The 112,924-nt window shown below is 57.5% G+C and carries 109 protein-coding genes, 9 tRNA genes and 2 pseudogenes (1 of these 120 cut by a window edge); 67 read left to right on the top strand and 53 right to left on the bottom strand.

The annotated features are described in order from the left end of the window. From wecB to ACEN8Q_RS13625, 3 genes are all read right to left on the bottom strand, one after another. Positions 1-362 carry the beginning of a non-hydrolyzing UDP-N-acetylglucosamine 2-epimerase gene (gene wecB, locus ACEN8Q_RS13635; protein ID WP_413705338.1) on the bottom strand. It extends 757 nt beyond the left edge of the window, so only the first 362 of its 1,119 coding nucleotides appear in the window; its start codon is at positions 360-362; the stop codon falls past the left edge of the window. 335 nt (positions 363-697) lie between these two features. Beyond that, positions 698-2,923 (bottom strand): polysaccharide biosynthesis tyrosine autokinase, encoded by a 2,226-nt coding sequence (locus tag ACEN8Q_RS13630; protein ID WP_413705337.1) that lies wholly within the window; start codon positions 2,921-2,923, stop codon positions 698-700. A 38-nt stretch (positions 2,924-2,961) separates the two neighbouring features. Next, positions 2,962-3,402, bottom strand: a complete 441-nt coding sequence (locus ACEN8Q_RS13625) for a low molecular weight protein-tyrosine-phosphatase (RefSeq protein ID WP_413705336.1) — start codon at positions 3,400-3,402, stop codon at positions 2,962-2,964. Between the two features lie 666 nt (positions 3,403-4,068). Here ACEN8Q_RS13625 and rfaH point away from each other — a divergent pair. Next, positions 4,069-4,575 (top strand): transcription/translation regulatory transformer protein RfaH, encoded by a 507-nt coding sequence (gene rfaH, locus ACEN8Q_RS13620; protein WP_413705335.1) that lies wholly within the window; start codon positions 4,069-4,071, stop codon positions 4,573-4,575. A gap of 490 nt (positions 4,576-5,065) precedes the next feature. On the opposite strand, the gene ACEN8Q_RS13615 is transcribed toward rfaH, so the two are convergent. From ACEN8Q_RS13615 to ACEN8Q_RS13600, 4 genes are all read right to left on the bottom strand, one after another. Continuing rightward, positions 5,066-6,460, bottom strand: a complete 1,395-nt coding sequence (locus ACEN8Q_RS13615) for an undecaprenyl-phosphate glucose phosphotransferase (protein WP_413705334.1) — start codon at positions 6,458-6,460, stop codon at positions 5,066-5,068. 357 nt (positions 6,461-6,817) lie between these two features. Then, on the bottom strand, positions 6,818-7,498 hold the full coding sequence (locus ACEN8Q_RS13610; protein ID WP_413421498.1) for a helix-turn-helix domain-containing protein: 681 nt from the start codon (positions 7,496-7,498) through the stop codon (positions 6,818-6,820). Between the two features lie 34 nt (positions 7,499-7,532). After that, on the bottom strand, positions 7,533-8,276 hold the full coding sequence (locus tag ACEN8Q_RS13605; RefSeq protein ID WP_413705333.1) for an EAL domain-containing protein: 744 nt from the start codon (positions 8,274-8,276) through the stop codon (positions 7,533-7,535). A gap of 29 nt (positions 8,277-8,305) precedes the next feature. After that, positions 8,306-9,046: a winged helix-turn-helix domain-containing protein gene (locus tag ACEN8Q_RS13600; protein ID WP_413421502.1), complete on the bottom strand. Its 741-nt coding sequence runs from the start codon at positions 9,044-9,046 to the stop codon at positions 8,306-8,308. Positions 9,047-9,569: 523 nt separating this feature from the next. On the opposite strand from ACEN8Q_RS13600, the gene ACEN8Q_RS13595 reads away from it, so the two are divergent. Continuing rightward, positions 9,570-10,403: an undecaprenyl-diphosphate phosphatase gene (locus ACEN8Q_RS13595; RefSeq protein WP_413421556.1), complete on the top strand. Its 834-nt coding sequence runs from the start codon at positions 9,570-9,572 to the stop codon at positions 10,401-10,403. Positions 10,404-10,460: 57 nt separating this feature from the next. Here ACEN8Q_RS13595 and dusA read toward each other — a convergent pair whose 3' ends face one another. Then, entirely contained in the window at positions 10,461-11,465 is a 1,005-nt protein-coding gene (gene dusA / locus ACEN8Q_RS13590) for a tRNA dihydrouridine(20/20a) synthase DusA (protein ID WP_413705332.1), read from the bottom strand. 50 nt (positions 11,466-11,515) lie between these two features. Here dusA and ACEN8Q_RS13585 point away from each other — a divergent pair. Next, a pseudogene (locus ACEN8Q_RS13585) lies at positions 11,516-11,733 on the top strand (hypothetical protein); the annotation flags it as partial. A 341-nt stretch (positions 11,734-12,074) separates the two neighbouring features. Here the strand turns inward: ACEN8Q_RS13585 and ACEN8Q_RS13580 are convergent. Beyond that, complete coding sequence (locus ACEN8Q_RS13580) at positions 12,075-13,718, bottom strand: hypothetical protein (protein WP_413705331.1); 1,644 nt, start codon at positions 13,716-13,718, stop codon at positions 12,075-12,077. Positions 13,719-13,912: 194 nt separating this feature from the next. On the opposite strand from ACEN8Q_RS13580, the pseudogene ACEN8Q_RS13575 reads away from it, so the two are divergent. Then, positions 13,913-14,095, top strand: a pseudogene (locus ACEN8Q_RS13575) (IS5/IS1182 family transposase); the annotation flags it as partial. A gap of 159 nt (positions 14,096-14,254) precedes the next feature. On the opposite strand, the gene rffA reads toward ACEN8Q_RS13575, so the two are convergent. The 7 genes from rffA to ACEN8Q_RS13540 form a co-directional block, all read right to left on the bottom strand. Continuing rightward, positions 14,255-15,394: a dTDP-4-amino-4,6-dideoxygalactose transaminase gene (gene rffA / locus ACEN8Q_RS13570; protein WP_413421506.1), complete on the bottom strand. Its 1,140-nt coding sequence runs from the start codon at positions 15,392-15,394 to the stop codon at positions 14,255-14,257. A 14-nt stretch (positions 15,395-15,408) separates the two neighbouring features. After that, complete coding sequence (locus tag ACEN8Q_RS13565; RefSeq protein ID WP_413421508.1) at positions 15,409-15,933, bottom strand: hypothetical protein; 525 nt, start codon at positions 15,931-15,933, stop codon at positions 15,409-15,411. Positions 15,934-15,950: 17 nt separating this feature from the next. Then, positions 15,951-16,913, bottom strand: a complete 963-nt coding sequence (locus tag ACEN8Q_RS13560; protein WP_413421509.1) for a lysylphosphatidylglycerol synthase transmembrane domain-containing protein — start codon at positions 16,911-16,913, stop codon at positions 15,951-15,953. A 137-nt stretch (positions 16,914-17,050) separates the two neighbouring features. Then, positions 17,051-17,287 carry an acyl carrier protein gene (locus ACEN8Q_RS13555; RefSeq protein WP_057715611.1) on the bottom strand — a complete coding sequence of 79 codons (237 nt, stop codon included), beginning with the start codon at positions 17,285-17,287 and terminating at the stop codon, positions 17,051-17,053. A gap of 293 nt (positions 17,288-17,580) precedes the next feature. After that, complete coding sequence (locus ACEN8Q_RS13550; protein WP_413705330.1) at positions 17,581-18,210, bottom strand: hypothetical protein; 630 nt, start codon at positions 18,208-18,210, stop codon at positions 17,581-17,583. Further along, positions 18,207-19,106, bottom strand: coding sequence for a DapH/DapD/GlmU-related protein (locus tag ACEN8Q_RS13545; protein WP_413705329.1), 900 nt, complete (start codon positions 19,104-19,106; stop codon positions 18,207-18,209). The genes ACEN8Q_RS13550 and ACEN8Q_RS13545 overlap by 4 nt, the downstream gene beginning before the upstream one ends. After that, positions 19,106-20,056: a glycosyltransferase family 2 protein gene (locus ACEN8Q_RS13540; protein ID WP_413421514.1), complete on the bottom strand. Its 951-nt coding sequence runs from the start codon at positions 20,054-20,056 to the stop codon at positions 19,106-19,108. Before ACEN8Q_RS13540 ends, ACEN8Q_RS13545 begins: the two co-directional genes overlap by 1 nt. A gap of 600 nt (positions 20,057-20,656) precedes the next feature. On the opposite strand from ACEN8Q_RS13540, the gene ACEN8Q_RS13535 reads away from it, so the two are divergent. Beyond that, a complete protein-coding gene (locus ACEN8Q_RS13535; protein WP_413421516.1) occupies positions 20,657-20,878 on the top strand; it encodes a hypothetical protein in 222 nt (73 codons plus the stop codon). A 69-nt stretch (positions 20,879-20,947) separates the two neighbouring features. On the opposite strand, the gene ACEN8Q_RS13530 is transcribed toward ACEN8Q_RS13535, so the two are convergent. The 6 genes from ACEN8Q_RS13530 to ACEN8Q_RS13505 form a co-directional block, all read right to left on the bottom strand. Beyond that, on the bottom strand, positions 20,948-21,709 hold the full coding sequence (locus ACEN8Q_RS13530; RefSeq protein WP_413705499.1) for a transporter substrate-binding domain-containing protein: 762 nt from the start codon (positions 21,707-21,709) through the stop codon (positions 20,948-20,950). Between the two features lie 118 nt (positions 21,710-21,827). After that, the gene (copD, locus tag ACEN8Q_RS13525) at positions 21,828-22,751 is read right to left on the bottom strand and encodes a copper homeostasis membrane protein CopD (protein WP_413705328.1); all 924 of its coding nucleotides are present in this window, start codon (positions 22,749-22,751) and stop codon (positions 21,828-21,830) included. A gap of 3 nt (positions 22,752-22,754) precedes the next feature. Then, a complete protein-coding gene (gene copC / locus ACEN8Q_RS13520) occupies positions 22,755-23,138 on the bottom strand; it encodes a copper homeostasis periplasmic binding protein CopC (RefSeq protein WP_413421519.1) in 384 nt (127 codons plus the stop codon). Between the two features lie 52 nt (positions 23,139-23,190). After that, the gene (locus ACEN8Q_RS13515) at positions 23,191-24,093 is read right to left on the bottom strand and encodes a copper resistance protein B (RefSeq protein ID WP_413705327.1); all 903 of its coding nucleotides are present in this window, start codon (positions 24,091-24,093) and stop codon (positions 23,191-23,193) included. 10 nt (positions 24,094-24,103) lie between these two features. After that, complete coding sequence (locus ACEN8Q_RS13510; RefSeq protein WP_413705326.1) at positions 24,104-25,810, bottom strand: copper resistance system multicopper oxidase; 1,707 nt, start codon at positions 25,808-25,810, stop codon at positions 24,104-24,106. A gap of 108 nt (positions 25,811-25,918) precedes the next feature. Further along, a complete protein-coding gene (locus ACEN8Q_RS13505; protein ID WP_413421523.1) occupies positions 25,919-26,620 on the bottom strand; it encodes a murein L,D-transpeptidase catalytic domain family protein in 702 nt (233 codons plus the stop codon). Positions 26,621-26,701: 81 nt separating this feature from the next. On the opposite strand from ACEN8Q_RS13505, the gene ACEN8Q_RS13500 reads away from it, so the two are divergent. Next, positions 26,702-28,453 (top strand): L,D-transpeptidase family protein, encoded by a 1,752-nt coding sequence (locus tag ACEN8Q_RS13500; protein WP_413421524.1) that lies wholly within the window; start codon positions 26,702-26,704, stop codon positions 28,451-28,453. Between the two features lie 219 nt (positions 28,454-28,672). Here ACEN8Q_RS13500 and ACEN8Q_RS13495 read toward each other — a convergent pair whose 3' ends face one another. Further along, a complete protein-coding gene (locus ACEN8Q_RS13495; RefSeq protein WP_413421526.1) occupies positions 28,673-29,140 on the bottom strand; it encodes a hypothetical protein in 468 nt (155 codons plus the stop codon). 207 nt (positions 29,141-29,347) lie between these two features. Here ACEN8Q_RS13495 and ACEN8Q_RS13490 point away from each other — a divergent pair, with 207 nt between their 5' ends. Both ACEN8Q_RS13490 and ACEN8Q_RS13485 read left to right on the top strand, forming a co-directional pair. Then, on the top strand, positions 29,348-30,919 hold the full coding sequence (locus tag ACEN8Q_RS13490; RefSeq protein WP_413421528.1) for a diguanylate cyclase: 1,572 nt from the start codon (positions 29,348-29,350) through the stop codon (positions 30,917-30,919). Between the two features lie 112 nt (positions 30,920-31,031). After that, complete coding sequence (locus tag ACEN8Q_RS13485; protein WP_413421530.1) at positions 31,032-32,438, top strand: DUF1254 domain-containing protein; 1,407 nt, start codon at positions 31,032-31,034, stop codon at positions 32,436-32,438. Positions 32,439-32,473: 35 nt separating this feature from the next. Here the strand turns inward: ACEN8Q_RS13485 and ACEN8Q_RS13480 are convergent, their stop codons facing one another. Continuing rightward, entirely contained in the window at positions 32,474-32,800 is a 327-nt protein-coding gene (locus ACEN8Q_RS13480; protein WP_413421532.1) for a hypothetical protein, read from the bottom strand. A 189-nt stretch (positions 32,801-32,989) separates the two neighbouring features. On the opposite strand from ACEN8Q_RS13480, the gene ACEN8Q_RS13475 reads away from it, so the two are divergent. Continuing rightward, the gene (locus tag ACEN8Q_RS13475; protein ID WP_413421534.1) at positions 32,990-33,820 is read left to right on the top strand and encodes an arylamine N-acetyltransferase family protein; all 831 of its coding nucleotides are present in this window, start codon (positions 32,990-32,992) and stop codon (positions 33,818-33,820) included. 60 nt (positions 33,821-33,880) lie between these two features. Here the strand turns inward: ACEN8Q_RS13475 and ACEN8Q_RS13470 are convergent, their stop codons facing one another. Both ACEN8Q_RS13470 and ACEN8Q_RS13465 read right to left on the bottom strand, forming a co-directional pair. Continuing rightward, on the bottom strand, positions 33,881-34,186 hold the full coding sequence (locus ACEN8Q_RS13470) for a BrnA antitoxin family protein (protein WP_413421536.1): 306 nt from the start codon (positions 34,184-34,186) through the stop codon (positions 33,881-33,883). Between the two features lie 3 nt (positions 34,187-34,189). Further along, the gene (locus ACEN8Q_RS13465; protein ID WP_413421538.1) at positions 34,190-34,471 is read right to left on the bottom strand and encodes a BrnT family toxin; all 282 of its coding nucleotides are present in this window, start codon (positions 34,469-34,471) and stop codon (positions 34,190-34,192) included. Between the two features lie 254 nt (positions 34,472-34,725). On the opposite strand from ACEN8Q_RS13465, the gene ACEN8Q_RS13460 reads away from it, so the two are divergent. Continuing rightward, positions 34,726-36,243, top strand: coding sequence for a nucleobase:cation symporter-2 family protein (locus ACEN8Q_RS13460; RefSeq protein WP_413421540.1), 1,518 nt, complete (start codon positions 34,726-34,728; stop codon positions 36,241-36,243). A gap of 134 nt (positions 36,244-36,377) precedes the next feature. Here the strand turns inward: ACEN8Q_RS13460 and ACEN8Q_RS13455 are convergent. Further along, positions 36,378-36,453, bottom strand: a tRNA-Asn gene (locus ACEN8Q_RS13455). 227 nt (positions 36,454-36,680) lie between these two features. Between ACEN8Q_RS13455 and ACEN8Q_RS13450 the strand changes: the two genes are divergently transcribed. After that, positions 36,681-36,911 (top strand): hypothetical protein, encoded by a 231-nt coding sequence (locus ACEN8Q_RS13450; protein ID WP_102675334.1) that lies wholly within the window; start codon positions 36,681-36,683, stop codon positions 36,909-36,911. Here the strand turns inward: ACEN8Q_RS13450 and ACEN8Q_RS13445 are convergent. Further along, positions 36,908-37,117 carry a hypothetical protein gene (locus ACEN8Q_RS13445; RefSeq protein WP_046038165.1) on the bottom strand — a complete coding sequence of 70 codons (210 nt, stop codon included), beginning with the start codon at positions 37,115-37,117 and terminating at the stop codon, positions 36,908-36,910. The genes ACEN8Q_RS13450 and ACEN8Q_RS13445 overlap by 4 nt on opposite strands. A 231-nt stretch (positions 37,118-37,348) precedes the next feature. Continuing rightward, the gene (locus ACEN8Q_RS13440) at positions 37,349-38,545 is read right to left on the bottom strand and encodes an amino acid aminotransferase (protein ID WP_413421543.1); all 1,197 of its coding nucleotides are present in this window, start codon (positions 38,543-38,545) and stop codon (positions 37,349-37,351) included. A gap of 335 nt (positions 38,546-38,880) precedes the next feature. Here ACEN8Q_RS13440 and uvrB point away from each other — a divergent pair, with 335 nt between their 5' ends. Next, the gene (gene uvrB / locus ACEN8Q_RS13435; protein ID WP_111282160.1) at positions 38,881-40,896 is read left to right on the top strand and encodes an excinuclease ABC subunit UvrB; all 2,016 of its coding nucleotides are present in this window, start codon (positions 38,881-38,883) and stop codon (positions 40,894-40,896) included. A 144-nt stretch (positions 40,897-41,040) separates the two neighbouring features. Here the strand turns inward: uvrB and ACEN8Q_RS13430 are convergent, their stop codons facing one another. Beyond that, positions 41,041-42,531: an MDR family MFS transporter gene (locus ACEN8Q_RS13430; protein ID WP_413705498.1), complete on the bottom strand. Its 1,491-nt coding sequence runs from the start codon at positions 42,529-42,531 to the stop codon at positions 41,041-41,043. Positions 42,532-42,580: 49 nt separating this feature from the next. Further along, positions 42,581-43,669, bottom strand: coding sequence for an HlyD family secretion protein (locus ACEN8Q_RS13425; RefSeq protein WP_413421546.1), 1,089 nt, complete (start codon positions 43,667-43,669; stop codon positions 42,581-42,583). A gap of 241 nt (positions 43,670-43,910) precedes the next feature. On the opposite strand from ACEN8Q_RS13425, the gene gltX reads away from it, so the two are divergent. The 10 genes from gltX (at position 43,911) to ACEN8Q_RS13375 (ending at position 50,409) form a co-directional block, all read left to right on the top strand. Then, on the top strand, positions 43,911-45,392 hold the full coding sequence (gltX, locus tag ACEN8Q_RS13420) for a glutamate--tRNA ligase (protein WP_413705325.1): 1,482 nt from the start codon (positions 43,911-43,913) through the stop codon (positions 45,390-45,392). Positions 45,393-45,595: 203 nt separating this feature from the next. Beyond that, positions 45,596-45,671 (top strand) — tRNA-Ala (locus ACEN8Q_RS13415). Between the two features lie 79 nt (positions 45,672-45,750). Continuing rightward, positions 45,751-45,826, top strand: a tRNA-Glu gene (locus ACEN8Q_RS13410). Positions 45,827-45,879: 53 nt separating this feature from the next. Then, positions 45,880-45,955 (top strand) — tRNA-Ala (locus tag ACEN8Q_RS13405). A gap of 80 nt (positions 45,956-46,035) precedes the next feature. Continuing rightward, positions 46,036-46,111 (top strand) — tRNA-Glu (locus ACEN8Q_RS13400). A 183-nt stretch (positions 46,112-46,294) separates the two neighbouring features. Further along, positions 46,295-46,834 (top strand): TetR/AcrR family transcriptional regulator, encoded by a 540-nt coding sequence (locus tag ACEN8Q_RS13395; RefSeq protein ID WP_007986938.1) that lies wholly within the window; start codon positions 46,295-46,297, stop codon positions 46,832-46,834. A 29-nt stretch (positions 46,835-46,863) separates the two neighbouring features. Beyond that, positions 46,864-47,697, top strand: coding sequence for an alpha/beta fold hydrolase (locus tag ACEN8Q_RS13390; protein WP_413705324.1), 834 nt, complete (start codon positions 46,864-46,866; stop codon positions 47,695-47,697). Between the two features lie 50 nt (positions 47,698-47,747). Then, complete coding sequence (locus ACEN8Q_RS13385; protein WP_413705323.1) at positions 47,748-48,191, top strand: acyl-CoA thioesterase; 444 nt, start codon at positions 47,748-47,750, stop codon at positions 48,189-48,191. A 679-nt stretch (positions 48,192-48,870) separates the two neighbouring features. Beyond that, entirely contained in the window at positions 48,871-49,830 is a 960-nt protein-coding gene (locus ACEN8Q_RS13380) for a tRNA dihydrouridine synthase (RefSeq protein WP_413705322.1), read from the top strand. 132 nt (positions 49,831-49,962) lie between these two features. After that, positions 49,963-50,409: an Hsp20 family protein gene (locus ACEN8Q_RS13375; protein ID WP_102701161.1), complete on the top strand. Its 447-nt coding sequence runs from the start codon at positions 49,963-49,965 to the stop codon at positions 50,407-50,409. Positions 50,410-50,463: 54 nt separating this feature from the next. Here the strand turns inward: ACEN8Q_RS13375 and ACEN8Q_RS13370 are convergent, their stop codons facing one another. Both ACEN8Q_RS13370 and ACEN8Q_RS13365 read right to left on the bottom strand, forming a co-directional pair. Next, on the bottom strand, positions 50,464-53,742 hold the full coding sequence (locus ACEN8Q_RS13370; protein ID WP_413428421.1) for a PAS domain S-box protein: 3,279 nt from the start codon (positions 53,740-53,742) through the stop codon (positions 50,464-50,466). 67 nt (positions 53,743-53,809) lie between these two features. Beyond that, positions 53,810-54,700 carry a LysR family transcriptional regulator gene (locus tag ACEN8Q_RS13365; RefSeq protein WP_413705321.1) on the bottom strand — a complete coding sequence of 297 codons (891 nt, stop codon included), beginning with the start codon at positions 54,698-54,700 and terminating at the stop codon, positions 53,810-53,812. 148 nt (positions 54,701-54,848) lie between these two features. Here ACEN8Q_RS13365 and leuC point away from each other — a divergent pair, with 148 nt between their 5' ends. From leuC to ACEN8Q_RS13250, 23 genes are all read left to right on the top strand, one after another. After that, positions 54,849-56,279: a 3-isopropylmalate dehydratase large subunit gene (gene leuC / locus ACEN8Q_RS13360; RefSeq protein ID WP_413428422.1), complete on the top strand. Its 1,431-nt coding sequence runs from the start codon at positions 54,849-54,851 to the stop codon at positions 56,277-56,279. 2 nt (positions 56,280-56,281) lie between these two features. Further along, positions 56,282-56,926 (top strand): 3-isopropylmalate dehydratase small subunit, encoded by a 645-nt coding sequence (leuD, locus tag ACEN8Q_RS13355; protein WP_413428423.1) that lies wholly within the window; start codon positions 56,282-56,284, stop codon positions 56,924-56,926. A gap of 146 nt (positions 56,927-57,072) precedes the next feature. Beyond that, a complete protein-coding gene (locus ACEN8Q_RS13350) occupies positions 57,073-57,840 on the top strand; it encodes a class I SAM-dependent methyltransferase (RefSeq protein ID WP_413705320.1) in 768 nt (255 codons plus the stop codon). Between the two features lie 65 nt (positions 57,841-57,905). Beyond that, the gene (gene leuB / locus ACEN8Q_RS13345; RefSeq protein ID WP_413705319.1) at positions 57,906-58,988 is read left to right on the top strand and encodes a 3-isopropylmalate dehydrogenase; all 1,083 of its coding nucleotides are present in this window, start codon (positions 57,906-57,908) and stop codon (positions 58,986-58,988) included. Between the two features lie 66 nt (positions 58,989-59,054). After that, positions 59,055-60,167, top strand: a complete 1,113-nt coding sequence (gene asd, locus ACEN8Q_RS13340; RefSeq protein WP_007986960.1) for an aspartate-semialdehyde dehydrogenase — start codon at positions 59,055-59,057, stop codon at positions 60,165-60,167. A 176-nt stretch (positions 60,168-60,343) separates the two neighbouring features. Continuing rightward, positions 60,344-61,354, top strand: a complete 1,011-nt coding sequence (locus ACEN8Q_RS13335; protein ID WP_413428426.1) for an aspartate-semialdehyde dehydrogenase — start codon at positions 60,344-60,346, stop codon at positions 61,352-61,354. A 205-nt stretch (positions 61,355-61,559) separates the two neighbouring features. Further along, positions 61,560-64,175, top strand: a complete 2,616-nt coding sequence (locus ACEN8Q_RS13330) for a FimV/HubP family polar landmark protein (protein WP_413705318.1) — start codon at positions 61,560-61,562, stop codon at positions 64,173-64,175. A 282-nt stretch (positions 64,176-64,457) separates the two neighbouring features. Continuing rightward, positions 64,458-65,282 carry a tRNA pseudouridine(38-40) synthase TruA gene (gene truA / locus ACEN8Q_RS13325; RefSeq protein WP_032829430.1) on the top strand — a complete coding sequence of 275 codons (825 nt, stop codon included), beginning with the start codon at positions 64,458-64,460 and terminating at the stop codon, positions 65,280-65,282. A gap of 63 nt (positions 65,283-65,345) precedes the next feature. Continuing rightward, the gene (locus ACEN8Q_RS13320) at positions 65,346-65,972 is read left to right on the top strand and encodes a phosphoribosylanthranilate isomerase (RefSeq protein WP_413428625.1); all 627 of its coding nucleotides are present in this window, start codon (positions 65,346-65,348) and stop codon (positions 65,970-65,972) included. 217 nt (positions 65,973-66,189) lie between these two features. After that, positions 66,190-67,110, top strand: coding sequence for an acetyl-CoA carboxylase, carboxyltransferase subunit beta (gene accD / locus ACEN8Q_RS13315; protein ID WP_007975665.1), 921 nt, complete (start codon positions 66,190-66,192; stop codon positions 67,108-67,110). After that, positions 67,107-68,414: a bifunctional tetrahydrofolate synthase/dihydrofolate synthase gene (folC, locus tag ACEN8Q_RS13310; RefSeq protein WP_413428626.1), complete on the top strand. Its 1,308-nt coding sequence runs from the start codon at positions 67,107-67,109 to the stop codon at positions 68,412-68,414. The genes accD and folC overlap by 4 nt, the downstream gene beginning before the upstream one ends. After that, the gene (locus tag ACEN8Q_RS13305; protein WP_413428627.1) at positions 68,398-69,078 is read left to right on the top strand and encodes an SPOR domain-containing protein; all 681 of its coding nucleotides are present in this window, start codon (positions 68,398-68,400) and stop codon (positions 69,076-69,078) included. The genes folC and ACEN8Q_RS13305 overlap by 17 nt, the downstream gene beginning before the upstream one ends. A gap of 98 nt (positions 69,079-69,176) precedes the next feature. Beyond that, positions 69,177-69,737 (top strand): CvpA family protein, encoded by a 561-nt coding sequence (locus tag ACEN8Q_RS13300; protein ID WP_008016245.1) that lies wholly within the window; start codon positions 69,177-69,179, stop codon positions 69,735-69,737. Positions 69,738-69,778: 41 nt separating this feature from the next. After that, positions 69,779-71,284: an amidophosphoribosyltransferase gene (purF, locus tag ACEN8Q_RS13295; RefSeq protein ID WP_008016246.1), complete on the top strand. Its 1,506-nt coding sequence runs from the start codon at positions 69,779-69,781 to the stop codon at positions 71,282-71,284. An 81-nt stretch (positions 71,285-71,365) separates the two neighbouring features. Continuing rightward, a complete protein-coding gene (locus tag ACEN8Q_RS13290; protein ID WP_413428628.1) occupies positions 71,366-72,577 on the top strand; it encodes an O-succinylhomoserine sulfhydrylase in 1,212 nt (403 codons plus the stop codon). Beyond that, positions 72,574-73,350: an SDR family oxidoreductase gene (locus tag ACEN8Q_RS13285; RefSeq protein WP_413428629.1), complete on the top strand. Its 777-nt coding sequence runs from the start codon at positions 72,574-72,576 to the stop codon at positions 73,348-73,350. The genes ACEN8Q_RS13290 and ACEN8Q_RS13285 overlap by 4 nt, the downstream gene beginning before the upstream one ends. 256 nt (positions 73,351-73,606) lie before the next feature. Continuing rightward, positions 73,607-73,682: transfer RNA gene (locus ACEN8Q_RS13280), tRNA-Val, on the top strand. Positions 73,683-73,735: 53 nt separating this feature from the next. Further along, positions 73,736-73,812 (top strand) — tRNA-Asp (locus ACEN8Q_RS13275). Between the two features lie 92 nt (positions 73,813-73,904). Continuing rightward, positions 73,905-73,981 (top strand) — tRNA-Asp (locus ACEN8Q_RS13270). 415 nt (positions 73,982-74,396) lie between these two features. Continuing rightward, a complete protein-coding gene (locus tag ACEN8Q_RS13265) occupies positions 74,397-77,228 on the top strand; it encodes a xanthine dehydrogenase family protein molybdopterin-binding subunit (protein WP_413422257.1) in 2,832 nt (943 codons plus the stop codon). Next, on the top strand, positions 77,221-77,760 hold the full coding sequence (locus tag ACEN8Q_RS13260) for a (2Fe-2S)-binding protein (RefSeq protein ID WP_413705317.1): 540 nt from the start codon (positions 77,221-77,223) through the stop codon (positions 77,758-77,760). Before ACEN8Q_RS13265 ends, ACEN8Q_RS13260 begins: the two co-directional genes overlap by 8 nt. A 2-nt stretch (positions 77,761-77,762) precedes the next feature. Beyond that, on the top strand, positions 77,763-79,001 hold the full coding sequence (locus ACEN8Q_RS13255; protein WP_413705316.1) for a c-type cytochrome: 1,239 nt from the start codon (positions 77,763-77,765) through the stop codon (positions 78,999-79,001). Position 79,002: 1 nt separating this feature from the next. Continuing rightward, positions 79,003-79,974: an XdhC family protein gene (locus ACEN8Q_RS13250; protein ID WP_413705315.1), complete on the top strand. Its 972-nt coding sequence runs from the start codon at positions 79,003-79,005 to the stop codon at positions 79,972-79,974. A gap of 185 nt (positions 79,975-80,159) precedes the next feature. On the opposite strand, the gene ACEN8Q_RS13245 is transcribed toward ACEN8Q_RS13250, so the two are convergent. Beyond that, on the bottom strand, positions 80,160-81,443 hold the full coding sequence (locus tag ACEN8Q_RS13245) for an NAD(P)/FAD-dependent oxidoreductase (RefSeq protein WP_413422249.1): 1,284 nt from the start codon (positions 81,441-81,443) through the stop codon (positions 80,160-80,162). Between the two features lie 184 nt (positions 81,444-81,627). Here ACEN8Q_RS13245 and ACEN8Q_RS13240 point away from each other — a divergent pair. From ACEN8Q_RS13240 to ACEN8Q_RS13220, 5 genes are all read left to right on the top strand, one after another. Then, positions 81,628-81,704, top strand: a tRNA-Val gene (locus ACEN8Q_RS13240). A 313-nt stretch (positions 81,705-82,017) separates the two neighbouring features. Continuing rightward, complete coding sequence (locus ACEN8Q_RS13235) at positions 82,018-82,329, top strand: hypothetical protein (protein WP_413705314.1); 312 nt, start codon at positions 82,018-82,020, stop codon at positions 82,327-82,329. A gap of 81 nt (positions 82,330-82,410) precedes the next feature. Continuing rightward, a complete protein-coding gene (locus ACEN8Q_RS13230; protein ID WP_413705313.1) occupies positions 82,411-82,842 on the top strand; it encodes a hypothetical protein in 432 nt (143 codons plus the stop codon). 87 nt (positions 82,843-82,929) lie between these two features. Continuing rightward, positions 82,930-83,427 (top strand): hypothetical protein, encoded by a 498-nt coding sequence (locus ACEN8Q_RS13225; protein WP_413705312.1) that lies wholly within the window; start codon positions 82,930-82,932, stop codon positions 83,425-83,427. Between the two features lie 57 nt (positions 83,428-83,484). Beyond that, positions 83,485-83,856, top strand: coding sequence for a Rap1a/Tai family immunity protein (locus ACEN8Q_RS13220; RefSeq protein ID WP_413705311.1), 372 nt, complete (start codon positions 83,485-83,487; stop codon positions 83,854-83,856). 378 nt (positions 83,857-84,234) lie between these two features. Here the strand turns inward: ACEN8Q_RS13220 and ACEN8Q_RS13215 are convergent, their stop codons facing one another. Both ACEN8Q_RS13215 and ACEN8Q_RS13210 read right to left on the bottom strand, forming a co-directional pair. Further along, complete coding sequence (locus tag ACEN8Q_RS13215) at positions 84,235-84,981, bottom strand: recombinase family protein (RefSeq protein ID WP_413705310.1); 747 nt, start codon at positions 84,979-84,981, stop codon at positions 84,235-84,237. A gap of 66 nt (positions 84,982-85,047) precedes the next feature. Continuing rightward, entirely contained in the window at positions 85,048-85,263 is a 216-nt protein-coding gene (locus ACEN8Q_RS13210) for a hypothetical protein (protein ID WP_413705309.1), read from the bottom strand. A gap of 676 nt (positions 85,264-85,939) precedes the next feature. On the opposite strand from ACEN8Q_RS13210, the gene ACEN8Q_RS13205 reads away from it, so the two are divergent. Next, positions 85,940-86,356 (top strand): hypothetical protein, encoded by a 417-nt coding sequence (locus ACEN8Q_RS13205; RefSeq protein ID WP_413705308.1) that lies wholly within the window; start codon positions 85,940-85,942, stop codon positions 86,354-86,356. Between the two features lie 159 nt (positions 86,357-86,515). On the opposite strand, the gene ACEN8Q_RS13200 is transcribed toward ACEN8Q_RS13205, so the two are convergent. Continuing rightward, the gene (locus ACEN8Q_RS13200; protein WP_413705307.1) at positions 86,516-87,964 is read right to left on the bottom strand and encodes a DEAD/DEAH box helicase family protein; all 1,449 of its coding nucleotides are present in this window, start codon (positions 87,962-87,964) and stop codon (positions 86,516-86,518) included. 143 nt (positions 87,965-88,107) lie between these two features. Between ACEN8Q_RS13200 and ACEN8Q_RS13195 the strand changes: the two genes are divergently transcribed. Beyond that, on the top strand, positions 88,108-88,323 hold the full coding sequence (locus ACEN8Q_RS13195; protein ID WP_413705306.1) for a hypothetical protein: 216 nt from the start codon (positions 88,108-88,110) through the stop codon (positions 88,321-88,323). Positions 88,324-88,792: 469 nt separating this feature from the next. Here the strand turns inward: ACEN8Q_RS13195 and ACEN8Q_RS13190 are convergent, their stop codons facing one another. The 8 genes from ACEN8Q_RS13190 to ACEN8Q_RS13155 form a co-directional block, all read right to left on the bottom strand. Next, positions 88,793-90,250: a P-loop ATPase, Sll1717 family gene (locus tag ACEN8Q_RS13190; protein WP_413705305.1), complete on the bottom strand. Its 1,458-nt coding sequence runs from the start codon at positions 90,248-90,250 to the stop codon at positions 88,793-88,795. A gap of 632 nt (positions 90,251-90,882) precedes the next feature. Further along, positions 90,883-91,206 (bottom strand): hypothetical protein, encoded by a 324-nt coding sequence (locus tag ACEN8Q_RS13185; RefSeq protein WP_413705304.1) that lies wholly within the window; start codon positions 91,204-91,206, stop codon positions 90,883-90,885. A 1-nt stretch (position 91,207) separates the two neighbouring features. Beyond that, positions 91,208-91,726 carry a hypothetical protein gene (locus ACEN8Q_RS13180; RefSeq protein ID WP_413705303.1) on the bottom strand — a complete coding sequence of 173 codons (519 nt, stop codon included), beginning with the start codon at positions 91,724-91,726 and terminating at the stop codon, positions 91,208-91,210. A gap of 199 nt (positions 91,727-91,925) precedes the next feature. Continuing rightward, entirely contained in the window at positions 91,926-92,336 is a 411-nt protein-coding gene (locus ACEN8Q_RS13175; RefSeq protein WP_413705302.1) for a hypothetical protein, read from the bottom strand. Positions 92,337-92,402: 66 nt separating this feature from the next. Continuing rightward, positions 92,403-92,555 (bottom strand): hypothetical protein, encoded by a 153-nt coding sequence (locus ACEN8Q_RS13170; RefSeq protein WP_413705301.1) that lies wholly within the window; start codon positions 92,553-92,555, stop codon positions 92,403-92,405. Positions 92,556-93,235: 680 nt separating this feature from the next. Next, complete coding sequence (locus ACEN8Q_RS13165; protein ID WP_413705300.1) at positions 93,236-94,192, bottom strand: tyrosine-type recombinase/integrase; 957 nt, start codon at positions 94,190-94,192, stop codon at positions 93,236-93,238. A gap of 277 nt (positions 94,193-94,469) precedes the next feature. Beyond that, a complete protein-coding gene (locus tag ACEN8Q_RS13160) occupies positions 94,470-94,697 on the bottom strand; it encodes a hypothetical protein (protein WP_413705299.1) in 228 nt (75 codons plus the stop codon). A 496-nt stretch (positions 94,698-95,193) separates the two neighbouring features. Next, positions 95,194-95,616, bottom strand: a complete 423-nt coding sequence (locus tag ACEN8Q_RS13155) for a winged helix-turn-helix domain-containing protein (protein WP_413422245.1) — start codon at positions 95,614-95,616, stop codon at positions 95,194-95,196. Between the two features lie 696 nt (positions 95,617-96,312). Between ACEN8Q_RS13155 and ACEN8Q_RS13150 the strand changes: the two genes are divergently transcribed. The 3 genes from ACEN8Q_RS13150 (at position 96,313) to ACEN8Q_RS13140 (ending at position 97,891) form a co-directional block, all read left to right on the top strand. After that, positions 96,313-96,969, top strand: coding sequence for a serine protease (locus tag ACEN8Q_RS13150; protein ID WP_413705298.1), 657 nt, complete (start codon positions 96,313-96,315; stop codon positions 96,967-96,969). Between the two features lie 336 nt (positions 96,970-97,305). Beyond that, complete coding sequence (locus tag ACEN8Q_RS13145) at positions 97,306-97,527, top strand: hypothetical protein (protein WP_413422241.1); 222 nt, start codon at positions 97,306-97,308, stop codon at positions 97,525-97,527. Positions 97,528-97,645: 118 nt separating this feature from the next. After that, positions 97,646-97,891: a hypothetical protein gene (locus ACEN8Q_RS13140; RefSeq protein WP_413705297.1), complete on the top strand. Its 246-nt coding sequence runs from the start codon at positions 97,646-97,648 to the stop codon at positions 97,889-97,891. Here ACEN8Q_RS13140 and ACEN8Q_RS13135 read toward each other — a convergent pair. Continuing rightward, positions 97,871-98,521 carry a hypothetical protein gene (locus ACEN8Q_RS13135; RefSeq protein ID WP_413705296.1) on the bottom strand — a complete coding sequence of 217 codons (651 nt, stop codon included), beginning with the start codon at positions 98,519-98,521 and terminating at the stop codon, positions 97,871-97,873. The genes ACEN8Q_RS13140 and ACEN8Q_RS13135 overlap by 21 nt on opposite strands. A gap of 224 nt (positions 98,522-98,745) precedes the next feature. Further along, positions 98,746-98,952 carry a hypothetical protein gene (locus ACEN8Q_RS13130; protein WP_413422237.1) on the bottom strand — a complete coding sequence of 69 codons (207 nt, stop codon included), beginning with the start codon at positions 98,950-98,952 and terminating at the stop codon, positions 98,746-98,748. A 251-nt stretch (positions 98,953-99,203) separates the two neighbouring features. Between ACEN8Q_RS13130 and ACEN8Q_RS13125 the strand changes: the two genes are divergently transcribed. Further along, on the top strand, positions 99,204-99,398 hold the full coding sequence (locus tag ACEN8Q_RS13125; protein WP_007993363.1) for a hypothetical protein: 195 nt from the start codon (positions 99,204-99,206) through the stop codon (positions 99,396-99,398). A 75-nt stretch (positions 99,399-99,473) separates the two neighbouring features. Here the strand turns inward: ACEN8Q_RS13125 and ACEN8Q_RS13120 are convergent, their stop codons facing one another. After that, entirely contained in the window at positions 99,474-100,226 is a 753-nt protein-coding gene (locus ACEN8Q_RS13120) for a carbonic anhydrase (protein WP_413422235.1), read from the bottom strand. A 204-nt stretch (positions 100,227-100,430) separates the two neighbouring features. Here ACEN8Q_RS13120 and ACEN8Q_RS13115 point away from each other — a divergent pair, with 204 nt between their 5' ends. Beyond that, positions 100,431-100,886, top strand: coding sequence for a DUF2214 family protein (locus tag ACEN8Q_RS13115; RefSeq protein WP_413422233.1), 456 nt, complete (start codon positions 100,431-100,433; stop codon positions 100,884-100,886). Between the two features lie 190 nt (positions 100,887-101,076). On the opposite strand, the gene csrA is transcribed toward ACEN8Q_RS13115, so the two are convergent. Continuing rightward, positions 101,077-101,268: a carbon storage regulator CsrA gene (csrA, locus tag ACEN8Q_RS13110; RefSeq protein ID WP_007975691.1), complete on the bottom strand. Its 192-nt coding sequence runs from the start codon at positions 101,266-101,268 to the stop codon at positions 101,077-101,079. A gap of 250 nt (positions 101,269-101,518) precedes the next feature. Here csrA and ACEN8Q_RS13105 point away from each other — a divergent pair, with 250 nt between their 5' ends. Next, positions 101,519-101,884, top strand: coding sequence for an SPOR domain-containing protein (locus tag ACEN8Q_RS13105; protein ID WP_413705295.1), 366 nt, complete (start codon positions 101,519-101,521; stop codon positions 101,882-101,884). 85 nt (positions 101,885-101,969) lie between these two features. Here ACEN8Q_RS13105 and ACEN8Q_RS13100 read toward each other — a convergent pair whose 3' ends face one another. The 3 genes from ACEN8Q_RS13100 to ACEN8Q_RS13090 form a co-directional block, all read right to left on the bottom strand. Further along, entirely contained in the window at positions 101,970-102,659 is a 690-nt protein-coding gene (locus tag ACEN8Q_RS13100) for an endonuclease (protein WP_413705294.1), read from the bottom strand. Between the two features lie 4 nt (positions 102,660-102,663). Continuing rightward, entirely contained in the window at positions 102,664-102,933 is a 270-nt protein-coding gene (locus tag ACEN8Q_RS13095) for a DUF1654 domain-containing protein (protein WP_057396111.1), read from the bottom strand. A gap of 181 nt (positions 102,934-103,114) precedes the next feature. Then, positions 103,115-104,203: an asparaginase gene (locus ACEN8Q_RS13090; RefSeq protein ID WP_413422226.1), complete on the bottom strand. Its 1,089-nt coding sequence runs from the start codon at positions 104,201-104,203 to the stop codon at positions 103,115-103,117. Between the two features lie 350 nt (positions 104,204-104,553). Here ACEN8Q_RS13090 and ACEN8Q_RS13085 point away from each other — a divergent pair, with 350 nt between their 5' ends. From ACEN8Q_RS13085 to ACEN8Q_RS13050, 8 genes are all read left to right on the top strand, one after another. Further along, the gene (locus ACEN8Q_RS13085) at positions 104,554-105,012 is read left to right on the top strand and encodes a hypothetical protein (RefSeq protein WP_413705293.1); all 459 of its coding nucleotides are present in this window, start codon (positions 104,554-104,556) and stop codon (positions 105,010-105,012) included. A gap of 194 nt (positions 105,013-105,206) precedes the next feature. After that, positions 105,207-106,163, top strand: coding sequence for a sugar ABC transporter substrate-binding protein (locus tag ACEN8Q_RS13080; protein WP_413422222.1), 957 nt, complete (start codon positions 105,207-105,209; stop codon positions 106,161-106,163). Between the two features lie 55 nt (positions 106,164-106,218). Continuing rightward, entirely contained in the window at positions 106,219-107,772 is a 1,554-nt protein-coding gene (locus tag ACEN8Q_RS13075) for a sugar ABC transporter ATP-binding protein (protein WP_413422220.1), read from the top strand. Then, positions 107,769-108,746 carry an ABC transporter permease gene (locus ACEN8Q_RS13070; RefSeq protein ID WP_413422218.1) on the top strand — a complete coding sequence of 326 codons (978 nt, stop codon included), beginning with the start codon at positions 107,769-107,771 and terminating at the stop codon, positions 108,744-108,746. The genes ACEN8Q_RS13075 and ACEN8Q_RS13070 overlap by 4 nt, the downstream gene beginning before the upstream one ends. Before the next feature lie 3 nt (positions 108,747-108,749). Continuing rightward, positions 108,750-109,769, top strand: coding sequence for a LacI family DNA-binding transcriptional regulator (locus tag ACEN8Q_RS13065; protein ID WP_413705292.1), 1,020 nt, complete (start codon positions 108,750-108,752; stop codon positions 109,767-109,769). A gap of 74 nt (positions 109,770-109,843) precedes the next feature. Next, entirely contained in the window at positions 109,844-110,761 is a 918-nt protein-coding gene (gene rbsK / locus ACEN8Q_RS13060) for a ribokinase (protein WP_413422215.1), read from the top strand. Then, positions 110,758-111,162, top strand: a complete 405-nt coding sequence (rbsD, locus tag ACEN8Q_RS13055) for a D-ribose pyranase (RefSeq protein ID WP_413705291.1) — start codon at positions 110,758-110,760, stop codon at positions 111,160-111,162. The genes rbsK and rbsD overlap by 4 nt, the downstream gene beginning before the upstream one ends. Before the next feature lie 103 nt (positions 111,163-111,265). Continuing rightward, on the top strand, positions 111,266-112,234 hold the full coding sequence (locus ACEN8Q_RS13050) for a nucleoside hydrolase (protein WP_413422260.1): 969 nt from the start codon (positions 111,266-111,268) through the stop codon (positions 112,232-112,234). A 54-nt stretch (positions 112,235-112,288) separates the two neighbouring features. On the opposite strand, the gene ACEN8Q_RS13045 is transcribed toward ACEN8Q_RS13050, so the two are convergent. Next, positions 112,289-112,480 carry a hypothetical protein gene (locus ACEN8Q_RS13045; protein ID WP_057396101.1) on the bottom strand — a complete coding sequence of 64 codons (192 nt, stop codon included), beginning with the start codon at positions 112,478-112,480 and terminating at the stop codon, positions 112,289-112,291. 134 nt (positions 112,481-112,614) lie between these two features. On the opposite strand from ACEN8Q_RS13045, the gene ACEN8Q_RS13040 reads away from it, so the two are divergent. After that, entirely contained in the window at positions 112,615-112,920 is a 306-nt protein-coding gene (locus ACEN8Q_RS13040; RefSeq protein ID WP_413422210.1) for a hypothetical protein, read from the top strand. Positions 112,921-112,924 lie beyond the last annotated feature (4 nt).

The raw sequence follows: 112,924 nt of genomic DNA, 5'->3' as shown, positions 1-112,924 counted from the left end.
CGCAAACCGGCTTCCACGTGCGCAACCGGAATCTGCTGGTAGTAGGCCGCGAGGCTGGCAGCAAAGGTGGTGGCGGTATCACCGTGAACCAGCACGATATCGGGTTTGAATTCTGCCAGGACTTTTTTCAGGCCCTGCAGGATCGCGCTGGTCACATCAGTCAGGTCCTGACCGGGTTTCATGATGTTCAGGTCGAAGTCCGGCTCAATGGCAAACAAACCCAACACTTGATCGAGCATTTCACGGTGTTGGCCGGTGACGCAGACTTTTGCCTCAAAGCGTTCGTCTGCCGTCAGTGCCAACGCAAGTGGAGCCATTTTAATGGCCTCAGGACGGGTTCCAAATATGCATAAAGTCTTCATAGGGCGATCCATTGATATGTTCGTAACTGAAGGGGGAGAGATGTTTGGACTGACATAACAAATGTCGTTTCAGATCAATGTTGTATAAAAAACTGTGGCCAAGTTTTCTTGGTCCAGAGAAATACGCCGAATTAACGGATAACCATCGACGGGGGCTGCACGAATTTGATTTTTTCCACGCTACCGCCCCAGGATTAACTGCCAGTCCCTGAGAGCGTCACTATTTACTAATGTGTCTGCGTCTTTTTTCAGCTGCAGGTAGGAAGGTGGAGTTGATACGGCTACCGCCAAGCACTTCTGCTTGACGGTAGCGGGGTTAGATAACGGTTATTTAACTAAACGTTCTCTGATTTATATTCGTAGTTGTAATAACCATAATCGGCATAGCCATATTTGGCCGAGGCGCGTTTTTCAACGCCATTGAAAATGGCGCCTTTCAAATCAATGCCATTTTGCGCAAAACGACGCATGGTCAATTCAATTTCACGAACCGGGTTCAGCGCAAAGCGCGTCACAATCAAGCTGGTGCCCGACTGGCGACCGACAATCGCCGCATCCGTCACCGCCAGCAACGGTGGAGTATCCAGAATCACCAGGTCGTACTGGGCACTGACTTCGTCCAGAAAGGCACTGAAGTTTGCGTGCATTAACAGTTCTGAAGGGTTGGGCGGTATTTGTCCGCGGCCGATAACGTCAAGGTGCTCGAATTCGGTTTTATTGATCGCGGTTGCCAGGTCGCAGCGCTTGACCAGTAAATCTGAAAGCCCGTTTTCAGCGGGAGTTCCGAATACTTTATGCAAATAGCCTTTGCGCATATCCACGTCGATCAGCAATACACGCTGACCAGTCTGGGCGATGACTGCGGCGAGGTTGGCGGAAACGAATGTTTTACCTACCTTGGGGCTCGGGCCGGAGACCATCAGGCGATTATTGCTGGCTTCGAGCATGGCGAAGTGCAGACTGGTGCGCAGGCTGCGCAATCCTTCTATGGCCAGGTCGGTCGGGTGACTGCTGGCCAGTATCGGCGCTACGTTGTTGGCGCGGCCTCGGCCACTACGGAGGGTTTTGCTTTCTTCAGTTTTTTGCAGTGTGCTGAAAGGAATGGATGCGTACACCGGCAACCCCAGTTGCTCGATTTGATCCGGATTTTCCACGCCACGGTTAAGGGCTCTGCGGAAAAGCACCACTGCAATCGCCAGGAAAGCGCCGAACAGGGTGGCAATGAGTACGATCAGGGGTTTCTTGGGTTTGACGGGCTTGAGCAGATCCACATCGGCGGTATCGATCAAGCGCACGTTGCCCACGGTGCCGGCGCGCATCACATCCAGTTCCTGGGATTTATTCAGGAGTTGGGTATAGATTTCGGTGCTGACTTTTACATCGCGGGTGAGGCTAAGAAGTTCTTGCTGTGTTGAAGGCAGGCCCTCGACTTTTTTGGCCAGGCCATTCTGCTTGGCTGTCAGCTCGCCCAATTGGCTGAGCAAGGCCCGATAGGCGGGATGCTGACGGGTAAACTTGCGATCCATTTCCGCTTGCTGCAATTTCAGTTCGGAGATGCTGGTATCCAGCGCCACGATCTGATCGAGAATGGCCTTGGCTTCCAGGCTGATATCGATGGATTTGCTACGAATTTGATACTTGTTAAGAGCGTTTTCGGCTTTTTCCAGGTCTTGACGGACCTGAGGCAGTTGATCCTTCAGAAACTCCAGGCTTTGAGCGGCTTCGGCCGATGTCCGCTCGACATTCTGTCGTACATAGAGCTTGGCAATTTCATTGAGGATTTGAATGGCTTTAGCCGGCTCTTCGCTCTCAAGAGCAAGCCCGATCATGCCGGATTCTTTACCACGCTCTGATACATCAAGCACCTTTTGGTACTTCAGAATACTGGTCAGGCGTGGGTCACGCACAATGCTGAACGTTGTACCTGGATTCGCCTGCAACACTTCGACCTGCAGTTTAATGCCGTCTTGGTCATAGGCTTGGCCTACCTGGCTTTGGACCAGGACATTGTCGTCTTCATCCAGCAACGTGAAGCGACCGTTGTCACCGGTGACCAATGTAAGCGTCTTGCTCAGAAGCTCTTGTGGGAGTTCGAGCTGAAATATTTTCAGGGTTTCGCCGCCCCAGGCATAGCTGCTCATGCCAAGCCATGGCGTCGCGACCGTATCAACAGTGTCTGGCTTGAACCGGCGAGCAATAAAGTCGCCGATCACCGGAAAACGGTTCGGCTCGACGGTAATATCGAGCGATAGATTATCGACAACCTTGCCGATGATGGCGCGCGATTTGATTAATTCAATTTCTGTAGCTGAAGGCGACTCTTTACCCAGCATGCTATTGATATCGGAGAAACCGAGCATGTCATTTTTCTTTGCCTCCACCTGTATCAAGGCAGTTGCCTGGTAAACAGGATTGGCCAACACGGCATACGCCGTGCCAACGGCCATGGAGGCAGCAGTGATCCCGGCAATCAACCATTTATGATCGACCAGTGTCCCGAGTAGGCCCATCAAGTCGATTTCATCATCGTCATGTGAGGTTAATGCTGGAGTTTGCTGCATAAGTGAGTTCTTTTTTAACAAGTATTCGGGGGAATGGTTTAGCGTGCGAGACGCTTTGCCCAGGCGGTTGCTGCTTCTTCAATCAACGCGTATGCATGTACAAAGGCAGGTTTGCCTTGACGGTAGGGGTCGCTGATTTCGCGGTTGTCCTGCCATTTGCCCAGCAAGAGGACCTTGCCTCGTGCTTCAGGCGCGATCTTGAGAACACGGTCTATGTGCGACTGCTCCATCACCAGGATCAGATCCGATTCGCTGATGGCTGCATGGGTCAGTTGATTGGCCTTGTGCTCTTCTGGCAGATGGCCATGCTCTTCCAGTACGATCCGGGCGGTGGGTTCGATCGGGTGATCTTGTAGTGCGCCAAGACCGGCGGAGCTAACTTCGATATCGGACTGCCCCAGCGCTGCTCGCAACAAATGTTCGGCAGTGGGGCTTCGGCAAATGTTGCCAATGCAAACGATTAGAATCTTGTTAAACAAGGCAACCTCCCTGGAAATTTCACACTTGCGGTGATCGTGCAATTGGAAAGACTGAAACTATGCTTTTCTTCAATGGCACTTTTGTGACGGCTTGCAGCTATTGGGTGTGTGCCTCTTTCCGTGAGGAGTTACCGTGCTGGATGAAGCTTTTGACTGCAAAGACTCTGGCCTGCTGGAATCTGGACTTGGCGCGTGCTTGACAGTTTCTGTGCTAAAAATCATAACTGGCAACCCACGACAACATCAACCATTAAATGCCACGCAAATATTGAATGCATATGGCAGAAAAAATTCCATATATAAAGTCAGATATTAAATAACAGTTAAATAACATTATCGCTTTTGGACTGACGATTTATAACGTTTTTGGCTTTTTTGTGTTGTCCCGTATTGGAGTGTGTTAAATGTCTTGATAGGTAGTTTGATGCTGAAGATGTTCGGGGTTTTGCCTTGGGCGCAGGATTCTCTGGCGTTCGTGTTTTGCTAATAAGTTTCGCAAGTTTTTGAAGGGTGAAGTTTCCATGATCGGCCAACTCCGTTTTTCAGGGGCATTTCCATCCCCGGGAGAAACCCGTCGCAAGATCGATGAGAAAACCAAGGAGCTGCTTGACCACATAGGTGCAGAAGGGGCTGATTGTGTCCATCCATAGTGCTTCGACTGTTCAAATGACCTTGCCTGAGGGTCTCACCTCTAGCGCATGGTATCTGGTGCAATGCAAGGCGAGCCAGGACGAGCGTGCAGAGATCAACCTGGTAAACCAGGGATATACCTGTTTTCGCCCTACGCATCGGCGCGAGCGTGATTTGCAGGGGCGCAGGAGCGTTGTTCGCGAATCGCTGTTCCCGGGTTATCTGTTTATCCAGCTCGGTGCAGGTGAGAGCTGGGCGCCTTTGCGTTCTACCCGCGGTGTGTTGCGAATTGTCAGTTTTGGAGGCAAGCCGCTACCCGTAGGTGATGACTTGATCGCACAACTTCATGAGCACGATAGCGGAGCCCCTGTGGAGGCCCGGTTTGCTTGTGGAGAGCGGGTGCGTATTAACGAGGGGCCTTTTGTCGATGTGGAAGCGATCTTCCTGGCGATGGAGGGCGAGCAGCGAGTGTTGCTCCTGATGACATTGCTGCAACGTGAGCAGAAAATCAGCATGCCCTTGGTTGGTATCAGTAAGCATTGACTCGGAGCATTGCTCCCGGCCAGCTAATCAACAAGCAGATAGCGTTCTGGCAACAAGGTCAGTTGCCCCCGTCTTCACTCCTCCCTCCCCAGTAGGCATTGAGTTTTATTCACAGCGCCAGGAAAGCAGCGGTCTCAGCCAGGGCCGCAGCTTTGCGGCATGGCTGACGCTGCCGTTGGCGAATGCAGTGTTTGTCGCCACGCGATTACCCCGGACCCACTTTTTTAGCGGACAACTGCTGCTGTTGCGCCTGCCTGAAGGTAAGCCCGGGCGTGCCGGTACCGCCCTGAATCTGGTCAAAAAGCTGTACGGTATCGAGCGGAGACTTAAAAGAAGTTGGCGATGAACATCGCCAAGAGAGCCGGCAGCAGAACAACCTGCCGGTGTTGGTGCAGTTGCAGGTATGGCTGGAGAAGGCCCTGCCTCAAGTGACGGCGCAAACGCACTGGCTAAATGGTTTGCGCCCCCTGGTTAACCTGCAGGCGCACCCTCAATAAATGTCTTTTGACAGCAAGGTGAACGGCGTCTTCACCAGGATTTTCACATCCAGCCACAACGACCAGTTGTTGATGTACTTGAGGTCGATCTCGACGCGCTTCTGCATCTTGTCGATGGTGTCGGTCTCGCCGCGGCAGCCGTTGATTTGAGCCAGCCCGGTGATCCCCGGTTTGATTCGGTGGCGAGCCATGTAGGCGAGAATCTTGCCGGAGTAGTAGTTGTTGTGCGCAACGGCATGAGGACGTGGTCCGACCAGCGCCATATGACCTTGCAAGACATTGAACAGCTGCGGCAACTCATCGATGGAAGTGCGACGGATAAAGCGCCCGATCGGGGTAATCCGCGAGTCGTTACGACTGGCTTGCTTCACCTCGTGATCGTCATGCACGCGCATGGAGCGAAACTTCCAGACTTTGATGACCTTCCCGTTCCATCCGTGGCGGTCCTGTTTGAAAAATACCGGACCATGGGAGGTGAATTTGACGGCCAGGCCAATGATCAACAGTAACGGGCTTAGAGCGATAATGGCCATCAGCGCCACGCTTTTATCGAGCAGGCTTTTGCTCAGCGCGGCAGTGGGTTGGCTGGTCAGCGGGCATTCAATCAAGTGGATTGCCGGCATGCCATCCACATCACTGACCGAGTGATTGAGCAGCGTCAGGCTGTTCAAGTCCGGGACCCAGACAACATCGACGTGGGCATCCAGCAAATCGACATACATTTCTTCGATTTGTGCCGCTTCGCTCAGGGGGAGCGTGATGTACAGGCGTCGGATGTCATGCGTCTTGATCAGTTCGAGCAGTTCGTCTTGCGGGCCTACGACAGGTAATGCGCCTGTCTCCGGCAAAGGCGTGGTGTCGGAGCTTACCAGGCCGACCAATGGGAAGTGCTCGAGGGCACGAAGCTTGTTGGCCAGTCCCAGCGCGAGCTCGCCAGTACCCACAATCAGCGTTCTACGCTCAATTTGACGCGCCCGTTGGTAGTACTTTGAAAAACCATGCAGCGGGACGTACAACAGCGCCTGTCCGATGTAGCAGCAGACCGCCCATATCAGAATGATTTGACGAGAAAACAGTTCATTGGCCTTGCAGAGAAAGGCGACAATAGCTAACGCTGCCAGTGTCATTGACCAACCCATCAGTAGTCTTATCAACCCCTCCAGGTAATTGTCCTTCTTTGCATAGACGCCGCACCATGTATAGGCCGGAACCGATGCAAGCACAGTAAGCGTTGCGCATACTCGATAATAGAACTCTACCGTTCCATTCTGGTAATAAACCAATAGAAGTAACAGGGCGACTACAAAGCCCTGACCCAGTGCCCACTGTCCCCAGAAGGTCAGTCCTTTGAGGGTGGTATTTCGATTGATACGAAGATTGTTAACCATACGGTATCCCCAAAATACGTCCATTCGTGTTTCGACAGACAAGAGCCAAAATCAATGCAGTAAGAGTTATTGTTCATATTAGATGGCGGTGCATTGACGATCGAAGCGCCAAAATAGCGGCGCAGTCATCAGTGGGTAGATTAATTTATTGGGGCGAGCACTGTCTGACGACTTTTAACGAGTGGTTTCTGTATCTGGTTGATATGTCTGGGCGAGAAGGGCGTTAGAAATAGTCTGGATTCAGCTTTTATAACGCGGATTTACAGGAGGGTGCTGAGGGGGCATGGAGGGGATAAAATGGCGTGCTTTATTGTTGTTGTATTGCACTGCCGGAGCGAACCATTTTAATTGTTCAGGCTAGATTTTTACGCGTACGATTTTTTGTATCAGGCAGTACCCGCGATTCCTGACTGCACGAAAAAGGCGTTCGCCGTTGCTGGCGTTTTTAAACTTTTCCTGTAATCGGCTCAGGCACATTTCCAGACCCCGATATTGCTCAGGTTCTCTGCCGATGCTACGGATAAGGTCCTCCTTGCTGACCACGCGATCATCATGGTGCAGCATCTTTTTAAGCAGCGTGGCCTCAAGGCCGGTCAAGACAATTTCCACGTCATCTTTGATCAACGCGCCGCTGACATCGCTCAGTCGCCAGGTTTCCGCCACCGGAACGTGCGGTTTGGCCGGTTGGGAGACGCATTCCCTGGTGTCATCTCTGGAGTTGACTGCGGTTGATGTGAAGTGAGTAAATTTCGTTACGGATTGAGCGGCTTGCCATTCGGACTTGAACGTCGAAAGTACGCGCTGAGTATCATGCTTGATAACCGGAGGAACCATTCTGGCCACTTGCGGGGAAATGAGTTCCATAAGCTTGGGGGCGGAAGTGGGTGGAGCAACACCTTCAAAAAACATCTTTGCCTGTGACGTGCCGTAGCTGTTGTATCGCTTGCTGGACAGTAATGCCTCAAGCTCTAGTTGTAGTGCGGGGTTGTGGGTAACCACAACAAAGTATTTTCTGGGGAGGTTTGTGCTGCTATCCATGGCTCTCTCCTTAGGTGCACGTCTGGGTGTTGGTTCAAAGGTTGTCGGCAGGGGAGTAATGACTCCCCTGGAAGTAATCAAAGGGCAACGCGCGAGCCAGTATATGGCTGGCAGCATGCTCGACTCTGTCCGCTATAAAGGAGACTTTTGTGTTGTGAGTGAGCATGGTCATGCGTTCGTGCAGGCGATTGAATAACTCTGGGTTGCCACTGAGCTTGAGGCTCAAGTCTAGAGAGGAAATCGGGATCTTTATATAGTCGAATAAATTCAGGGTTGTAAAGATTTCGATACTTTCATCGTCGATTTTGTAGTCGTCGAACGCGATTTCTATGCCGTGATCTTTCAACAGATATATGTTGTGAAGGATTTTCTTTTTTTCAGCAAAACTGATTGCCGAGAGGGGGAGTTCATTGAGTGCGATAACCAGCGTCTGGCCGAATTCGCGCAGAGCGGCGCCGGTCTGTATCAACTCTTCCGTGAGTGCGGAGTTGGCGAGATCCGACTGTCCTACGCAAACAAATCTACGGCTCAGGTATTTATTTCCGTTAGCCGTGTTGCGGTCTTTCAGCGAAAAGGCAATCAGCCTGGTTTGCATCAGTACTTCACTGTAGATCCCACTCATCTGATACGGCTCAGGCGCGCAAGTCGCGGAAACAGAGTCGTCAAAATGTATTCTGATCTCGCTGCCAAACGGGCAGTCATCCCGAGTGAGGATCAATTGTCGAGACAGGTAATGCTCTGCGTGATCATAGATTGGCACGCTCCCTGTTGCGCTCATAATACAGAAACTCCCTTCTACATTAAAAATCAGGTTGTCGAGATCAGACCCCTGATTAAACGATATCCATGCCCGCGGATGCTTTGAATGGCGTTGGTGCCATACATGCCTTTTATTTTGCCTCGAAGGCGACTGATCGACTTTTCCAAGGCTCTTGGGTCATAAAAATTTATATTCAGCCCCATGATTCTGGCGATTTCATCATGGCTCAATATCTGGTTTTTTGTCTGAGAGAAAGCCTCAAGGATTTTCATTTCTGCAAACGATACATCCAGTTTTTTATAGTCGCCAATAAGGCACATGCGAGTGGGGTCCAAAAGCAGATTATGCTTTTTTTGCCATTCTGGACTGTTAAAAAATTCGGACAGCGCGTCAGTATTTTCGTCTGCAGAAGTGTCGCAATTAATACAGTAGTCGGCCCCGGCAAGATAATATTTCATCTTGTTGTAGGTGCCTCTGCCGGTGATGGCTATGGAAATTATTGACGCCAGATTTTCGGCGCGAATATTTTCTACCAGGGTGAGGCTTTCAACAAACGCTTGTGGGCTGTCGATAACGATAAAAATTGCCCGGTACGAATCAGGACTCTTGTTTCTTTTGAGTGGGTTGCTAAAGCACATTGTATCAACGGCAATATCCTTGCCTACGTGACTTTCGACTAATTCCCTGAAGCCCTCAGCTAGCGTATGGGTTCGTCCAATGGTGAGAATACCTGTCTCCTCCTTCACGTCACTGTGGCCTGTAGTCGTTATTTTCCCTGTAAGCATCATGCTTTGACTCGGATGGGTGCTGGCATTTGAATGTTAAAGCACCAATTCTCGTTTGTGACTGACAATTGGTAACATTTCACTGTTTTTTCAGACGGTCGTCTCGTTTTTTTAACATTGCCGGTGATTCTGGCGTGATCGGTTGCCCGCCTGTGGTTCGAGATGCCTAATCATCGATGGCAATCTCGTGATTTGACATGGTATAGCGATGTGCCATCTTTTGTCCCGGCCCCCGCATTTTCGCACCAATACGACCGTGCATGTCGCTAAAGTTCCCGTTACTTGAGTTTTTTTGATTGGGTGCCATGAGGCTGCAAGGATTTGTTGTCTTAAGTGCGGGGTATTGCTCTTGCTTGACTCGGTACCATCCAATATTAACTGTTATATAACGCTCCTGTTGGTGGTGTCGGTCATGGACGTTTCATAACATAGAGTTTTATTAGTCGGCCTAATGCGCTTTACTTTCGTGTTGGCGTTGAATTAGAGCGAAGGCGCCGCATTGGTATTTGTCGATGAGGGGGGATTGATGGATCTTTGGACAACCATAACGGTGTTGATTTTAGGGGTGGTCGAAGGTCTGACGGAGTTTTTGCCTATATCCAGTACAGGGCACCAGATTATTGTCGCGGACTTGCTCGGCTTCGGCGGTGAGCGAGCCATGGCCTTTAACATCATCATTCAATTGGGCGCGATCCTCGCGGTAGTCTGGGAGTTCCGCCGCAAGATTCTCGAGATCGTTACCGGCTTGCCGACCCAGCGCAATGCACAGCGTTTCACCTTGAATCTATTAATCGGTTTTCTCCCGGCAGTGGTCCTGGGGGTGTTGTTTGCCGATAAGATCCATGAGTATCTGTTTAATCCGATCACTGTAGCTGTGGCATTAGTGGTGGGTGGCATCATCATGTTGTGGGCCGAGCAGCGGGAACATGTGGTGTATGTCGACCATGTTGACGATATGCGCTGGACTGACGCCCTCAAGGTCGGTTTCGCACAATGCCTGGCGATGATTCCGGGCACTTCGCGTTCTGGATCGACGATTATCGGTGGGTTGCTGTTTGGTCTGTCACGTAAGGCTGCCACGGAGTTTTCGTTCTTTCTGGCGATGCCGACCATGGTCGGTGCCGCAGTGTATTCAGGCTATAAGTATCGGGACCTGTTTCAGGCTGGCGACCTGCCAGTGTTTGCGCTGGGTTTCGTCGCGGCGTTCTTTTTCGCCATGATCGCCGTACGCGGTTTGCTCAAGTTCATCGCCAGCCACAGTTACGCCGTATTCGCCTGGTACCGGATCGGATTCGGTTTGCTGATTCTGGCAACGTGGGTATTCGGTTGGGTTGACTGGAGCGGGGCTGCAGCGCTCTGACAATTGCACCAGGCTTGCAGGACATGCAGCCTGGTCCGCAGGGGGCGCGGTTAACCGTTAACGCCCCTCAAGCAGCCCCGCCGCCTGATCCAGCAAGGCCAAAGGCTCTTTGGCCTTGTGGATATCCACCGACAACAACTGCCGGAACTTGCGCGCCCCCGGGAACCCGGTGCCCAGCCCCAACACATGTCGGGTGATGTGGTGCATCGAACCACCGGCATCGATATGCGCTGCAATATAAGGCCGCAACTGCGCCAACGCCTCGGCGCGGCTGATCACCGGCGCCGTGCTGCCAAACAGCTGTTGATCCACCTCGGCCATCACATAAGGGTTGTGATACGCCTCGCGGCCCAGCATCACGCCATCGAAGGTCTGCAAATGTTCGTGGCAGGCTTCCAGCGTCTTGATCCCGCCGTTGAGAATGATCTCCAGCTCCGGAAAGTCTGCCTTCAATCGCGCCGCCACGTCATAACGCAGGGGTGGAATGTCGCGGTTTTCCTTGGGTGACAACCCCTCCAGGATCGCAATCCGCGCGTGCACGGTAAAACTGGTGCACCCGGCATCCCGCACCGTGCCGACGAAATCACACAGCTCCTCGTAGCTGTCCCGCCCGTTGATCCCGATACGGTGCTTGACCGTCACCGGAATCGACACCGCATCACGCATCGCCTTCACACAATCGGCCACCAACTGCGGATGTCCCATCAGGCACGCGCCGATCATATTGTTCTGCACCCGATCGCTCGGGCAGCCGACATTCAGGTTCACCTCGTCGTAACCATGCTCCTGCGCCATGCGCGCACACGCGGCCAGGTCCAGCGGCACGCTACCGCCAAGCTGCAACGCCAGCGGGTGCTCGGCCTCGTTGTGCCGCAGAAAACGCTCGTGATCGCCATTGAGCAGGGCACCGGTGGTGACCATTTCGGTATAGAGCAGGGCGTTCCTCGACAGCAGACGCAGGAAATAGCGGCAGTGGCGGTCGGTCCAATCCATCATGGGCGCAACAGAAAACCTCCTGGATACCGAATCTGCTGGATAGGCTAGGTTTTCTGTGGATTTCATCGGCATTTAGCTACTTCTCATTTGCTACGACTTACTACGGTTTTTGCTTAATGTTGAGAGAGCCTTGCTGCAATGTAGCAACGCAAACCACTCGTGCAGCAAAATCCAAGGGATCAATCACCGTTCGCAAGCGCAAGAATGGCTCTGCAGCGTACACCGCACAGATCCGCATCAGGCAAAGGGTGTGACAGTTTATCAGGAAAGCCAGGCTTACGATCGCAAGACCACGGCCCAAGTCTGGCTCGGGCGGCGCGAAACTCAGTTGGCTGCTTGCCGAGTTTGGATCGATTGTGCCGCAAGGAATCACCCGCATTGCTACGCGACCCCCGAGTCGTAATCGAAGGTGCGGCTTATGAGCTACCGGTCTCGTTCCGGCAGCTTATAGAGCGATTGATCGAGCACTTTCAGGTGCTGGAAAAAGAAGTCGAGGAGATGAGTCGCGGATCAAGGCATGGCACCGGGCCGACGAGATCAGCCGCAATTGAGGCGTTGATCAGCAGGGAGCGTCCATATGCGCCGGCATGCTTGGGCGCGCGATTACCTGATGCGTCGAAATCCCTCGGCCTCCCGTTTCCGGGGTGCCGAGAGCAATAAAGCCGGTAACGCCAGTCAGATTTTACTGAAATTGACACAGCAGTAGCCCATATCGTCCTTCTGCTGCGCCTGCCGGAAATCATACGGCACCCATTCGCAGCGCGTGACCAGGCCTGGGCTATTCAGTCCTTTGAGAAATGGCAGCAGCCTGCCGTTACTCAAGTCGCCACCGTAGCCAATCTCAGACACGTAGAGCACGTGGATAGGTTTCTTGTCGCGCAAAAAGGCAAAATATGTCATGTGGTCCACTACGACATTTTCTGCCGACTCTGCAGGGATGCCACATGACGTCCCCAGCTTGCTGATTGAATCCAAATGAAGCTGAGTCCCCAGCACCGGAATCGAAAGCGGCTGCCCTGGCAAACTCGATTGAGCGAAGGAGGAGTTGCGTGTAATGCCAGGGGTCACGAGGGTTAACAGTGTCACCATCGACGCCATGGATAGCAGCAACAACAGTGAATAGGCTGTTAACGTGAGGGGGTTACTCGGCTTCACTGCGCGCCGGGAATGCATCAAAAGGGCGGTGATGATGATCGACACAGGCATGAATTGAATGCCTGCATAAAAATTCTGGATGTTGTAAAAAAACGCATTGATTAAATCCGCGCCGACCAACAATAGCGCCAGCACGACAGGCGCAGTTACTTGGCGGCGAACCACTTGCAACAGAAATACCAGGATGCTTACAACGTGGATTCCGATAATAAACGCGTACAGGGAATAATAAATGGCAAGATTGAGGTACGGCAACAATTCAAAGCTGTCAACGATAGGAGGCAACCAGCCTGATTGAAAAGTGGCATTAAAGGTCAGATGTATCAGCAGCCGGTCAGGAAAGCTTATTAAATTGTTGTATGCGGCGCTGACAAACTCAACTGGTGCAGAGAACAACATACCCGGTAACAATGTGTTGGCCGCCAGCATTTTTTGAATGTACGGCGCATCCTGACAGCCCGCAAGCGCATTGAAATAGTGAAAGTTCTGAACGCACAGAACCACGACGAACAGCCACAAACCATAGCGAATCGCTTTGTGGTAGTTTGCCGTCGCCAACCACACGGCCGCTAGCGCGAATGGCGCATAGAACATGCTCTTCGGGTGCGAATAGAAAAATAACGTCAGCAACAATGCAAGTCCGGCAGTCATCGCCACCTGCGCGCGCGCAGACTTCCGCTCCTTGAAGAAGAGTGCCAACAAACAAAACACCAGGATCGGCAGCATCAGAAATTGTTCAGGACGCGACAAGACCCACAGATAGGGTAGGACACCCAGTGAAGCCACCGCGACCAATCCAGCGAAACGCTGAAGAGCCCCTCCAGCATCACGCGCCTGCGTCAAGCACCAATAAGCGAGCAAGGCAAACCAGATCAGCGATAAAGTAATACCGCTCACTCTCAAGCCAAAAGGACCCAGGTGGGCATAGATCGCCGACAGTAATATGCCGGCCGGATAGAATATCCATGAAACTGTCCGCCCTACAGTTGTTGTGCATTGTGGATAAAGAGTAACTGCATTCCCGCCCTCCAGAAAGAGCCGCGCAACCCTGAATTTTGTCATGACTTCATCGGAGTAAACCGGAAGAAATACCCCGCTGAGTAATACAGCAAAGAACAATGCCAGAACAATTATTGGAATTTTATTTGTTAAAACATCTCTCATTCTTCAACACCCGGTCGATTTAAAAATCGATTATTCCATCTTCGTCAGTAAAGGTTTATTAATCGGCGCCAATGATAGCCCAATCCCGGCGTTGGACCTACATTGCATCCATCGAACCTGAAAGCTCTCTGGAAACCCCGAGTAAGTCCTTGGATGTGCTGAAATGCGCTCTGACTGCCTGAAGCGAGCCCCGCATGAGCGAGATGAGATTTTCCGACTTCGAATATGCCTGCAAGTGTGAGCAAACCCGGCATGAGCGTTTTCTGGCTGAAATGGATCGGGTGGTGCTTCATCTGCTGCAAAACTGGTTTGCATTGGGCGATCCGGCGATGGAAGAGGCGTTTTATAAAATCACTTCGTTGCGCCAGTTCAGCCGGTAATCCCTCATTTTTAGTACTCGCCAGAAGTAGCGGTCAGGTCATTGGTGTGCTGAGCGGTTAGTGCATTTAGCTACTGGTAACGATGTACCGTGCATCCAATGTCATGGGTGCAGCTACGCAGTGTGCAGATCAGCAATTGCACGCTGCGTGTTCCCTTCAGGAAATGGCGCGCTGTAGCGAGTCGACGATACCTGCCTGTTGCTCCTTTGTCAGCCCCACCCACAGTGGCAAGCGAATCAAGCGCTCCGACAGGGTGTCTGTATTTGTCATCGCGCCATGTTTTCGGCCATAGCGCAGTCCTGCCGGTGAGGAATGCAGCGGAACGTAATGGAACACCGGGTGGATATTGTCGTGTTTAAGCTTCTCTAGCGTGCGTTGGCGATCGATGCCGGGAGCAAGCAAGACATAGTACATGTGTGCATTGTGTGTGCAATCTGCCGGAATGATCGGGCGGCGTACTGCACCTGTCAATTCAAGCCCTTCGAGCACTTGGTGATAGTGGTTCCAGCTATCCAGGCGATTTTGTGTAATTGACTGTGCCTCTTCCAGCTGCGCCCAAAGAAAAGCGGCGGTCAATTCACCTGGCAGGTAGGAAGAACCGACTTCCTGCCAGGTGTACTTGTCCACTTCACCTCTGAAGAATCGGCTTCGGTCGGTACCTTTCTCTCGAATAACCTCGGCGCGTAATGACAGTGCCGGGTCGTTAACCAATAGCGCGCCCCCTTCGCCGGATATCACGTTCTTGGTTTCGTGGAAGCTATATGCGCCAAGATCACCAATACTGCCCAAGGCTCTTCCTTTATAGGAGGCCATGACCCCCTGCGCAGCGTCCTCAACCACGTGGAGACCGTGCCGGCGGGCGATCTCCATAATCGTGTCCATTTCGCATGCGACGCCAGCGTAGTGAACCGGAACGATTGCCTTGGTGCGAGGTGTAATCGCAGCCTCGATCAAGCGCTCGTCCAGATTCAGTGTGTCGTTTCTGATATCGACAAACACCGGTATTCCACCGCGCAATACAAAAGCGTTAGCAGTGGAGACGAAGGTGTAGGAGGGCATGATGATCTCATCCCCAGGTTCAATATTCAGCAATAGGGCTGACATCTCCAGAGCAGCAGTGCAAGAGTGCGTCAACAATGCCTTTTCGCTGTTGGTGTGCTGTTCAAGCCACTGATGGCAGCGTCGAGTGAAGGGGCCGTCACCAGCAAGCTTATTAAGGAACTTCGCTTCTGCAATATAGTAAAGTTCCTTTCCCGTCATGTAAGGGCGATTGAAGGGAATTTTAAAGTCGCTCACTGTAGGTCTCCAGATTATCGTTTTTTGGCTAACAGCAAGAGTGAGCCGCCGAGGGGAAAGGTGATACCTGCCTTCAAAAGGCCAAACTCTATCTTCATAACGAACTCAAGGAGTCGATTGGTCCGGTCAGAAATATCGAGCTCGCTGTTTACTTCCGCATTTTTTTGACCGGGGCGCTGTCGTGCCAGCCACAGCCAGCGATGCTGGGGGGCGGTCTGCAATAGCTGGCCATCCTTATGCGGTGCGCGGGAAAGATTCGCCAGCACCTGTTCATCTTCATCGATATGTTCGATGACATCAAAAGCGCCAATTCCATCAAATCGCTCGGCATCGTTCATGGCACGCGCCTCCAGCTTTTCTAAGCTTGCGCTGGGCACGTGTCGACGCACGTGCATCAGGCCTTTATCGAAAGACTCGGTGCCGGAGAGTATCGTTTCGGGATACTCCTGGTGAATCCCTTCCAGCACAAAGCTGCGTGCCTCTGCCAGGGCAAGCGCCTCAAAGGCGGACTTGGGGAACGGGGTGCGATCTGGGGGCATCAATGTGGCTCTCTGTTTTAGTTTTTGTCCTTCTGGCGATTTTCCCGAATAGTATCCCACAAATAAATAAAGCCACCGCAAGTGGCAGGGATCAGCGCCATTAGAATGTAGTTTGCCAGGGAGGCGCCCACGGCTATATTGGCTGGTACGTCCAGTAGGCCATAAAAATAAACAAAAAAACCTTCGCGTACCCCAAGCCCGCCCACTGTTATTGGAACCATGGTCAGGATGGCGATGACTGGATAGAGAGCAAAGTGCTGAATGAAGGGGATGTCATAGCCATAGGCACGAAATACCAGATAAACTACCGATATCAGAGATATTTGATAACAGCAGATAAAAAGCAGGGATGACGTGAGCGCCTGCCGGTAGGGGAAGTTTATCGTGCTGGCATGAAGCTTTTGAATATACACCAGCAATAGAGTAAGTAACGGGTTTTTGACGGTGCGGCGGCTATAAAGTGCATGAATTTTTTTGCTGGTCAATATAATCTGGGTCACTACTGCTATGCTGCTGACGACTCCGACGGTCATGATGAGCAGCGTGTAGTTGTCTGATGCAGGTAAGAAGGGCAGGGCAAAAAGGGTAAAGGTACATAACACCAATAGTCCAATCATGCGCTCAATAATTACCGTACTGCCTGCGGTACCCCGCTTTTTCGGGTGGCGTCGTTCGATGTGAAGCATACGAAAGGCATCCGCTCCCTGTGTTGAGGGTAAAATCAAACCTTGAAATTGAGAGACCAGATTTATTTTCCAGAGGTTTGTTAACGCTTCGTCAATCGAATTGAGCCGCAGGAACACTTGCCAGCGGTTGGCAGAAAAAAAAGAACTCAAAGTGATTGGGATAACAGCAGCCAGCGCAAGGTAGTGCCATGCTGTAATGTCGCTGATTAATGCCGTTAGCTTAAGGTCAAATGTGTGTATGAGAAATGCATAGATAAAAATTACGATCAACAACTTCAAAAGCATTAAAGGCATGCTGGGTGCTCAACGTAGGAGGGTGACGCTAACGTTGTGTCGATAATAGGTTGGCGAGCCCTGTCACGGTCGAGAACAGCATGAGGGAGAGTGAACATACTGTCTGCCTCCCTCCCTTACATGACAAGGGATGTCGGTTATTGCAGTTTTGATTTTATGTAGTCGGCCAGGTCATTGATGGATTTAAGGTCTTCAATATCCTCGTCAGGGATCTCGATGGCGTAGTGATCCTGGATAGACAGAATGATGTTGAACATGCCGAGAGAGTCAATGCCCTGGTCGCTCAGGTTGATGTTGTCGCGCAGCGTTGAGGCATCTGCTACAACATCAGCCTGGGAAATAATGTTGATAAGTTGTTCTTTTGTCTGGGGCATGGTTAGTGTTTCATCGTGTAGGTGTTGAAGTTACCCCGGCCGGTACGTTTGTACTGCGGGAGGAGCTTAGTGGCATTGCTGGCAGTTGACGAGGTTGTCTGCAGGCCACTGAGCTGAACGGTGGTCATGTTGCCACACTCCATGCAACAAAGGGGGCCTGCTCTGTTGCCTGCTTCAAAAAGATGCAGGACATTAGCATCTGTCGAGAGAGGTGTGTAGTGTTGGCCGTCGAGCCATAAGCCTCGCTGAATTGGTACCTCGCCTTACTGCAAGGTTCGTATGCTGGCGGTAGGCTACTCGACTTTGAGGGCACTGAAATAGAGCATGCCGATATGATCTGCATTGAGCTGGATGCGACTACGGGTCAATCGGGTGCCCAGCGTCTGCTCAAGTGTCAGCTCTACCCCGCTCAAGCCAAAGCACGGCGGCCACTTCGGGCTTTCCCAGCGACAGAAAACCCACTGGCTGCCACTGGGTATGCTCAACTCCTTGAGATGCAGTGCCTTGTTCATGGATACCAGTACTTCGATCGGAGAGAAGTCATCTGGCATGGTCGTCAGGCTCACTGACCGATGGGCGGGTGTGAAAACACATTGTTTTTCAACCAGTGACTCGTCGTAAGCACGTCGTGTATCGGCGCAACCTTCGCCTTGAATCAATTTGCCTTCATGATCAATACCATCGAGTTGAAAGGTGAAGGTAGCGACAGCCTCACCCGGCAATGATCGAGGGGTTGATCTCGGCCACCAGTGACAGGTGAGTAGATGTCTGGTCATTGTACTGATTCTGAAGTCCAGCTTTTCGATGCGTGCGTGCGGTGCGTGGCGAGTGATTGCCTGCATCGCGGCATTGAGCATGTCGGCCCCTTGTATGTAGGTTCGTTCGCCTTTGAATCCCAGTGATAGCTCGATGGAGTGCATCACTTTTGTTTCCTGAGGTGGGCTGTCATGTTGGTCCTGTGATTGATTGCGAAGTTTCCGGAGACGACGCTGTTTGGCGCGATGTCGCCGATGACGACCGAGCCCATTTTTATTTGTACCGCGTCGCCAATCACAAGGCCCTGTGCGATGGAGCAAGAGGCACCAACCCATACACCGGCCCCCAGGCGTGTGCGTCCTGCAATAACGGTATTGCCGGAAATCACCGAGTTCTTGCCAATCACGGCGCCATGACCAACATTGGTCATGATGCCGATCTGGCAATTTTCGCTGATGGTTGTCGGTTGCTGGAACAAGGACCTGGCGATTACTGCGCCAGCAAGTATCTGGCAACCCGATTCAATGCGTACACCGCCCTGATGTTTGACCACCATCAGCGTGCCGTTGTCGTTGCGTAGCGTGATCAAGCCCTCGGCGCCTACCACCGCATTTGAACCGATGTAGACATTGTCCCCGATCTCGACAGGGCCTTCGATCACCACATTTGCTGAAATTTCGACATTGTTACCCAGTGTGGCCAGTGGCGAGATAACGGCGCTGGGGTGCAGCGTGCAATTTTTGCCGATGGTCGGTGCTTGCGCAGTTGCGCACTTTTTTTCTTCACTCAAACGGTTGTAGAGGTGAAAAAAAGAAGCGCGTGGGTCGGCACAGAACACAATTGATTTTTCAGTCGCTAATTCTTCATTTTTCAAACTTTCGGGGCACAGGGCACACGCGACGTTGGGTGTAGCCAAGGCTTTTTGCAAATAGTGCAAGTTCTGACAGTACACCAGTGCGCCAGGTGTTTGCGCATCGATTTCGTCGAGGTGTGCAAAGACCCCATCGTTTAAAATGTGTTCAGCAGGGAAGTAATCCACGACGCGGTAAGCGGATGTCATCATTACTCCACATGCTCTTCAATAATGGGGAACTGACTAAGGTGGGTTGCATTTTCGACCAGTCTTCCGAGGTACTCGCCTTGCACACCCAGTGCCAGAAGGATGTTACCGGCGAGGAATGACAGCAAGATCGCCAGCGATGCCCAGCCTGGTACTACATGATCGGTCAGGAGGGTGCGCAGCAGAACATACATGGCGAAAAAAATGCTCGACGCGCTGACCAAAAAGCCCCAGATCGACACATAGCGAAGTGGCAACAGGGAATAATTGACGATAAGGAACGAAAGCGTTTTGAACATCTTGCCAAGGGTGTAAGTGCTCGGGCCGCCATCGGCGCGCGGCGCGTGGCGAATGCTCACGTTCGCCATCATGCTGACGGGCACCGAATTAAAAAGCATCGCGGCGATATGTGGGTGGGAACCCTGATACCTGACGAGCTGTTTTGCCACCTGTTGACTCATGGCCCTGTAGCTCGAGAGGCTGAAACCGGTCGGTTTGCCCATGACCTTGCTAACCAGTTTCTGGTTGATGCGCGAAGCAATGTTGCGCCAGGCGCTGTGCTGTTTTTCAGCCATCGGGATCTTTCCGATGACGACATGCTTGCCGGCTTGAAGTTGATCAATAAACAGTGGGAGGTCTTCGGGGAAACACTGAAGGTCATCGTCGATTGTCACGACAAAGCGTTTGCAGGCATAGCCGATGCCGCACAGCGTGGCATGTTGTTGCCCCTTGTTCTTCGCGAAGCGAACGACTTTGACTCTGCGGTCTTGTTCGTGAAGTGCCAGAGCTGCAAGCCACGTCTGGTCCGGGCTCGCGTCATCGACAAGAATAATCTCCCAGTCGTCGCAAATCTGATCAAGAGTCGCGCGCGCGCGTTCGTAAAATTGCGGGAGCGTACTAGCGCTTTTATAAACGGGTACCACCAAGCTTACTGAGACGGTTTTATTATTCACCTTGAGCCTCATCCTGATCATTCGATTGTGCGATGACGCATGCTGCTAACGCGTCCTGCCTGGACTTACAGGCTTGTAGAGTTGTTGTTTGCTACTTGGCATCACGTGCAGAGGGGGGGATGCCATATGCCAACCGATTGGTAATCCTCAGGGAACCGGCCACCGAACACATGAACTGCATTACCGCTCATGTAAAGTGGGCCATCAGGCTCTACCAGCAACCAGGTGTCGGACAACTGTGTACAGGGCACCGAACGAGGCATGTTGATAGGTCGCTTAAAGGCGCGGATTTTAAGCTATGGGGGGAAGGGTGTCACGGTGCTGGAACCTTTACCTCTCGTTTTCAATCTGTTCGGGGGTGTAGTGGTCTTCAGTCTGGCGTTGTCGATTCAGCAACTGGCTGTGGTGGGGGAGTTGTTAGTGAATCGAACATTGGACAATGTCGATCCGCAAGGCAGTGGGGGTGAAATATCGCCAGGTGCACACGTTTCCTGAACCAACGCTGTCGCCCCACAAAATTTCATGATCCCCGGCACAGACGAGGCATAGGATGACCGCCAAATGTCATGTCCCCGCGCCTCAATCCACAGGAGTAGAAAAATGATCGCAAACCTCGTCAAAGTTTCGCTGATCGCCGGTGCTTTGTTGTTGAGCGCCTGTTCGGGCGTGAGCTCCCGTAGCGATTATTCGGTCGACTCCGTGCAGCCAGCCGGCTTTGGTCCGGGGCCGACCAGCAGCAACCCCGGCAAGATGAATTTCCATGGCAGTGCGCTCGGCAATAGCTTCGGCGAATACGGCTCGGGTTTGCTGCACGACGACTGATACGGGAACCGCAATGAAGAAGGGCGCTCCTCTGGGAGCGCCCTTTTTTGTGCGGGAAACAACGATCGGTTATTTCGCGCCGGGCACGGCCAGCCACTGCCGCAGAATCTTCTGGTAGTTGCCCGTAGCCTTGGCCAGGTGCAGCCACTGGTCGACGTACTGTTTCCAGGTGATGTCGTCCCGGGGCAGCAGGTAGGCTTTTTCGCCGTATTGCATGTAGTGCGTCGGGTTGACTGCGCACAGACCCGGTTTGAGCTTCTGCTGATACAGCGCCTCCGATGCATCGGTGATCATCACGTCGGCTTTTTTATCCAGCAGTTGCTGAAAAATGCTGATGTTGTCGCGAAGCTGCAATTGCGCCAGGGGCAGGTAGGCGTGGACGAACGCCTCGTTGGTGCCGCCGGCAGGTTCGACCAGGCGAACCGAGGGCTGGTTGATCTGGTCGACGGTCTGGTACAGCGCCTGGTCTTCGCAGCGCACCAGCGGGATTTTGCCGTCGACGTCCAGGGCGGTGCTGAAGAAGGCTTTTTTCTGCCGTTCCAGGGTGACCGAGATGCCGCCCATGGCGATGTCGCACTTGCCGGCGAGCATGTCGGGCATCAGGGTTTTCCAGGTGGTGGGCACCCACTCGACCTTGACGCCCAGGCTTTCGGCCAGGGTGCGGGCCATGGCGATGTCGATGCCGGAATACTCGCCGTTCTCGGCTTTGAAGGTGTAGGGCTTGTAGTCGCCGGTGGTGCAAACGCGCAGTTGTCCCTGTTGCATGACGCTGTCCAGATGCGAAGGTTCTGCCTGGACGCCAAGGGAGAGTGCGAGCAGGCCGCCGAGCATCATTGCTCTTGTGCTGTTTTTCATTGTTATCGGGCTTTTGTGCTGGTGTGGGGTTGAAGCGGGGGAGTGTAGTGAATCTTTCACCGGTGTGAAAAATCAACGTCCCCCTGAAGATTGCTCATTCCCCTTCCGGGCTCAATGTCCCCAACCATGCCACCAACCCCACAATCAATACCGCAGCAGCCATCTCGACTACCACGCTGCGCCGAAGGGCAAGGGCCGCCACGCGATATTGGCCCTCTCGCAACGACCGCTCCAGCAGGGGCCCAAGATGAAAGCGGTTCAATGCCGCCAGCACCAGCATCCCGGCAAACAGCAGCACTTTGATCGCCAGCAAAATTCCGTAGTGGCCGAATAAAACCTCATCGAGTTTCGGTCCTACGATGAACAGGTAGTTCACCACGCCCGTCACGGTGATGATCACAACGATCAAGGCACCAACAAGTTCAAATCGCCTGACTGCGCGAGCCAGCAAGCGAATGTTTGCTGGCGATTGCAGGGCGCGAGTTTTAGCCATCAGGGCAAACGCCAGCAACGCGCCGAGCCAGGCGCCCGCCGCCAACAGGTGCAGGATGTCCGCTGCAAAGTGCCAGAAACGGCGACCGCCTTCGTCCATGGCGCCATGCCCGCTCCAGGCCAGGCTGGCGAGGGCGATGCCGCCGGCAGTGGCGGCGATCACCAGGCTGATGCCGGGGGCGCGCGGGTTGAGCATCAAGGCCAATCCCGCGACCGTCAATGCAATCATCCGCACGGCCCAGGCCAATCCGACGTCTGTCTCCAGCAGCATCATCTCGATGTGAGGGCGCAACTCGGCAATGTCTGATTCGCCGCTCATGGCGCGGACCATCAGTACCATGCCAGCGAAGGACAGCAGCGCGCCGAGCCCGGCTGTTCCCGTCAACAATCGGCGAAACGGCAGCACCGTCCCGGATAGCCGTTCCTGTCCTTTAAAGCTGAAAAGCCCGAACAACGCCACGCCAAACAACAGCATCAAATCCACATACAACACAAACCGCAGCACGACGTTGGCCGATTCGCTCATCGATCATTTCACTTTGAACGTGACGTTGCCGGTGATCGGGTGGGTGTCCGACGACACCGCGCGCCATTCGACCTTGTAAGTGCCGGCAGTCAAGGGTGCTGTCGGCATGATGAACATGGTCTTCGGATCACTGCCGCCGCTGACTTTGGCCTTGACCGGCATCGGGGCGTGGGCCATGCCGGACATTTCGGTCATCAGCAGTTTTGCGCCGGAAAACTGAGTGACGAGGTTTTCGGAAAAGTGCAGTTCGATCTTGTCGGGTGACGCACCTTCGACGCCTTCCGCCGGAGTGGAGGAGAGCAGTTTGGGATGCGCTTGAGCGAGGCTGCTCATGAGCAGGCCAGTGATCAGCGCGATGGCGACGGTGGTGGGTTTGATGAGGCGCATGCAAGGTCCTTTACCGCTTGAAGCGGTTGTTGTTGGTTTGAGGTGAATCTGTTCAGAACCACAGCCGAATGCCGAGCACCAGGCGTGCTTCGCTGCGGTCCTCGCCTTCGTCGTTGGCAAAGTCGGCGGTGTTGCCGTAGGTGCGGTTCCAGGTGACGCCGAGGTAGGGTGCGATTTCCCGGCGGATTTCGTAGCGCAGGCGCAGGCCGGCTTCGGTGTTGGACAGCCCCGCGCCGATGCCTCGTTGCGGATCGTTTTTACCGTAGGCGTTGAGTTCGACGGTCGGCTGCAGGATCAGCCGATTGGTCAGCAGGATGTCGTAGTCGCCTTCCAGCCGCAAGGCGCTCTGGCCGCCTTCGCCAATGAAGGCTGTGGCTTCGGCTTCGAAGTTGTACAGCGCCATGCCTTGCACGCCGAGCGCGGCCCAGGTTTGCGGGGCGCCGGGCTTGAAGTCCTGGCGCACGCCGCTGACGACGTCCCACCAGGGGGAAATGGCGTGGCCCCACAGGGCCTGGATTTCCGCGTCTTCGGTCACGCCGTTGCTGCGTTCGCCTTCGGAGCGCAGCCACAGGCGATCAATGTCACCGCCGACCCAACCGGACAAATCCCAGGCCAGGGTGCTGCCATCGTCGGCGTCCTGCCATTCCAGTTTGTCGGCGAGGAAAAACGAATTGAGCGTGTTGTCATGTACGTGGTGACCGGCGGGATCGGCATACACCGCAGCGCGATCGGCATCGGTCAGCCGCGGAATCGGCGTGCGACTTTCACTGGGCGCGGCGGGCTGCATCTGGCCTTCGTCCATGCTTTGCATCTGGCTGTGATCCATCTGGCTATGATCCATGCCTTGCATCTGGCTGTGGTCCATCTGGCTGTGATCCATGCCTTGCATGTCATCGCTGGCGGCCATCGCCGTCGAGGTCGCGAGGGCGAAAAAAAACGGGGTGAATCGAATCATGGGGTGCGCCTCATTCTTCCACGCGAACTTCACGGAACATGCCCATTTCCATGTGGTACAGGAGATGGCAGTGATAGGCCCAGCGGCCGAGCGCATCGGCAGTGACCCGATAGCTGCGCCGGGAACCCGGTGGCATGTCGATGGTGTGTTTGCGCACCATGAACTGGCCGTTCTCGTCCTCGAGGTCGCTCCACATTCCATGCAGGTGGATGGGGTGCATCATCATCGTGTCGTTGACCAGCACGATCCGCAGTCGCTCGCCGTACTTGAGGCGCAGCGGCTGTGCATCGGAGAACTTCACGCCGTTGAACGACCAGGCGAATTTTTCCATGTGCCCGGTCAGGTGCAGTTCCAGGGTGCGGCCGGGCTCGCGGCCGTCGGGGTCGTCGAAGGTGCTGCGCAGGTCGGAATAGGTGAGGACGCGACGACCGTTGTTGCGCAGGCCCATGCCGGGGTCGTCGAGTTTCGGCGAGGTGGACATGGCTTGCATGTCCACCAGCGGGTTGTCGCTTTCCGAGGCAGGGTGGGCCTGCATGCCGGGCATGTCGCCCATGGCCATGGTGCTGTGATCCATGCCCGCCATGCTGCCGTGGTCCATGCCGCCCATGCCCATGTCATCCATGGTCACCAGGGGGCGCGGGTCCAGTGGTGGCAGCGGCGCAACCTGTCCGGTCTTCACCGCCAGGGTGCCCCGTGCGTAGCCGGTGCGATCCATCGCCTGGGCGAACAGGGTGTAGGCCGCTTCGGTCGGTTCGACGATGACGTCGAAGGTTTCCGCCACGGCAATGCGAAACTCGTCGACGCTCACCGGTTTGACGTGCAGGCCATCGGCGGCGACCACGGTCATTTTCAGGCCGGGGATGCGCACGTCGAAGTAGGTCATGGCCGAGCCGTTGATGAAGCGCAGCCGTAGCTTTTCCCCCGGGCGGAACACTCCGGTCCAGTTCGTGTCCGGTGCCTGGCCGTTCAACAGGTAGGTGTAAGTGGCGCCGCCGACGTCCGCCAGGTCAGTGGGGTTCATCTTCATCCCGGCCCACATTTTGCGATCGGCGACGGTCGGCCCCCAGCCTTTTTCGCTGACGTCGTGGATGAAGTCGCCCACGGTGCGTTTGTTGAAGTTGTAGTAATCGGACTGTTTTTTCAGGGTCTTCATCAGGCCGACCGGGTCTTCGTCGGTCCAGTCGCTGAGCATCACCACGTAGTCGCGGTCGTACTGGAATGGCTCCGGGTCCTTGGCGTCGATCACCAGCGGACCGTAGACGCCGGATTGCTCCTGAAGCCCCGAATGGCTGTGATACCAGTAGGTGCCGTTCTGCCGCACGATGAACTGGTAGACGTACAGGCCGCCCGGCTCGATGCCCTTGAAGCTCAGCCCCGGCACGCCGTCCATGTTGGCTGGCAGCAGGATGCCGTGCCAGTGAATCGACGTGCTGTCCTTGAGCTTGTTGCGCACCCGCAGCGTCACCGTATCGCCTTCACGCCAGCGCAGCAGCGGGCCGGGAATGCCGCCGTTGATGGTCATCGCGGTGCGTGGCTGCCCGGTGAAGTTGACCGGGGATTCGCCGATGAGCAGGTCGAAATCGTTATCGGCCAACACCTGCGGTTCGCCTGGGCTGCTGAGCGCCCAGACCGGCGTGCGCCATAACCCGAGGCCGCCGAAGAGCCCGCCGATGGCCAGCCCTTTGACGAAGGTGCGTCTTGAAGTGTGGGAGTGCATGCCGTGTGTTCCGCCCGTCAGCCTGTTGAACTTGTCGACGAGGCTAGCGGGCGGTGCCTTTCAGCAGGCTGAGGCGGGGATTACAGTTTTGACAGGTGGGGGCGTTGCTTACTGGCGTGAAGTGGACTTTTCCCTTGAGGCCACAGTGTCGCTGCCGCAGTTGATGTAGGAAGACGATTTCAACCAGCGCTGGTCCGGGTAGTAGGAAAACAACAACTGCCCGTCCTTCATCGAATCGATCAGCCGATGGGCAATCGCCGGTCTCACGGCCGGGCAACCCAGGCTGCGGCCGATCCGCCCGTTGGCGCGGGCCAGCACCGGGCTGACATAGGGCGCGCCGTGGATGACGATGGCCCGGTCATAGGCGTTATCGTTGAAGCCGGGCTCCAGGCCTTCCATGCGCAGCGAGTAACCGTTCTGGCCGAGGTAGCTCTCTTGTGTGCGGAACAGGCCGAGGCTGGTGGCATGGCTTTCGTTGCGGTTGGAGAACAGCGTGGCCATGTTTTCGCCGCTGTTGCGGCCATGGGCGACTAGTTCGTGAAACAGCAACTTGCGTCGTTTAAGGTCGAATACCCACAGGCGTTGTTCGGTCGAGGGCAGGGAATAATCGATCACTGCCAGCCTTTGGGCTGGGGCGATACCCTGGGCGCGGCTGCATTGAGTGGCGCGAACGGCCAGGGCAATCACTTTGGCGTCGGCGCCTGGCGCTGCTTTGACCAGCGCGTTTTCAAGCGAATCGGCGTAGGCTGACGTTACTGAAAGGCACGTCAGTAAAATGGCAAATAAAAGGCCAAAGCGGTTTAGCGCCATAGTCGGGTCTCATCATGATAATTTCGAGTCTAGCAGCGAGCGGAAAGTTGGCCGCTTGAAACGGGGGATTAAGGATTATCCATGGTGCAGTTAACAAGGTCATTCGTCATAAGCCGCATATTTTTTATGGGCTTTCTGATCAGCGGTGCGGCGATTGGGCAAACTTCGCCGATTGAGCCGGTATCTGCGGCGAGCAGCACAATCGATGCCGCGGCCCCCGACGACGTGGTCGGCCAGGCGATTCAGGCGACGCTGGAACCGCTGCGTTCGGCCTTTCCGCCGTTGCTCACGTCCAGGCGCCATCAGCGTGTGGATGTCAGCCGGGTGGTGCTGGATTTCTATATGCATCGCAACTATCGCGCGGCGTGGACGGACGACCGTGATGTGGCCCAGTTACTCAAGAGCCTCGAAGACACCCGGATCGACGGCCTGAATCCGGCGGATTTCCGCATCTCCGAACTCGCCCAGGCCCATCAATCGCTGATGGCCGCCGCGCCTTCCACGGCGCAACGGGCGATGTTCGACATGGCGGCCACCCGCACGTTCATCACCGCACTGCTGCAACTGCGACGGGGCAAGGTCGATCCGTCGCGGCTGGACATTCACTGGAACTTCGACCCAGCCGGCGGCGCCCGCGAGGACATGAACAACCTGTTCGCCGCCCTCGATACCCATGACGTGGCACGCGCATTCGCCGAGGCGCCTCCTCAGGAAGAGATTTACCGCAACTTGCGTGAAGGCCTGGCCCGGTTGCGCCAGGTCCGTGATGCGGGCGGCTGGCCGAAAGTCACCGAAGGGCAATCGCTCAAGCCCGGCATGGACGGGGTGGCTGTCGCCCAATTGCGTGCGCGCCTGGTGGCGGGCGGTTACCTGAACCCGCACCTGTCGAAAAAAACCGGTTACGACGACAAGGTCGTTGCCGCGGTGAAGAAATACCAGGCCGAGCAATACCTGGGAGCCGATGGCGTGGCGGGGGCGGCGACGCTGGCGGCGCTGAACGTGCCGGTCGAGGCGCGGATCGATCAGGTGCGGGTCAACATGGAGCGTGCCCGCTGGCTGTTGTACAAGCTTCAGGGCACGTTCGTGATCGTTGATATCGCCGGATACAAGGTGGCGATGTACCGCGACGGCCTGCCGATCTGGCGTTCGCGGGTGCAAGTCGGTAAACCGGTGCGCAGTACGCCGGTGTTCCAGGCCGAAATCACCTACGTCACGTTCAACCCGACCTGGACCGTGCCGCCGACCATCCTCAAGCAGGATGTGATTCCGAAAGTCCAGAACGATCCGGGTTATCTGGCGGCCAACCGGATTCGCGTGTTCGATCGCGAAGGCAATGAGCTCGATCCGTCGAGCGTTGACTGGAGTAACCCGCGAGGCATCCACCTGCGTCAGGATGCCGGGCCTGACAGCTCGCTGGGGCAGGTGGTGATCCGCTTCCCCAACGACTATGCGATTTACCTGCATGACACGCCGCACCGCGAACTGTTTGCGAAAACGGTTCGGGCCACCAGTTCAGGCTGCATCCGCGTGGAAAACCCGTTGCAACTGGTCGAGTTGTTGTTCAACGACCCGGTGCGCTGGAACAGCGCCGGCATTCAGAAGCAGTTGGCCAATGGCAGGACCGAGAACATCGTGCTACCGGTGAAAGTGCCGGTGCTGTTGGCCTATTGGACCGTGGACCTGAGCGTTGACGGGCGGGTGACATTCAAGCCCGACATTTATGATTACGATGCCAGGGTGTTGCAGGGCTTGAGTCAGCCTGTGAAGTTGCCGGCCCTGGACTTGCGTCGTGCAGAGATACCGCTGATGGTGACAGGGCAGAACAAGCTATAACGGAAGACTGGAAACGGGCGCCTATGGAGCGTAATGCTGAAAACGGGCGGCTATGGGCTAATGCTGAAAACGGACGCCCATGGGCTAATACTGTAGGAGCGAGCTTGCTCGCGATGGACTCGAGAGCGCTGCGTTTAGTCAGTAAGCACGCGTCATCGTTAACGACCATCGCGAGCAAGCTCGCTCCTACAGGTATTACCAGGCCGTTCGGCAAACTCCCTAAAGCGCCAATCCTTGCTGCACCACTGCCAGCAGATCGGTTTCCGTCAGCGCCACCGCGTCCAGCTGCGCTGTGGCCTGTTCGATCGTTTGTAGCCACCAGTGTGTTTCACCGCGTTCGTCCACGGTGCGCAACAGGGCGAACTCGTTGGTTTGTGAGTGAATTTCGATCCGTCCCTCGCCATCGGCTGTGAAGCGCGCAACCGGGTCAAAGGTAAGGCTGTGGGCGTTTCCGGAGATTACCAGCTGGTCGATGGCATAGCGGTAAGTGCCCCGGGTCGGGCAAATCTCGATCACATGGGTGGGGTTGCGCCGCAGGACCAGGCCAACTTCGGTCAAGGGCTGCAGCCAGCCCTCTATCCGGTGATACAGTTCGTAGACCTGGCCCGGCCAGGTATCGATCGCCTGATCCGCGCCGGCAAGCCGTGTTTGTTTCAATTTTGCCGCGAGCTCGTCTGCCTTGCTCATGTCGATTCCCTGTATTGATGTCATTCTAATCGTAGCTCGTTGGCGCGCAGGCAGTGCTGCCCTGGGTCATGTTTGCAGCACCACCGGGCAAGTGTAACCACCGGGCAAGTGATCGCCCATTTGTCATGGATAACCCCGTAAACTAGGCCCCAAGAAGACTGAGGGCTTTGGGTCGTTGCCCATGCCTTGCCCCGACAGGATGAACTTTTGCCCACACGCTTTAACGACCCGGACCACGCCCCAGGCGTCGCATTGAAACGTCTGCCGCTGCGCAAGGCCGCGGTACTGTTCATTGCCACGGTGTGCCTGTGCCTGTGCGGTTTGCTCTACCTGCAACTGGAACAGTCCCGTCGCCATGACCTGAGCCTGGCGCAAGTGGCGTCTTCGAACCTGACGCGGGCCATGGCGCAGCAAGCCGAAGACACCTTCATGAAGGCCGACCTGGTGCTGACCAGCCTGGTGGACTGGATTCAAGTCGACGGTTTCGGCCCGGATCAACTGCCGCGCTTGCAGCAGACCTTCGCCCGGCGAGTGCTGGCCCTGGATCAACTGCACGGCATCCTGCTGTTCGACCAGAAGGGCCAGTGGGTGGTGACCTCTTTTGAAAACCTGCCCCGGGGGCCCGGCGTCGCGGATCGCGAGTACTTCAAGTATCACCAGCAGAACGTATCGTCGGTGGCGCATATCGGCCCGGCTATCCGCAGTCGGGAAAACGGTGAGTGGATCATTCCGATTTCCAAACGGGTCAACGACAGGAACGGCCATTTCCAGGGCGTATTGCTGGCCGGCATCAAGATGTCGTACTTCGACCAGTTCTTCAAAAGCTTCAGCCTCGACGACAACGGCTCGATGTTTCTCGGCTTGACCGATGGCACGCTATTGGCGCGTCGACCTTTTGTAGAGGCGCAGATCGGCACGTCGCTGGCCCAGAGCGAGATTTTCCAGAAGTCGCTGCCACTGGCCACCTCCGGCAATGCGACGTTCACGTCCATCATCGATGGTGTGACACGCATGTACGGTTACCGACAGCTGGAGGCGTATCCGCTGGTGGTCACCGCCGCGTCGTCCACCGATTCCATTCTCGCGGGCTGGTATGACACGGCGTTTCGCTCCAGTCTCATCGTTGCCCTGGTGTTAGTGGGCGTGGGGTTGTTCGGTTGGGTATTCATTCATCAGGTGCGTGTGGGCGAGCGGGTCGAGTCGGATTTGCGCAGGGCCCAGGAAGCGCTGGAACTGATCGCCACCCACGACAGCCTGACCGGGCTGGCCAACCGCCGCTTGTTCGAGCGGGCGCTGGACGTCGAGTTCGGGCGCGGCGCCCGGCAGGCGAGCCCCTTGAGCCTGATCATGCTCGATATCGATTACTTCAAGCGCTACAACGACACCTACGGCCACGTGGTGGGGGATCACTGCCTGGCCGAAGTGGCACGCGCGCTGAAGAGTTGCTGCCACCGCAAGGCCGATCTGGCGGTGCGTTACGGCGGTGAAGAGTTTGCGGTGCTGCTGCCCGACACCGACATCCACGGCGCCATGACGATTGCCGAGCAGATCCGCCGCAGCGTCATCGACAAGAGCATCAGTCACACCGGCTCGCCCAACGGTTACGTGACGGTCAGCCTGGGTTGCTATTCGTTCGTGCCGTCGGGGCGTGACAGCATGAACGTGTTTGTCGAGCGGGCGGATGCGGCGTTGTATCAAGCCAAGCATTCGGGGCGAAACCGTGTGGCAACGTTGTCGATGGCCGGCGGTGTCGAGGCGTTGATGCGTTCCGATCGCTGAAGTGTTCCTCCTGCCGGTTGTCCGTCTCTCGGGCCTGGCGGAATTGATCGTCTAGAGTTTCGTAAGTTCTGTCGAATCCGGCAGACTCCCCTTCGTACGGACGATCGCCAACATGTTGATACCTCAAACATTGACAGCTGTTGCTTTGACCGTCGCAGCGGCTGCCATTTTCCCGCTGGCCAGCCACGCGCAATCGAAAATCACCGCCGAAGAAGCTCATGCGATCGGCGTGGATGCCTACATCTATTTTTACCCGCTGTTGAGCATGGACATTACCCGCAAGCAATTCACCAACATCGAGCCGGGCAAGGAGTTCGGCAAAGGCCCGATGAACATGTTTGTGAGTGTGCCGCAGTACCCGCCTGCCGAATTCAAAGGGGTGGTGCGCTCTAACTTCGACACACTGTATTCGATTGCCTGGCTGGACTTGACCAACGAACCGCTGGTGATCGCCGCGCCGGATACCGAAGGGCGTTTCTACCTGTTGCCGATGCTCGATATGTGGACGGATGTGTTCGCTTCGCCGGGCTGGCGCACCACGGGCACCGAGGCCGGGCAATTCCTGGTGACGCCGCCGGGGTGGTCCGGCACCGTGCCCGCCGGGATGAATCACCTGCCGGCGCCAACCCCGTTTGTCTGGGTCATCGGCCGTACCAAGACGGACGGTGCGGCGGATTACGCGGCGGTGCACAAGATCCAGGCTGGCTACACGGTGACGCCGTTGTCCCGGTTGGGTAAGGAGCCTGAAGCCGTCACCGTGAAAATCGACCCGGCGGTGGACATGAAGACGCCGCCGAAGATTCAGGTCGACTCCATGTCGGCTGCCAACTACTTCACCTACGCTGCCGACCTGCTGAAGGTGAACCCGCCGCACAGCACCGACCAGCCCATGCTGTCGCAGATCAAGCGTCTTGGAATCGAAGCTGGCAAGCCGTTCGACATGGACGCGCTGGATCCGCAAATCCAGGCCGCGCTACAAACGGTGCCCCAGGATGCGCAGGCGCTGATGACCTGGAAAGTGCCGACCCTGGCGCGGGAGGTCAATGGCTGGTCGATGAACACCGACACCATGGGCGTCTATGGCAACTACTACCTCAAGCGCGCCATCGTTACGCAGGTGGGACTCGGTGCCAACCTGCCCGAGGATGCGATTTATCCGTTGAACATCGGCGACAGCAACGGCAAGCCGCTCGACGGAGCAAACAAATACGTGCTGCATTTCAACAAGGGTGAGACGCCGCCGGTGAACGCCTTCTGGTCGATCACCCTGTATGACCCGGAAGGCTTCCAGATCGCCAATTCACTCAATCGTTTTGCGGTCAGTAGCTGGATGCCGTTCAAGGGCAACGCCGATGGCTCGCTGGACCTCTATTTCCAGAACGAAAGCCCCGGCAAGGATCTTGAGGCCAACTGGCTGCCGGCGCCCAAGGGGCCGTTCAACCTGACCATGCGCTTGTACGGCCCGAAAGCCGAGGCGCTGAATGGCAAATGGAACCCGCCGGCGGTCCAGCCGATGTAGACCGCAGACGACAAGAAGCAGCCAACGACTGCCTGTCATTGGCTGCTTTTGCCTGTCCAGCTGCCCGTCCCGCCACCGGCGCCACCGGTTCCGCCGCCGGGGGCGCCGGTGCCACCGCCCGCGCCACTGCCCGGACCATTGACGCCGGTGGTGCCGATTGACGAGCTGGAGCCTTGACCGCGGCTGTAGTCGCCCGAAGGGGCGCTGGGCCTTTTGTTGTCTGGCAGCATGGTTGAGTTGCGGGTTGCGCCCGATGTCGTGTTGGTCGTGCCAGCGCCATCGCCGGACGCCGCAAACGCAGCCAGGGGCGTTGCCGACAACAATCCCGCCAAGAGCAGCGAAGTCATTCTGATGTTCATCATGGTCGTCTCCTGGGATGAGTCGTTACCTGATGTTGGTGCGAAGGGGGCGCAGTTGGATTCGCACAAGCCGCGTTGAGTTTTTCATGCCGGGTGATTGGCTAAATCAATTGTCGGCGGCAGTGCCTGATCCCGTATACATAGCGGCCACTGGCGGAGCAATCCGCCGCTTGCGTGCAAAAGGATTGAACGATGAGCGAGCCACGCCTGACTGACCGTGCTTTGTATCTGCAACGCCTGGGCTTCGATGCGCCCCCGGCACCGACCCTGGACACCTTGCGCCAACTGCAACTGCGCCATACCGGCGCTTTTCCGTTTGAAAACCTCACCACATTATCCGGCGAACCGGTGCTGATCGACTTGCCGTCCATCGAACAGAAGGTCTTGCACGATGGTCGTGGCGGCTACTGCTACGAACTCAACAATCTGTTCCTGGCCTTGCTTCAATCGTTGGGTTTCGACGCCCGTGCCATCAGTGGCCGGGTGGTGATGGGCCAGCCGGAGGGGGCCTGGACTGCCCGGACCCATCGCCTGAGCCTGGTCATCATCGACGACGTACGCTACATCACCGACGTCGGCTTCGGTGGCATGGTGCCGACCGCGCCACTGTTGCTCGATTCCCGCGCCGAACAACTCACTCCTCACGAGCCGTATCGCATCGACCTGCACGTCGACGGCTTTACCCTGCGCGCCAATGTTGCGGGTGAATGGCGAGCGATGTACATCTTCGACCTGCAACGCCAGGAAGACATCGATTTTGCCGTGGGCAACTGGTACGTCTCGACCCACCCTGAGTCGACTTTCGCCAAACAACTGATGGTGGCGCGCACCGGGGAGGGGTGGCGCCGTACGCTCAATAACGGCAGCTTCGCGATTCACCGGATTGGCCATGACAGCGAGCGGCGAGAGGTGAGGGATGTGCAGGAATTGATTGGCTTGCTGGACAGCGAGTTCGGCATTCGCGTACCGGAACAGGCGCAGTTGGTGCGGACCCTGGAACGCTTGATCGCAGCGCCGCAATAGTAGGCCGATCGAATACGTCACATCGCCAAGGGCTGATCCGATCGATCAGCCCTTTACGTTTCAGGGCCGAACTCCCGGCTCCATCACCCGCTGAATTTCACTCAAGGCCTCTGCCAGTTTCTGCTCCAGGCCCTTGAGTTCGGCAGGGGTGATTGTTGGTTTTAGCTGTGCAGGCTTGGCTTCGTTGAGCAGGGCTCGGCGCAACGTATTGTTGATCGCCGTCTGGTAGCCGTACCCCTCGTTTTCTGCCAGTGCCCGGGCGGCTTCGATGACGGCGTCATCGAGCATGATGGTAATGCGGGTCTTGCCTTTGGCGGGCGCCACGGCCCCGCGTTTGGCGTTACTGAAATCGTATTGGTCTTTCATCGGTCATGCCTCCAGGTACTGACGGCGTTCGCTTTTGGTGGCGATGCGCGCGGAAATGATTCGAACGAAATTCGGATCGCGCCAGGTGTACGCGACGACCAGCAAACGGCCTTTGGCATCCAGCCCCATGGTGATCCAGCGTTGTTCATCATGGTGGTTGTCCTCGAGGGTCAGCGCTCGTTCGTCATGGAATACCGGTTCGGTCTCTGCGAGGCTGATGCCTTGGTGCTTGAGTTTGTTGGCTGCGTTCTTTGCCTTGTGGAACTGAATCTCGAATGACTTCATTATGCATACTTTATATGTATGTGAAAGAGGTGGCTTTGCTGATGAGCGCCAGGAGCCGAAAAGACTAGTCAGCAACAGGGGTTGCCCGGGAAGGGATGTGTTTCAAGGTTTCAGGCGGGGGCTGCGCTTGTGGCAACCAGGGGAAATGGACAGGTATCCATTTCGTGACTGATAAGTTGTATACAACTCTATAGACATTTGTCCTGACTATTGCATACAGTGTGCGCATAACAAAAACCAGGGAACCCCCTACCATGAAAACGCCCCATGTTTCACACCAACGGCCCGAGGACGAAAATCTTGGGATCGGCGCGAATATGGCTTATGGCCTGCAACATGTTCTGACCATGTATGGCGGTATCGTCGCGGTGCCATTGATCATCGGCCAGGCGGCCGGGCTCTCGCCGGCGGACATCGGTTTGTTGATTGCTGCTTCATTGTTTGCGGGGGGGCTGGCAACGCTGCTGCAAACCCTGGGTTTACCGTTTTTTGGTTGTCAGTTGCCGCTGGTGCAGGGCGTGTCCTTCTCTGGCGTCGCGACCATGGTGGCGATTGTCAGCAGCGGCGGGGAGGGCGGGTTTCAGTCGGTGCTGGGCGCGGTCATAGCGGCGTCCCTGATCGGGTTGCTGATAACCCCGGTGTTCTCGCGCATCACCAGGTTCTTCCCGCCGCTGGTGACCGGCATCGTGATTACCACCATCGGCCTGACGCTGATGCCGGTAGCCGCGCGCTGGGCCATGGGCGGCAACAGTCACGCACCGGACTTCGGCAGCATGGCGAATATCGGCCTGGCGGCGGTGACACTGGTGCTGGTGCTGCTGCTGAGCAAAATCGGCAGTGCGACCATCTCCCGTCTGTCGATTCTGCTGGCCATGGTCATCGGCACGATCATCGCGGTGTTCCTCGGCATGGCGGATTTCTCATCCGTGACCCAAGGCCCGATGTTCGGCTTCCCGACGCCGTTCCACTTCGGTATGCCGACCTTCCACTTCGCTGCGATCCTGTCGATGTGCATCGTGGTGATGGTGACGCTGGTGGAGACTTCGGCGGATATCCTTGCCGTCGGTGAGATCATCGGCACCAAGGTTGACTCCAAGCGCCTGGGCAACGGTCTGCGCGCCGACATGCTGTCGAGCATGTTCGCGCCGATTTTCGGTTCCTTCACCCAAAGCGCCTTTGCCCAGAACGTCGGGCTGGTGGCGGTCACCGGCATCAAGAGCCGCTATGTGGTGGCAACCGGCGGTCTGTTCCTGGTGATCCTCGGCCTGCTGCCATTCATGGGCCGGGTCATCGCCGCCGTGCCGACCTCCGTACTGGGTGGCGCCGGCATCGTGCTGTTTGGCACCGTTGCGGCCAGCGGCATTCGGACCCTGTCCAAGGTCGACTACCGCAACAACGTCAATCTGATCATTGTCGCCACCTCCATCGGCTTCGGCATGATCCCGATCGCGGCGCCGAACTTCTACGATCACTTCCCAAGCTGGTTCGCGACCATTTTCCATTCGGGCATCAGCTCTTCGGCGATCATGGCCATCGTGCTGAACCTGACCTTCAACCATCTCACTGCCGGTAACTCCGACCAGCAATCGGTCTTTGCGGCCGGTACCGAGCGGGTGCTGCGTTATCAGGATCTGGCGGCGTTGCGTGAAGGGGACTATTTCAGCGACGGTAAACTGCACGATTGCGACGGCAAGGAGATTCCGGTGCTGGATTCGGAACACGGCGTGGCAGAACCACGGGCGGTGCACGTCAAAAGCAGTGAACACGTCTGACGTTCACGGCAACTGAAAAGGGCCGATCTGTTGAATAGACAGATCGGCTTTTTGCTTTTCAGGAGTTGGCTTTTCAATCGGCCACAAAAAAGCCCCTGGATCTTTCGATTCAGGGGCTCTTCGATGTTGCTGTCTGGCTCCACGACCTGGACTCGAACCAGGGACCCAGTGATTAACAGTCACTTGCTCTACCAACTGAGCTATCGCGGAATGGCGCGTATCTTACTGATTCAAAAAGAGAAGTCAAGCATCGAATAACAATTTGAGTGAATCATCGGGACGGACGGTGGTTTGGCGGCGATTGGCGGTTACCAGGATCGCCCCAGAGGTCTACCATGGCCGCCCGGAAGTGGTGACACGCGCTGCCGGCCATTCGCCGAAAAGGTACGCGCCATGAATCATTTGACCCTCACACCTCTACACCATGGGGTGTACCCATGAGCATCTCTCAGATCAGCCTGCCCAAAGGTGTCGGCCCTCACGCCGAAAAGTTGTTCGACGCCATCACTCAGGCCGGCACCGCTGAAGCATTGAACCGCGCGGGTGGCAAGGCGGAAGGTTTTGTCCTGGGCCTGGAAAGCACTAAAGCGATCAAGAGCCAGGTCGCGGAATTGCTGTATGTCGCCTACGACGACGCTGCCAGCCAGCGTGCGACCGAACTGGCTTAACCGCCGAAGGTAATCGTGCCAAGCATCAGTTTGGCGTAGAGCGCCGTGGCACCCAATTGCACCAGCCACAGGGCCAGGCCGCCGAGGAATACACCTGCAGCGACTTGCATTACCAGGTTGTTGCCACGTTTTGTCGGGGCGCGGGGGATGAAGTGATCCAGGTCATCCAGGTCATCGCGGTCGGCGCGCAGGTCATCGTTTTTCATGTGGGTTCTCGGGAATGCTTGGTACATAAATCCTGTGGGAGCGGGCTTGCTCGCGAAAGCGGTGGGTCAGGTTGTACAAGTATTGAATGTGCTGCCGTCTTCGCGAGCAAGCCCGCTCCCACATTTGACTTGTGTGGAGTTTAGAGGGCTGGGTCGTTGCATTGAGAATTATCTGTGACAAATAAAAAACGGGAAGTCACATGGCTTCCCGTTTTTCATTTCAAGGTGTCATCAAATGACTTGGACAATCGCGTCCGTCACAACCTTGATGTTGCTCTGGTTCAGTGCGGCCACGCAGATGCGGCCGGTGTCCAGGGCGTAGATGCCGAACTCATTGCGCAGGCGGTGCACTTGCTCAACGGACAGACCCGAGTAGGAGAACATGCCGCACTGACGACCGACGAAGCTGAAATCGCGCTGCGGCGCTTTTTGTGCCAGCAGGTCGACCATCTGGGTACGCATGCCACGAATGCGCAGGCGCATTTCGGCCAGTTCGGCTTCCCACTGGGCGCGCAGTTCCGGACTGTTCAGCACCGCAGCGACAACGCTGGCACCGTGGGTCGGCGGGTTGGAGTAGTTGGTGCGGATCACGCGTTTGACTTGCGACAGCACGCGCGCGCTTTCTTCTTTCGATTCGCTGACGATCGACAGGGCACCCACGCGCTCGCCGTACAGCGAGAACGACTTGGAGAACGAGCTGGAAGCGAAGAAAGTCAGGCCCGACTCGGCAAACAGGCGCACGGCCGCGGCGTCTTCGTCGATGCCATCGCCGAAACCTTGATACGCCATGTCGAGGAATGGCACGTGGCCTTTGGCTTTAACCACGTCCAGCACGTTTTTCCAGTCCGCCGGGCTCAGGTCCACGCCGGTCGGGTTGTGGCAGCAGGCGTGCAGCACAATGATCGAGCCGTTTGGCAGCGCGTTGAGGTCTTCCAGCATGCCGGCACGGTTCACGTCGTGGGTGGCAGCGTCGTAGTAACGGTAGTTCTGCACCGGGAAACCGGCGGTTTCGAACAGGGCGCGGTGGTTTTCCCAGCTCGGGTCGCTGATCGCCACAACGGCGTTCGGCAGTAGTTGCTTGAGGAAGTCAGCACCGATTTTCAGGGCGCCAGTACCGCCAACGGCCTGGGTGGTGATCACACGGCCGGCGGCGATCAGCGGCGAATCTTTGCCGAACAGCAATTTCTGCACAGCCTGGTCGTAGGCGGCGATGCCGTCGATTGGCAAGTAGCCACGGGAAACGTGTTGAGCGGCACGAATGGTTTCGGCTTCGACAACGGCGCGCAGGAGTGGAATTCGCCCCTCCTCGTTGCAGTAAACACCGACCCCCAGGTTGACTTTGTTGGTGCGGGTATCGGCGTTGAATGCTTCGTTGAGGCCCAGGATTGGATCGCGTGGTGCCATTTCGACAGCGGAGAACAGGCTCATTATTGCGGCGGCTCTGAATGGAAAGTGGAGGGACGTGTCGCGCTCCAGCCGAATGCACTAGAGCGGTGCACAAACGGGGAGCTAGTATAGAGGCCATCCGCGATCAATGGCGACAGGCGATTCGGCTTTTAAGGTAAGTTTTTCCGATTATTTTGCGACCGTTAGTCGAATGGCGTCGGCAAAGGTTTTGCGCGATGTAGGACGTTTGCCTTGAAAGCGCTGGCAATCGGCTCCACATTGAGCACAATCCAGTTTTTTCCTCGGGCGACATCGGTCGTTTGCGGTCTTTCTCGTTCATGCCGGTTTGGCCGGCAAGAGTGATCCAGAGGTATTTAATGTCTGAATTCCAGCTAGTCACCCGTTTCGAGCCTGCCGGCGATCAGCCGGAAGCCATCCGCCTGATGGTCGAGGGCATCGAGGCCGGGCTGGCGCACCAGACGCTGCTCGGTGTGACCGGCTCGGGCAAGACGTTCAGCATCGCCAACGTGATCGCCCAGGTGCAGCGCCCGACCCTGGTGCTGGCGCCGAACAAGACCCTGGCGGCGCAGTTGTACGGCGAGTTCAAGGCGTTCTTCCCGAACAACGCGGTGGAATATTTCGTTTCCTACTACGACTACTACCAGCCTGAAGCCTACGTGCCGTCCTCGGACACCTTCATCGAGAAGGACGCCTCGATCAACGACCACATCGAACAGATGCGTTTGTCGGCGACCAAGGCATTGCTTGAGCGCAAGGACGCGATCATCGTCACCACGGTGTCCTGCATCTACGGTCTGGGCAGCCCGGAAACCTATTTGAAGATGGTGCTGCACGTGGATCGCGGCGACCGGCTCGATCAGCGTGAATTGCTGCGACGCCTGGCCGACCTGCAATACACCCGCAACGACATGGACTTTGCCCGTGCGACCTTTCGCGTGCGTGGCGATGTGATCGATATCCATCCGGCGGAATCCGATTTTGAAGCGATCCGCATCGAGCTCTTCGACGATGAGGTGGAAAGCCTGTCGGCATTCGATCCGCTGACCGGCGAAGTCATTCGCAAGCTGCCGCGCTTTACCTTCTACCCGAAGAGCCACTACGTGACGCCACGGGAAACCCTGATGGGCGCGGTCGAAGGCATCAAGGTCGAGTTGCAGGAGCGCCTGGAATACCTGCGTTCCAACAACAAGCTGGTGGAAGCCCAGCGCCTGGAGCAGCGCACCCGTTTCGATCTGGAGATGATCCTCGAACTGGGTTACTGCAACGGCATCGAAAACTACTCGCGTTATCTGTCCGGTCGCGAAGCCGGCGCGCCGCCGCCGACGCTTTATGACTACCTGCCGCCGGATGCCTTGCTGGTGATCGACGAGTCCCATGTCAGCGTTCCGCAGGTTGGCGCCATGTACAAGGGCGACCGTTCGCGAAAAGAGACGCTGGTCGAGTACGGTTTCCGCCTGCCCTCGGCCCTGGACAACCGGCCGATGCGTTTCGATGAGTGGGAAAGCATCAGCCCGCAGACGATTTTCGTCTCGGCGACCCCCGGCAACTATGAAGCCGAACACGCCGGGCGCGTCATTGACATGGTGGTGCGTCCGACCGGGCTGGTGGACCCGCAAATAGAGATCCGCCCGGCATTGACCCAGGTCGACGACTTGCTGTCGGAAATCACCAAGCGCGTCGCTCTGGAAGAGCGAGTGCTGGTCACCACGCTGACCAAGCGCATGGCCGAGGATTTGACCGATTACCTGGCCGACCACGGCGTGCGCGTGCGCTACCTGCACTCGGACATCGACACCGTGGAGCGCGTAGAGATCATCCGCGACCTGCGCCTCGGCACTTTCGATGTGTTGGTGGGCATCAACCTGCTGCGCGAAGGTCTGGACATGCCGGAAGTCTCGCTGGTAGCGATCCTCGATGCCGACAAGGAAGGCTTCCTGCGTTCCGAGCGCTCGCTGATCCAGACCATCGGGCGCGCGGCACGTAACCTCAATGGCCGGGCGATTCTGTATGCCGACCGGATTACCGGTTCCATGGAGCGCGCGATCGGCGAAACCGAGCGTCGCCGCGACAAGCAGATCGCCTTCAACCTGGCTAACGGCATCACGCCAAAAGGCGTGTTCAAGGACGTTGCCGACATCATGGAAGGCGCCACCGTGCCTGGCTCGCGCAGCAAGAAGCGCAAGGGCATGGCCAAGGCGGCCGAGGAAAATGCCAAATACGAAGCCGAATTGCGCACACCGGGCGAGATTGCCAAGCGTATCAAGGCCCTGGAAGAGAAGATGTATGCGTTGGCGCGTGATCTGGAGTTTGAAGCGGCAGCGCAAATGCGCGATGAGATTGGCAAGTTGCGGGAGCGGTTGATTACAGTCTGAGATTTGTGGTGAGTGTGCGGGCCTCTTCGCGAGCAAGCCCGCTCCCACAAGGTTCTGTGGCGTTCACAAAAACTGTGGGAGCGGCGGTGCGGCGATCCGACTTGCTCGCGAAGAGGCCAGTCAGGGCGCTACAAGAAAGACTGACTAGTGCGCTTCGCCAGCCTTGAGGCCAGCCGGCAGTTTTTTGGTCAGCAACACCGCCACCATGCTGATCCCCAGCGCAATCCCGACAAAATGAAACGCATCGTTATAGGCCATGATCGACGCCTGTTGATGCGCTATCTCGCTGAGCTTGCCCAGTGCTGCGGTTTCATTGCCCAGCGTGTTGGTCAACGATGCCAGGCGTTCAGCCACCTGCGGATTGCTCGGCACGATGGATTCACGCAGGTAGTCAAAGTAGACCTTGGTCCGCGCATCCAGCAGCGTGGCGAGCAGGGCGATGCCGATGGCCCCGCCGAGGTTGCGCAGGATGTTGAACAGGCTCGACGCCGATCCCGCATCCTGGGGCAGGATGTAGGAGGTGGCGATCAGCGAGATGGTCACCATGATCAGTGGCTGCCCCAGGGCGCGGATGATCTGGATCTGATTGAACTGTGGCCCGGCAAAGTCCGGGTTCAGCACGCCTGAAGAGAAACTCGCCAACCCGAACAGCCCGAAGCCCAGGGTGCACAGCCATTTCGGCGAGACAAATTTCATCAGCTTGGGCACCAGCGGAATCAGAAACAGCTGCGGCACGCCCATCCACATGATCACTTCGCCGATCTGCAGGGCGTTGTAGTTCTGGATCTGCGCCAGGTACAGCGGCAACAGGTAGATCGAGCCGTACAGCCCGACCCCCATCCCGACGCTGGAAATACTGGACAAGCCGAAGTTGCGGTTGCCGAGGATGCCGAGGTTGATCAGCGGATTGGGTTTGGAAAACTGTACGATCACAAAGGTGATCAGGCTGACCAGCGCGATGCTGCCCAGGGTCATGATCAGGTTCGACTCCAGCCAGTCCTTGCGATGGCCTTCCTCCAGAAACACCTGCAGGCAGCCGAGCCCGACGCCTAGGGTGAGAATGCCGGCGTAGTCGGTGCTTTTCAGCAACTCCCAGTGCGCTTGTTTCTTCTCCAGGCCGTACATCAGGCCGGCGATCATGATCAGGCCGGGCGGGATGTTGATGTAGAAGATGTATTCCCAGCCCCAGTTCTCCGTCAGCCAGCCGCCGAGGGTCGGACCTATGGAGGGGGCGAAGGTGGCCGTCATGGCGAACATGGCCATGCCTTTGGCGCGGTGGTGTTCCGGGAGCTTGATCAGGGTCAGGGTGAACGCCAGTGGAATCAGCGCGCCACCGGTAAACCCTTGCAGGGCGCGGAACACGATCATGCTTTCCAGGCTCCAGGCCATGGAGCAGAGCAGGGATGCCGCGAGAAACCCGAGGGATACCCAAACCGCCAGGCGCCGCGCCGACAGCAGCTGCACCAGCCAGGCGGTGAGCGGGATCATGATGATTTCCGCTACCAGGTACGAGGTGGAGATCCACGAGCCTTCTTCCAGGGTTGCCGACAGCGCGCCCTGGATATCCTTGAGCGAGGAGTTGGTGATCTGGATGTCCAGCACCGCCATGAAGGCGCCGAGCATCACGCTCATCACCGCAATCCAGTCGCGCCGGGTCGGTTCGCCGGCCGGGCGGATCAGTTGATCACCGGCCATCGTCAGGGGCGTCTTTGCTGCTCACTTTGGTGGTGACGTCGTCAGGGGCGTCCTTGATGTTCACCTTGGCGGTCACCGACATGCCCGGGCGGATCTTGCCGCGCAGCGGGTTATCGGCGGCGAAGGTCAGTTTTACCGGAATCCGTTGTACGACTTTGGTGAAGTTGCCGGTGGCATTGTCCGGCGGCAACAGGCTGAACTGCGCGCCCGAGGCGGCGAACAGGCTGTCGACCCGGGCTTCTATCGGGGTGTCGCTGTAGGCGTCGAAGGTCAGCTCGGCTTTCTGCCCGGGCTGCATGTGGCCGATCTGGGTTTCCTTGAAGTTGGCCTGAATCCAGATGTCTTCGTCCGGCACGATCGACAGCAGGTAGGCGCCGGCCTGCACGAATTGGCCTTCGCGGGCTGCACGCTGGCCGATCAGGCCGCTGATGGGCGCGTGGATTTCGCTGCGGGTCAGGTTCAGTTCAGCCTGGGCGAGGTCGGTCCTGGCGTTGGCGATCTGCGCGTCGAGGCGTTTGATTTCGGCGGTCAGTGCGTTGACCTGCTGACGCTGGCTTTGCGCGTCCGCCTGGGCCTTGGCCAGTTGCGAACGGGCAATGTGGTTGTCGGCGGAGAGGGTGGTCACCCGTTCTTCCGAGACATAACCGGGTTTACGCAAGGTCTCGGCGCGGGTGAGGTCGATCTGCGAGCGACCCAGGCTGGCCTGGCTGGACTCAACTTGCGCTTCGCTGGCGGCAATCAGGCTGGCCTGCTGGGTCAGTTTGCTCTGGGCTTGCAGGCGTTCGGCCTCGCGGGTGGCGAGGGTCGCGTTGGCACGGTTGACAGCGAGTCGGAAGTCGTCGCCTTCGAGTTTGATCAGCAACTGGCCTTTCTCGACATGCTGGTTGTCCTGCACCAGCACCCGATCGATGCGCGCGCCCAATTGGCTCGACACACGGGTGATCTCGCCCTGGACATAAGCGTTGTCGGTGCTTTCATAAAAGCGCCCCTTGAAGAACCAGTGGGCAAACAGGCCCCCGCCAATCAACAGGACAATCAGCAGGAAGGTGAAGAGGCGACGCTTGAGTTGGGCAGGCATGGGCAAACTGTAGTCGAGAAATTGTAAGAGAAGTTATCAGCAGGCAAATCTGGCATACAGCCGATAAGCGGTAAATGCCATCGGCTGATATTCGGCCATTCACCGCGCCATACGGGCGTTACAGACGCAACCTTGGCTTAAATGCCCTGTTCGCTGGAGCCTGGCCTGTGTCGCCTGTTACCATTCGCCTCTTGTTTGACGTTCGCTTTGAACTTCGCTTTTTATCTTTTCGAGACATGCCATGACCACCGTCCGCACTCGCATCGCGCCATCGCCTACCGGGGATCCCCACGTAGGTACCGCCTACATCGCCTTGTTCAACTACTGCTTTGCCAAGCAGCACGGCGGTGAGTTCATCCTGCGGATCGAAGACACCGACCAGCTGCGTTCGACCCGCGAGTCCGAACAGCAGATTTTCGACGCCTTGCGCTGGCTGGGGATCGACTGGAGCGAAGGCCCGGACGTCGGCGGCCCGCACGGTCCGTATCGTCAAAGCGAGCGCGGCGACATTTACCAGAAGTACTGCCAGCAACTGGTCGACATGGGACACGCCTTCCCGTGCTTCTGCACCGCCGAAGAGCTGGACCAGATGCGCGCCGAGCAGATGGCTCGCGGTGAAACCCCGCGTTACGACGGCCGCGCGCTGCTGTTGTCCAAGGAAGAAGTCGCCCGTCGCCTGGCGGCTGGCGAGCCGCACGTCATCCGTATGAAAGTACCGAGCGAAGGCGTTTGCGTGGTGCCGGACATGCTACGCGGCGACGTTGAAATCCCGTGGGACCGCATGGACATGCAAGTCCTGATGAAGACCGACGGCCTGCCGACGTACTTCCTGGCCAACGTGGTCGACGATCACCTGATGGGCATCACCCACGTATTGCGCGGCGAAGAGTGGCTGCCATCGGCACCGAAGCTGATCCTGCTTTACGAGTACTTCGGTTGGGAACAGCCGGAACTGTGCTACATGCCGCTGCTGCGTAACCCGGACAAGAGCAAGCTGTCCAAGCGCAAGAACCCGACCTCGGTGACGTTCTACGAGCGCATGGGCTTCATGCCCGAGGCGATGCTCAACTACCTGGGGCGCATGGGCTGGTCGATGCCGGACGAGCGCGAGAAGTTTTCGTTGCAGGAAATGGTCGACAACTTCGATCTGAAGCGCGTGTCCCTTGGCGGGCCGATCTTCGACATCGAGAAACTGTCGTGGCTCAACGGTCAGTGGCTGCGTGACCTGCCGGTGGAAGAGTTCGCCGCACGCGTGCAGAAGTGGGCGTTCAATTCCGACTACATGATGAAGATCGCGCCGCACGTGCAGGGCCGGGTCGAAACCTTCAGCCAGGTGGCACCGCTGGCCGGGTTCTTCTTTGCCGGTGGCGTGAACCCGGATGCGAAGTTGTTCGAATCCAAGAAGCTGTCGGGCGACCAGGTCCGCCAGCTGATGCAGTTGATCCTGTGGAAGCTCGAAAGCCTGCGTCAGTGGGAGAAGGACAGCATCACCGCGACCATTCAGGCAGTGGTCGAGTCCCTGGAGCTGAAGCTGCGTGATGCCATGCCGCTGATGTTCGCCGCGATCACGGGCCAGGCCAGTTCGGTGTCGGTGCTTGATGCGATGGAAATTCTCGGGCCGGACCTGACCCGTTTCCGTCTGCGCCAGGCCATTGACCTGTTGGGCGGCGTGTCGAAGAAAGAAAACAAAGAGTGGGAAAAGCTGTTGGGCGCTATCGCCTGACACGCTTGATGCAGGACTGATGGCCATTGTGTACGCCCGTCGTTGGGCGCGCAGTGGTCCTCAGACCCCCGATTTTTCGGGGGGAGGGCGGTAAGTGATTGTTATGTCGGCAAAAAATTTTAAATTTTTTGAAAAATAAGTTTGACAGGCTTTCGATACGCCCTTAAGATTCGCCCCGTCCTCAGCGATGACATCAACGATGAGGGGCTATAGCTCAGCTGGGAGAGCGCTTGCATGGCATGCAAGAGGTCGACGGTTCGATCCCGTCTAGCTCCACCAATTTACACTTCGAAGCCTGGCCACACCGGCTTCGAAGCGATCAACACTCAGCGTTGATCAGTTGTATAGAAGGGTTTGCGTCCCCTTCGTCTAGTGGCCTAGGACACCGCCCTTTCACGGCGGTAACAGGGGTTCGAGTCCCCTAGGGGACGCCAGTTTTACAGAAGCGATGTTGCAAGATGTCGCTCCGCCGCGAGGCGAAAAATCCGGGGCTATAGCTCAGCTGGGAGAGCGCCTGCATGGCATGCAGGAGGTCAGCGGTTCGATCCCGCTTAGCTCCACCAATTTTACAGTTCAAGGTCTGGCCACACCGGCCTTGAATCGATCAGCTCTCAGCACTGATCAGTTGTATAGAAGGGTTTGTGTCCCCTTCGTCTAGTGGCCTAGGACACCGCCCTTTCACGGCGGTAACAGGGGTTCGAGTCCCCTAGGGGACGCCACGATTACCCGCTTTGCGGGATTTATAAGGGTCATTCAATTATTGAATGGCCCTTTTGTTTGTCTGGCGTTTGGCCAAATCTCCCATTTCTTTCCAGACTGTTCTTCAGACCAGCGGTCACATCCACGACTTGCGTAAAATTATTATGAGAATAATATTCTAGTCGTAATATTCGGAGGCAACGATGAACGATAAAAAAGCTCAAACCCGCGAACGCATCCTCAAGGCTGCCAGCGCAGCGCTGATTCAGCGTGGCCCGGCCGAGCCAAGTGTGGGCGAAGTGATGGGTGCGGCGGGCCTGACGGTCGGCGGCTTCTACGCACACTTCGAAAGCAAGGACGCGATGATGCTCGAGGCGTTCAAGCAATTGCTCAGTCATCGTCGCGACCTGATTGCCGACATGGACGCGGAGTTGACCGGCGAAGAGCGCCGCGCTCTGGTGGCTGCGTTTTATCTGTCGCGCAAGCATCGTGATTCCTCCGAATCGGCCTGTCCGATCCCGGCATCTGTCGGCGAACTGGGGCGGCTGCCGGAAGCCTTTCGTGTCGCGCTGAATGAGCATGTGGAAATGATGGTCGCGCAGCTGGCGGCCAGTCCTGAAGAAACCGAAAAAGCCCTGGCCGATATGGCCTTGATGGTGGGTGGGCTGGCTCTGGCGCGGGCGCTGGGGCCGGGAGAGCTGTCCGATCGATTGCTGCGCGCCGCCAAATCGGCAGTGCGCTGACCTGAAGGCTGCGGCCTGAGGAGAATGCGATGAGCGCGTTAAAGTGGGTTCGTGGCGTTAATGGCACCTTGGGCTGGTTTGCCCCGAAACTGGTCGCTAGCAAAATGCGACTGGCCTTCATGACTCCGCGGAATCTGCCGCCCCGTGACTGGGAGCTGCCGTTGTTGGCGAGATCCGAGCGCATTACCCTGCGGTTTGGTCTTTCGGCCTTGCGCTGGGGGCAAGGCCCGGCAGTGATGCTGATGCACGGCTGGGAAGGTCGGCCGACACAATTTGCCAGCCTGATCACCGCGCTGGTCGATGCCGGTTACTCGGTCGTCGCCCTGGATGGTCCGGCCCACGGCCGCTCACCTGGCAACGAGGCGAATGTGGTGCTGTTCGCCCGCGCCATGCTTGAAGCAGCTTCCGAGTTGCCACCCTTGCAAGCGGTCATCGGCCACTCCATGGGAGGCGCCAGTGCCATGCTTGCAGTGCAGTTGGGCTTGCGCACGGAAACCCTGGTCAGCATTGCCGCCCCGGCGCGGATTCTTGGCGTGCTGCGTGGTTTCGCCCGTTATGTGGGGCTGCCGCCGAAGGCCCGCTCGGCGTTCATTCGCCAGGTGGAGAGCGATGTCGGCATGCGCGCCGCCATGCTGGATGTTGCGCACTATCAGCTCGACATGCCCGGCCTGATCGTTCACGCCGAAGATGACAACTTTGTCCCGGTCAGCGAGTCGGAGTTGATCCACGAAGCGTGGTTCGACAGCCGCTTGTTGCGCTTGAAGGACGGTGGTCATCAGCGTGTATTGGCCGACCCGCGAGTGATTGATGGCGTGTTATCACTGCTGGCCGGTCGCAGTCTGCAATCGCGCCAATCCGCTTGAGCATCCGTTACACTGCCCCGGTCGAATTTATCTGACCGGGGGAATGGGGCATGGGCTGGGATCGGGAAACGCCATTTATCATTGATCTGCAAGTGGGCGCCGAGGACATCGACGGGTTGGGGCATGCGAACAACGCGGTCTACGTGACCTGGCTCGAACGCTGTGCCTGGCGCCACTCCCAGCGCCTTGGCCTGGATCTGGTCGAGTACCGGCGGCTGGATCGGGCGATGGCGGTGGTGCGCCACGAGATCGATTACCTGGCAGCAGCCTACGAAGACGATGAGTTGCAATTGGCGACCTGGATCGTCGATTGGGACCAGCGCCTGAAAATGACCCGTCACTTCCAGTTGAAGCGCCCCAGTGATAATTCGACGTTGCTGCGGGCACAGACCACTTTCGTCTGCATCGAACTGTCCACGGGCAAGCCCAAGCGCATGCCGGCGGAGTTCATCGAGGGTTACTGCCCGGCGTTGCTATCGCTCCAGCCAATGTAGGAGCGAGCTCGCTCGCGATGGTCGTCAACGATAACGCGACCAGTCTGGCTCCCCACGGTGGTCTCGGGTTTTTCGCGAGCAGGCTCGCTCCTACAGGGGGGCTGCGAGCATGCCGGCGGAGTTCATCGAGGGGTACGGCCCGGCGTTGCTATCGCTCCAGCCAATGTAGGAGCGAGCTCGCTCGCGATGGTCGTCAACGATAACGCGACCAGTCTGGCTCCCCACGGTGGTCTCGGGTTTTTCGCGAGCAGGCTCGCTCCTACAGGGGGGCTGCGAGCATGCCGGCGGAGTTCATCGAGGGGTACGGCCCGGCGTTGCTATCGCTCCAGCCAATGTAGGAGCGAGCTCGCTCGCGATGGTCGTCAACGATAACGCGACCAGTCTGGCTCCCCACGGTGGTCTCGGGTTTTTCGCGAGCAGGCTCGCTCCTACAGGGGGGGCTGCGAGCATGCCGGCGGAGTTCATCGAGGGGTACGGCCCGGCGTTGCTATCGCTCCAGCCAATGTAGGGGCGAGCTCGCTCGCGATGGTCGTCAACGATAACGCGACCAGTCTGGCTCCCCACGGTGGTCTCGGGTTTTTCACGAGCAGGCTCGCTCCTACAGGGGGATCTGCGATGTTCTGCAGAGTCCTGCTGAAACCAGTAAACTGCTGCACGTTTTTCCTCGAGTGTGTTTTTCATGCAAATTGCTTTGGCGCCCATGGAGGGGTTGGTCGACGACATCCTGCGCGATGTGCTGACCCGCGTGGGCGGTATTGACTGGTGCGTGACCGAGTTCATTCGGGTCAACGACCAGTTGCTGACACCAGCCTATTTCCACAAATTCGGCCCGGAGCTGCTCAACGGTGCCCGGACGGCCTCCGGCGTGCCGCTGCGTGTGCAACTGCTCGGTTCCGATCCGGTGTGTCTGGCAGAAAATGCCGCGCTGGCTTGCGAACTGGGTTCCGAAGTGATCGACCTGAACTTCGGCTGTCCGGCCAAGACCGTCAACAAATCCCGTGGTGGCGCGGTACTGCTCAAGGAACCCGAGCTGCTCAACCGGATCGTCGAACAGGTTCGTCGCGCCGTACCCGCGCACATTCCGGTCACCGCCAAGATGCGCCTCGGCTTCGACAGCCCGGACGGTTCGCTGGTGTGCGCCACGGCCCTGGCCGAAGGCGGTGCGGAACATATCGTGGTGCATGCACGGACCAAGGTGGATGGCTACAAGCCGCCGGCGCACTGGGAGTGGATTCCGCGCGTGCAGGACGTGGTCAAGGTGCCGGTGTTCGCCAATGGTGACATCTGGAGCGTCGAAGACTGGCGTCGCTGCCGCGAGATCAGCGGCGTGGAAGACATCATGCTCGGTCGTGGCCTGGTTTCGCGCCCCGATCTGGCGAAGCAGATAGCCGCTGCCCGTGCTGGTGAAGAGGTCGTGGAGATGACCTGGAACGAGCTGCTGCCACTGATCCAGGACTTCTGGCTGCAAGCCAAGGCGCAGATGACGCCCCGCCAATCACCGGGGCGCCTGAAGCAATGGCTGGCGATGCTGACCCGCAATTATCCCGAAGCGGTGGAGCTCTTCACTGTCCTGCGGCGTGAGACCGAACTGGATAACGTCTCGCGCTTGTTGGGGCTGCCGGTGGCTGAGGCCGCCTGAAACTTTTTTTAAAAAAAGCAGAAAATACTCTCTTGAAATGCAATCAGCGGTCCCTATCTAAGGGGTACGCGATGCCGAATTCGGGTCGCGGAGACAAAAAACCTTGCTGATTGTTTTCAGGAGATTTGAACCATGAGTACTGCATTTTCCCTCGCGCCACTGTTCCGTTCCTCGGTAGGTTTCGACCGCTTCAACGACCTGTTCGAAACCGCCCTGCGCAATGAGCCAGGCAGCACCTATCCCCCTTACAACGTGGAAAAGCACGGTGACGATCAATATCGCATCGTCGTAGCCGCCGCCGGTTTCCAGGAAGATGACCTGGAGCTGCAAGTCGAGAAGGGTGTGCTGACCATCAGTGGTGGCAAACGTGACGCCAACGAAGGCGTGACCTTCCTGCACCAGGGCATTGCCCAGCGTGCGTTCAAGCTGTCCTTCCGTCTGGCGGACCACATCGAGATCAAGGCTGCCGGCCTGAGCAACGGTCTGTTGAGCATCGACCTGCTGCGGGTGATCCCGGAAGAGGCAAAAGCCAAGCGCATCCCGATCAACGGGGTGCAGAAACCGGCTCTGCAACACTGAGTCAGAGCAAGAGAAAAGGGCGCCATTGGCGCCCTTTTTTGTGACCGTGTGCCGTCACTTCAGGAGTTTTTGAAACGCCTCCACCGGCAACGGCTGACTGTGCAGATACCCCTGGTAGAAGTGACAATCCAACCCCTGCAAGAACTCCAGTTGCTCCGCTGTTTCCACCCCTTCGGCAATCACTTTCAAATCCAGGCTGTGGGCCATGGCGACGATGGCGCGAATGATCTCGGCGTCGTTCGGGTCGCTGGTGGCGTCGCGGATGAACGACTTGTCGATTTTCAGGGTGTCGACCGGCAAGCGCTTGAGGTAGGTCAGCGAGGAATAGCCGGTGCCGAAGTCGTCCATGGCGAAGCTCACGCCGAGTTTTTTCAGGCGGCGCATTTTGTTGATGGTGTCTTCCAGGTTCTGGATCACGATGCCTTCGGTGATTTCCAGCTTCAGCAACGTGCAGGGTAGCCCGTAGGTGGCGAGGCTGTTTTCGACCCGTTCGACGAAATCGTTCTGGCGGAACTGGCGCGGGCTGATGTTCACGCACAGGCTGAATTTGTATGGATTCACCAGTCCGTCGTCGATCAATTTCTTGAAGGCCTTGCAGGCTTCGTCGAGGATCCAGGTGCCGACCTCCAGAATCAGTCCGCTGTCTTCCAGCACCTTGATGAAGTCGGTGGGCGATTGCGCGCCGAGCTCCGGATGATTCCAGCGCACCAGGGCCTCGGCGCCGACGATGCGGTCGCCCCGGGCGTCGACCTGGGGTTGGTAATGCACGTGAAACTCGCCCCGGGACAGGGCCAGGCGCAAGTCGGTTTCCATGCGCAGGCGTTCGCTCGCGGCTTTCTGCATGGTGTTGTGGTACATCTGCGCGGTATTGCGACCCGAGTCCTTGGCGCGATAGAGCGCGATGTCGGCGCGCTTGAGCAGGTCGGTCGGGGTCGAACCGTGATCAGGGATCAGCGCGATGCCGATGCTTGGCGTCACTTGCAGGCGCTGGCCGTCGAGGAACATAGGTTCCGACAGCAGCTCGCGGATGGTGTCGGCCAGTTCGCGAACCTGATCACTGACTTCGCTGCGCGAGCCTTCGAGACCGCTGAGCAGCACCACGAATTCGTCACCGCCCAGGCGCGCAACGGTGTCCTCCATGCGCACGCTGGCTTCCAGGCGCGCGGTGATGATTTTCAGCACGGTATCGCCAACCGGGTGCCCGAGGGAGTCGTTGATGTGCTTGAAATGGTCGAGGTCGAGAAACATCAGCGCGCCGCGCAGGTTGTGACGCTTGAGCAGGGCGATCTGCTGGCTCAGGCGGTCCATCAGCAATGCGCGATTGGGCAGGTTGGTCAGTGGGTCGTGGTAGGCCAGGTGGCGAATCTGCGCTTCGGCGTTTTTCAGCAGGCTCACGTCTCGCGCGGTCAACAGCAGGCAGGCGGTTTCGTTGAGGGTGATCGGCTCCACCGAGACTTCGACGGTGAGCAGTTCGCCGCGCTTGTTGCGCCCGAGCATTTCCTGATGATGAACCCGACCCTTGATTTGCAGTTCCGCCAGCAGTGCCGAGCGTTGTTTTTCTTCCGCCCAGATCCCGACCTGGTACACCGTGCGGCCCACCACTTCCTCGGCGCGGTAGCCGGTCAGGCGGCAGAAGCCGTCATTGACCTCCAGATAGCGCCCGGTGTCGCGTTCGGTGATGGTGATGGCGTCGGGGCTTGAGTGGAAGGCCTTGGCGAATTTTTCTTCACTGGCCTTGAGCGCCGCTTCCGAACGCTGTTGCTGGGTGATATCGCGCAGCGTGGTGACGATGCAGGGCTGGTCGCCAACGCTGATCTGGCGGCTGGAAATCACGCAAGTCAGGGCCTGTCCATCCTTGTGCTGGACCAGAATGGCGACATTGTTCAGGCCTTGTTCGCGGATCACTTGTTCGATCCGTCGCAGGCTTTTCGCCGAGGCGTCCCACAGGCCGATTTCGTCGGCGCTGCGGCCAATCACATCGGCGGTGCTCCAGCCGAAGGTCTGGGTGAAGCTGGAGTTGATTTCAATGAACAGGCCGCTGTCCTGGTGGGTGACGCAGATCGGATCGGGGCTGACCTGGAACAGCGTGGCGAATTTCTCTTCGGAGGCCACCAGCCGTTGTTCGCGCTCCACCTGGTCCGTGATGTCGAGCAATGTGCCGGCCATGCGCACCGGCACGCCGTTTTCATCGCGGTAGAGGCGGGCGCGGCTTTCCAGGTAGCGCGAGCTGCCGTCGGGCAATTGCACGCGGTAGGTCAATTGATAGTTGCCGGCCGGGCCTTCACGCAGGCTGCGGTAGGCGTCGCGCATGGTGTCGCGTTCTTCGCCGGGCACGCCTTCGAAGAACTCGTCGAAGGATTCGTGGAAGGGTTTGGCGTCCAGTCCGTGCAGTTGGGCGGCCCGTGCCGATCCGTAGAGCATGCCGCTGGGAATGTGCCAGTCCCAGGTGCCGAGTTGCGCCGAGTCCAGGGCCAGGTCGAGGCGCTCCTGGCTGTCCTTGAGGGCCTGTTCGGCGACTTTGCGTTCGGTGGTGTCAAGGAACGTGCTCAGCAGATAGGGCTGGCCTTCGAGCTCGACTTTTTGCGCACTGAGGATGCCGTCATGGATCTGGCCGTTGCTGGCGCGAAACTGCACTTCCATGCTGACCAGGTCGCCTTTGGCTTTAGTGGCCTTGACCAGGTCGGCCCGTTGCTCGGGATGCACCCACAGCCCCAGTTCGAGGGTGGTGCGGCCGATCGCGTTTTGCACCGGCCAGCCGAACAGGCTTTCGAAATACTGGTTGGCTTCGGAGATCAGGCCGTCTTCCTGGCGGGTCAGCAGGACCATGTTCGGGCACAGGTGAAACAGGGTGGCGAAGCGTTTTTCCGAACTGCTCAGCGCCTGTTCGCGCTGGCGCTGGTGAGTGATTTCGCGGATCACGCCGATCATTCGTGGCCTGCCGTGCTTGTCCGGCAACAGGCTGCCGCTGATTTCCAGCCAGTGCAGGCTGCCATCGGGCCAGCGAATGCGGTGGTGCATGGCCTGCTCCAGCGGTGCGCCGGCGATGACCGCATGGAAGGCGCGAAGGGTTTTCGCGCGGTCTTCCGGCGGCAACAGGTCGAGGTATTCCAGATCATGTGGCAGCGGTTTCCGGGGATCGAAGCCGAACAGTGCCTGCGTGCCCCGGGACCAGCTGATCTGCCCGCGCTCGATGTCCCAATACCAGGCGCCCAGGCGCGCGCCGTTGAGCGCGGCCAGTAATTGCGAGGCGCTTTCCCAGCTCTGTTCGGAGCTTTTCGGGTCAAGTGCCTGAATACGCGGCATCGGCGGAATACGGTCAACAGATTTCGGCATTGGTAAGCCTTGAGCTGAGTTTGGGCATTTGTTGCAGGTGTTCGCGGCTCTATAGGAGTAGCACAAGTTAGCCTTGAGTCCCTGGCAGTTCGAGTTGAGCGTCCAGCAAGGCCATGAAGGCCCGCGCAGCATTCGACAGCGTCCTTTCCGTGTGCAGGATATAGCCTAGCTGGCGAGTGAGCTGTATGCCCGGCAAAGGTATGCGCGCCACCTGGTCATCGAGCATGGTGCGCGGCAAAACACTCCACGCCAGGCCGATCGATACCATCATCTTGATGGTTTCCAGGTAGTTGGTGCTCATGGCAATGTTTGGCGTCAGGCCCTGGGCTTCGAACAGCCGTTGCACGATGTGGTGGGTGAACGTGTTGCCACCGGGGAATACCGCCGGGTGTCGGGCGATGTCCGCCAGGCTGACCTTGCCGTTGTTGAGCAGAGAATGCTCCGGGGCGACCACGAAATCCAGCGGGTCGTCCCACACCGGCGTGGCCTTGACCAGTGCATGGGGTTCCGGTGCCAGGGTAATGACCGCCAGTTCGGCGCGGCCATGCAGGATTTCCTCGTAGGCCACTTCCGAATCGAGAAACTGGATATCCAGCGCGACGTCAGGGTAGCGTCGGGTGAACTCCCTCAATAAAGGCGGCAAACGGTGCAGGCCGATGTGGTGACTGGTGGCCAGGGTCAGACGACCGGTCACCTCGCCGGTGAGGTTGGTCAGGGCCCGGCGCGTATCATCGAGGACGTTCAGAATCTGATAGGCCCGCGGCAACAGGGCGCGCCCGGCTTCGGTCAGGCCCACTTCACGACCCAGTCGGTCGAACAGCCGCACCTTCAATTGCTGCTCCAGCCCGGCGATGCGTTTGCTGATGGCGGGTTGGGTCAGGTGCAGGCGTTCGCCGGCGCCGGAGAAGCTTCCGGTCTCGGCGATGGCGATAAAGGCATTGAGATTGGCCAGGTCCATGGATGCATTCCAGTTGGTTATCCAAAGCATAAAAAATATGAATTTGAGTTATTTAATGTAACCCCCTAGGATCGACCTCACAAGCCAAAGGGTTATTGAAATCGTCAAAGCCCGGGGCATAGAAACAAGCTGATGAGGAAACCGTCTGATGGCCGGCAAAACGCTCTACGACAAGCTCTGGGATTCGCATTTGGTCAAGCAGCGCGACGATGGCTCTGCGCTGATCTACATCGATCGTCACATCATCCACGAAGTGACCTCGCCGCAAGCCTTTGAAGGCCTGCGTCTGGCCGGGCGCAAGCCATGGCGCATCGATGCCAACATCGCGACCCCGGACCACAACGTACCGACCACGCCGGAGCGCAAGGGCGGCATCGACGCCATCGTTGACCAGGTCTCGCGTCTGCAAGTCCAGACCCTCGATGACAACTGCGACGAGTACGGCATCGTCGAATTCAAGATGAATGACGTTCGCCAGGGCATCGTCCACGTCATCGGCCCGGAGCAGGGCGCAACCTTGCCGGGCATGACCGTGGTCTGCGGCGACTCCCATACTTCGACCCATGGCGCATTCGGCGCATTGGCTCATGGTATCGGCACCTCCGAGGTCGAGCACGTGCTCGCCACCCAGTGCCTGGTCGCCAAGAAAATGAAGAACATGCTGGTGCGCGTCGAAGGCCAATTGCCGTTCGGCGTCACCGCCAAGGACATCGTGCTTGCCGTGATCGGCAAGATCGGTACCGCTGGCGGTAACGGCCACGCCATCGAATTCGCCGGCAGCGCGATTCGCGACCTGTCCGTGGAAGGCCGCATGACCATCTGCAACATGTCCATCGAAGCCGGCGCTCGCGTTGGGCTGGTAGCCGCCGACGAAAAAACCGTGGCCTATGTGAAGGGCCGTCCATTTGCTCCGAAGGGCGCGGAGTGGGATCTGGCCGTTGAGGCCTGGAAAGATCTGGTCTCCGACGCCGATGCCAGGTTCGACACCATCGTTGAGCTCGACGCCACCCAGATCAAGCCGCAAGTCAGCTGGGGTACTTCGCCGGAAATGGTCCTGGCGGTCGATCAGAACGTGCCGGACCCTGCGAAGGAAATGGACCTGGTCAAGCGCGATTCCATCGTGCGCGCCTTGAAGTACATGGGTTTGACCGCCAATCAGGCGATCACCGACATTCAGCTCGACCGCGTGTTCATCGGTTCCTGCACCAACTCGCGGATCGAAGACTTGCGTGCTGCGGCCGTGATCGCCAAGGGCCGCAAGGTGGCTTCGACCATCAAGCAGGCCATCGTGGTGCCGGGCTCGGGCCTGGTGAAGGCGCAGGCCGAATTGGAAGGCCTGGACAAGATTTTCCTCGAAGCCGGTTTCGAATGGCGCGAGCCGGGTTGCTCGATGTGCCTGGCGATGAACCCGGACCGTTTGGAGTCGGGCGAGCATTGCGCCTCGACCTCCAACCGCAACTTCGAAGGCCGTCAGGGCGCCGGCGGTCGTACCCACCTCGTCAGCCCGGCCATGGCCGCGGCCGCCGCTGTGAACGGTCGTTTCGTCGACGTCCGTGAAATGATTCAGGGAGCGCAGTAAGCATGAGAGCATTTACCCAACATACTGGTCTTGTTGCACCTTTGGATCGTGCCAACGTCGATACCGACCAGATCATCCCGAAGCAGTTCCTGAAGTCGATCAAGCGTACGGGCTTCGGCCCGAACCTGTTCGATGAGTGGCGCTACCTGGATGTGGGGCAGCCGTACCAGGACAACTCCAGGCGTCCGCTGAACAAGGACTTCGTCCTCAACGCCGAACGTTACCAGGGCGCCAGCGTCTTGCTGGCCCGCGAGAACTTCGGTTGCGGCTCCAGCCGTGAGCACGCGCCGTGGGCGCTCGAAGAGTACGGTTTCCGCAGCATCATCGCGCCGAGCTATGCCGACATCTTCTTCAACAACAGCTTCAAGAACGGCTTGTTGCCGATCATCTTGAGCGATGCCGAAGTTGACGAACTGTTCCAGCAGGTCGAGGCCAATCCGGGCTATCAGCTGCAGGTCGATCTGCAGGCCCAGACCGTGACCCGCCCTGACGGCAAGGTGTTGAGCTTCGAAATAGACGCGTTCCGCAAGCATTGCCTGCTCAATGGCCTGGACGATATCGGCCTGACCTTGCAGGACGGCGATGCGATTGCTGCGTTCGAAGCCAGGCATCGGGCGAGCCAGCCGTGGTTGTTTCGCGACGCTTGATTGATCCGGGATTTGTATAGATAGGGCCGGCCTCTTCGCGAGCAAGCCCGCTCCCACATTTTGAAATGCATTCCAATGTGGGAGCGGGCTTGCTCGCGAAGACGGCCGCCCAGACACCACAAGACTCACCCCAAAAGGAAGTCCCAATGACCAGCACCGCCCAGCACACCCAGGTAGTCCAAAAGCAATTCGGTGAACAGGCTTCGGCCTACCTGAGCAGCGCCGTACACGCCCAGGGCACTGAATTCGCGCTGCTACAGGCGGAACTGGCAGGGCAGGGCGAAGCCCGGGTGCTGGATTTGGGCTGCGGCGCCGGTCACGTGAGTTTTCATGTGGCGCCGCTGGTCAGGGAAGTGGTGGCCTACGACCTGTCGCAGCAGATGCTTGACGTAGTGGCTGGCGCTGCTGTCGATCGTGGCTTGAGCAACGTGACCACGGTCAAGGGTGCCGCCGAGCGCCTGCCGTTCGCCGATGGCGAGTTTGATTTCGTCTTCAGCCGCTATTCGGCGCACCATTGGAGCGATCTTGGTGTTGCCCTGCGGGAAGTGCGTCGGGTGTTGAAGCCGGGCGGGGTGGCGGCGTTCATCGACGTGTTGTCACCGGGCAGCCCGCTGTTCGACACTTACCTGCAAAGCGTCGAAGTGCTGCGCGACACCAGCCATGTGCGTGATTACTCCGCCGGTGAGTGGTTGCGCCAGGTCAGCGAGGCGGGGCTGCATACGCGCAGTACCACCCGTCAGCGCTTGCGCCTGGAGTACAACAGCTGGGTCGAACGCATGCGCACACCTGAAGTGATGCGCGCGGCGATCCGGGCGTTGCAGCAGTCGATGGGCAGTGAAGTGCGCGAATATTTCGAGATTGAGGCCGATGGTTCGTTCAGTACCGATGTGCTGGTGCTGATGGCTGAACGATAAGCTCTGAACGATAGAATTTTTCCGGGCGCGCCCAAGGGCGCACCGACTGATGACATGAGGAAAGCATGAGCAAGCAGATTCTGATTCTCCCAGGTGACGGTATTGGCCCGGAAATCATGGCCGAGGCGGTCAAGGTTCTGGAATTGGCCAGCGACAAGTTCGCCCTGGGCTTCGAGCTGAGCTTTGATGTGATCGGTGGCGCGGCCATCGACAAGCACGGCGTGCCGCTGGCCGACGAGACCCTGGAACGTGCCCGTGCAGCCGATGCGGTGTTGCTGGGCGCCGTTGGCGGCCCGAAATGGGACACGATCGAGCGTGACATCCGCCCTGAGCGCGGCCTGCTGAAAATCCGTGCGCAACTGGGCCTGTTCGGCAACCTGCGTCCGGCGATCCTGTACCCGCAACTGGCCGAGGCTTCCAGCCTGAAGCCGGAAATCGTTGCCGGGCTGGACATCCTGATCGTTCGCGAACTGACCGGCGGCATCTACTTCGGCGCGCCACGTGGTACCCGTACCCTGGAAAACGGCGAGCGTCAGTCCTACGACACCCTGCCGTACAGCGAAAGCGAAATCCGCCGTATCGCCCGAGTCGGTTTCGACATGGCCATGGTGCGTGGCAAGAAGCTGTGCTCGGTGGACAAGGCCAACGTACTGGCGTCCAGCCAGCTGTGGCGTGAAGTGGTCGAACAAGTGGCCAAGGATTACCCTGAAGTCGAACTGAGCCACATGTACGTCGACAACGCCGCCATGCAACTGGTGCGTGCACCGAAGCAGTTCGACGTGATCGTCACCGACAACATGTTCGGCGACATCCTGTCCGACCAGGCCTCGATGCTCACCGGCTCCATCGGCATGCTGCCGTCGGCGTCCCTGGACACCAACAACAAAGGCATGTACGAGCCGTGCCACGGTTCGGCGCCGGACATCGCGGGCAAGGGCATTGCCAACCCGCTGGCGACCATTTTGTCGGTGTCGATGATGTTGCGTTACAGCTTCAACCAGCAGGCTGCGGCCGATGCCATCGAGAAAGCCGTCAGCCTGGTGCTGGATCAGGGCTTGCGCACCGGTGACATCTGGTCGGCCGGTTGCACTAAAGTCGGTACGCAGGAAATGGGTGACGCAGTAGTCGCCGCGCTGCGGAATCTGTAATCTCTCGGGCCCGCTGCCAAATTCAAGACAAGGCAGCGGCCCACATTTCAAGAAGGTGTAGTTGCGATGAAACGTGTAGGTCTGATCGGTTGGCGCGGTATGGTCGGTTCCGTGCTCATGCAGCGGATGCTGGAAGAGCAGGATTTCGATCTAATCGAGCCGGTGTTTTTCACCACTTCCAATGTCGGTGGCCAAGGCCCGTCCGTGGGCAAGGACATTGCTCCGCTCAAGGACGCTTACAGCATTGAAGAGCTGAAAACCCTCGACGTGATTCTGACCTGCCAGGGTGGCGACTACACCAGCGAAGTCTTCCCCAAGCTGCGCGAAGCCGGCTGGCAGGGCTACTGGATCGACGCCGCGTCCAGCCTGCGCATGCAGGATGACGCAGTGATCGTTCTGGACCCGGTGAACCGCAAGGTCATCGACCAGCAACTGGACGCGGGCACCAAGAACTACATCGGCGGCAACTGCACCGTCAGCCTGATGCTGATGGGCCTCGGTGGCCTGTTCGAAGCTGGCCTGGTGGAGTGGATGAGCGCCATGACCTATCAGGCGGCCTCCGGTGCCGGCGCGCAGAACATGCGTGAACTGATCAAGCAAATGGGCGCGACCCACGCCTCTGTCGCCGATCAATTGGCCGATCCGGCCAGCGCGATCCTCGACATCGACCGTCGTGTTGCCGAAGCCATGCGCAGCGATGCATACCCGACCGAAAACTTCGGCGTACCGCTGGCCGGCAGCCTGATCCCGTGGATCGACAAGGAACTGCCGAACGGCCAGAGCCGCGAAGAGTGGAAGGCCCAGGCCGAGACCAACAAGATCCTCGGTCGCTTCAAGAGCCCGATCCCGGTCGATGGCATCTGCGTGCGTATCGGCGCCATGCGCTGCCACAGCCAGGCACTGACCATCAAGCTGAACAAAGATGTACCGATCGCTGATATCGAAGGGTTGATCAGCCAGCACAACCCTTGGGTCAAGCTGGTGCCGAACAACCGTGAGACCAGCATTCAGGAGCTGAGCCCGAACAAGGTCACCGGCACCCTGAACATCCCGGTTGGCCGTCTGCGCAAGCTGAACATGGGTTCGCAATTCGTCGGCGCGTTTACCGTCGGCGACCAGCTGCTGTGGGGCGCGGCCGAACCGCTGCGTCGCATGCTGCGGATCCTGCTCGAGCGTTGATTGTTTGAAGCAATGAAAGAACCCGCGCTTTGAGAGAGGCGCGGGTTTTTTTATCCTTGTGGGAGCGGGCTTGCTCGCGAAGGGGCCATCACAGCCAACACAAGGCTCGGCCGAATTGCCTGCATGCCAGTCACCCGGTAAAGTGCCGCTCCCCCCGTTTCGCCAGAGGTCAAACCATGAGCCAGTCCATTGATATTGCCGTGATCGGCGCCACCGGTACTGTTGGCGAAACACTTGTGCAGATTCTCGAAGAGCGCGATTTCCCGATCGGCACCCTTCACCTGTTGGCCAGCAGCGAATCGGCTGGCAGTTCCGTACCGTTTCGCGGCAAGAACGTGCGGGTGCGGGAAGTCGATGAGTTCGACTTCAGCAAGGTGCAGTTGGCATTCTTTGCCGCCGGCCCGGCGGTTTCGTTGAGTTTTGCTTCCCGTGCGACCGATGTCGGTTGCTCGGTGATCGATCTCTCCGGTGCCTTGCCGGCGGAAAAGGCGCCGCAGGTCGTGCCCGAGGCCAACGCTCAGGTGTTGGCCGGCTTGAAAAGACCGTTTCAGGTCAGCAGTCCAAGTCCGTCGGCCACCACGCTGGCGGTGGTGCTCGCGCCGCTGATGGAATTGCTCGATTTGCAGCGCATCAGCCTGACCGCCAGCCTGGCAGTATCGGCCCAGGGCCGCGAAGCGGTGACCGAACTCGCCCGGCAAACCGCCGAACTGCTGAATGTGCGGCCGCTGGAACCGAAATTCTTTGATCGGCAAATGGCCTTCAACCTGTTGGCCCAGGTCGGCAAACCGGATGAGCAAGGTCATACGTTGCTGGAAAAGCGCCTGGTGCGTGAGCTGCGCCAGGTCATGGCGTTGCCTTCATTGAAGATTTCCGTCACTTGCATTCAAGCCCCGGTGTTTTTTGGCGATAGCTATAGCGTGACCCTGCAGTCCGCGAGTGAAATCGACCTGGCGAAGGTCAATGCAGCCCTGGAGGACGCACCCGGAATCGAGCTGGTGGAAGCCGGCGATTACCCGACGCCGGTGGGCGATGCGGTAGGGCAGGATGTGGTTTATGTGGGTCGGGTTCGCCAGGGTATCGACGACCTGTCGGAACTTAATTTGTGGCTGACGTCAGATAACGTACGCAAAGGCGCAGCGCTCAACGCTGTGCAGCTGGCTGAGTTGTTGATAAAAGACCTGCTGTAAAAGATACTTTGCAACAATTTGTCGAATGATTCCGGGCGAGCCTATGCTTGCCGGAATGCTGAAGGCGAGCCACTTTGCGGGGCTTTCCGGGGCATCAATGAAATGACCGCGCGCGACGACTCTCGCCGTTGCGCGCAATGCCTTACGGCAGCGGCTATCAATACCTTCTCGCTGGCCGAGGAATGTTCAAACTAAGGATGAGCTAATGGTTCAAGTTCGCAAACTGGTGTTAGCAATAGCGGCCGCCTCGGCGCTGTCCTCCGGTATGGCGCATGCCCTCGGGCTCGGGGAGTTGACCCTGAAATCGACGCTCAACCAGCCGCTGGTAGCGGAAATCGAGCTGCTCGATGTCAAGGACCTCACCGCTGCTGAAGTGGTGCCGAGCCTGGCTTCGCCGGAAGATTTCACCAAGGCCGGTGTCGATCGCCAGGCGTTTCTCAATGACTTGACCTTCACCCCGGTGCTTAACGCCAGCGGCAAAAGCATCCTGCGCGTGACCTCCAGCAAGCCACTTTCCGAACCCATGGTGAAGTTCCTGGTTCAGGTCATGTGGCCGAACGGCCGTTTGCTGCGCGACTACAGTGTGTTGCTCGATCCATCGAAATTCTCGCCGCAGACCGCCGAGGCGGCTGCGCAGCCTGTACCGACTCAATCCGTCGCCGCGCCGGTTACCGGTGCGACCAAGCCGTCCCGATACACCACCACGCCACGGGATACCCTGTGGGAAATCGCCGCAAAAGCGCGTAATGGCGGTTCGATCCAGCAAACCATGCTGGCCATCCAGGCACTGAACCCGGACGCCTTCATTGACGGCAACATCAACCGCTTGAAAACCGGCCAGGTGCTGCGCCTGCCGGACCAGGCGCAGAGCACGAACCTGGCGCAACCCAAGGCCATTGCCGAAGTGGCCGCGCAAAACAAGGCCTGGCGTCAGGGCCGCCGTTATGTGGCCAAGCCCGGGGCAGGGCAGCAGCAGATCGACGCCACCAATCGCGCTCGCACCGATGGTGCTGCGGCTCAAGCGGCCGTTGACAAGCTGAGCCTGGTTTCCGCCGAATCCGGCAAGAACCGTGGCAAAGGTGCTGCCGGAGATGCCACGGCCCTCGCCAACAAGCTGGCGCTGACCCAGGAAAGCCTCGACACCAGTCGTCGTGATAACGCCGAACTGAAAAGCCGCATGGCCGACCTGCAAAGTCAGGTGGACAAGCTGCAACGCCTGATCGAGTTGAAGAACAATCAACTGGCCAAGTTGCAGGTCGAGGGCGCGAATGGCGCACCCGCCGCCGCAGCGGCCCCGGCAATGTCGGCCGAGCTGGCTGCAAGCCCGGTGGCCGCGCCTGCTCCGGCAGAAGCTGCGGCGCCAGTGGCCACGGCGCCCGAGGCAGCTCCGGCGCCGGCCGAGAAACCTGTCGAGGCGACACCGGTCGCCTCCGACGATCAGAAATTCAATGAGTTGCTGACCAATCCTGTGCTGCTGGGCTTGGTGGGTGGCGGTGCGGTGATTCTGCTGCTCTTGCTGCTGTTGCTGGCGCGCCGCCGCAAAGCCCAGCAAGAAGCCGAGAAACATATGCGCATGGCGCGTGCCTTGGCCGAAGAACAGCCGTTCTCGGCCGATCTCGATTTGCCGGAAAGCAGCTTCGAAGGCCTGGAAGTTCCGCCGCCGAGCGTGAAGCTGGCGACTGCACCGACGCCTGCTCCCGCGCCAGCGCCGGTGGTTGCCCCGGTCGTGATGACCACGCCGATCGCCGCGCCATTGGTGGCGCCGGCTGCCGAGCGCTCCGATGACGTGCTGGGCCAGGCTCAGTCGCACATCAATGCCGGTCGCCTGAACCAGGCTGCCGCATTGCTGGAGGATGGCGTCAAGCAAGAGCCCAAGCGCAGCGACCTGCGCTTGAAGCTGATGGAAGTCTACGGCCAGCAAGGCGACCGCGATGCGTTCGTCGGCCAGGAGCGTCAGTTGGTGGCCAATGGCGACAACTTCGCCCAGGTTGAAAAACTCAAAAGCCGCTTCCCGGCCATGGCGCTGGTGGCTGCCGGTGGCATCGCCGCAGCCGCCGTTGCTGCCGAGCTGGACGCGCAATACGTCAAGGATCTGTTGCTCGACGAGCCACAGGCACCGGCACCAGAGCCGGCACCGTTCGAGGACGATCTCGACAGCGCCTTCGACCTGAGCCTGGACGATCTGGACACGATCACACCGGTGGCGCCTGCAGCTGCGCCGGAGCCTGAAGTGACGGCGCTGGCGGATCTGGAAGAATTCCCGCTGGATGACGACCTGAGTTTCGAGTCGGTGTTGCAGCAACAGACTGAAATCAAGGAAAGCCTCGACGATCTGTCGGACTTCGATCTTGACCTGGATCTTGGTGCGCAACCGTCGCCGGCGATGCTGGCTGAAGACGATTTCCTGCTGGATCTGGATGCAGGGGTGAAGGATTTCCCGGTTGCCGAAACCCCGGCTGTTCCTGAGGTCGCGCTGGATGATCTGGAATTGCCGGCCGATTTCGATCTGTCGCTGGCCGACGAAATGGACGCGCCGGATGCGTTCGCGGCAGAGCTGGATGATGTCAACGCCGAGCTGGAGAGCCTGTCCAACGACATCGGCGAGCCGACCTTTACCGAGGCCGATGCCGCGCTGGGAGGCGATGATGACTTCGACTTCCTCTCGGGTACTGACGAGGCCGCTACCAAGCTCGATCTGGCCCAGGCCTATATCGACATGGGCGACAGCGATGGCGCCCGCGACATCCTCAAAGAGGTCGTGAGCGAAGGCAGTGCCGAGCAGAAGAGCGAAGCCAGGGAAATGCTTTCGCGCCTGGCTTGAGTGCACGTCAAGTTGTAGACAGAGCGGCAGCCCATTGAGGCTGCCGTTTTTGTTTGGCCGCAAGAGCGATGTCGACATCCAGGCCGCCTTCGCGAGCAAGCCCGCTCCCACCGGGTTCTGTGGCGCTCACAAAACCTTGTGGGAGCGGGCTTGCCCGCGAAGAGGCCGGAACAGTCAGTGGAGATCTCTCTGGCATCCCCGCCCGGCGGCCTTATAATGCCCGCCTTTGGTACATCAGCAGGCTGTCCCTCCTTGGCAAATATAGATAACCCGGCCGCCGAAATGGCAGCCGACGGCTTTTTCCGGATCGCGCTGGGCGTCGAATACAAGGGCTCGCGCTACCGCGGCTGGCAGCGCCAGGCGTCCGGGGTGCTCACCGTGCAGGAAACCCTCGAAAACGCCTTGTCCAAAGTCGCCGACTCACCCGTTTCGCTGATGTGCGCCGGGCGTACCGACGCCGGGGTGCATGCCTGCGGACAGGTGGTGCATTTCGACACCCAGGTCGAGCGTTCGATGAAGGCCTGGACCATGGGTGCCAACATCAACTTGCCCCACGACGTCAGTGTCAGTTGGGCCAAGGTCATGCCGGCGCATTTCCATGCGCGGTTCAAGGCCATTGCCCGGCGTTATCGCTATGTGATCTACAACGATCAGATCCGCCCGGCGCACCTGAACGAAGAAGTGACCTGGAACCACCGCCCGCTGGACGTCGAGCGCATGGCCGAGGCCGCTCAGTACTTGCTCGGCACCCATGATTTCAGCGCTTTTCGCGCCGGCCAGTGCCAGGCCAAGTCGCCGATCAAGGAGCTGCACCACCTGCGCGTCACCCGTCACGGCAAAATGATCGTGCTGGATATTCGCGCCAGCGCCTTCCTGCATCACATGGTGCGCAACATTGCCGGCGTGCTGATGACCATCGGTGCCGGTGAGCGTCCGGTGGAGTGGATGAAAGAGGTGCTGGAAAGCCGGATTCGACGGACCGGTGGCGTGACCGCGCATCCATTCGGTTTGTATCTGGTCCAGGTCGAGTACCGTGACGAATTCGAGTTGCCCGAGCGTTACATCGGTCCGCACTTCCTGACCGGCTTCTCGGAACTTGGCGGCTGACGCCCTCGAACGCTTTTGCTACCATCCGGGACTTTCCCGGATTTGTCTTGGAGTTATGTCGACATGTCAGCCGTTCGCAGCAAGATCTGTGGGATTACCCGCATGGAAGATGCGTTGGCAGCCGTCGAGGCCGGGGCGGATGCCATCGGATTCGTGTTTTACGCCAAAAGTCCCCGTGCGGTGACGTTCCAGCAGGCGCGCTCGATCATCAAGGCGCTGCCGCCGTTCGTGACCACCGTGGGCTTGTTCGTCAATGCCAGCCGTTGCGAGCTGGGGGAAATCCTCGACGCCGTGCCCCTGGACCTGTTGCAGTTCCATGGCGACGAAACCGCCGCCGAGTGTGAAGGCTGGCACCGGCCGTACATCAAGGCATTGCGGGTCAAGGCCGGTGATGACATCGCGGCAGCTTGTGATGCCTATCCAGGTGCCAGCGGTATTTTGCTCGACACCTATGTCGAAGGTATTCCCGGAGGAACCGGTGAGGCATTCGACTGGTCATTGATACCGCAAGGTCTGAGCAAACCGATCATTCTGGCGGGCGGTCTGACGCCGGATAACGTCGCCGAGGCGGTTGCGCGCGTTCGGCCTTACGCCGTGGATGTCAGCGGCGGGGTAGAGGCGAGCAAGGGCATCAAGGACCACGCAAAGATTCAGGCATTCATCAAAGCGGTACGCGGTAGCACCTGTTGATGTGACGGCTGGCAGACTGCCGCCGTCCACTGCACTGTACAAAGCGGATGCACTGCACAAAGCAGGCATATCCGAGGGTTTCTGGTTGCACGCAGGTCATGTTTCGCGCTGACCGTGGCAGTCCATCGATCGTCGCCGCACACATGAATTTAGCGCTAGGGCATACACGGGGCTGCGAACCAGAGCGTTCGGGCCGCCGGTACTGGAGAAAGAAAGCATGAGCAACTGGTTAGTAGACAAACTGATCCCTTCGATCATGCGTTCCGAGGTCAAGAAGAGCTCGGTGCCTGAAGGTCTTTGGCACAAATGCCCGTCTTGCGAGGCTGTGCTGTATCGTCCGGAGTTGGAAAAGACCCTGGACGTTTGCCCCAAGTGCAACCATCACATGCGTATCGGCGCCCGCGCCCGTATCGACATCTTCCTCGACGTCGAAGGCCGTACCGAGCTGGGTGCGGACCTGGAGCCGGTTGACCGTCTGAAATTCCGCGACGGCAAGAAATACAAGGACCGCCTGACCGCTGCACAAAAGCAGACCGGCGAAAAAGACGCGCTGGTTTCCATGAGCGGCACTTTGCTGGGCATGCCGATCGTGGTTTCGGCGTTCGAGTTTTCCTTCATGGGCGGTTCGATGGGCGCCATCGTCGGTGAGCGTTTCGTGCGCGCCGCCAACTACGCCCTGGAAAAACGTTGCCCGATGGTCTGCTTCTCGGCTTCCGGCGGTGCGCGGATGCAGGAAGCGCTGATTTCCCTGATGCAAATGGCCAAGACCTCCGCGGTACTGGCGCGTCTGCGTGAAGAAGGCATTCCGTTCATCTCCGTGTTGACCGACCCGGTCTACGGCGGCGTTTCCGCCAGTCTGGCGATGCTGGGCGACGTGATTGTCGGCGAGCCGAAGGCGTTGATCGGTTTTGCCGGTCCGCGTGTGATCGAGCAGACCGTGCGCGAAAAACTGCCGGAAGGCTTCCAGCGCAGCGAATTCCTGCTGGAGCACGGTGCCATCGACATGATCATCGACCGTCAGGAGCTGCGTCCGCGTCTGGGCAACCTGTTGGCACAAATGATGGGCCTGCCGACGCCTAAGTTCGTTGCTGCCCCTATCGAACCGATCGTGGTTCCGCCGGTGCCAGCCAGTCTATGACCCAACGTACCCTTGGCGAATGGCTCGCCTACCTTGAGCAGTTGCACCCTTCAGCCATCGACATGGGCCTGGAGCGGTCGCAGCAGGTAGCGTCCCGTATGGGACTGGGCAAGCCGGCGCCTCGGGTGATTACGGTCACCGGGACCAACGGCAAGGGTTCCACCTGTGCGTTCGTGGCGTCCTTGCTGCGGGCCCAGGGCTTGAAGGTGGGGGTTTACAACTCCCCGCACCTGCTGCGTTACAACGAGCGGGTGCAGGTCAATGGCATCGAAGCCACTGATGCCGAGCTGTGCGAGGCCTTTGCCGCGGTAGAGGCCGGGCGCGGCGACACCTCCCTGACTTACTTCGAAATGGGCACCCTGGCGGCATTCTGGCTGTTCCAGCGCTCCGGGCTCGATGCCGTGGTGCTGGAAGTCGGTCTGGGCGGTCGTCTGGACACGGTCAACGTGGTGGACGCCGACATGGCGCTGGTCACCAGTATTGGTGTCGATCATGCGGATTACCTCGGTGATACCCGTGAGTCCGTGGCCTTCGAGAAGGCCGGTATTTTCCGTCAGGGCGCGCCTGCGCTCTGCGGCGACCTGAATCCGCCACAACCTCTGCTGGACAAGGCGCGCGAGCTCAATTGCCCGTTTTTCCTGCGTGGGCGCGATTTTGACCTCGGTGTGACCGATCACAACTGGCAGTGGCGCGGTGTCGATGCAAAAGGGCATGCAGTCGAGTTGCGCGACTTGCCGCTGCTCGATCTGCCGATGGAAAACGCTGCGCTGGCGTTGCAGGCTTACTTGTTGCTCGGCTTGCCTTGGGTGGATACGCAGATTGTCGAGGCACTGCGGGCAACCAGGGTGGTCGGTCGTCTGGATCGCCGCGAGTTCGAGTGGCAAGGCAAGCGCTTGAATCTATTGCTGGATGTGGGGCATAACCCCCATGCGGCGGAGTATCTGGCTCGTCGCCTGGCCAGTCGCCCGCCGGTCGGCAAGCGATTGGCGGTGTTCGGGCTGCTGGCGGACAAGGACCTGGGTGGTGTTGTCGGCGAATTGAATGCTAGTGTCCAGCACTGGGCTGTCGCACCTCTGGATTCGCCTCGGGCGCGTCCGGTTGCGGATTTGCACGATGCGTTGCAAGGTCTGGGTGCTTCGGTCACGTCATACGAAAGTGTAGCGGCCGCCCTGGAAGGGCAGTGTGCCCAGGCCACGAACGACGACGAAATCCTGTTGTTCGGATCATTTTATTGTGTCGCCGAGGCCCTTGAATGGCTGGCCCGGCGCTCCACGGAGGACGCGGCAAATGGCATTGCTGGATAAGGCATACAAACAGCGCATGGTTGGCGCCCTGGTGTTGGTTGCGCTGGCGGTGATTTTTCTGCCGATGCTGTTTTCCCGCCAGGACGAACAGCGCCAGGTGACGGTCGAAGCCCCTGCGGCTCCGCAGGCGCCTGTGATGCCTCAGGTGCAGGTCGAACCCGTGGTGGTGCCTGAGCCGCAAGCCTTGCCTCAGGAGCCCGTGCCGAGCGATGACGAAATCGCCCAGCAGGAAGCACAGGCGGTGCCAGCTGTGCCGGTGGCGCCAGCTCCTGCTACCGCTGCGGCTGCCAAACCGGTTGCACCGCCGCCTGCGCCAGCCCCGGTCCCGGCTCTGGCCGCCAAGCCTGCGACAGCGCCTGCCCAGCCCATTACAGCGGCACCGGGCAAGCCGGACACCACGCAAAGCCGCGTCGATGCCAATGGCTTGTCTGTCAGCTGGTCGGTGCAACTGGCGAGCCTGTCGAGTCGTGAAAGCGCGGAAAAACTGCAGAAAACCCTGCGCAGCCAGGGTTACAACGCCTACATCCGTACCGCCGACGGCAAAAACCGGGTGTTTGTCGGGCCGCTGATCGAGCGCGCTGAAGCCGACCGTCTGCGTGACTTGCTCAACCGCCAGCAGAACCTCAAGGGGTTTGTCGTGCGCTTTCAGCCGGAACGTGGTTAAAACTATCGCCCCGATATGAAATGCACTGACAATCGCAGCTTACCGATAAGCATGGGCTCTGCTAAAATGCGCCGCCTTATCCGTCTGTAGGCTGCACTGTGCCATTTACCTGGGTTGACTGGGCGATCGTAGCAATCGTCGCCATCTCCGCATTGATCAGTCTGAGCCGCGGCTTCGTCAAGGAAGCTCTGTCGCTGGTGACCTGGATCATCGCAGGAGTCGTAGCCTGGATGTTCGGTGGCTCACTGTCCGAGTACCTGGGCGGGTACATTCAAACACCGTCGGCCCGTATAATCACGGGCTGTGCCATCATGTTTGTCGCCACTTTAATCGTAGGCGCAATGATCAATTATCTTATCGGCGAACTGGTTCGCGTCACCGGGCTCTCCGGGACCGACCGATTCCTCGGCATGGCCTTCGGCGCCGCGCGTGGCGGGTTGCTGGTGGTTGTCGCCGTCGGGCTGTTGAGCCTGGGGCCGGTACAGCAGGACGGGTGGTGGAAAGAGTCACAGCTCGTGCCAAAATTTCTATTGGTCGCCGACTGGTCCAAAAACCTGATCCTCGGGTGGAGCAGTCAGTGGCTTGCCAGCGGAATCAGCGTACCCGCTGATATTCCGTTCAAGGAGCAACTCTTGCCGATGGCCAAAACGCCTCAGTGAGTAGTGCTCAGTTCAGATCCATTAAGTAGGGGTTGCGTCGCATGTGTGGCATCGTCGGTATCGTCGGTAAGTCGAACGTCAATCAGGCGCTGTATGACGCGCTAACCGTCCTCCAGCACCGCGGCCAGGACGCTGCCGGTATCGTGACCAGCCATGATGGCCGGTTATTCCTGCGCAAGGACAACGGTCTGGTGCGTGACGTGTTCCAGCAGCGTCACATGCAGCGCCTGGTCGGCCACATGGGCATTGGCCATGTGCGTTATCCGACCGCGGGCAGCTCGACGTCGGCTGAAGCTCAACCGTTTTACGTCAACTCGCCTTACGGCATCACCCTGGCGCACAACGGTAACCTGACCAACGTTGAACAACTGGCCAAGGAGATTTACGAATCCGACCTGCGCCACGTCAACACCAGTTCCGATTCGGAAGTGCTGCTCAACGTGTTTGCGCACGAACTGGCCCAGCGCGGCAAGTTGCAGCCGACCGAAGAAGACGTGTTCGCCGCCGTCACTGACGTGCACAACCGTTGCGTCGGTGGTTATGCCGTCGTAGCGATGATCACCGGCTACGGCATCGTCGGCTTCCGCGACCCGCACGGCATCCGCCCGATCGTTTTCGGCCAGCGTCACACCGACGAAGGCGTCGAGTACATGATCGCCTCGGAAAGCGTTTCCCTGGACGTGCTCGGCTTCACCCTGATTCGCGACCTGGCTCCCGGCGAAGCGGTCTACATCACTGAAGAGGGCAAGCTGTACACCCGTCAGTGCGCGACCAACCCGTCCCTCACCCCGTGCATCTTCGAACACGTCTACCTGGCGCGTCCGGATTCGATCATCGACGGCGTGTCGGTCTACAAGGCCCGTCTGCGCATGGGTGAGAAACTCGCCGAGAAGATCCAGCGCGAGCGTCCGGATCACGACATCGACGTGGTCATCCCGATTCCGGACACCAGCCGCACCGCGGCGCTGGAACTGGCGAACCACCTGGGCGTGAAGTTCCGCGAAGGCTTCGTGAAGAACCGCTACATCGGCCGGACCTTCATCATGCCGGGCCAGGCCGCGCGGAAAAAATCCGTACGCCAGAAACTCAACGCCATCGAGCTGGAATTTCGCGGCAAGAACGTGATGCTGGTGGATGACTCCATCGTTCGCGGTACCACTTGCAAGCAGATCATCCAGATGGCCCGCGAAGCCGGCGCGAAGAACGTTTACTTCTGTTCCGCGGCTCCAGCGGTTCGCTACCCGAACGTCTACGGCATCGACATGCCGAGCGCCCACGAACTGATCGCCCACAACCGTTCGACCCAGGACGTGGCTGACCTGATCGGCGCCGACTGGCTGGTCTATCAGGACCTGCCTGACTTGATCGAAGCGGTCGGTGGCGGCAAGATCAAGATCGACAAGTTCGATTGCGCGGTGTTCGATGGCCAGTACGTCACCGGCGACGTCGACGAGGCTTACCTGAACAAGATCGAGCAGGCACGCAACGATGCCTCCAAGGTCAAGACGCAGGCAGTCAGTGCGATCATCGATCTGTACAACAACTGAGTGACTACCGGCCCTGAGGGGCCGGTTTTGTATCTGGCAAAAAGACTTTCATCTATCAAGAGCAGGGCAAGGAGTGACAGCATGAGTCAGGAATGGGATGCCGGTCGGCTGGACAGCGACCTCGAAGGTGTAGCGTTCGATACCCTGGCCGTACGCGCCGGTCAGCACCGCACGCCGGAAGGCGAACACGGTGATCCGATGTTCTTCACCTCCAGCTACGTATTCCGTACCGCCGCCGACGCCGCTGCGCGCTTCGCTGGCGAAGTACCGGGCAACGTCTATTCGCGCTACACCAACCCGACCGTGCGCGCGTTCGAAGAGCGCATCGCCGCGCTGGAAAGCGCTGAGCAGGCCGTGGCCACGGCCACCGGCATGGCGGCCATCATGGCCGTGGTGATGAGCCTGTGCAGCGCCGGTGATCATGTGCTGGTGTCGCGCAGCGTTTTCGGCTCGACCATCAGTCTGTTCGAAAAGTACTTCAAGCGCTTCGGCATCGAAGTCGACTACGTCGCCCTGGCCGATCTGTCCGGTTGGGATGCGGCGATCAAGGCCAACACCAAGCTGCTGTTCGTCGAATCGCCGTCCAATCCGTTGGCCGAGTTGGTGGACATTGCGGCTCTGTCGGAAATCGCGCATGCCAAAGGCGCGATGCTGGTGGTCGACAACTGCTTCTGCACGCCGGCACTGCAACAGCCGCTGAAAATGGGCGCGGACATCGTCGTGCACTCGGCCACCAAGTTCATCGACGGCCAGGGCCGTTGCATGGGCGGCGTGGTCGCCGGTCGTAGCGAGCAGATGAAAGAAGTGGTGGGCTTCCTGCGTACCGCGGGGCCGACCCTGAGCCCGTTCAACGCCTGGATCTTCCTCAAGGGTCTGGAAACCCTGAACCTGCGGATGAAAGCGCATTGCGCCAATGCCCAGCAACTGGCCGAGTGGCTGGAGCAGCAGGCAGGCATCGAGAAAGTCCATTACGCCGGCCTCAAGAGCCATCCGCAGCACGAGCTGGCGCTGCGTCAGCAGAAGGGTTTCGGTGCTGTCGTCAGTTTTGAGGTGAAGGGTGGCAAAGAGGGGGCCTGGCGTTTTATCGATGCCACGCGCCTGATTTCGATCACCGCCAACCTGGGTGACAGCAAGACCACCATCACGCATCCGAGCACCACGTCCCATGGCCGCCTGGCGCCGCAAGAGCGTGAAGCGGCGGGCATTCGTGACAGCCTGATCCGCATTGCGGTCGGTCTTGAGGACGTGGCGGACCTGCAAGCCGATCTGGCGCGCGGCCTGGCTGCGCTGTGATCGAGTTGGCTACGCCGACCACGAGCTCGAATGGCCGCGTAGCGCTGGTGACCGGTGCTGCGCGGGGCATTGGCCTGGGGATCTCGGCCTGGCTGATCAGTGAAGGCTGGCAAGTCGTGCTGACGGATCTGGACCGGGAGCGCGGCTCGAAAGTGGCGAAAGTGCTGGGCGACAACGCCTGGTTCATCGCCATGGATGTCGCCAACGAAGGGCAGGTCGCGCTGGGCGTGGCCGAGGTGCTCGGCCAGTTCGGGCGCCTCGATGCGCTGGTGTGCAATGCGGCAGTTGCCGATCCACACAACATCACGCTGGAAAGCCTGGATCTGGCGCACTGGAATCGGGTGTTGGCGGTGAACCTCAGTGGGCCGATGTTGCTGGCCAAGCACTGTGCACCGTACCTGCGCGCTCACAGCGGTGCCATCGTCAACCTGGCCTCGACCCGCGCCGGGCAGTCGGAACCCGACACGGAAGCCTATGCGGCGAGCAAGGGCGGTTTGTTGGCCCTGACTCACGCGTTGGCCATCAGTCTTGGTCCGGAGATCCGGGTCAATGCCGTCAGTCCTGGCTGGATCGACGCGCGCGACCCCTCGGTGCGGCGGGCTGAACCATTGACCGAGGCCGATCATGCCCAGCATCCGGCGGGCAGGGTGGGTACGGTTGAGGATGTCGCGGCGATGGTCGCCTGGCTGCTGTCGAGGAATGCCGGATTTGTCACCGGTCAGGAATTCGTGGTCGATGGCGGCATGACCAAGAAGATGATTTACAGCGAGTAATCGGCCAAGGACGCTGTCTGCGGCATTGATGTTGAAAGTGCCACCGTCTTCGCGAGCAAGCCCGCTCCCACATTGGATTGTGTTGTGTCTGAAAGAACGCGGTCCAATGTGGGAGCGGGCTTGCTCGCGAAAGCGGTCTGACTGCTGTAGGTGCCCTCCCGATTGAAAGAATTTTGTCTTTTTCAGAAAAACTTCAAGCAGGGTATTGACTTAGGTTCGTTACCTGCGTAAATTTCGCGGCCTCGGAGATGCAAACGGGTGATTAGCTCAGCTGGGAGAGCGTCTGCCTTACAAGCAGAATGTCGGCGGTTCGATCCCGTCATCACCCACCACTCCCGAGATACTTGCGAAAGCAAGAGGTAGGCTGAAATGCCTCCACCGACGCGCAGCGGTAGTTCAGTCGGTTAGAATACCGGCCTGTCACGCCGGGGGTCGCGGGTTCGAGTCCCGTCCGCTGCGCCATATTTTCCGAGTCAGGCACGCCTGGCTCGAGATTGAAAAGCTACTGAGTTTTCAATCAGACGAGTTACTTGAGCATCTGCTCAAAGCGATACGCAGCGGTAGTTCAGTCGGTTAGAATACCGGCCTGTCACGCCGGGGGTCGCGGGTTCGAGTCCCGTCCGCTGCGCCATATCTGCCCCGAGGCCCACTGAACGCCTTGGAGCTACGAAGAAGCCATTGGCTGCTTCGAGTCGATAGCAAAGACCCTGGTCGAAAGACCGGGGTTTTTTGTTTCTGAAATTTGATTTTTCCCTTCCTGTATTTTTCCTCTCAGCCCTTTCTGCTTGCCTGTTCTCGGGCAGGGCGAATCTTGTTCTCGTCTTCCGTCGATACCCTCAATGCACTGCGCCAAAAAGTCGCATTTTTTTGATTTTCTGGTCAGTTTTTGGTTTTCCGCAGGGTCGTAAGTCTATAAACTTAACCTTTCGGTCAGCTTTGCACTGTCATTACAGCCCTTTGCCACGTCCAGAAGGGCTTCTGCAAGACTCGAGATTTCCAGTACATAATCAGAAGGGCGGACCCCATGACCGCCCAGAGGATGATCCATGTCCAACCGTGATATATCCCGGCGCTCGTTCCTTCAGGGCGGGCTGGTAGCGGGTGTGAGCGTGACGCTCACGCCATTGAGCAGCCAGGCGCTGGCCGCCTTGATGGAAAACAGCGTGACCGTGCCGTCCGAGCAGTGGCTCGGCAACAATGGCAAGGCGCGCGCCCGTAACGATGCCTTGTCCAAGGTCTGCGGCAGCAAAGTCTTTGCCCGCGACATCCGCGCCAAGGACATGCCGGGCTGGCCGCAGCAACAAGGCCACGCCATGTTGCTCAAAACCATCAAGGCCGACCACATCTTTGCAGGCATCGATCTGTCATGGCTCGGTGCCGAGTTGCAGCCGGACCGCATCGTTACCGCCGAAGACCTGGTCAAGGACGGTATCGTGTTCCCTGAGGAGCATGCACCGGATCCACTGTTGCCGGCCGGCAAGGTGCCGATGTTTATCGGGCACCCCGTGGCGATCCTGATCTGGAACGATTTCGAGCGTTTCCGTCAGGCCAAGAACAAGCTCAAGTTCAATGACAAGGCAATCCGCTACGGCGACAAAGTGCCGTTCTACGAAGGCGATCCGTACGGCAGCTTCCGTTACGTGCGCGTTGGCGGGGCGACCTCGGCGGATGAAGATGAGTTCGCCAGCCTCAAGGACTCGATCCTGTTCCCGATGCTGAAAAACCGTCGTCCGGTGTGGAACTCCCAGCCGAACCTGCACGGCAACCTGACCGAGCGCGGGTTGTTCTACGCCGAGCGCATGAAGCAGCAGATCGATGCGCCGCCGGACAACTGGCTGGTGTTCGATGAGCGCTACAAGACCCCGTCGATCGAACCGGCCGCCATGGAACCGGACAACGGCAACGGCTGGTACGACCCGGCCACCAAGACCCTGCATTTCGTCGTCGCCACCCAGTGCCCGCTGGAAGCTGCGACCGAAACCGCGAAAATGATCGCGCCGTCGCGTTTCGGCCTGGCCAACCTGAACATGCACCCGGGCTATACCGTCGGTTACGGCTCCAAAGACCACAACATCTTCGTCTACTACGCAGCGCTGGCGGCGTTGTACGGCGCCGGTGTGCCGGTGCGCCTGGCCAACGACCGCTATGAGCAGTTCCAGAGCGGCATCAAGCGTCACCCGTTCGACATTCGCTATCAATTGGCGGTGGACAAGAACGACTACAGCTTCAAGATCTTCCGCGCTGAAATGAGCGTCGACGGTGGCGGGCGCATCAACTACAGCCCTTCGGTGGCTGCAGTGGGCGCCACGGCAGCACAGTCGATCTACTACATGCCGCAGAACGATCTGCAGGTCACCGCTTACCATTCCCGCGCGGTAGAAGCCGGGTCGATGCGTGGCTACGGCACCCTGCAGAGCATGGCGTCGACCGAAATGATGGTCGACGAAATCGCCGATCGCCTCGGCGTCGATGCCATTGAGCTGCGCCGCAAGAATGCACTGCGCTCGGGTATGAAAAACACCCAGGGTGCAATCCCGGCCGGTGCGTTGCGCCTGCACGAGATTCTCGACAAGGCGGCCGTCCACGACACCTGGAAGAACCGCGACGCGATCAAGCAGCAGCGCGAAGCCGCCGATCCGGACAACTGGTACGGGGTGGGCTTCGCCATCTGCCAGAAAGACTTCGGTACCGGTTCGGAAGCACCGATGGCCAGCATCGAATTCACCGCTGAAGGGCGCATCAACTTGCGTCACATCGGCATCGAGATCGGCACCGGCATGTCCACTTCACAAGCGATGGTAGTGGCCGACTTCCTCGGTCTGCCTGCGCACGAAGTGAAGACCGGCGAAACCGACTGGAAGGAAATGCAGCTGATCACCGGCGGCAACCCTTACATCATGAGCCAGGCCGAGCAGGACAACTTCCTGCGTAACCCGCGCTGGGTCGGCAAAATCGCTTCGGCGTCGTCGGCGACCAACTCCGCCTACTACTTCAGCCACGCCACCCGTGAAGCGGCGCGCGTGCTGTTCAACCACGGCCTGTGGCCGGCGGCGCTGGAGATCTGGCGACAAGGCCCTTACGGCGGCCAGGCCAACCCATACGTGGTGCGTCGCGAAGACGCCCATTGGGTCGACGGCAAGCTCACCGCCAACGGCATGGAACCGTTGCCGTTTGCGATGCTGGCCAAGCGTGCCCACGAGCGCGGGCTGGTGACTGGCGCGACCGTGCATGGCTTCAACCGCTGGAGCTGGGCCGAGGCTGAATTCAGCATCGACGGCGTGCGTGAGCGTCTGCCGCTCGACGGGCTGGCGGTCAAGTATGGCGACGGTGCGCCAAAGGCCAAGCAGGCGCAGATGAACAGCGCCGGTTTCCATTTGCTGGATCGGCAGAACATCGCCTACCCGGCGACCCAGTTGAACAACGCGGCAGTGACTTACTACAGCCCGGTCGCGACGCTGGTGGAAGTGAAGGTCAACAAAGGTACGGCAGAAGTGTCGGTGCTCAATCATCACTCGTGGGTCGAGTGCGGTCGGGTGCTGGTGGAAGAACTGGTCAAGGGCCAGCTCGAGGGCGGTATCGCCATGGGCATCGGCCATGCGTTGATGGAAGAGATGCCGCTGTATGAGGGCGGGCCGGGGGAGGGTGACTGGAACTTCAACCGTTACCGCCTGCCAATGGCGCGTCACGTTGCGGTGTGGAAACAGACCGCGGACATCCTGCCGCCACTGTCGCCGAGCGACCCGTCCAAGGGCATCGCCGAGGTGGTGATGATCCCGGTGGTCGGTGCCATCGGCAACGCCGTGGCCCATGCCATCGGTAAACGTGTCCGCGACCTGCCTATCACTTCTGCACGCATCAAGGAGGCCCTCAATGGCTAACCGTCCGCTTCAACTGACCCTCAACGGTCAATCCGTCGGCCCAGTGGACATCCCTGATGACCTGCCGATGATCGACTACCTGCACGAGTACAAGAACCTCACCGGTTCGCGCCTGGGTTGCGGCCAGGGCATCTGCCACGCTTGCGTGGTGATCGTCGACAACCCCGACGGCACCAGCGAAGAAGTGCGCACCTGCATCACCGGCGCGCACTATTTCGAAGGCAAGAAGGTCCGGACCATCGAAGGCCATGCGACCCGCGACGAGCAGGGCAAGGTCACCGAGCTGAACCCGGTCCAGCAGCGCTTCGTCGATGAATTCGCTTTCCAGTGCAGCTACTGCGCGCCGGGCTTCGTGAATGCCGCGACCGTGCTGGTGGAAAAGCTGCAGCGTCAGCCCATCGTCAAAAGCCAGCTGGAAAAAGTCATCGAGGACAGCCTCGGTCATCACATCTGCCGTTGCACCGGATATGTGCGCTACTACAGCGCCACACGCAACGTGCTGACCGATCTCGGCCTGGTCAAGGAGGGTTAAGGATGAAACTTCTACTTAGCCGCCTGGCGTTGGCGGTCGGCCTGGCTGCGCCTGCATTGCTGGCCCACGCCGATGATGCGCAGGTCAAGCAAGGCCAATACCTCGCCCGCGCCGCCGATTGCATGGCGTGCCACACCGCACCGGGCGGCGCGCCCTTTGCGGGCGGCCTGCCGATCGTGTCGCCGTTCGGCACGATCTACGGCACCAACATCACCCCGAGCAAAGAACACGGCATCGGCCTGTACAGTGACGACGAGTTCTTTGCCGCGCTGACCGAAGGCAAGCGCCGGGATGGCGCCAACCTGTATCCGGCGATGCCGTACACCTCGTATCACCTGATGCCTCGTGCCGACTCGGACGCGATCCATGCCTACCTGAAAACCGTCGAGCCGATCGAGCGTGCAGCACCGGTCACCAGCCTGAGCTTCCCGTTCAACGTGCGCCTGGGCCTGATGGGCTGGAACATGATGTACGGCAAGGATGTGAAGCTGGAGCCTGCCGAGGGCAAGAGCGAAGCCTGGAAGCGCGGCCAGTACATGGTCGACGTGCTTGGCCACTGCGGCGAATGCCATACGCCGCGGGGCTTGCCGGGTGCGATGCAGCAGGACAAGCGCATGACCGGTGGCCTTCTCAATGGTTATCTGGCGCCAAGCCTGCTGGCCACTGACCTGGCGGCTCGTGGCTGGAATCATCAGGACCTGAGCTCGTTCCTCAAGCACGGCATGAGCGCCCAGGGCACGATGTTCAACGAGATGTTCCCGGTGTTCCACAACAGCACCCAGGGCCTCAACGATCCGGATCTGGCGGCGATGGCGACTTTCCTGCTCGGCGATCAGCCGCCAGCGGCGAAAGTGCTCACCGAAGTGCCATTGGACAAGCTGAGCGCAAGTGCCCAGCGCGGCCGTCAGGAATATTTGAACGTCTGCGCCGGATGCCATGCGCCTGGCGGCGAGGGTAAACCACACATCGCCGTGGCCATGCGCGGCAACACCACGTTGCGCCTGGAAGATCCGCGTAACCTGGTGCGGGTGATCGATGACGGTATCGGTGAGCAAAAGTTCTCCGGTTTCGAACACATGCAGCCGATGCCAGGGTTCGCCGAGAAGTTGAGCGCCGAGCAACTCACGGATCTGTTGAACTACCTGCGTCAGGGATGGGGTGGTCAGCCGAATGATCTGGCGGTGAACGACGTGCAGAAGTTGCGGGCCGATGCGCCGCCGCTCGAGCACAAGGCGCACTGACATGCAGCATCTCGATCTGCAAGTCGTGCGCCGGGCGCTGGAGTGGTCGGCGGCCGGTCAGCGCATCTGGCTGTGTACGGTGCTGGCCACCTATGGCTCGGCGCCGCGCGCACCGGGCTCGCTGCTGGCGGTGAACACTGATGGGCACTGGATTGGCTCGCTGTCGGGTGGCTGTGTCGAGGAAGACTTTCTCGAGCGAGTCGCCGAGGGCGCGTTTCTGGAATCGGTCAGCGTTGTTCGTTACGGTGAAGGCGACGATCCACGTTCCCGCGTCAGCCTGCCGTGCGGCGGGGTGCTGGACGTGCTGGTCGAGAAGCTTGACGCCGATTGCGAGGTGCAGGCGCACCTGCGCGAACTGGAGTCGGCACTGTTGGGTCGACGCCGGTTGATCCGCGAAGTTGATTTGCTCAGCGGTGCGCGCAGTCTGTTCGATGATCGTGAGCAGGGTGTGCGTATCGAGCGTGAAATCGATCGGGTGCGTGTGCGTATCGGCGCCGCCCAGCGCTTGCTGCTGGCCGGGTATTCCAGTGTCGCTCAGGCCTGTGCCGAGTTTGCCGTGGGCCTGGGGTTCGAGGTGATTCTGTGTGACCCGCGAGACGAAGTGCTGGAGGGCGTCGTACTGGAAAACGTGGAGATTCGCCGCCAACTGCCGTCGGTGTTCATTGCCGATGGTGGCTGCCACAGCGATACGGCGGTTGTGGCCTTGACCCACGATCCGCGCATCGATGACCTGGCGATGATGGAGGCGGTGCGCACCGAGGCGTTCTATATCGGCGTGATGGGCTCCATGCAGACCTCGCAGAAGCGCTTCGAGCGGTTGCGGCGCATTGGTGGGCTGGGAGACGTCGAGTTGGGGCGGATTCATGCGCCAATTGGGCTGAACCTGGGCAGCAAGACGCCAGCGGAGATTGCCCTGGCGGTGCTGGCGGACATCCTGCGGATTCGCAGCGGTATCGCGCGGGACCGGTTGTAAAACATCGCTGAACAAAAAAGGGCCACCATGTGCGTGACCCACACTGTAGGAGCGAGCTTGCTCGCGATGGTCATTAACGATAACGCGTGTTTACTGGCTAAACGCAGCGCTCTTGAGTCCATCGCGAGCAAGCTCGCTCCTACAGTGTGGGTCACGCGCATTGCGGCCCTTTTTGCATCTATCGGTCACACGCCGAGCTTGTCCCGCAATCCATAGTACCAGGCACCCAGCGCCGCGAACGGGGTGCGCAGCATTTGTCCGCCAGGGAACGGGTAGTGGGGCAGGTCGGCAAACGCGTCAAAACGCTCGGCCTGGCCGCGCAGGGCTTCGGCCAGGACCTTGCCCGCCAGGTGCGTGTAGGTCACGCCATGGCCGCTGCAGCCCTGGGAATAGTAAATGTTGTCGCCCAGGCGTCCGACCTGAGGCAGGCGCGACAGGGTCAGCAGGAAGTTGCCCGTCCACGCGTAATCGATCTTCACGTCCTTGAGTTGCGGGAACGCCTTGAGCATCTTCGGTCGAATGATCGCTTCGATGTTCGCCGGATCCCGCGCGCCGTATACCACGCCGCCACCGAAAATCAGGCGCTTGTCGCCGCTGAGACGGTAGTAGTCGAGCAAGTAGTTGCAGTCCTCGACACAGTAGTCCTGAGGCAGCAAGGCCTTCGCCAGCTCTTCGCCCAGTGGCTCGGTGGTAATCACTTGAGTGCCACAAGGCATCGACTTGGCGGCCAGTTCCGGCACCAGATTGCCCAGATAAGCGTTGCCGGCGACGATGATGAACCTGGCCCTGACCTTGCCTTGCGGCGTGTGCACGACCGGGGTGGCGCCGCGCTCGATGCGTATGGCCGGCGACTGCTCATAAATCGTCCCGCCCAGAGATTCCACCGCTGCGGCCTCTCCCAGCGCCAGGTTAAGCGGATGGATATGGCCGCCACTCATGTCGAGCATGCCGCCGACGTATTGATCGCAAGCCACTACTTCGCGAATACGGCGTTGATCCATCAGCTCGAGCTGGGTATGCCCGAATCGCTCCCACAGGCGCTTCTGGGATTCGAGATGGCCCATCTGCCTGGCAGTCATGGCGGCGAACACGCCACCGTCCTTCAAGTCGCACTGAATGTTGTATCTGGCGACGCGCTCACGAATGATCCGGCCACCTTCAAAGGCCATCTGCCCCAGCAACTGAGCTTGCTTGGGGCCGACCGTGCGCTCGATGACATCGATATCGCGGCTGTAGCTGTTGACGATCTGGCCGCCATTACGCCCGGACGCCCCGAAACCCACCTTGGCGGCCTCGAGCACCGTGACCTTGAAGCCGCTCTCCAGCAGGAACAGGGCAGAGGACAGCCCCGTATAACCGGCGCCAATTACACAGACATCGGTCTCGACGTCATCCTGCAACGCCGGGCGCGGCGGAACCGCATTGGCCGATGCGGCGTAGTAGGACTCTGGGTAGGGGGTGTTCGCCATCCTGCAGCCTCTGTTTAATATATTTTACGAGTGCGTTGATCCTACCCGAGTTGAAAATCGGCCGCCAGCCACCCGGAAAATCTTCTTTGTACCCGTGAAATTAAATATTTTGCATATTCATAGGGTTAGCTCGAAAAAAGGTGTTGACACCCCTCCGGAATTCCGTAGAATGCCGCCTCACAGCAGGCACGTAGCTCAGTTGGTTAGAGCACCACCTTGACATGGTGGGGGTCGTTGGTTCGAGTCCAATCGCGCCTACCAAACAAAATCCGCTCTGCTGGGCGGTCTGGAAGGGTCCACCGAAAGGTGGGCCCTTTTTGTTGCCTTGGATTTCATGCAGAACGTTCACAAAATATCGGGTTCGTTCACACTGGGCAATGTGAATGCCGATAACGACTTATTCCGAGCTGATTTTGTTCCTCTGTAGTCACGGCGGAGCAGGGCGGTGAACAACCCTGTCCATGCTGCAATCGTGCAGCAGGCTATCAATCTTGATCACCACCCATCGTCCTTGTCTTGAGCGTCGTCACTGGCACCTATACTGTTTGCATATACAGTTAATGGCGTGTGCGTAATGACAGACGATTTGATCGATGACAGCGGGTTTGAACTGGGGATGCCCTCCTACACGGAGATGCTGAAGCACCAGTGCGACCTACTGTGTGCGGAGCTGGAGACGACACGCCGGGACTTACGGAAGGCCCACCAGAACATCGCCAGCCTGATCGTCATGCACCGGGACAGTTCGACGGAGCTGGCAGCGTTGAAGGTTGAACACGAACGGTTGAAATGGGCGCTCAGTGACATGTACAGCCGGGAACGTGAACGGGAAACGTCACGGATGGGATACGCCTACGGTGATCACACGGGACAGCCCAAGGCTTAGTCCCAGGTCATCAATGTGACGCAATGGCAGGCAGCTACGGCAGCCGGTAAGCTCGCAACTCATCTCATCTAGGGACAGAATATGACAGCAGAATTCGACAGAGGCGAAGAGCTCGCACTGAAGGCACTGGAAAAGTCAGACACAATCGATCATTTCCTACTCGGAATCACCGTTGCAATCTGTGCTTACCTCGCACAGACAAACGCTTATGCCCCGCTGGGTCTGAACAGAGAGACATTCCTGTTGCTTAGCCTGCTCATATTCGCCCTTAGTGCTGTGTTCGGGCTGATGCGCCTTCAATCGACAGTCGATGTCCTTCGTACGAACTCCAAGCTTGACCACGTGACCGAGGAGAAACAGAAATCAATCAGGGACAAGGCGAATGACCAGCTCGGAAAGGCGATTACGTACAACCACATCAGGAACGGGCTACTGCTTGCCGGACTATGTTGCTACGTGCTCACGAAGGTAGTAGCTAGCTACCAGAACAACGGATGGATTCCGGTCCACTAACCCAATGCACCTGTCGAGAGTATGCCGTGATGGCAAGGTGCCCAGAGAGCGGCTAAAATCGCGAAATCTTCTCTAGCAGGTAACGACATGAAAGCAGGGATAGCGGCAGCGATTGCAACCATCGGTATTGCCATTTCAACAACTGCCAGTGCTGATTGGTATACAACGACACAAGACGACATCTTCTCAGGTGGCAAGAAGGCAATGATGCTCGGCTCCATAAGCCCCGCCCAATCGGTTGCATTCGACTGCGACTCGGAAAGCCTGTCCCTCGCACTCTTGCAGAAAGAAAAATGGACAGAGGGACGGAACAGCTCAGCTTGGAAACTTCTGATCAAGGTCGACAAAGGTGAGATTCATCGCTTCACAGCGCAGAGCGCCAAGCGCAATAGCGATTACGCTCAGTACGTCACTTTCGAGAAAGATGAAATCCTGAAGGTCTTAGCTGACCTCCGTGAAGCGAAGTCGGTGGTTCAACTGGGACTTCAATCCGAAGAGTTCAATTCCAAGTGGTCTGGAACCGTATCCGTAGGTGGATCAACACGAGAAACAGACAAATTCATACAAGCGTGCAATCTGAAGTGAGTGGACAGCAGCGGCTGTGCAATCTCGGCAGCTCGTCACAGTATGAAGAGAATGATCATGAAGGCATGGATTGGAGCGGTTGCACTGGCTGGGGTGCTGGTGAGCGGCGAGACTATGGCAGCGTCAGACGGAAACCATCTCCTACTGGCCTGCAAATCGGCCATTAAGACGATAGAGGGTGAAAAGGCTGTTAACCCCTTCGAAGCAGGTTACTGTGCTGGAATTGTTGAAGCGGTTGAATCAACTCTGGCAGTCGTAAACAGCTCTCTACCAAAAGAGTATCGGACCTGCTTCCCAAAAACGGGAACGACCATCAGCCAAAATGCCCGGATCGTAATCAAATATCTAGAAGACAACCCCGCTCATCTAAGTGAGCCAGCCACGGTACTCGCCATCAAGGCTTACAAGACCGCCTACTTTTGCGAATAGCCAAGACTGCTTTCCACAGGATTTTGGCCCCGCCGTTTTTCGGACTTTGCATGGGGTGGGGGTCGATCTGTACGCCAGCCGAATAAATAATGATGGGGCTCCCCCGGCGTGACGTACTGACATCCAGCGAAGACGGGCACTGCACACACCGGGCGAGCGAGGCGATTGTAGGAGATTTACTCGGAAACCGCCGAACCGCTAAGCAGCGTGCAGAGGGGGCGAATGGAAACGTCTGAAAAAACAAAATAAGTTGAGCACCCTGCTGGACCGCCTGTGGGGCTCTACAGCACCACTACAGACGACCTACAACAGTGCTTCCTCTGGGTCAAAGGTGTGACGGATCATCACGAGAATGACCCAGCATGGCCTCACACAACCTCACAACGCTGCTTGTTTCGATGGGAACGTGAGGGCCAGGTTCTCCATCACGCGCTTCACTTGCATCGATGACCACTTACCGCCCCGGCTTGTGGTGATGCCCTTGCCGTTCAGGCAGTCAGCCACCTGTTGGAGTGTACTGCCGTTATCGTGCAGGCATTCAGTGATGTGTGGGCGTACCGACTTCAGCCACAGTTTTGCACGCTCTTGAATAGCCACATTCCCCTTAGCCCGGTTGGCATCATTACGACCCAACTCCAGTGCAGCAGTACGGCGGGCGATCTTCTCTACCGACTGCACATCACCCTCATCAGCACGCTTCTGTAGGGCTGCCAGAGCTTCCTTGGTGCGGTTAGCGATGAATGTCCGCTCCTGTTCTGCCAGTGCTGCAAACAAGTGAAGTTGGAACTTGTCAGCCTGTGGCATGGTTGCCACTTTGAAATCCATCGCCTCATCCAGCAGACGGGCGATATGGTGAACGGAACGGGACAACCGGTCCAACTTGGCTACAACCAGCTTTGCCTTCGTCTGTTTACACAGGGCCAAAGCCTTGGCACCTTCAGGGCGATCCTCGATAGCCAACTTACCCGACACGACATCCACGAACTCACCGACGATGTTCCAGCCGTTCTGCTGGGCTGCACGAGCGATGTACTCCCGCTGAGCCTCAAGGCCCAAACCTGACTCACCCTGTCCAGTGCTGGACACACGGCAGTAGCTCACTACGTCGATGGTGTTGGTGGTCATGTCTTGGCTCCTGAAAGTGTGTCTGGGAACCAATATAACACTGCATGAACGGTCGTTCTAGGTTTGTTATGAGTGCTCTTGACGAAGAATCCTTATCGCACTGGCTATGCCTTCAGCGTTCGAGTCTAGTACTTGCAGGGCTGTCACTGCGTTGTCTGCAACATCCACAGAGCCACGCCCAGCCACCCACTTGGCGAGCTCTTCGATGGCAGCACCAATGCCGTTCTGGCTGATCACCAGCAGCTCTAGGGCGTTGGCTATGGCTTCGTTCTGGTCTGACATGGCGATCTTCCTTGAGGGCTGGAACCAGCAGCCTAGACCAGTGACGACATCCTGCCTGTCGGGGAGTGCTCAGGGCCATGAACCGCTGTCGCCTTGCACGAATTCGAGGATTCTGGCCGCAATATGTATTTCTGGTGCAAAAACTCTAATCTGGGAGCGCTTGACGCGAATAGCTTAACCCTCGCTGACACAACCCCTTATGGAATGCGGGCTGGAGCGATGGGCACCCTCTCTGCCCCAGGTTGATCGTGTGACAGGCGTAGGGGTTTCCCTAAGTTAAACAGGGATTATTCGGATGTTTCCATTAATCACTATCGGAGCCCGGTGACATCATGGATACTGGCACCAACTATATAGCCGGCGAATAAAATGAAACAGCCTCTTGTGTTACTCGCCTTGCTTGCACCACTTACGGCAATAGCTGGTGATGATATTTGCACAAAACTGATACCAGATATCATTTCCAACTACAGGGTTGAAAACTTAGTATTGCGTAACGGGAATCCGCCCGCATCTAAAGTTATAGTAGTCTGTGCATATACAGCTACAACCCCTGATCCGTACGGGGATAGGCATGTTACTGTCCTAGCAACCCTGAATACAGCCAACCACCGTTTTACTGTTGAAATAGACTAATCTACTGATCCAATCTAGGCATGACGATAAGGAGAGCGGTATGCAAGTAAACGGTATGAATGGATGGCAGCGGTTGTGGGTGCTAGTGAGCTTCATCCTTGGGATCGCAACAATGATCTTGGGTTACAGCAACATGGAGACGGAAAACGGGCTGACCACTGGGTACAAAGTTGATCTCGCCATGCGACAGATGGAAATCGAAAACATCAGAGATAAAGAAACCGGACACAAGCCCGCTAACATTTACGAAGATTCCAGACACACCATTGGTGAAGTAGAGGACATCATCAAGAAGGTGGGCGAGCGTTATCAGAAAGATATCGAAGAGCTGCCCGCCAAGCAGCTCAAACACGTACTGACCTATCTGGGTGCATGGCTTGGCATCTGCATTGGAATGTACATCGTTGGCTTGATGCTGAACTGGGTATACCGAGGCTTCCGCCCCAAGAAGGCTTGACCCTCTCTCGACGCGAACTGTTTACAGCGCCGCTGTTAGGGTAATCAACGCTCCTGCACAGTCAGTCTGCCCAAACTCATTACCGAAGAGATTCTCTTAAGTGGGGGGATACCTTTCCTAAGAAGCCTTTTAGGATTACTCCCCCCCCCCAGCACTACCTCAAGCAGCGATTGGGTTATCTCTCCAGTTCCTGATGGTCTTTGGTGTAACGCTGGTTCTGCGTGCAATTTCTTTCACTCCAACTTTTTTTGCCAGTAAGTCGAGCACTGCCGGACGAAGAGGATGCTCTTTCTTGCGACCATCGGGCTTGACTGGGATTTTGTTGCTCAATGACCAGTCAATCACCGCATCAGACATATAGGTATCCACCAGATATCGTGCAACTCGTTCATCCTGCACATATAGCCGAATCGGATTCTTATTGTCGCTCCGACGTATGGCTGTACGGGTCACAGCTTGCAAGGATGGCTCCAACAGTCTGGTAGTGACGAATGCGTCCAGCATCTCCTGTATATCGACTTCATATTTTTCACTGAGGTTCTCCAACCCTTTTCTGTCCGAGGGGCTGGGGTTGCCGCCAAATAACAGTATCGCTTCTGTAGCTGTGTCGTAGCCGTTCAGGCCGCGGGAATCCATCGGAGCCTGGTGTACTCGGCTCTTTTGCGTATGCCGAACCCAGTTGTTTGCGAACAGAAGCGGCTTGCTGCTGGTTTCCTTAAGAATCATGTCCAGTGCAACATCATAGAGTTTGTTGCCCTCCAGGTCGGAGTTCATCTTTGCTTTGCTGAAAATCTGCCCCTTCGGCATGATCGGTTTAATATGCACTGGGCTGGTGTATTGCCCAGCCATGGGCGTGAAGATCGACACTGTGAAAGTGAATCCGTGAATTCGGGCGAACTGCTCGAACTCCCCCCCAGCAATGTTTGCAGCCAGAACATGCACTTCATCAGCGAAAGATAAAATTTTCCACCAATCGAGAAACTCTTCAACCGCACGAACATGTCGACGATCATCGATTTGAGCCTTGTCAATGAAGACCGCAACGTCACACAGCAATAGCCGGAAGATGTGTGCTGCAGGGTCGCCCAAGGTGGAGCAGTCAGCCCCAGTCGAGTCTGCACGATTGGTGCTCACTTGATCTTGGACCAACTGCTCTAAGTCATCTTTGATCCACAGCTGCCCACTCGCTTCATACGTGTATTCAAACACACGATTCAGCTCAATCGGATTCAAGGGGTAGTCAGGGTAATCGACTACCTTGGGCACTTCGTCGATGACAAGCATCCACCCGCGTAACAGCGAATGTTCTACACGCCGAACAGCCTCCTGAGTGCAAATGATGAGCGAGTCCTGTTTTTCACGCAGGGCAGCTTCCAGTTGAGGGGCTACAAGGTCACCATTTCGATGATCGACAATACGACACGATATGGATGCACTTGATGCTCGCTGCTCAATGTGGTCAATCAGTGCAAGAGTTGGAAGTGCCAGGACAACGCGCTTGCCTGCTTCTTGAATGGCTGGAAGATTGCGTAACAGGGCTTCCGTCTTTCCAGCGCCGGGGCGTGCGATAGCGGTATGGATTGCTTTATTGCGGACGATATTGCTCATCAAGAATTCTCCTTCAAGTTCATGTCATGGGCAGTCCCTCATTGGGTGGTGCCGGTAGGGTAGTCAAATCGCAGGCGCAGTAAGACCGAGCTGACTGGGCGAGGGCGGTGACACCCTCGCTTTGGTCTGCCGGAATCTCAGCGATGAATGTGAGGTTAGTGCGTCTTCAGTTGCTCAATGGCGCGATTGAAGACATCCCTTACTTCAATGCCTTCGGCCCTGCACTCAGGGATAAGGACGTTCTTGATGTAGGAATTGAAGTGACGCAGGCGTCCACGCTCAATGGCGGTGGCGGGTCTGCCAAATATGGCCTGCTCATTCTCTCTACGGGCAGCATGGGCTGCTGTGGCTCTCGCTGAACGCATAGCGGAGTCACGCTTCGCACGGTTCAACGCAGCGGCATCGAGCGGAATGAGACTAGGGCTAGGGCTTCTGGTAATGCTGGGACTGATTAGATTGGTGCTGCGAGGGGTGTTGCGGAGGGAGGTGTTACGGGCTTTTGCGGTGTTCTTACGGGTGTTGCGGGCTGCTGCGGTCATATGGTTCTCCTGGAGTAAAGTTCAATGTCATGGCGTTACCTTCAATTGGGTTGGCGTTGAATGCCGGATATCGGGGGCCAGCTACATGCTGGCAATTGGCCTGTCCCCTTCAGAACAGGCAGCGAATACTACACAGGACGAAAACGCCTGTCAATTGCTTACTTAAAAGAAAGATTGACATTTGAGCAGCACTTGGTGAGCAACCCTGTCGTCGCTCCCCCCTGAATGAATTTGCTCGTGCACTTGAATAGCACGAGCAAGAAAGCCCTGCTCCGAACTTGGAAGGGCGCTACTCATTAACTCCGGCATACTCTTTGAGGCCGAGATGCAACTTAAACGAATCGGCGTTTTCGTCCCACTTGGAACCCGTATCTTTGTATCGGAAGGACCAGCCACTTCCACCATACCCTGAAGACACTTTGTAGGTTCCGACAACCGAAAACTCGTAAAGAACCTTTATTGCCTCTTCGCTCGGAACCATCTTCGCTAAGTTTGTCGCGTTATACGCTGCCGTAAATGCCGATTTTGTAAAAGAAAGCTTTCCAAGCCCAGAAATCACTAACAATGCTTGACTCCATTCCTCCCAGTGTGGATTGATCTCATCATCTAGTTCCGCCTTGAGATAGTTGGAGTAATCAGTCCTGGCTGCCACCACATCTTTATTGGTGAAGACCGACAACTCACCGGGCTGGGCTCGACGCTCTCTTGATATTTCAAGCATATTATTCATAAAGCTGATTACGTCACGAGGCCGATCGAATGTGCGAGCAACAATGTGTGTAAGTTTCGGTTGACGCCCCCTCATCAACTCGTCATCGCATATTTCTGTCCAGGTTGCATTTGGTATATATTTCTGTATTCGAAGATCAATGAGCCTGCGTAGCGATTCCTCTCCCCACTTGATTTCCGACTTATTGGTCATCGTGATTTTATTCTTATCAGAGAATGTAAGTCGCTCCCACATATCTGATCGAAGATAAACTATTGACTTCAAACTTACAGAATTCCTCACTGACATTTGATTAACGCTTCTGCAAGCCAAAATCAAACCGATCAACATAAGCTGTCGTTGCTCGTCATAGTCAACCATTCCTTGGTCAAGTTCGTCGAAGTGCAGCAGTATCTTTTCCAACCCCTCTCTTTTGCTAACGTATGATGCCGCTTCAAATATCGCATCGGACAATGCATTGAGTTCGCGCGACAACCCAACCTGATCATTATCCCTTTCCAAACTGATAGAGAAAAGCTTACACCCTAGAATGGTGGGTTCAAATGACGCTTTAGAAAGCTGCAATGCGACAGGCCGTAAAATATCATCCAGAGTGACGTTAATTCCGCCGTAATTTTGCTGAAAGAACGACTGAAGAGATTTAGCTTGATCTGTCCATTTTGATGTGCCCGTCATCTTCGAAAGAACCATTTGGGCAAACTCTGTAACAATTACGTATTTCCAGCTTGCCTCATACTGTTCTGCTGTAGCGGCTTCTGGATCGTTTCGTCTTGCATGCATCGCCCATGGATAACCACGAAGATTGAGCGCTAACGACAAACTACCGGCTGGTTGTCTTTCGTTGAAATAACGGAACAGAGCTGTCTTACCTGAACCCTTCCGACCAAGAATCAGAAATTTGATTCCATTGACTACAGTATCAACAGAGTCGGTTTGTACAAAATATTCGAGAATAGCATCATCTTCCGCAGCCACCTCACCAAAAGTTGGAATATTACTAACATCGGACTTTGCCATAATCGAACATCCCTGATTTTTTGTATGTGATCACCCCAGTTTACGCTATCAACCCGATTTCAGGAACCAGCACAAAACTATTTTTTGGAACGGCACTTACTTCGCTGGCACCATCGAACACACGACCACAAACTCCGATTCAAGGCATCAACCAGGTAAAGCCACCCACCATCACGTTTTGCCACTGAGAGCGACAATGAAACATTACCGCACCAACGAAGCACCGATTCGCCAGCAAGATTGCTAAAGGATCATGATTCATCTGGACGCTCCGTAGCCTCTTGATGTTTGCACGCCCCCCTCTAACTGCGACTGCACGACGGCGTGAAACAACTTACGGGCCGAACCACGATACAACAGAGACTCTGTATAACCGCCTGTCTCTCTGTACGAGGACAAGAAACTGGACACAATCTCTGTAACTACAAGTGGGCCACTCACTGCAAGCAGGACGCCACCTTCAACTCTGACCCAAACAGATTTGTATTTGGATACGTCCAGCATTGAACGCATACGTTCCCTCAGAGCCTTGTTCAATTTACGAGGGCTAAAATTAACCGCCGTCGTAAGGAGGTATGCATTTCTATGCGAATGTTCGTCCAATCGACACAGGTGCTGCTGTAGCGTGGACGTCATTCCGCCTCTCCTTCTGGTACTACGAGAACCCAGCTATCTGCTGGAATCCCGAACATGGTTGCTGGAAGTTGGTAACTGTAACTCATGTACTCTGGATACACAGAGTTAAACTCATCACACGCTTTCGTGATTTGCTTATCGGTGTACAGGGCAGATGACATTACGACTACAATCCGCATCTTCCCATCTTCACTCTTAACCACGTTAACTGGGTCAGCTTGTTTTTCTACGTGAGCCGATTGCGGTTGATTCACCCATTCAAGTAGCGGGTTAGTCGGGTCATACTTCAACATCAAGATTCTGGTAGTGGCATCCAACATATTATTTACCCCCTTTCAGGGCGGCTCTCACTTCGGCTTCAAGCTCAGCTTCAAGGGCTGCGTCTGCTGCCTTGGCTGCTTCTTCACGTTCTTTCAACACTTGAGCCTTACGCTGAGCAACGGTGTTGGCAATGATTTCCTCATTCGCCTTCTCGACTCGTGCACGCAATTCGTCTTCAGCCTCCCTCAACACAAAAACCAAATCAGCCTGAATCTCCGCCTCTGGCTTTAACAAATACACGAAGTGCTCAATTCCGTAACTTGTAGCCTCTGTGTCGCATCGCTTGTAGCCCTGTGCAACTTTCTCAAACACAAGATCAAGAAGTGCGTTAATACCCGTAGCAGTGAACTCAACTCGTGCACCTCGGAATAGTTTGCGTGGGAGATTTCCGCGCTCATCAGGCTCTGCCCCGAAGATCACGTCGTGTCCGCCAACGCGGCTAAGGTAGTCGCGTTCAGCAGCAGCTCTACACTCAGCGATCATTTGTTTTGTTGCTGTGATTAGTACGGTGTTTGTCATATGTGTTTCCTCTCAATAGATGTATGTTTGCCAAAAAGTTGGCGATAGTTGTTTGCCAGCCCGATATAGGCTGTGATGTGGCGATAATTGGGTGTTTGGTGTCCGGAATTCGGGGCGTGTAGCAGCGGAAAAGTGGTAACTGGGGTAGCCCATTGGATTGCCACTTTTATAACCGTTTGAGGCAGCAAGTAGGCGTGGATCAAGGGCGGTATTTAACGATGTATGCTCGTGCCACAGTGATCCCCAGGCAGAACTCAAAATCCAAATTCCATGCGTTGGCACTTGGATGTGATTCAATCCAACAGCGAATTTTCTCTTCGCGATTCACAGGCTTGCACACAGGCTCGTCGCGGTATCGATTACGCTGGACTGTTGCACTACCTGTACGACCCGTTGAAACTTGATCAGACACATGCGGACTTCGTGACATGAGTTCGCCAATGTCCATCAGCAGGTCTGGATTTTTCTTACAATATTTGTAGTAGGTGGTTAGAGACTTCTCAGATGCCAGAACAAATCGGGTGAGCTTGGTGTCGGCTAGTGAGTAGCTGGTACTAACTACTGATGTGATCAGGTTGGATGGAGCGTTGACGACAAAGTATATTGCCATGGTGGTAAGTTCCTTTTCATAGTGTTTTGGTTGTCCTCCTTTAGATGTGGGTGAGTGTGTAGTGTATTAACGAACTGGGTTAGGCCAGTGCATCTTCACCGCAAACAGCGGCACCTGAAGTTCTTCGCTAATCTGCTCTGGTGTCATTCGCCCGCAATGTCTGGCGATGTACGCCTTCAGGTATTCAAGTGAATCCTGTTTCTTCTGTTCACCCTTCATTTGTTTGCTCCTCCGATTGTGGTGGGTTGATTGTGTCGAGGTTGATTAGTTTGCGTTTCTTCGAGCGGTGGAATTCTTTGTTACATGTCTGCGAACAGTACAACGCTCGCTGAGTCTTACTTGGGAATGGCGTGCAGCAGTGCTTACACAGCCGAATTACTACGGCCATAAGTTCTCCTATGGAAATGGGGTGGAACGAACAAGCGAGCAAAAGAAAACGCATAACAGGTGGTAGCCTCTTATGCGTCTCAAGTTCACGCGATGTCTAGATGTATGTGTGTTGCGAAGTTGTTGCCGATGAGTTGAAAGCCTACAACTCTTGAACGCTACGGCGGGAACGTCGATGGTGAATCAGACCATCGACCGAGTGTGAGCCATGTTACCCGGTTGAACATCTGGAACCCCTGAAGGTTGGCTGTTCGGCCTGACTTGGAATGATCAGCACCGAACGTAAGTCAGAGTGTTTGTTTCTCTGTGCTTATACGGTATTTTACCATCATTTTCGGGTTTTGTCTATAGTTGGCACGAATAATGCTTAAATTATGTTTAAGCGGATGTTTGATTTATTGCTGTCACTTTGTTGTGGCAACACCAACAACGACATATTGGCAGTGGTGCGTGCTCGCACATGGGCAAACTGCCAGCCGGATGGTTGGCTGGCAGAAGGCGGTTAGTGAATATCAGTCGATGAGATGAAGCACGTCCTTGACATTCAGATGGGAGTATCGCGCTACGGATCGAGTGTCTCGGTGTCCCGATACAATCATGATCTGAGCGTTGTTGAATCCCTTTTTCGCGACATTCGTGATTCTGGTGTGTCTGAGTTGGTGAAGTCGAACGCTACTGTCTAAGCCTGCCTTCACGCGTGCCAAGCGCACAGCCTGAGTTACGGCGTGCGGTGTAACCGTAAACACTTGGCCGTTCGGGTGGCGTCCCACAGTGGCCCACAGTTGGGCAAGTTGGAGAATTTCAACAGCCCGGTGGGTGAGGGGGACTGATCGTGTGCCGTTCTTCCCGTCGATCACATCGGCAATGCGGTCATTGAGGTGCAGGCAGTCCTTCGTCAGCTTCAGGATTTCGGAGCGTCGCATTGCCGTCTCGTATGCCAGTTCCACAATGAGTTGCATGGTGGGAGATAGTTTCGCCAGTAATCGCTCAAGCTCGCTTGCACGGATCACCTTGTCAGAAGATCGGTCAGGCTTTGGAAGGGCAATGTCACTGACAGGGTTATGAATGTCGATCAACAACCCACGTTTGGCGAACCGGTAGAATCGCGACATGAATGCGAGCTGCGTTCTGCACGTAGACGGCTTGACCTTCTTCAATCGCATGATCTTGAAGTCGTTGATCATCTGCGGGGTGATTTCATGGATTGGTTGTGTGAAGTGCCTGCCCAGATGCTCCACGATTTTCAGTGCGTGGTCGTAGCTGCCTTTTCCCTTGAGCATCGTTTCGCAGTAGGTCATGCCCAGCGTGTAAATGGTGTGATGCTTGCGATCCATCGTCACGGCTTCGATCTGTTTCGCCCATGACTCTGCTTCAGCCTTGGTGCTGAAGGTTTTCGACTGGGGAGATTTACCTTTTACCCGTACTTGAGCGTTCCAGTTGCCGGACGGAAGGGAGCGAATATTGGCCATTGTTGACGCCTCATGATGTGAATGGGCGTTCTGTGAAAGCCAAGAGCACCAGGGCTTGTAGCTTGCTCAAGCAGACATTGACATGGTGGGGGTCGTTGGTTCGAGTCCAATCGCGCCTACCAAACAAAATCCGCTCTGCTGGGCGGTCTGGAAGGGCTCACCGAAAGGTGGGCCCTTTTTTGTTGTCATTTGGAAAAGCGTTGGAATCGATTTGGAAAGACGAACCACTTTTCAAGGTTTCAAATCAGTCTTCACCTTCCTGTAAGCCACCTCATCATCACTGTGTCCAGGCTGATAATGCTCGGTGCCCCATCAGACCCTGAATGTATTCCTGCTCAAAACCTTGCTGCTCATACAGCTGGGCACCGAGCGCGCGGATTTCATGGAAAGTAGGGCGCTCACCGGCCGGCAACTCATCGTAGGCCTTCGAGTCGTCCTGCGCCTGGACAAGCGACTTGGTCGGGTGGTCCGGTGTCACTGCGTTCCAGTGTAGCTTGGCGTCCATCCGGGTGCGTTTGCACACCTTCGGCGAGTAGTGGGTAGACCTTCGGCGACTTCACGCACTCCAGCGCCACCTTCCGCAGCGCCTGGTCCATGACAAGCTCCAGGTGCACTGGCTTCCCATGGTTCTGTGTCTTCCCGGGACCTTGCCCGCCGTTCACCGGCAGACTCAATGTTAATTTTGTTCAGGATTGTGTTCGGGACACTTGGCGCTGCGCTGGGTAAAGTCATGACCGCTCGCCCGGCCTGGTGTGTTTCAGATGGATTACTGAATGGCCAGCAACTGGTCAGGGTGGGCACCAATTCAGACAGGATGAAGGCGCCTGGCTAAGCAATTCAGCTAGCGTTTAATCGTTTGCCTCGCCAGCTGCGTCAAACGCAGCTCCCCTCCTGAAGTGGCTGGCGGGGCGAACCCTTGCCGCCATGGCCCCTTGTAGCAGTACACGTAGGTGAGCCAGGCCGGGGCGATCATTGCGCCATATGCCCCTGAGATATCGGGCTCAATCAGGATGTATTACCTGGGTGAGGCAGTAACCACGATTTCTTACTGGCCGAAAGAGGTTATCGCCCTTGGTAACTTTCTTGAACTTTGCTTGTAGCCTGCTTAGGCACATGCGCAATCCTTTATAGTTGCCAGGGTCCTTGTTTAACCTTACAAGGATTTCTTCGTTACTTACAACGCGTTCAGTTCCACTTGCTAATAAGTCCAGTACTATGCATTCCGTGGGAGTCAGGTTGATAGTCGTTTCATCGCCAATCAGCAAGCATTCTGGTTTGTTGAACGACCAGGGTTGCAGGTTCGCCATGAGTGATTCGAGGGAGTTGTTTTTTTCAACAGGGCTTGGCAAGTCGAAGGCGGGTGTTGGTGTTTTTTTATCTACGATCATTGTGATGGCGTTGTCTCTTTGCATCCGTTGGCTCATGGACCTGCTCGCACACATCGCTCCGGGCAGGAGCGATATTCGGAAGGTGTTGAGGCGGGTGGTGGCGCAGATCAAAGCGCGGGTACTTTGTGGCTGACTCGATAATTTCGCTGATGATACGTTTCATCTTTAGTAAAATCTTTAAAAAGCCGCGAACGTACGTTTGTTTTGGTTAGGGGGATTGGCTGCGCAGTGCGTCTGGATGGGGGGTTCGGTAACCAGGGCTGTGACATGGAAAAGTCACTCCATCATCTTGATGGGTTCTTCGTTTCGGGTCGCCTTGACAGGGTAGGGGGCGTTAGTTCGAGCCCAATCGCGCCTGCCAAACAAAATCCGCACTGCTGGACGGTGTGAAGGGGAATCCGAAAGGGTTCCCCTTTTTTCTTTGCCTTGTCTCGTCCTGAATAAGGTTTAAACCTTCTGACCCACTCTCAGGTGGACGCCATTAACGATAGCCACTCTTGTTTTATTTCCTCGTGTTTAATGTTTTTCAGGCGCCAAATATTTGAACTTTTACAGTTGTTCGAAAAGCGATTGACCTTAGTGCGATTTATTCATACGCGTCATTGCGATCTCAGCCATAAGTATGAAAACGTCGAACTAGAGCAAGTGGCGAGGAGTACTGCAACCCGATAAAAGTCAAAATACTGACAACAAAAAACAGTCACATTCTCCCTATTAAGTCGGTGATATATCATGATCAAGATCATGGCCTACTTTTTAATTGGAGCTGTAACTGCAGGATGCAACGGCATCGTTAAACCCGACTTTTCGGGGCCTACTAATGATTCATATTTTTCAGTCTATTCGGGCTTCCCTGTGCCGTATCTATACATGGCCTCGGCCGTGCAATGGAACGAGGACTACGCCGTAACCACGCGCCACACTCCGTTCATCCCCAACGTGAAGTACAGTTGCAGCACAGGCTGCGATCTCGTCTTCATCCAGCACAAGGCCAACGGCCATTACCCATCATGGCGCGCACCGCGTGTGGGCGAGAGCATAACTGCCGCTGGGGCGAGTCCTTACCTCATGACCGCTGCCGGGAAAGGCAAGGTGTACCAAACGCCATTCATCAATGCCGATGAACACAGCGGTGATCTCTATGCCATTCATGATGCCCCGCTGGTCAAGGGCATGTCGGGTGGGCCGGTTCTTGCCAGCGACGGCTGTATTGTCGGCATCAATGTCGGCTTCTACTCAACCACACTGAACGATGTGAGCGATCACCCCGGCGTAAAGGGGGCTGAGAGGCTCAGCATCTTTATTCCTTACTCGATCATTCGGCGCGAGTGGGGGATGTTGCAGGCAAAACTCAACGATCCACACGGCGCGAAGTACGTGGTGAAGTAACTTTCAGCGGTCAAACAATGAGTCGTGTCTGACAAACAAGATCCGCTCTGCCGGGCGGCCTGGCTCACGCAGAGCCGCGCCCAAGGTGATCTTCAGGTGGAAAGGGTTGCCGTAGCCCTGGGTCTTCCCGGGGGATACCGTCAGCGTGTTCTTTTCCATATTGATCCGGTCAGAGGCAGCTGCTTTGCGGGTGCCTTATGTTTGGTTCAGTCCAATAGGTGAGGGTGGCTCAGGCACCGACCTCCGTAACCGGATTCGACGAGGTGTAGTGGCACTTTGATTGCTTGTGAGCTATTTATTTCTATGGCCGGCATGGAGCCGGGTCAAGGAGATGAAATGGTCACCGATCGTGAAATTGCACTTGAGCAAGCGCTTGTAGCAATTTTTGGAGCGGCCGTCGCCAGCGGGCTTGATGTAAAAAGCCTGATGGACAACGCGGCTGCCGGCTTGCTTGGAAATGCCTCATACCGCTGGGTTGGACATCCGCATGTGTCAAATGCCCTTCAAGTGATGATTGATGCTTACACGCAGGCATTGGACACCATGCCCCCGCAGTAGCTGAAGGTTCAGGTTTCGATACCTGTCATGGCGAACTTTTCTGAAGCGACAGGTGGAGATACCAGGTTTTGGTGTGCGGCTATGCTTTGAGCACTATGTTCAAGAAATGGATTTCACCATGAGCAGCGTAAGAAAACCGACACAGCGAGAAATCTCCGATGCCCTGGAACTTAGCGAAAGCGAGGTCGCGTTGTACGTTGCAGAGGTAGAGGAAAAGGTCGATGGGTCAGGGCACTGGATCTTTTTCAGTGTATCAACGCCTAACGACATACTGTTCTGGCTCAGGGTCGGTAACAACCTGATGCTTGAAACTGATGCCATAAACCTCCTCTGGACAAAACAATCACCGAGTATCGCTCGGTAGGTCTTCGGGATCGCGCAGCTTGTCGCTGTGCCGGGTGCCTGACATCATCTTCCGTTCACCACTGATGCCCGGGGCAATCTCCTGCTCCTTTCTGCCGACATGCCGCAGTTTCCCGTATTCGCTTGCCTGCATGAGGCGCGGCAACTTGAGCGTAATTTGGGTCAGTACTTTTGCCATGATGATGCTCTGTGTTGCGTGGCGACAGAGCGTGGCTTTCAGGGTGATTTCGTACGAAAAAGTGTCTGGCAAGTGGCATCTTTTCGGGAATTGAGACCCCGGAAATAGCGTACCAATTTTTTTCCCCTCCATTGTTCTCGTCGAAACTTGAACAGAAAGGAGGCCGCAATGATGATGCGTAGAAGTTCCAGGTTTTGGCACTGGGCGGATTGCGAATTGCACTGTCGGTCGCACGACGAGGTGTTTGGGGACGGCAATGTCATTGATGTTCAGACCAGGGTTTCCAGCAAGGGACAAACGCAACTGTTCATTGGCATTTACGACAAAAGCGGGTGGCCCGTTTTTGAAGAGACACACGATAATTTGCCAAACGATACGATGACCACCGCGCTTGAATGGGGAGTAGGTCGTGCACGAGCCATTGCCGCTAGCCTCATTGTGATTGGTGCCCACGTTTTGGCTAATCGTTCTTCAAGTACTGACTCGCGGCGATCATCCGCGTCCTGAATTCATCCCGCCGTTGGCGGTCAGCGCCGCACCGATTGTTTGATCGGTGCGGACGCTATGAACATTTGGTCAGGCAGGTTGCATGCAGATGGCATGTTCCATTGCCAGCGCTGCCCTCGCTTACCTGTTGTCGGGTACATCGACCGGGGTCTCGCCTGCCTCATGAAAGGTCAGAGTGAGAAACCCGTCGCATGAGCAAGATGGACCTCCTGCGCTCCGGCGATCAGGTGCATTGGAATGTTCTGCTGTACTTCAATGGACGGTACCTCGAAGCTCCCTACGATCTGGAGGTGTCGCTCGCTCAGTTCGGTCGTCTCTGCTGCCTTTTCCTTAGCCATTCTCGCGTGGTTCATTGCGATTTCGTTGAGCGTTGACACGTTACATCTCCCGGTGACTGACCAAGCGTATCGCTGGAGTCCTTAAGCATTGATTGAATGGCTGCGGCGTCAGAATCATGTCGTTCCCGCGCTGCTACGCGCGTACTTTGCAATCCTCAAGCCACGGATGCGAGTGATTTCTGCGCTGGATTTTCGCAGGCGACGAATGGCGGGCCACTGTGGGTGATAGCCCGGTTTCTTTGTCATTCCGGCGTAAACTAGTAGTGCTGCCTCATTGAAAGGAGCCGCCCATGAACGCCGATCAAATCATCAAGCAGGCATCTGTGGACAAGACTGTTTGGGATCAATACTTCTGCGCTGCATTGATTGCCGAAAGCAATTTGACTGCCCCGGTTGTTGGCGGGGCTACTCACGAAGACAGGCAAAACCTGTTGATCGAGAGGGCCAAAACCCTTGCTGACAAAATGATGGAAAACCGAAGATAAACAGAGCCCAGCCACCGCGCTGGGCTCTTTGCATGCGGGGTTGTACTCCGATGCGGGCGACGTGCGTATTGCGGTTCAGGCGATCAGTTCTACCTTGCCGCTCGCCAGGCGATAGATACCTCCCACGATCTTCAGCATGCCCTTGCTCTGTGCGTCGGTTAGCAAGGGCGAAGCATGTTTCAGGCTGTTGACAGTGTTTTTGACGTTCTGCGCGGTGGCGTTTTCCATCAGGCTCCCGGGCTGCTTCAGCACTGTCTCGATAGCCGACTTGAGTGCATCAGTCAGTTTCGGGATATGGCCCGGGAATACCGTATGATCCTTCACTGCCTTGATACCTGCCTCGATGGCGCCGCAGCTCTCATGCCCCAGTACGAGAATCAACGGGGCGCCAAGTACCGCAACCCCGTATTCAAGACTGCCCAGGCCTTCCGGAGTCACGAAGTTGCCCGCGACACGGATGGAGAAAAGATCGCCGCGCGCGGTGTCGAACGCGTATTCCGGGGCGATCCGCGAGTCAGAGCAGCTCAGTACTGCCACGAACGGATTTTGACCGGATACCAGGGCCTCTCGCTCAGCCTTGAAATCGTGTGTCGTGGAAGTGCCGCTTACATAGCGTTCATTGCCCTCCATCAGTCTTTTCAATGCCATATCGGGACTGATTACGTTTTGAGGTTTTGGTGGGGCTGTCGCTTTTTCGGCTGCCTGGATGAACTGGCCGGGCAGAGTACCGGTCAGCAGCAGGGCGCCTGCGCTCAATCCGGCAATTTGAAGAAAACGACGGCGGCCTGTTGTGTTTGAAGCAGAGCTTGAATCACATGATTTACACATGATTTTGTTTACTCAGTTCAATGAGGTGGGAGTGAGTTGCTGTTGGGGGCTGGTACTGCCGCGGATGCTCAATACCAGCGAAGTGGAGTTTAGTTGGTCTGTCATATTGTGTTCCGGGCATTGTCCACGGATGCCGTGCAAGCAGCCATTTCATGGGCTACTACTGACAGGCTCATACAACTTCGATCTGGCAGGAGTTTCTCGATGCTGACTCACTGGTTACTCGCGGCGGTTCATCTTCTGGCAGTTGCCTTGGGATTTTGGGCGGTGCTGGTTCGCGGCAGCGCTTTTCGGCGCTTGGCCGATGGGGCCGCGCAAGTGCGCAGTGTTCTGGTAGCGGACAATATCTGGGGTATTTCAGCTGTCGTCTTGCTGATCAGCGGGGGGATGCGAGCCTTTGGCGGGTACGAGAAAGGCACGGACTATTACCTGCATCAGCCGCTGTTTCATCTGAAGATGACGCTGTTCGTCCTGATCTTGCTGTTGGAAATTGCGCCAATGGTGACGTTGATCAAATGGCGGATAGCGCTGGGGCGTAAAGTGGCTTTCGATACTGGCCGTGCGAAGCTGTTTGCACGGATCAGTCATGTCGAGGCGCTGCTGGTGTTGTTGATGGTGGTGGCGGCGACTGGCATGGCGCGTGGCGTGATGTTCGGTTAACCACGGAGCGAACGCGTCCTTCCTTGGTGCAAACCAGAAAGGTCTGACAGCCAGGGTGTTGAGCTTGTCGCTAGTATCGACCCCTGGAAGCTTGTGTGGGAAAGCAAGCGGAAGCGAAGCGATGCGATGCTGAATCTTTAGCCAGCCGTGATTCCGGACCGAACGGGCTGGCTACTGACTGCAACAGAATTCAGGATTGCGGCTTTTCCGGGGCGGTCAGGCCGGCCTGAATGCGCTGATAAATTTCTTCACGGTGCACTGCAACGTCCTTCGGAGCGTTGATGCCGATCCTGACTTGCTGGCCGCTTACGCCCAGAATGGTGATCGTAATGTCATCACCTATGTTTATGCTTTCACCGACTTTGCGGGTGAGTATCAGCATGGTCTTCTCCTTGATTGCTATGTGGGGCACCTGATTCGGACAGTGCAGAGGTCGGTGGTATGTATAGATTAGTGCGAAGTCTCACGGTTTGGGTGCCTCTTTCTGACGCGCAGATGCAGCATTAATTCCCAAGGCGTAACTATACAGAGGCCGCAACCATCATTCTCGTAGTTTTGAGCCCATTTTACGGCACTCGTTAAGTATTCATGGATGTTAAAATCGCCGCTTTATGCATTCAGAGGGAAACGCCGTGCGCAAAATGGTTCTGGTAATCGCGATATTGGCACTGGCGGGGTGCGGCGAGGGCAGTAGTGTGGATGCGCCGAAGCCTAAACCGGCCATGGCTGCCGTACCCGCGGCAGTGTCCGGCCCACAATGGGATCTTGAAGTGCGGGGCGAAACCCCTCAGGCAGTCAGCGATTTGAGTGGCTGGCTGATCGAGCACAGTTTCATGTCCAGCGTCGTCAAGGACAATGGCAATACGCGAATCCTGATGGGGCCGTTCAATTCGAAAGCCGAGGCCGAAGCCAAGCAGGATGAAGTCCGTGCGGCGCTCACTCGCGCCAAGAAGCAGAACATCGAATTGCTGGTGCTTGAGCGTCCGGCCGCTCAATAACATCCTGTAGCGCGGACGTTGAACAAACTAAAAGGCCTCGGGTGTTCAGTTCCGAGGCCTTTTTGGTTTCAGGCGTAGCCTGGATTCAGCCGCAGGCCTTCATGTCTACCGGGCCGACGAACTCGTTGCCGCGCCCCATGACACACGCCACGCTCTGGTTGCGTTGGCGCTCCCAGGCCTGTACCGGATAGGTTTTATCCCAGGCTTCGTACAGTTGCCGATCCTGTTTCGACAGGCGCAAGCCATATTGCTTGCTCATATAGAAGTAGGTGCGGGCGATCATGCCGCGAATCGAAGGGCGGGGCATGACCTTCCTGGCCTTGAAGTCGATCTGGGTCAGGCAGGAGCCATACTGCCCCGACTGCTCGGGCAGCCAGCCGTAACTGAAGTTGCTGCGATCGCCATTGACCTCGCCAATGCTGGGCACCAGGTTGTGCAAGTCAGCCTCGGCCTTCTGGTAAACCGGGTCGTAGCGGGCGCAGTTCTTGCGGCCGCCCGCTTGCCAGCACTGGCGTTGATGACCGATTTGCCAGGCCGGAACGATATGCTCCCATTCGATGCGGGATGCGCGTTTGGCATTTTTACGTGGCACATAACCGCAGGCGGCCAGGTTTACCCGGTTGCCGGTGTACTTGCAGCCACAGTAAAACTCGGTGGATTGGGGGGCGTAGAGCTTCCATGCGACCTTTTTCGCTTCGGTGAACGTGCGCGGAGCATCGGCTTGCGCGCCCATGGCAAAAAACAGAAACAACACAGCAAGCCAGCGGACACTCATCGACTCAATCTTCCTTCGGCACAACCCAGAAAATCTGCACGCCGCCATCGTCGCGATAGGCGAGGGTGACGTTGTCGTTCTCGTCGATTTCTTCCAGCAAGCGTTCCCATTCATCCACCGGCTCATCAGGAAGGCGGAAGATCAGCGCTGCCCTGGCCTTTTGTGCGGTGGGAGAGTTGATGATTTTCTGAACGCGCAGGCCCATGCGTACATAGGTGTCAGGAGAGGTAGAGGTGGTGTCCACGGAGTTTTCCTTATTAAGCTGTACGTGCATACAGTATTTAACTGTAGGCCATTTCGCAACTGCTTAAAAATCGAGAAAATCCTCTGACAACGGTTTGTTGCATTTGGCGTAAGGCGAAGGGAGTTTTTTGTCAGATCCAGTGGCAGCCACTCGCCAGGGTTGGCGAATGGCGCACGTGGTGCCCGACCGGATCCGGTCGGGCGAGGGTGAATCAGTATTCCCAGAACATCCGTTGCAGCTCTTTGCTGTCATTGGTTTTGGTCAACGCGACCATCGCCAGGACCCGGGCTTTTTGCGGATTCAGGTCGTTGGCCACGACCCAGTCGTATTTGTCGTCAGGCTGTTCGGCGTTGCGCAATACAAAACCGCCGGCGTTGACGTGGGAGGAGCGAATGATCTGCACGCCATCCTTGCGCAGGGCTTGCAGGGCGGGGACCACTCGCGACGATACCGAGCCATTGCCGGTGCCGGCGTGGATGATGGCTTTGGCGCCGGACTGAGCCAGGGCCTTGTAGGCGGTGTCGCTGACGTTGCCATAGGAATAGGCGATCTCGACGTCAGGCAGACTCTTGATGGTCTTGATGTCGAATTCGGAATCCATGGTGTGACGCTTGGCCGGCAGGCGGTACCAGTAGGATTTGCCTTCTACCACCATGCCCAGCGGACCCCAGGCACTTTTGAACGCTTCGGTCTTGATGTTGATCATTTTGCTGACGTCGCGACCCGACTGGATTTCATCGTTCATGGTCACCAGCACGCCTTTGCCCCGTGCATCTTTGCTGCCGGCCACGGCCACCGCGTTATACAGGTTCAGCATGCCATCGGCGGACATCGCGGTGCCCGGGCGCATGGAGCCCACGACAATGATCGGCTTGTCGGTTTTTTCCACCAGGTTCAGGAAGTATGCGGTTTCTTCCAGGGTGTCGGTGCCGTGGGTGATCACGATGCCATCAACGTCTTTGCTGTCGGCCAGCTCGGCTACGCGGCGACCCAGTTGCAGCAGATTTTCGTTGGTGATGCTTTCGGAGGCGATTTGCATGACCTGTTCGCCGCGAACGTTAGCCAATTGGCTCAGTTCAGGAACGCCGGCGATCAACTGTTCAATGCCGACTTTCGCCGCCTGGTAGGTCGCGCTGTTGGCGGCGCTGGCGCCAGCGCCGGCAATGGTGCCGCCGGTGGCCAGGATCACCACGTTGGCCAGTTTCTGTCGGGTTTCGGCTTCTTTGGCCTGAAGGGCAGTGGGCAGAAGCAGCAGGAGGGCCAAGGCGCCCGGAACAAAGGTCTTGAGTGCAGATGTCATTATTTTTCTCTTCTAGTTGTGAGACGGTGCTGATGCAGGTTCATCTAGATATGCCCCTGGCGAATCTGAGCGCCGGGGTACGAGGAGAAGAGCAGGATCTGTACCAGTAATACTTTGAATCGAAAAACACGCGTAACTTAATGATTTGTAATGGTATTGCTGTTTGTGTTCCATGTGATTTCGAGGCTGGATGTTCGGATTGCCGAACATGTTCGGCTTTTGCGTTCGGCTCTCCGAAACGGATGGCAGTCCTGTTTAAGATTTCAACGCATCAAAACGTCGTTAATGACTAAAGAAACGCGTGCGTCGGTCGATGCTCCTTCAAGGGATCTTTTTCTGCAGGAGTTCACATGTCGTTAACTATTGGCTTCCCAAATGCCGCGGGCATCACCATCGGGGGAAAGTCTGCGACCACCATTCGTGCTTTGGGCGATGCGACAGAGGATGTGGCTGCTCAAGCGCAGGGGACAAAGGAAGGCGGCGCCCGGGTTAAAACGGGCCCAATAGGGTTGGGAGGGAGTGCCGGCGCACAGGCCGAAACGCAAACGAGCGACAACACCAGCGTTGCGGTGAAGGTCTTGCTTAAACGTCTGAAGGAGCTGCAACAGCAATTGCGTGAGCAACAGCAGCAACTGGCGCAGGCCCAGGCGGCGTCCTATCCGACTCCGGAAGCCAGGACCACCGCGGTAGCCGCCATTCAGGGGCAGGTTGCCGACACCAACGGCGCCATCCTGCAAGTGAGTGCGAGCCTGATCAAAGAGCTGACCAAGGGTTCTGGCACGGGATCGGTGGTCAACACCACGGCATGAGCTGAATGCCGTTTTTTTCGCAGAACATCTCTGAAAGCATTTTTCAGGTCGTTGACAAATAGCGGCAGGGTTCGCATAGTTCGGTTCGCGCAAACGTTTGCGCGGCTCTAGTGATGACTATTCATCGCGGTGGGTCGTGGAACTTACGCCAGCGCACGCGTTGCTCACAATAATCATAAGATCGGAGTGAACCCATGAAGCTGCCATTCGCTGGACGCCTTCTCGCTGTCGCTATGCTGGCGGCCGCATCCGCTGCACTGCCTGTCTCTTCGGCTTTTGCCGAAACTGCTGAAAAACCGAAAGTCGCACTGGTCATGAAATCCCTGGCCAACGAGTTCTTCCTGACAATGGAGGACGGCGCCAAGGCCTACCAGAAGGATCACTCCGGCGAATTCGAGCTCATCTCCAACGGCATCAAGGATGAAACCGACACCGCAGGCCAGACGCGCATCGTCGAGCAAATGATCCTGGCCAAGGTCAATGCACTGGTCATCGCGCCAGCAGACTCCAAAGCCATGGTTCCGGTGATCAAGAAAGCCATCGATGCCGGCATCACCGTGATCAACATCGATAACCAGCTGGACCCCGCCGTCGTCAAAAGCAAAAACATCAACGTTCCGTTCGTGGGCCCGGACAATCGCAAGGGTGCACGACTGGTGGGCGATTACCTGGCCAGACAGCTGAAGGCCGGAGACGAAGTCGGCATCATCGAAGGCGTGTCCACCACCACCAATGCCCAGCAGCGGACCGCAGGTTTCAAGGATGCGATGGAAGCGGCGCAGATCAAGGTCGTGTCCCTGCAGTCCGGTGACTGGGAGATCGACAAAGGTAACAAGGTGGCCGCGTCGATTCTCAGTGAATACCCGCAAACCAAGGCCCTGCTGGCCGGCAACGACAGCATGGCGGTCGGTGCGGTGTCTGCGGTGCGCGCCGCGGGCAAGGCCGGCAAGGTGCAAGTGGTCGGCTACGACAACATCAACGCCATCCAGCCAATGCTCAAGGATGGTCGTGTGCTGGCCACGGCAGACCAGTTTGCGGCCAGGCAAGCAGTGTTCGGCATCGAGACGGCATTGAAAATTCTCAAGGGCGACAAGGTCGACGGCGGCGCCAATGGCGTGATCGAAACACCGGTAGAGCTGGTTACCAAGTAAGCTTCTGGCGACGCAACGGCGCTCGTCCAGCCGGACGGGCGCATGGAGAATTTTTATGTCCGCTTGCGCTACGAACGCTGTCCTCTCGGTCAGCGGTATCGGCAAGACCTACGCCCAACCGGTTCTGGCCGGCATTGACCTGACGCTCATGCGCGGTGAAGTGCTGGCGTTGACTGGCGAGAACGGCGCAGGCAAAAGCACGCTTTCGAAGATTATTGGCGGGCTGGTCACGCCGACCACCGGTCACATGCAGTTTCAAGGGCAGGACTACCGCCCGGGTAGCCGGGCTCAGGCTGAAGAGCTGGGTATCCGCATGGTCATGCAGGAACTCAACCTGCTGCCGACCTTGTCGGTGGCGGAAAACCTGTTTCTCCACAATCTGCCGAGCAACGGCGGCTGGATCAGTCGCAAGCAGTTACGCAACGCTGCCATCGAGGCCATGGCTCAGGTCGGACTCGACGCCATTGACCCGGACACCCTGGTCGGTGAGCTGGGCATCGGCCACCAGCAAATGGTCGAGATCGCCCGCAACCTGATTGGCGATTGTCAGGTGCTGATTCTCGATGAGCCGACGGCGATGCTCACTGCGCGCGAAGTCGAAATGCTGTTCGAGCAGATCACCCGCCTGCAGGCTCGCGGCGTATCGATCATCTACATCTCCCATCGCCTCGAAGAGTTGGCGCGGGTCGCGCAGCGCATTGCCGTGCTACGCGATGGCAACCTGGTCTGTGTCGAACCGATGGCCAACTACAACAGCGAGCAACTGGTCACCTTGATGGTCGGGCGCGAGCTCGGCGAACACATCGATATGGGCGTGCGCAAGATCGGCGCTCCGGTGTTGACGGTCAAGGGCCTGTCCCGTGCCGACAAGGTTCGCGACGTGTCGTTCGAAGTCCGTGCCGGTGAGATTTTCGGCATTTCCGGTTTGATCGGCGCGGGTCGCACCGAGTTGCTGCGACTGATCTTCGGTGCCGATATCGCCGACAGCGGTACGATCGCCCTGGGCGCGCCGGCGCAAGTCGTCAGCATTCGCTCGCCAGTGGATGCGGTCGGGCATGGCATCGCGTTGATCACAGAGGATCGCAAGGGCGAAGGCCTTTTGTTGACGCAGTCAATCGGCGCCAATATCGCTTTGGGCAACATGCCCGGCATCTCCGGCGCGGGCTTTGTCGACAACGATAAGGAGCGCGCCCTGGCCCAGCGTCAGATTGACGCCATGCGCATTCGCAGCTCCGGTCCGGCACAGTTGGTGTCCGAGCTGTCCGGCGGCAATCAGCAGAAAGTTGTCATCGGCCGTTGGCTGGAACGCGACTGCTCGGTGCTGCTGTTCGACGAGCCGACCCGAGGTATCGACGTCGGCGCCAAGTTCGATATCTACAACCTGCTCGGTGAGTTGACCCGCCAGGGCAAGGCGCTGGTGGTGGTCTCCAGCGACTTGCGTGAGCTGATGCTGATCTGCGACCGGATCGGTGTGCTGTCGGCAGGAAGCCTGATCGATACATTCGATCGCGATAGCTGGACCCAGGATGAGTTGCTTGCCGCGGCTTTCGCCGGCTACCAAAAACGTGATGCGCAGCTCTTTGAAGCCGCGCCTAGGGATCTTCCATGAATACCGCTTCTTTCGCCGGCAAACGTAATGCCAGCTTCTACGGCCTGGGCACCTATCTGGGCCTGGCGGGTGCCTTGTTGGCGATGATCGTGCTGTTCTCGGTGCTGAGCAGTCATTTCCTCTCGTACGATACTTTCAGCACCCTGGCGAACCAGATTCCGGACCTGATGGTGTTGGCGGTCGGAATGACCTTCGTGTTGATCATCGGTGGCATCGACCTGTCGGTAGGCTCGGTGCTGGCGCTGGCGGCCTCGACCGTGAGCGTGGCGATTCTTGGCTGGGGCTGGGGCGTTCTGCCGGCGGCGCTGCTGGGCATGGCCATCGCGGCGCTCGCCGGTACCATCACCGGCTCGATCACTGTGGCGTGGCGGATACCGTCATTCATCGTGTCCCTGGGCGTGCTGGAAATGGCTCGCGGGTTGGCGTATCAGATGACCGGCTCGCGCACGGCCTACATCGGCGATGCATTCGCCTGGTTGTCCAATCCGATCGCCTTCGGCATTTCGCCGTCGTTCATCATTGCGTTGCTGATCATTTTCATTGCTCAGGCCGTGTTGACCCGCACGGTGTTCGGACGCTACCTGATCGGTATCGGTACCAACGAAGAGGCCGTGCGGCTGGCGGGGATCAATCCAAAACCCTATAAAATCCTGGTCTTCAGCCTGATGGGGTTGCTGGCCGGTATTGCTGCGTTGTTCCAGATTTCTCGCCTGGAAGCCGCCGACCCGAACGCAGGCTCCGGTCTTGAGTTACAAGTGATTGCAGCCGTGGTGATCGGCGGGACCAGCCTGATGGGCGGCCGCGGCTCGGTGATCAGCACGTTTTTTGGTGTCCTGATCATTTCCGTGCTGGCCGCGGGGCTGGCGCAGATCGGGGCAACCGAGCCGACCAAGCGCATCATTACCGGCGCGGTGATTGTGGTGGCGGTTGTGCTGGACACTTATCGCAGTCAACGCGCAAGCCGGCGGACCTGAGTCATGGCGACTATCAAAGATGTGGCAGCCCTGGCGGGCATTTCCTACACCACGGTTTCCCATGTGGTGAACAAGACCCGCCCGGTCAGTAAAGAGGTGCGGATCAAGGTCGAGGCGGCGATCAAGACCCTCGACTACGTTCCCAGTGCCGTGGCCCGTTCACTCAAGGCCAAAACCACGGCGACCATCGGCCTGTTGGTCCCCAACAACCTCAACCCGTATTTCGCCGAACTGGCCAGGGGTATCGAGGATTACTGCGAGCGAAACGGTTACTGCGTCATCCTGTGCAACTCCGACGACAATCCGGACAAGCAGCGCAGCTACCTGCGTGTGCTGCTGGAAAAACGCATCGACGGCCTGATTGTCGCCTCGGCCGGCGGTGACATTGGCCTGGCGCAAGGCCTGAAAGGCGTGCGCACACCCATGGTGATCGTCGACCGTGGACTGGACGGTGTCGATGCGGACCTGGTGCGCATCGACCATGAATACGGCGCGTACCTGGCGACCAGGCACCTGCTGGAGTTGGGGCATCGGGATATCGCCACGATCAGCGGGCCGGAAAACACCAGTGTGGCGCAGATGCGTCTGGCGGGTTATTGCCGGGCCTTGAGAGAGGCGGGTGTCGAAGTCTCTCCCGGGCGCATGCTGGAAAGCGATTTCACCAGCACTGGCGGCTACAGCGCTGCCGCGGTTTTGCTGGAAAGCAATCCGCCTAGCGCCATTTTTGCCGCCAACGACATGATCGGCATCGGCGTACTGCGGGCCGCCGCCGAGCGCAATATCCGCGTACCAAGCGAGTTGTCGGTGATCGGCTTCGACGATATCCAGATGAGTCGGTATGTCTACCCGTCGTTGACCACGGTCGGGCAATCGATCCTGCAACTCGGCGAAATGGCCGCCGAAGTGCTGTTACGGCGCATCGCCACGCCGGACCTGGTGACCGATCAGCGGATCGTGACGCCGAGTATCGTCATACGTGAATCGACTGCGCCGCTGGCCGGCGTGTTTGCCCAATTCCGTTGAAACAGAGAGCCGTTGAAAACAGAAAGCCGCTGACCCAACAGCGCCGCCGAAACAGAATCGATGAGTAGCAATGTATGCCAGCAAAAGTAGTGGTAATAGGCAGTTTGAACATGGACCTGGTGACCCGGGCGCCGCGCTTGCCCAAGGGCGGTGAAACATTGATTGGTCAGTCGTTTGCCACCGTCTCCGGCGGCAAGGGTGCCAATCAGGCCGTGGCTGCTGCGCGGCTGGGAGCCGAGGTGTCGATGATCGGGTGCGTGGGCAATGACGCGTATGGTGAGGCGCTGCGCGGTGCGCTGTTGGCTGAGCAGATCGATTGCCAGGCAGTCAGCACCGTTGACGGTTCCAGCGGCGTGGCGTTGATTGTGGTCGACGACAGCAGCCAGAACTCCATCGTGATCGTCCCCGGTGCCAACGGTGCATTGACCGCTGAAGCCATTGGCCGTTTTGATTCGGTGATTCAGGCGGCGGACGTGCTCATCTGTCAGCTGGAAGTGCCCGATGCGTCTGTTGGCCATGCGCTCAAGCGCGGCCGCGAGCTGGGCAAGACGGTTATCCTCAACCCGGCACCGGTCAGCCGTCCGCTGCCATCGGACTGGTACGCGTCTATCGATTACCTGATCCCCAACGAGAGCGAAGCGTCGGCCCTGAGCGGTCTTGCGGTCGACTCCCTGGAGGCAGCGCAAGCCGCAGCAACCCGGCTGATTGCCCTGGGCGCCGGCAAGGTGATCATCACTCTCGGTGCGCAAGGTTCGCTGTTTGCCGATGGCCAACGCTTCGAGCATTTCCCCGCGCCCGCCGTAAAGGCTGTCGATACCACCGCGGCGGGCGATACATTCGTGGGCGGTTTCGCTGCGGCGCTGGCCGCGGGTAAAGACGAGGCGCAGGCGATCCGCTTCGGACAGGTGGCCGCAGCGCTGTCGGTCACCCGTGCCGGTGCACAACCTTCGATTCCCGCCTTGAGCGAAGTGCAGGCGTTTAAAACACCATGAAAAAGACCCCACTGCTTAACATTGCGCTGTCGCGGCTGATCGCCTCATTGGGGCATGGCGACAGGGTCGTCATCGGGGATGCAGGGTTGCCGGTTCCTCCAGGCGTTGAATTGATCGACCTGGCCTTGACCCATGGCATTCCGGATTTTGTCAGCACCTTGAAGGTGGTGCTCAGTGAGATGCAGGTTGAAAGCCATGTGCTGGCTCAGGAAATCTTCGATAAAAAGCCGACGACCCTTGTCGCACTGGATGAGCTGGACGGCGAAGGTGCGCTGGGGCGGCGCGAGGTGCTCACCCATGAACAGTTCAAGATCCTGAGCCGACAAGCGAGAGCGATTGTTCGTACCGGCGAGTGCCAGCCGTACTGCAACATTGTGCTGGTCGCTGGCGTAACATTTTGACTGACGGCCCGCGTTTTGATTTTCCCGGCGCAAGGAGTGCGCCACGTATCGCCATGTTCGGAAACTGCACCCACTGCTCCGGAGTCTTCCGCTTTTGTCCCTGATGACCGCAACGAACGCCCAGGCGGCGCAAAAGATCGACTTGATCATCGACACCGATCCAGGGGCCGACGATGTCGTTGCCTTGTTGTTCGCCCTGGCATCGCCGGACGAGCTGAATGTTCGGGCATTGACCACCGTTGCGGGCAACGTTCGCCTGGACAAGACCTCGCGCAATGCGCGATTGGCCCTGGAGTGGGCGGGGCGCGAAGAGGTGCCGGTCTATGCGGGGGCACCCAGGCCCCTGATGCGTGCACCCGTCTACGCCGAGGACATTCATGGCAAGGAAGGGTTGTCGGGCATTGCCGTGCATGAGCCCAGGCAGGAGCTGGCCAAGGGCAGCGCCATCACTTATCTGATTGAGACCCTTAAATCGGCCAGGCCCCACAGCATCACTATCGCCATGCTTGGGCCGCAGACCAATCTGGCCCTGGCGCTGATCCAGGAGCCGGGAATTGTCCAGGGCATCAAGGAAGTGGTGGTCATGGGCGGTGCGCACTTCAATGGCGGCAACATCACGCCGGTGGCCGAGTTCAACCTGTTCGCCGATCCGCACGCCGCCGAAGTGGTGCTCAACAGTGGCGTGAAGCTGACCTACCTGCCGCTGGACGTGACCCACAAGATCCTCACCAGCGAAGCGCGCCTGAAACAGATTGCCGCGCTTAATAACAACGCCAGCCGATTGGTGGGCGACATTCTCAATGAATACATCAAGGGCGACATGGAGCACTACGGCATTCCGGGCGGTCCGGTGCATGACGCCACGGTTGTCGCTTACCTGCTCAAGCCGCAATTGTTCAGCGGTCGCTCGGTCAACGTGGTGGTCGACAGCCGCGAAGGACCGACCTTCGGGCAAACCATCGTTGACTGGTATGACGGCTTGAAAGCGCCAAGGAATGCCTTCTGGGTTGAAAATGGCGATGCCCAGGGCTTTTTCGACCTGCTGGTCGAGCGTCTGGCCCGCCTGAAATAGGCAGCATATCCCGCAGGTGCCCGCTTGCGGGTTTCACTCCCGCCCGCTGACGGCTCAGGCCTTCTGGGCCGACCGGTGTTTCTCGAAAATCTGCTCGATGAACGATTGGGCGGCTTCGGTTCCAAGGTCCCTGACCAATAGGTCGATACCGATAATGGCAAGCTCTTCCGTGCTGCTTGGACTGTAGGAGCTGTGGCCGTCCTGCCACTTGGCCTTGATGTCAGCGTCGATGCTTACGGTGGTCATGTTGGCACTCGTGAAGTCGGGGAGAAGTCTGAGTGCCGAGTTAACCATTTCGCGGGGCTTTTGACACGCCGACTTAGGCAGGAAAGGAGTGCTATGCGACACTTGGTCTTTGATCAATATTCAAGGAATGCGCTGTGCAGATCGATCTGAACTCTCCAGATGGCCTGACCCTTGAGGCTGTGCGTCAGTTGCTGGCCAGCGCCAGTGACGATGAGCACACTCAGTTGCGGGTCACCAAGGGAGGCATTGCCTACATCTCCTCGGGCGTCGTGGGCGGTACCGATATCGACGGGCTGTTGTTTCGTCTCGAAACCTGGGCCAAGGGCTCCGGTTATGTCGGGCGGGTCGCGGCCAGCGATGAAGTCTGGGTCATGCAAATCTTCAACGCCTTGAAAGCAAACTGGCCCAATCCGCCTTACGACTATATCGACGTCTATTGAGCGT

The sequence above is a fragment of the Pseudomonas sp. Pseusp16 genome (genome assembly GCF_047324915.1).
Taxonomy (GTDB): Bacteria; Pseudomonadota; Gammaproteobacteria; order Pseudomonadales; family Pseudomonadaceae; genus Aquipseudomonas; species Aquipseudomonas fluorescens_CD.
The sequence above is the reverse complement of the archived record's forward strand: the minus strand, read 5'-3'. Positions and strand labels throughout refer to the sequence as shown.

Coding starts and splice junctions, on each gene's coding strand:
- rbsK (WP_413422215.1), top strand. CDS start 109,844: ATGCCAGCAAAAGTAGTGGTAATAGGCAGTTTGAACATGGACCTGGTG.
- ACEN8Q_RS13320 (WP_413428625.1), top strand. CDS start 65,346: ATGTCAGCCGTTCGCAGCAAGATCTGTGGGATTACCCGCATGGAAGAT.
- ACEN8Q_RS13530 (WP_413705499.1), bottom strand. CDS start 21,709: ATGCTCGGCGGCCTGCTCGCACTCTCCCTTGGCGTCCAGGCAGAACCT.
- ACEN8Q_RS13245 (WP_413422249.1), bottom strand. CDS start 81,443: ATGGCGAACACCCCCTACCCAGAGTCCTACTACGCCGCATCGGCCAAT.
- ACEN8Q_RS13385 (WP_413705323.1), top strand. CDS start 47,748: ATGGGCTGGGATCGGGAAACGCCATTTATCATTGATCTGCAAGTGGGC.
- ACEN8Q_RS13170 (WP_413705301.1), bottom strand. CDS start 92,555: ATGAAGGGTGAACAGAAGAAACAGGATTCACTTGAATACCTGAAGGCG.
- accD (WP_007975665.1), top strand. CDS start 66,190: ATGAGCAACTGGTTAGTAGACAAACTGATCCCTTCGATCATGCGTTCC.
- ACEN8Q_RS13545 (WP_413705329.1), bottom strand. CDS start 19,106: ATGATGACATCCGCTTACCGCGTCGTGGATTACTTCCCTGCTGAACAC.
- ACEN8Q_RS13125 (WP_007993363.1), top strand. CDS start 99,204: ATGAACGCCGATCAAATCATCAAGCAGGCATCTGTGGACAAGACTGTT.
- ACEN8Q_RS13210 (WP_413705309.1), bottom strand. CDS start 85,263: ATGTCAGACCAGAACGAAGCCATAGCCAACGCCCTAGAGCTGCTGGTG.
- ACEN8Q_RS13085 (WP_413705293.1), top strand. CDS start 104,554: ATGTCGTTAACTATTGGCTTCCCAAATGCCGCGGGCATCACCATCGGG.
- ACEN8Q_RS13180 (WP_413705303.1), bottom strand. CDS start 91,726: ATGACAAACACCGTACTAATCACAGCAACAAAACAAATGATCGCTGAG.
- ACEN8Q_RS13290 (WP_413428628.1), top strand. CDS start 71,366: ATGAGTCAGGAATGGGATGCCGGTCGGCTGGACAGCGACCTCGAAGGT.
- ACEN8Q_RS13065 (WP_413705292.1), top strand. CDS start 108,750: ATGGCGACTATCAAAGATGTGGCAGCCCTGGCGGGCATTTCCTACACC.
- ACEN8Q_RS13480 (WP_413421532.1), bottom strand. CDS start 32,800: ATGATGAACATCAGAATGACTTCGCTGCTCTTGGCGGGATTGTTGTCG.
- ACEN8Q_RS13190 (WP_413705305.1), bottom strand. CDS start 90,250: ATGGCAAAGTCCGATGTTAGTAATATTCCAACTTTTGGTGAGGTGGCT.
- leuC (WP_413428422.1), top strand. CDS start 54,849: ATGGCCGGCAAAACGCTCTACGACAAGCTCTGGGATTCGCATTTGGTC.
- ACEN8Q_RS13505 (WP_413421523.1), bottom strand. CDS start 26,620: ATGGCGCTAAACCGCTTTGGCCTTTTATTTGCCATTTTACTGACGTGC.
- ACEN8Q_RS13215 (WP_413705310.1), bottom strand. CDS start 84,981: ATGACCACCAACACCATCGACGTAGTGAGCTACTGCCGTGTGTCCAGC.
- truA (WP_032829430.1), top strand. CDS start 64,458: ATGGCAGCCGACGGCTTTTTCCGGATCGCGCTGGGCGTCGAATACAAG.
- ACEN8Q_RS13595 (WP_413421556.1), top strand. CDS start 9,570: ATGGATCTTTGGACAACCATAACGGTGTTGATTTTAGGGGTGGTCGAA.
- ACEN8Q_RS13390 (WP_413705324.1), top strand. CDS start 46,864: ATGAGCGCGTTAAAGTGGGTTCGTGGCGTTAATGGCACCTTGGGCTGG.
- folC (WP_413428626.1), top strand. CDS start 67,107: ATGACCCAACGTACCCTTGGCGAATGGCTCGCCTACCTTGAGCAGTTG.
- ACEN8Q_RS13195 (WP_413705306.1), top strand. CDS start 88,108: ATGAATGTGAGGTTAGTGCGTCTTCAGTTGCTCAATGGCGCGATTGAA.
- ACEN8Q_RS13465 (WP_413421538.1), bottom strand. CDS start 34,471: ATGAAGTCATTCGAGATTCAGTTCCACAAGGCAAAGAACGCAGCCAAC.
- ACEN8Q_RS13370 (WP_413428421.1), bottom strand. CDS start 53,742: ATGCCGAAATCTGTTGACCGTATTCCGCCGATGCCGCGTATTCAGGCA.
- ACEN8Q_RS13165 (WP_413705300.1), bottom strand. CDS start 94,192: ATGGCCAATATTCGCTCCCTTCCGTCCGGCAACTGGAACGCTCAAGTA.
- ACEN8Q_RS13555 (WP_057715611.1), bottom strand. CDS start 17,287: ATGCCCCAGACAAAAGAACAACTTATCAACATTATTTCCCAGGCTGAT.
- ACEN8Q_RS13150 (WP_413705298.1), top strand. CDS start 96,313: ATGATCAAGATCATGGCCTACTTTTTAATTGGAGCTGTAACTGCAGGA.
- ACEN8Q_RS13230 (WP_413705313.1), top strand. CDS start 82,411: ATGACAGCAGAATTCGACAGAGGCGAAGAGCTCGCACTGAAGGCACTG.
- ACEN8Q_RS13610 (WP_413421498.1), bottom strand. CDS start 7,498: ATGGATAGCAGCACAAACCTCCCCAGAAAATACTTTGTTGTGGTTACC.
- ACEN8Q_RS13425 (WP_413421546.1), bottom strand. CDS start 43,669: ATGCCTGCCCAACTCAAGCGTCGCCTCTTCACCTTCCTGCTGATTGTC.
- rbsD (WP_413705291.1), top strand. CDS start 110,758: ATGAAAAAGACCCCACTGCTTAACATTGCGCTGTCGCGGCTGATCGCC.
- ACEN8Q_RS13565 (WP_413421508.1), bottom strand. CDS start 15,933: ATGCCCCCAGATCGCACCCCGTTCCCCAAGTCCGCCTTTGAGGCGCTT.
- ACEN8Q_RS13050 (WP_413422260.1), top strand. CDS start 111,266: ATGACCGCAACGAACGCCCAGGCGGCGCAAAAGATCGACTTGATCATC.
- ACEN8Q_RS13335 (WP_413428426.1), top strand. CDS start 60,344: ATGAGCCAGTCCATTGATATTGCCGTGATCGGCGCCACCGGTACTGTT.
- ACEN8Q_RS13605 (WP_413705333.1), bottom strand. CDS start 8,276: ATGAGCGCAACAGGGAGCGTGCCAATCTATGATCACGCAGAGCATTAC.
- ACEN8Q_RS13630 (WP_413705337.1), bottom strand. CDS start 2,923: ATGCAGCAAACTCCAGCATTAACCTCACATGACGATGATGAAATCGAC.
- ACEN8Q_RS13115 (WP_413422233.1), top strand. CDS start 100,431: ATGCTGACTCACTGGTTACTCGCGGCGGTTCATCTTCTGGCAGTTGCC.
- ACEN8Q_RS13470 (WP_413421536.1), bottom strand. CDS start 34,186: ATGAAAGACCAATACGATTTCAGTAACGCCAAACGCGGGGCCGTGGCG.
- ACEN8Q_RS13205 (WP_413705308.1), top strand. CDS start 85,940: ATGCAAGTAAACGGTATGAATGGATGGCAGCGGTTGTGGGTGCTAGTG.
- ACEN8Q_RS13535 (WP_413421516.1), top strand. CDS start 20,657: ATGATCGCAAACCTCGTCAAAGTTTCGCTGATCGCCGGTGCTTTGTTG.
- ACEN8Q_RS13510 (WP_413705326.1), bottom strand. CDS start 25,810: ATGCACTCCCACACTTCAAGACGCACCTTCGTCAAAGGGCTGGCCATC.
- ACEN8Q_RS13045 (WP_057396101.1), bottom strand. CDS start 112,480: ATGACCACCGTAAGCATCGACGCTGACATCAAGGCCAAGTGGCAGGAC.
- ACEN8Q_RS13440 (WP_413421543.1), bottom strand. CDS start 38,545: ATGAGCCTGTTCTCCGCTGTCGAAATGGCACCACGCGATCCAATCCTG.
- ACEN8Q_RS13445 (WP_046038165.1), bottom strand. CDS start 37,117: ATGAAAAACGATGACCTGCGCGCCGACCGCGATGACCTGGATGACCTG.
- ACEN8Q_RS13080 (WP_413422222.1), top strand. CDS start 105,207: ATGAAGCTGCCATTCGCTGGACGCCTTCTCGCTGTCGCTATGCTGGCG.
- ACEN8Q_RS13260 (WP_413705317.1), top strand. CDS start 77,221: ATGGCTAACCGTCCGCTTCAACTGACCCTCAACGGTCAATCCGTCGGC.
- ACEN8Q_RS13175 (WP_413705302.1), bottom strand. CDS start 92,336: ATGGCAATATACTTTGTCGTCAACGCTCCATCCAACCTGATCACATCA.
- ACEN8Q_RS13100 (WP_413705294.1), bottom strand. CDS start 102,659: ATGAGTGTCCGCTGGCTTGCTGTGTTGTTTCTGTTTTTTGCCATGGGC.
- ACEN8Q_RS13265 (WP_413422257.1), top strand. CDS start 74,397: ATGTCCAACCGTGATATATCCCGGCGCTCGTTCCTTCAGGGCGGGCTG.
- ACEN8Q_RS13475 (WP_413421534.1), top strand. CDS start 32,990: ATGAGCGAGCCACGCCTGACTGACCGTGCTTTGTATCTGCAACGCCTG.
- ACEN8Q_RS13235 (WP_413705314.1), top strand. CDS start 82,018: ATGACAGACGATTTGATCGATGACAGCGGGTTTGAACTGGGGATGCCC.
- ACEN8Q_RS13515 (WP_413705327.1), bottom strand. CDS start 24,093: ATGATTCGATTCACCCCGTTTTTTTTCGCCCTCGCGACCTCGACGGCG.
- ACEN8Q_RS13615 (WP_413705334.1), bottom strand. CDS start 6,460: ATGGTTAACAATCTTCGTATCAATCGAAATACCACCCTCAAAGGACTG.
- ACEN8Q_RS13375 (WP_102701161.1), top strand. CDS start 49,963: ATGAGTACTGCATTTTCCCTCGCGCCACTGTTCCGTTCCTCGGTAGGT.
- ACEN8Q_RS13305 (WP_413428627.1), top strand. CDS start 68,398: ATGGCATTGCTGGATAAGGCATACAAACAGCGCATGGTTGGCGCCCTG.
- dusA (WP_413705332.1), bottom strand. CDS start 11,465: ATGAAATCCACAGAAAACCTAGCCTATCCAGCAGATTCGGTATCCAGG.
- ACEN8Q_RS13225 (WP_413705312.1), top strand. CDS start 82,930: ATGAAAGCAGGGATAGCGGCAGCGATTGCAACCATCGGTATTGCCATT.
- uvrB (WP_111282160.1), top strand. CDS start 38,881: ATGTCTGAATTCCAGCTAGTCACCCGTTTCGAGCCTGCCGGCGATCAG.
- ACEN8Q_RS13560 (WP_413421509.1), bottom strand. CDS start 16,913: ATGCCTTTAATGCTTTTGAAGTTGTTGATCGTAATTTTTATCTATGCA.
- ACEN8Q_RS13450 (WP_102675334.1), top strand. CDS start 36,681: ATGAGCATCTCTCAGATCAGCCTGCCCAAAGGTGTCGGCCCTCACGCC.
- ACEN8Q_RS13485 (WP_413421530.1), top strand. CDS start 31,032: ATGTTGATACCTCAAACATTGACAGCTGTTGCTTTGACCGTCGCAGCG.
- leuD (WP_413428423.1), top strand. CDS start 56,282: ATGAGAGCATTTACCCAACATACTGGTCTTGTTGCACCTTTGGATCGT.
- ACEN8Q_RS13365 (WP_413705321.1), bottom strand. CDS start 54,700: ATGGACCTGGCCAATCTCAATGCCTTTATCGCCATCGCCGAGACCGGA.
- ACEN8Q_RS13220 (WP_413705311.1), top strand. CDS start 83,485: ATGAAGGCATGGATTGGAGCGGTTGCACTGGCTGGGGTGCTGGTGAGC.
- ACEN8Q_RS13580 (WP_413705331.1), bottom strand. CDS start 13,718: ATGAGAGATGTTTTAACAAATAAAATTCCAATAATTGTTCTGGCATTG.
- ACEN8Q_RS13380 (WP_413705322.1), top strand. CDS start 48,871: ATGCAAATTGCTTTGGCGCCCATGGAGGGGTTGGTCGACGACATCCTG.
- ACEN8Q_RS13395 (WP_007986938.1), top strand. CDS start 46,295: ATGAACGATAAAAAAGCTCAAACCCGCGAACGCATCCTCAAGGCTGCC.
- ACEN8Q_RS13255 (WP_413705316.1), top strand. CDS start 77,763: ATGAAACTTCTACTTAGCCGCCTGGCGTTGGCGGTCGGCCTGGCTGCG.
- ACEN8Q_RS13495 (WP_413421526.1), bottom strand. CDS start 29,140: ATGAGCAAGGCAGACGAGCTCGCGGCAAAATTGAAACAAACACGGCTT.
- gltX (WP_413705325.1), top strand. CDS start 43,911: ATGACCACCGTCCGCACTCGCATCGCGCCATCGCCTACCGGGGATCCC.
- ACEN8Q_RS13155 (WP_413422245.1), bottom strand. CDS start 95,616: ATGAGCCAACGGATGCAAAGAGACAACGCCATCACAATGATCGTAGAT.
- ACEN8Q_RS13350 (WP_413705320.1), top strand. CDS start 57,073: ATGACCAGCACCGCCCAGCACACCCAGGTAGTCCAAAAGCAATTCGGT.
- ACEN8Q_RS13145 (WP_413422241.1), top strand. CDS start 97,306: ATGGTCACCGATCGTGAAATTGCACTTGAGCAAGCGCTTGTAGCAATT.
- copD (WP_413705328.1), bottom strand. CDS start 22,751: ATGAGCGAATCGGCCAACGTCGTGCTGCGGTTTGTGTTGTATGTGGAT.
- ACEN8Q_RS13460 (WP_413421540.1), top strand. CDS start 34,726: ATGAAAACGCCCCATGTTTCACACCAACGGCCCGAGGACGAAAATCTT.
- ACEN8Q_RS13140 (WP_413705297.1), top strand. CDS start 97,646: ATGAGCAGCGTAAGAAAACCGACACAGCGAGAAATCTCCGATGCCCTG.
- ACEN8Q_RS13095 (WP_057396111.1), bottom strand. CDS start 102,933: ATGCACGTACAGCTTAATAAGGAAAACTCCGTGGACACCACCTCTACC.
- ACEN8Q_RS13200 (WP_413705307.1), bottom strand. CDS start 87,964: ATGAGCAATATCGTCCGCAATAAAGCAATCCATACCGCTATCGCACGC.
- purF (WP_008016246.1), top strand. CDS start 69,779: ATGTGTGGCATCGTCGGTATCGTCGGTAAGTCGAACGTCAATCAGGCG.
- ACEN8Q_RS13160 (WP_413705299.1), bottom strand. CDS start 94,697: ATGGACGCCAAGCTACACTGGAACGCAGTGACACCGGACCACCCGACC.
- ACEN8Q_RS13185 (WP_413705304.1), bottom strand. CDS start 91,206: ATGTTGGATGCCACTACCAGAATCTTGATGTTGAAGTATGACCCGACT.
- csrA (WP_007975691.1), bottom strand. CDS start 101,268: ATGCTGATACTCACCCGCAAAGTCGGTGAAAGCATAAACATAGGTGAT.
- ACEN8Q_RS13330 (WP_413705318.1), top strand. CDS start 61,560: ATGGTTCAAGTTCGCAAACTGGTGTTAGCAATAGCGGCCGCCTCGGCG.
- ACEN8Q_RS13250 (WP_413705315.1), top strand. CDS start 79,003: ATGCAGCATCTCGATCTGCAAGTCGTGCGCCGGGCGCTGGAGTGGTCG.
- ACEN8Q_RS13500 (WP_413421524.1), top strand. CDS start 26,702: ATGGTGCAGTTAACAAGGTCATTCGTCATAAGCCGCATATTTTTTATG.
- ACEN8Q_RS13075 (WP_413422220.1), top strand. CDS start 106,219: ATGTCCGCTTGCGCTACGAACGCTGTCCTCTCGGTCAGCGGTATCGGC.
- ACEN8Q_RS13600 (WP_413421502.1), bottom strand. CDS start 9,046: ATGATGCTTACAGGGAAAATAACGACTACAGGCCACAGTGACGTGAAG.
- copC (WP_413421519.1), bottom strand. CDS start 23,138: ATGCGCCTCATCAAACCCACCACCGTCGCCATCGCGCTGATCACTGGC.
- ACEN8Q_RS13090 (WP_413422226.1), bottom strand. CDS start 104,203: ATGACATCTGCACTCAAGACCTTTGTTCCGGGCGCCTTGGCCCTCCTG.
- leuB (WP_413705319.1), top strand. CDS start 57,906: ATGAGCAAGCAGATTCTGATTCTCCCAGGTGACGGTATTGGCCCGGAA.
- ACEN8Q_RS13120 (WP_413422235.1), bottom strand. CDS start 100,226: ATGTGTAAATCATGTGATTCAAGCTCTGCTTCAAACACAACAGGCCGC.
- ACEN8Q_RS13070 (WP_413422218.1), top strand. CDS start 107,769: ATGAATACCGCTTCTTTCGCCGGCAAACGTAATGCCAGCTTCTACGGC.
- rfaH (WP_413705335.1), top strand. CDS start 4,069: ATGACCTTGCCTGAGGGTCTCACCTCTAGCGCATGGTATCTGGTGCAA.
- asd (WP_007986960.1), top strand. CDS start 59,055: ATGAAACGTGTAGGTCTGATCGGTTGGCGCGGTATGGTCGGTTCCGTG.